This is a genomic window from Variovorax sp. GW821-FHT09A10 (assembly GCF_059418385.1).
Map to the genome: position 1 here is coordinate 225,895 of NZ_JBWKPT010000006.1, position 110,123 is coordinate 336,017.

General features: G+C 69.1%; 106 protein-coding genes. 72 read left to right on the top strand and 34 right to left on the bottom strand.

Features of this window, described 5'->3' with window-relative positions; genetic code table 11:
* Positions 1–11: 11 nt before the first annotated feature.
* The 9 genes from AC07Q9_RS22735 (at position 12) to AC07Q9_RS22775 (ending at position 11,704) form a co-directional block, all read left to right on the top strand.
* Positions 12–1,235 carry a DUF445 domain-containing protein gene (locus AC07Q9_RS22735; protein ID WP_095950738.1) on the top strand — a complete coding sequence of 408 codons (1,224 nt, stop codon included), beginning with the start codon at positions 12–14 and terminating at the stop codon, positions 1,233–1,235.
* 139 nt (positions 1,236–1,374) lie between these two features.
* Positions 1,375–3,033 (top strand): Vgb family protein, encoded by a 1,659-nt coding sequence (locus AC07Q9_RS22740; RefSeq protein WP_495311879.1) that lies wholly within the window; start codon positions 1,375–1,377, stop codon positions 3,031–3,033.
* A 119-nt stretch (positions 3,034–3,152) separates the two neighbouring features.
* The gene (locus AC07Q9_RS22745; protein ID WP_495311880.1) at positions 3,153–3,929 is read left to right on the top strand and encodes an MHYT domain-containing protein; all 777 of its coding nucleotides are present in this window, start codon (positions 3,153–3,155) and stop codon (positions 3,927–3,929) included.
* Positions 3,930–4,002: 73 nt separating this feature from the next.
* A complete protein-coding gene (locus tag AC07Q9_RS22750) occupies positions 4,003–5,613 on the top strand; it encodes an acyl-CoA carboxylase subunit beta (protein ID WP_495311881.1) in 1,611 nt (536 codons plus the stop codon).
* Positions 5,610–7,559 carry an acetyl/propionyl/methylcrotonyl-CoA carboxylase subunit alpha gene (locus AC07Q9_RS22755; RefSeq protein ID WP_495311882.1) on the top strand — a complete coding sequence of 650 codons (1,950 nt, stop codon included), beginning with the start codon at positions 5,610–5,612 and terminating at the stop codon, positions 7,557–7,559. The genes AC07Q9_RS22750 and AC07Q9_RS22755 overlap by 4 nt, the downstream gene beginning before the upstream one ends.
* A 30-nt stretch (positions 7,560–7,589) precedes the next feature.
* Complete coding sequence (locus tag AC07Q9_RS22760) at positions 7,590–8,486, top strand: SDR family oxidoreductase (RefSeq protein WP_495311883.1); 897 nt, start codon at positions 7,590–7,592, stop codon at positions 8,484–8,486.
* A gap of 28 nt (positions 8,487–8,514) precedes the next feature.
* Positions 8,515–9,675, top strand: coding sequence for an acyl-CoA dehydrogenase family protein (locus tag AC07Q9_RS22765; protein WP_095747399.1), 1,161 nt, complete (start codon positions 8,515–8,517; stop codon positions 9,673–9,675).
* A gap of 5 nt (positions 9,676–9,680) precedes the next feature.
* Entirely contained in the window at positions 9,681–10,847 is a 1,167-nt protein-coding gene (locus AC07Q9_RS22770; RefSeq protein ID WP_495311884.1) for an acyl-CoA dehydrogenase family protein, read from the top strand.
* A 95-nt stretch (positions 10,848–10,942) separates the two neighbouring features.
* A complete protein-coding gene (locus AC07Q9_RS22775) occupies positions 10,943–11,704 on the top strand; it encodes a slipin family protein (protein WP_489060181.1) in 762 nt (253 codons plus the stop codon).
* A 77-nt stretch (positions 11,705–11,781) separates the two neighbouring features.
* On the opposite strand, the gene AC07Q9_RS22780 is transcribed toward AC07Q9_RS22775, so the two are convergent.
* Positions 11,782–13,059, bottom strand: a complete 1,278-nt coding sequence (locus AC07Q9_RS22780) for a DEAD/DEAH box helicase (protein ID WP_495311885.1) — start codon at positions 13,057–13,059, stop codon at positions 11,782–11,784.
* Between the two features lie 48 nt (positions 13,060–13,107).
* Between AC07Q9_RS22780 and AC07Q9_RS22785 the strand changes: the two genes are divergently transcribed.
* From AC07Q9_RS22785 to AC07Q9_RS22805, 5 genes are all read left to right on the top strand, one after another.
* Positions 13,108–13,488 (top strand): translation initiation factor Sui1, encoded by a 381-nt coding sequence (locus tag AC07Q9_RS22785; protein WP_062472780.1) that lies wholly within the window; start codon positions 13,108–13,110, stop codon positions 13,486–13,488.
* Positions 13,489–13,495: 7 nt separating this feature from the next.
* Positions 13,496–13,732, top strand: coding sequence for a DUF3820 family protein (locus AC07Q9_RS22790; RefSeq protein WP_495311886.1), 237 nt, complete (start codon positions 13,496–13,498; stop codon positions 13,730–13,732).
* A 182-nt stretch (positions 13,733–13,914) separates the two neighbouring features.
* Positions 13,915–14,325, top strand: a complete 411-nt coding sequence (rbp, locus tag AC07Q9_RS22795; RefSeq protein ID WP_159278843.1) for an RNA-binding regulator — start codon at positions 13,915–13,917, stop codon at positions 14,323–14,325.
* Between the two features lie 299 nt (positions 14,326–14,624).
* Positions 14,625–15,113: a tripartite tricarboxylate transporter TctB family protein gene (locus AC07Q9_RS22800; protein ID WP_070063464.1), complete on the top strand. Its 489-nt coding sequence runs from the start codon at positions 14,625–14,627 to the stop codon at positions 15,111–15,113.
* A 13-nt stretch (positions 15,114–15,126) separates the two neighbouring features.
* Complete coding sequence (locus tag AC07Q9_RS22805) at positions 15,127–16,638, top strand: tripartite tricarboxylate transporter permease (RefSeq protein ID WP_062472774.1); 1,512 nt, start codon at positions 15,127–15,129, stop codon at positions 16,636–16,638.
* Between the two features lie 48 nt (positions 16,639–16,686).
* Here AC07Q9_RS22805 and AC07Q9_RS22810 read toward each other — a convergent pair whose 3' ends face one another.
* Positions 16,687–17,445, bottom strand: a complete 759-nt coding sequence (locus tag AC07Q9_RS22810; RefSeq protein WP_495270021.1) for a sulfite exporter TauE/SafE family protein — start codon at positions 17,443–17,445, stop codon at positions 16,687–16,689.
* A 419-nt stretch (positions 17,446–17,864) separates the two neighbouring features.
* On the opposite strand from AC07Q9_RS22810, the gene AC07Q9_RS22815 reads away from it, so the two are divergent.
* Complete coding sequence (locus AC07Q9_RS22815; protein ID WP_495311887.1) at positions 17,865–19,103, top strand: ammonium transporter; 1,239 nt, start codon at positions 17,865–17,867, stop codon at positions 19,101–19,103.
* Positions 19,104–19,127: 24 nt separating this feature from the next.
* Positions 19,128–19,430, top strand: a complete 303-nt coding sequence (locus tag AC07Q9_RS22820) for a hypothetical protein (protein WP_082818034.1) — start codon at positions 19,128–19,130, stop codon at positions 19,428–19,430.
* Positions 19,431–19,437: 7 nt separating this feature from the next.
* Here the strand turns inward: AC07Q9_RS22820 and AC07Q9_RS22825 are convergent, their stop codons facing one another.
* The 4 genes from AC07Q9_RS22825 to amaB form a co-directional block, all read right to left on the bottom strand.
* Entirely contained in the window at positions 19,438–21,111 is a 1,674-nt protein-coding gene (locus tag AC07Q9_RS22825; RefSeq protein ID WP_495311888.1) for a thiamine pyrophosphate-binding protein, read from the bottom strand.
* 29 nt (positions 21,112–21,140) lie between these two features.
* Positions 21,141–22,358 (bottom strand): pyridoxal phosphate-dependent aminotransferase, encoded by a 1,218-nt coding sequence (locus AC07Q9_RS22830; RefSeq protein WP_495311889.1) that lies wholly within the window; start codon positions 22,356–22,358, stop codon positions 21,141–21,143.
* Positions 22,355–23,263, bottom strand: a complete 909-nt coding sequence (locus AC07Q9_RS22835) for an amino acid ABC transporter substrate-binding protein (protein ID WP_447740294.1) — start codon at positions 23,261–23,263, stop codon at positions 22,355–22,357. The genes AC07Q9_RS22830 and AC07Q9_RS22835 overlap by 4 nt, the downstream gene beginning before the upstream one ends.
* A gap of 100 nt (positions 23,264–23,363) precedes the next feature.
* Complete coding sequence (amaB, locus tag AC07Q9_RS22840; RefSeq protein ID WP_495311890.1) at positions 23,364–24,902, bottom strand: L-piperidine-6-carboxylate dehydrogenase; 1,539 nt, start codon at positions 24,900–24,902, stop codon at positions 23,364–23,366.
* Between the two features lie 181 nt (positions 24,903–25,083).
* Here amaB and AC07Q9_RS22845 point away from each other — a divergent pair, with 181 nt between their 5' ends.
* Positions 25,084–25,359 carry a GIY-YIG nuclease family protein gene (locus AC07Q9_RS22845; RefSeq protein WP_489060200.1) on the top strand — a complete coding sequence of 92 codons (276 nt, stop codon included), beginning with the start codon at positions 25,084–25,086 and terminating at the stop codon, positions 25,357–25,359.
* On the opposite strand, the gene tet is transcribed toward AC07Q9_RS22845, so the two are convergent.
* Complete coding sequence (tet, locus tag AC07Q9_RS22850) at positions 25,356–26,582, bottom strand: Tet(A)/Tet(B)/Tet(C) family tetracycline efflux MFS transporter (protein WP_495311891.1); 1,227 nt, start codon at positions 26,580–26,582, stop codon at positions 25,356–25,358. The genes AC07Q9_RS22845 and tet overlap by 4 nt on opposite strands.
* Before the next feature lie 77 nt (positions 26,583–26,659).
* On the opposite strand from tet, the gene tetR reads away from it, so the two are divergent.
* Positions 26,660–27,304 (top strand): tetracycline resistance transcriptional repressor TetR, encoded by a 645-nt coding sequence (gene tetR, locus AC07Q9_RS22855; protein WP_495311892.1) that lies wholly within the window; start codon positions 26,660–26,662, stop codon positions 27,302–27,304.
* A 6-nt stretch (positions 27,305–27,310) separates the two neighbouring features.
* On the opposite strand, the gene AC07Q9_RS22860 is transcribed toward tetR, so the two are convergent.
* Positions 27,311–28,945: a GMC family oxidoreductase gene (locus AC07Q9_RS22860; protein WP_495311893.1), complete on the bottom strand. Its 1,635-nt coding sequence runs from the start codon at positions 28,943–28,945 to the stop codon at positions 27,311–27,313.
* Positions 28,946–29,012: 67 nt separating this feature from the next.
* On the bottom strand, positions 29,013–30,530 hold the full coding sequence (locus AC07Q9_RS22865) for a CoA-acylating methylmalonate-semialdehyde dehydrogenase (RefSeq protein ID WP_495311894.1): 1,518 nt from the start codon (positions 30,528–30,530) through the stop codon (positions 29,013–29,015).
* An 86-nt stretch (positions 30,531–30,616) separates the two neighbouring features.
* Between AC07Q9_RS22865 and AC07Q9_RS22870 the strand changes: the two genes are divergently transcribed.
* The 7 genes from AC07Q9_RS22870 (at position 30,617) to AC07Q9_RS22900 (ending at position 36,142) form a co-directional block, all read left to right on the top strand.
* Entirely contained in the window at positions 30,617–31,534 is a 918-nt protein-coding gene (locus tag AC07Q9_RS22870) for a LysR family transcriptional regulator (protein WP_495311895.1), read from the top strand.
* Between the two features lie 133 nt (positions 31,535–31,667).
* Complete coding sequence (locus tag AC07Q9_RS22875) at positions 31,668–32,840, top strand: MlaE family ABC transporter permease (protein ID WP_495311896.1); 1,173 nt, start codon at positions 31,668–31,670, stop codon at positions 32,838–32,840.
* Positions 32,837–33,691 (top strand): ABC transporter ATP-binding protein, encoded by an 855-nt coding sequence (locus tag AC07Q9_RS22880; protein WP_495311897.1) that lies wholly within the window; start codon positions 32,837–32,839, stop codon positions 33,689–33,691. Before AC07Q9_RS22875 ends, AC07Q9_RS22880 begins: the two co-directional genes overlap by 4 nt.
* 8 nt (positions 33,692–33,699) lie before the next feature.
* Positions 33,700–34,656: an MlaD family protein gene (locus tag AC07Q9_RS22885; protein ID WP_495311898.1), complete on the top strand. Its 957-nt coding sequence runs from the start codon at positions 33,700–33,702 to the stop codon at positions 34,654–34,656.
* A 23-nt stretch (positions 34,657–34,679) separates the two neighbouring features.
* On the top strand, positions 34,680–35,369 hold the full coding sequence (locus AC07Q9_RS22890; protein ID WP_495311899.1) for an ABC-type transport auxiliary lipoprotein family protein: 690 nt from the start codon (positions 34,680–34,682) through the stop codon (positions 35,367–35,369).
* 40 nt (positions 35,370–35,409) lie between these two features.
* Positions 35,410–35,631, top strand: coding sequence for a hypothetical protein (locus AC07Q9_RS22895; protein WP_062472741.1), 222 nt, complete (start codon positions 35,410–35,412; stop codon positions 35,629–35,631).
* Between the two features lie 16 nt (positions 35,632–35,647).
* Positions 35,648–36,142 carry a GFA family protein gene (locus AC07Q9_RS22900; protein ID WP_495311900.1) on the top strand — a complete coding sequence of 165 codons (495 nt, stop codon included), beginning with the start codon at positions 35,648–35,650 and terminating at the stop codon, positions 36,140–36,142.
* Positions 36,143–36,157: 15 nt separating this feature from the next.
* Here AC07Q9_RS22900 and AC07Q9_RS22905 read toward each other — a convergent pair whose 3' ends face one another.
* The gene (locus AC07Q9_RS22905; protein WP_495311901.1) at positions 36,158–36,784 is read right to left on the bottom strand and encodes a TetR/AcrR family transcriptional regulator; all 627 of its coding nucleotides are present in this window, start codon (positions 36,782–36,784) and stop codon (positions 36,158–36,160) included.
* Between the two features lie 78 nt (positions 36,785–36,862).
* On the opposite strand from AC07Q9_RS22905, the gene AC07Q9_RS22910 reads away from it, so the two are divergent.
* Entirely contained in the window at positions 36,863–37,519 is a 657-nt protein-coding gene (locus AC07Q9_RS22910) for a DUF998 domain-containing protein (RefSeq protein WP_495311902.1), read from the top strand.
* Here AC07Q9_RS22910 and AC07Q9_RS22915 read toward each other — a convergent pair.
* Positions 37,503–38,300 carry an SIR2 family NAD-dependent protein deacylase gene (locus AC07Q9_RS22915; protein WP_495311903.1) on the bottom strand — a complete coding sequence of 266 codons (798 nt, stop codon included), beginning with the start codon at positions 38,298–38,300 and terminating at the stop codon, positions 37,503–37,505. The genes AC07Q9_RS22910 and AC07Q9_RS22915 overlap by 17 nt on opposite strands.
* Entirely contained in the window at positions 38,297–39,160 is an 864-nt protein-coding gene (locus AC07Q9_RS22920; RefSeq protein WP_062472735.1) for an IclR family transcriptional regulator, read from the bottom strand. Before AC07Q9_RS22920 ends, AC07Q9_RS22915 begins: the two co-directional genes overlap by 4 nt.
* Before the next feature lie 148 nt (positions 39,161–39,308).
* Here AC07Q9_RS22920 and AC07Q9_RS22925 point away from each other — a divergent pair, with 148 nt between their 5' ends.
* The 6 genes from AC07Q9_RS22925 (at position 39,309) to fahA (ending at position 45,877) form a co-directional block, all read left to right on the top strand.
* Positions 39,309–40,268, top strand: coding sequence for an MBL fold metallo-hydrolase (locus AC07Q9_RS22925; RefSeq protein ID WP_495311904.1), 960 nt, complete (start codon positions 39,309–39,311; stop codon positions 40,266–40,268).
* Positions 40,269–40,416: 148 nt separating this feature from the next.
* Positions 40,417–42,054: an FAD-dependent oxidoreductase gene (locus AC07Q9_RS22930; protein WP_495311905.1), complete on the top strand. Its 1,638-nt coding sequence runs from the start codon at positions 40,417–40,419 to the stop codon at positions 42,052–42,054.
* 5 nt (positions 42,055–42,059) lie between these two features.
* A complete protein-coding gene (locus AC07Q9_RS22935; RefSeq protein ID WP_153285863.1) occupies positions 42,060–42,254 on the top strand; it encodes a DUF2783 domain-containing protein in 195 nt (64 codons plus the stop codon).
* A 46-nt stretch (positions 42,255–42,300) separates the two neighbouring features.
* Positions 42,301–43,611: a homogentisate 1,2-dioxygenase gene (gene hmgA / locus AC07Q9_RS22940; protein ID WP_495311906.1), complete on the top strand. Its 1,311-nt coding sequence runs from the start codon at positions 42,301–42,303 to the stop codon at positions 43,609–43,611.
* Positions 43,608–44,582, top strand: a complete 975-nt coding sequence (locus AC07Q9_RS22945; RefSeq protein ID WP_390347268.1) for a Bug family tripartite tricarboxylate transporter substrate binding protein — start codon at positions 43,608–43,610, stop codon at positions 44,580–44,582. Before hmgA ends, AC07Q9_RS22945 begins: the two co-directional genes overlap by 4 nt.
* Positions 44,583–44,608: 26 nt before the next feature.
* Positions 44,609–45,877, top strand: coding sequence for a fumarylacetoacetase (gene fahA / locus AC07Q9_RS22950; RefSeq protein ID WP_495311907.1), 1,269 nt, complete (start codon positions 44,609–44,611; stop codon positions 45,875–45,877).
* A 134-nt stretch (positions 45,878–46,011) separates the two neighbouring features.
* On the opposite strand, the gene mrdA is transcribed toward fahA, so the two are convergent.
* The 4 genes from mrdA to AC07Q9_RS22970 all read right to left on the bottom strand — a co-directional run bounded on the left by mrdA (position 46,012) and on the right by AC07Q9_RS22970 (position 50,678).
* Entirely contained in the window at positions 46,012–48,009 is a 1,998-nt protein-coding gene (gene mrdA, locus AC07Q9_RS22955; RefSeq protein WP_489060232.1) for a penicillin-binding protein 2, read from the bottom strand.
* A gap of 58 nt (positions 48,010–48,067) precedes the next feature.
* Complete coding sequence (gene mreD, locus AC07Q9_RS22960; RefSeq protein ID WP_492682461.1) at positions 48,068–48,589, bottom strand: rod shape-determining protein MreD; 522 nt, start codon at positions 48,587–48,589, stop codon at positions 48,068–48,070.
* On the bottom strand, positions 48,586–49,548 hold the full coding sequence (gene mreC, locus AC07Q9_RS22965; RefSeq protein ID WP_495311908.1) for a rod shape-determining protein MreC: 963 nt from the start codon (positions 49,546–49,548) through the stop codon (positions 48,586–48,588). Before mreC ends, mreD begins: the two co-directional genes overlap by 4 nt.
* A gap of 86 nt (positions 49,549–49,634) precedes the next feature.
* Positions 49,635–50,678: a rod shape-determining protein gene (locus tag AC07Q9_RS22970; protein WP_056583929.1), complete on the bottom strand. Its 1,044-nt coding sequence runs from the start codon at positions 50,676–50,678 to the stop codon at positions 49,635–49,637.
* A 216-nt stretch (positions 50,679–50,894) separates the two neighbouring features.
* Between AC07Q9_RS22970 and gatC the strand changes: the two genes are divergently transcribed.
* Genes gatC through gatB form a run of 4 tightly spaced genes read left to right on the top strand, consistent with a single transcriptional unit; the run spans position 50,895 to position 56,133 of the window.
* Positions 50,895–51,194, top strand: a complete 300-nt coding sequence (gene gatC / locus AC07Q9_RS22975; protein WP_056583926.1) for an Asp-tRNA(Asn)/Glu-tRNA(Gln) amidotransferase subunit GatC — start codon at positions 50,895–50,897, stop codon at positions 51,192–51,194.
* On the top strand, positions 51,194–52,684 hold the full coding sequence (gene gatA, locus AC07Q9_RS22980) for an Asp-tRNA(Asn)/Glu-tRNA(Gln) amidotransferase subunit GatA (RefSeq protein WP_495311909.1): 1,491 nt from the start codon (positions 51,194–51,196) through the stop codon (positions 52,682–52,684). The genes gatC and gatA overlap by 1 nt, the downstream gene beginning before the upstream one ends.
* A gap of 8 nt (positions 52,685–52,692) precedes the next feature.
* Positions 52,693–54,588 carry an RNA/DNA-binding domain-containing protein gene (locus AC07Q9_RS22985; RefSeq protein WP_495311910.1) on the top strand — a complete coding sequence of 632 codons (1,896 nt, stop codon included), beginning with the start codon at positions 52,693–52,695 and terminating at the stop codon, positions 54,586–54,588.
* A 15-nt stretch (positions 54,589–54,603) separates the two neighbouring features.
* Positions 54,604–56,133: an Asp-tRNA(Asn)/Glu-tRNA(Gln) amidotransferase subunit GatB gene (gene gatB, locus AC07Q9_RS22990; RefSeq protein WP_495311911.1), complete on the top strand. Its 1,530-nt coding sequence runs from the start codon at positions 54,604–54,606 to the stop codon at positions 56,131–56,133.
* Positions 56,134–56,181: 48 nt separating this feature from the next.
* Here the strand turns inward: gatB and AC07Q9_RS22995 are convergent, their stop codons facing one another.
* Both AC07Q9_RS22995 and pyrE read right to left on the bottom strand, forming a co-directional pair.
* Positions 56,182–56,874, bottom strand: coding sequence for a DUF4124 domain-containing protein (locus AC07Q9_RS22995; protein ID WP_492682455.1), 693 nt, complete (start codon positions 56,872–56,874; stop codon positions 56,182–56,184).
* Between the two features lie 12 nt (positions 56,875–56,886).
* On the bottom strand, positions 56,887–57,567 hold the full coding sequence (gene pyrE / locus AC07Q9_RS23000; RefSeq protein WP_056583914.1) for an orotate phosphoribosyltransferase: 681 nt from the start codon (positions 57,565–57,567) through the stop codon (positions 56,887–56,889).
* A 12-nt stretch (positions 57,568–57,579) separates the two neighbouring features.
* Here pyrE and AC07Q9_RS23005 point away from each other — a divergent pair, with 12 nt between their 5' ends.
* From AC07Q9_RS23005 to AC07Q9_RS23020, 4 genes are read left to right on the top strand one after another with little or no spacing between them, the layout of a single operon-like run.
* Positions 57,580–58,383, top strand: a complete 804-nt coding sequence (locus tag AC07Q9_RS23005; protein ID WP_489060242.1) for an exodeoxyribonuclease III — start codon at positions 57,580–57,582, stop codon at positions 58,381–58,383.
* Between the two features lie 15 nt (positions 58,384–58,398).
* On the top strand, positions 58,399–59,748 hold the full coding sequence (locus tag AC07Q9_RS23010) for a hypothetical protein (protein WP_495311912.1): 1,350 nt from the start codon (positions 58,399–58,401) through the stop codon (positions 59,746–59,748).
* A complete protein-coding gene (locus AC07Q9_RS23015) occupies positions 59,745–60,554 on the top strand; it encodes a DUF1266 domain-containing protein (RefSeq protein ID WP_495311913.1) in 810 nt (269 codons plus the stop codon). Before AC07Q9_RS23010 ends, AC07Q9_RS23015 begins: the two co-directional genes overlap by 4 nt.
* 16 nt (positions 60,555–60,570) lie before the next feature.
* Positions 60,571–62,574, top strand: coding sequence for a DUF4034 domain-containing protein (locus tag AC07Q9_RS23020; protein WP_495311914.1), 2,004 nt, complete (start codon positions 60,571–60,573; stop codon positions 62,572–62,574).
* A gap of 3 nt (positions 62,575–62,577) precedes the next feature.
* Here AC07Q9_RS23020 and AC07Q9_RS23025 read toward each other — a convergent pair whose 3' ends face one another.
* Positions 62,578–63,477 carry a LysR family transcriptional regulator gene (locus tag AC07Q9_RS23025; protein ID WP_495311915.1) on the bottom strand — a complete coding sequence of 300 codons (900 nt, stop codon included), beginning with the start codon at positions 63,475–63,477 and terminating at the stop codon, positions 62,578–62,580.
* A gap of 72 nt (positions 63,478–63,549) precedes the next feature.
* Here AC07Q9_RS23025 and AC07Q9_RS23030 point away from each other — a divergent pair, with 72 nt between their 5' ends.
* A complete protein-coding gene (locus AC07Q9_RS23030) occupies positions 63,550–64,800 on the top strand; it encodes a flavin-dependent oxidoreductase (RefSeq protein ID WP_495311916.1) in 1,251 nt (416 codons plus the stop codon).
* Between the two features lie 40 nt (positions 64,801–64,840).
* Complete coding sequence (locus AC07Q9_RS23035; RefSeq protein WP_495311917.1) at positions 64,841–65,803, top strand: tripartite tricarboxylate transporter substrate binding protein; 963 nt, start codon at positions 64,841–64,843, stop codon at positions 65,801–65,803.
* Between the two features lie 23 nt (positions 65,804–65,826).
* On the opposite strand, the gene AC07Q9_RS23040 is transcribed toward AC07Q9_RS23035, so the two are convergent.
* Positions 65,827–66,681, bottom strand: a complete 855-nt coding sequence (locus AC07Q9_RS23040) for a M48 family metallopeptidase (RefSeq protein ID WP_489060251.1) — start codon at positions 66,679–66,681, stop codon at positions 65,827–65,829.
* Positions 66,682–66,800: 119 nt separating this feature from the next.
* Between AC07Q9_RS23040 and AC07Q9_RS23045 the strand changes: the two genes are divergently transcribed.
* The 6 genes from AC07Q9_RS23045 to AC07Q9_RS23070 all read left to right on the top strand — a co-directional run bounded on the left by AC07Q9_RS23045 (position 66,801) and on the right by AC07Q9_RS23070 (position 73,819).
* Positions 66,801–68,195, top strand: coding sequence for an AmpG family muropeptide MFS transporter (locus AC07Q9_RS23045; protein ID WP_495311918.1), 1,395 nt, complete (start codon positions 66,801–66,803; stop codon positions 68,193–68,195).
* Positions 68,196–68,350: 155 nt separating this feature from the next.
* Positions 68,351–69,553, top strand: a complete 1,203-nt coding sequence (locus tag AC07Q9_RS23050) for a beta-ketoacyl-[acyl-carrier-protein] synthase family protein (protein ID WP_495311919.1) — start codon at positions 68,351–68,353, stop codon at positions 69,551–69,553.
* The gene (locus AC07Q9_RS23055; protein ID WP_495311920.1) at positions 69,550–70,368 is read left to right on the top strand and encodes a beta-ketoacyl synthase chain length factor; all 819 of its coding nucleotides are present in this window, start codon (positions 69,550–69,552) and stop codon (positions 70,366–70,368) included. Before AC07Q9_RS23050 ends, AC07Q9_RS23055 begins: the two co-directional genes overlap by 4 nt.
* 202 nt (positions 70,369–70,570) lie before the next feature.
* On the top strand, positions 70,571–71,293 hold the full coding sequence (locus AC07Q9_RS23060; RefSeq protein ID WP_062476797.1) for a response regulator: 723 nt from the start codon (positions 70,571–70,573) through the stop codon (positions 71,291–71,293).
* Between the two features lie 13 nt (positions 71,294–71,306).
* Positions 71,307–72,515, top strand: a complete 1,209-nt coding sequence (locus AC07Q9_RS23065) for an ATP-binding protein (protein ID WP_369630911.1) — start codon at positions 71,307–71,309, stop codon at positions 72,513–72,515.
* 74 nt (positions 72,516–72,589) lie between these two features.
* Complete coding sequence (locus tag AC07Q9_RS23070) at positions 72,590–73,819, top strand: O-antigen ligase family protein (RefSeq protein WP_369630910.1); 1,230 nt, start codon at positions 72,590–72,592, stop codon at positions 73,817–73,819.
* Positions 73,820–73,868: 49 nt separating this feature from the next.
* On the opposite strand, the gene AC07Q9_RS23075 is transcribed toward AC07Q9_RS23070, so the two are convergent.
* Together AC07Q9_RS23075 and AC07Q9_RS23080 are read right to left on the bottom strand one after the other, a co-directional pair.
* Positions 73,869–74,078: a zinc-finger domain-containing protein gene (locus AC07Q9_RS23075; protein ID WP_056583879.1), complete on the bottom strand. Its 210-nt coding sequence runs from the start codon at positions 74,076–74,078 to the stop codon at positions 73,869–73,871.
* Positions 74,079–74,086: 8 nt separating this feature from the next.
* Complete coding sequence (locus tag AC07Q9_RS23080) at positions 74,087–75,040, bottom strand: branched-chain amino acid transaminase (protein WP_489060258.1); 954 nt, start codon at positions 75,038–75,040, stop codon at positions 74,087–74,089.
* A gap of 133 nt (positions 75,041–75,173) precedes the next feature.
* Between AC07Q9_RS23080 and AC07Q9_RS23085 the strand changes: the two genes are divergently transcribed.
* Positions 75,174–76,166 (top strand): recombination-associated protein RdgC, encoded by a 993-nt coding sequence (locus AC07Q9_RS23085; RefSeq protein WP_354345281.1) that lies wholly within the window; start codon positions 75,174–75,176, stop codon positions 76,164–76,166.
* Between the two features lie 31 nt (positions 76,167–76,197).
* Here the strand turns inward: AC07Q9_RS23085 and AC07Q9_RS23090 are convergent, their stop codons facing one another.
* Positions 76,198–76,626 (bottom strand): glycerate kinase, encoded by a 429-nt coding sequence (locus AC07Q9_RS23090; RefSeq protein ID WP_390347307.1) that lies wholly within the window; start codon positions 76,624–76,626, stop codon positions 76,198–76,200.
* Between the two features lie 277 nt (positions 76,627–76,903).
* On the opposite strand from AC07Q9_RS23090, the gene AC07Q9_RS23095 reads away from it, so the two are divergent.
* Positions 76,904–77,359, top strand: coding sequence for a hypothetical protein (locus AC07Q9_RS23095; RefSeq protein ID WP_489060264.1), 456 nt, complete (start codon positions 76,904–76,906; stop codon positions 77,357–77,359).
* A 99-nt stretch (positions 77,360–77,458) separates the two neighbouring features.
* On the opposite strand, the gene AC07Q9_RS23100 is transcribed toward AC07Q9_RS23095, so the two are convergent.
* From AC07Q9_RS23100 to AC07Q9_RS23110, 3 genes are read right to left on the bottom strand one after another with little or no spacing between them, the layout of a single operon-like run.
* Positions 77,459–78,976, bottom strand: coding sequence for a BCCT family transporter (locus AC07Q9_RS23100; protein WP_489060266.1), 1,518 nt, complete (start codon positions 78,974–78,976; stop codon positions 77,459–77,461).
* 40 nt (positions 78,977–79,016) lie between these two features.
* A complete protein-coding gene (gene radA / locus AC07Q9_RS23105; protein ID WP_307696501.1) occupies positions 79,017–80,408 on the bottom strand; it encodes a DNA repair protein RadA in 1,392 nt (463 codons plus the stop codon).
* 23 nt (positions 80,409–80,431) lie between these two features.
* Positions 80,432–81,331 carry a LysR family transcriptional regulator gene (locus AC07Q9_RS23110; RefSeq protein WP_495311941.1) on the bottom strand — a complete coding sequence of 300 codons (900 nt, stop codon included), beginning with the start codon at positions 81,329–81,331 and terminating at the stop codon, positions 80,432–80,434.
* A 101-nt stretch (positions 81,332–81,432) separates the two neighbouring features.
* On the opposite strand from AC07Q9_RS23110, the gene AC07Q9_RS23115 reads away from it, so the two are divergent.
* The 18 genes from AC07Q9_RS23115 (at position 81,433) to AC07Q9_RS23200 (ending at position 97,912) form a co-directional block, all read left to right on the top strand.
* On the top strand, positions 81,433–83,133 hold the full coding sequence (locus AC07Q9_RS23115; RefSeq protein ID WP_495311921.1) for an FAD-dependent oxidoreductase: 1,701 nt from the start codon (positions 81,433–81,435) through the stop codon (positions 83,131–83,133).
* Positions 83,130–84,134, top strand: a complete 1,005-nt coding sequence (locus tag AC07Q9_RS23120; protein ID WP_495311922.1) for a tripartite tricarboxylate transporter substrate binding protein — start codon at positions 83,130–83,132, stop codon at positions 84,132–84,134. The genes AC07Q9_RS23115 and AC07Q9_RS23120 overlap by 4 nt, the downstream gene beginning before the upstream one ends.
* A gap of 87 nt (positions 84,135–84,221) precedes the next feature.
* Positions 84,222–84,659 (top strand): homoprotocatechuate degradation operon regulator HpaR, encoded by a 438-nt coding sequence (gene hpaR / locus AC07Q9_RS23125; protein WP_495311923.1) that lies wholly within the window; start codon positions 84,222–84,224, stop codon positions 84,657–84,659.
* A complete protein-coding gene (locus tag AC07Q9_RS23130; protein ID WP_159273493.1) occupies positions 84,656–85,291 on the top strand; it encodes a fumarylacetoacetate hydrolase family protein in 636 nt (211 codons plus the stop codon). The genes hpaR and AC07Q9_RS23130 overlap by 4 nt, the downstream gene beginning before the upstream one ends.
* On the top strand, positions 85,288–86,058 hold the full coding sequence (locus AC07Q9_RS23135; RefSeq protein WP_495311924.1) for a fumarylacetoacetate hydrolase family protein: 771 nt from the start codon (positions 85,288–85,290) through the stop codon (positions 86,056–86,058). The genes AC07Q9_RS23130 and AC07Q9_RS23135 overlap by 4 nt, the downstream gene beginning before the upstream one ends.
* A gap of 47 nt (positions 86,059–86,105) precedes the next feature.
* Positions 86,106–87,107 (top strand): Bug family tripartite tricarboxylate transporter substrate binding protein, encoded by a 1,002-nt coding sequence (locus tag AC07Q9_RS23140; RefSeq protein ID WP_070063509.1) that lies wholly within the window; start codon positions 86,106–86,108, stop codon positions 87,105–87,107.
* Between the two features lie 37 nt (positions 87,108–87,144).
* Entirely contained in the window at positions 87,145–88,611 is a 1,467-nt protein-coding gene (gene hpaE, locus AC07Q9_RS23145; protein WP_489060275.1) for a 5-carboxymethyl-2-hydroxymuconate semialdehyde dehydrogenase, read from the top strand.
* Positions 88,608–89,582: a tripartite tricarboxylate transporter substrate binding protein gene (locus AC07Q9_RS23150; protein ID WP_495311925.1), complete on the top strand. Its 975-nt coding sequence runs from the start codon at positions 88,608–88,610 to the stop codon at positions 89,580–89,582. Before hpaE ends, AC07Q9_RS23150 begins: the two co-directional genes overlap by 4 nt.
* 3 nt (positions 89,583–89,585) lie before the next feature.
* On the top strand, positions 89,586–89,921 hold the full coding sequence (locus tag AC07Q9_RS23155; protein WP_354345262.1) for an aromatic ring-opening dioxygenase subunit LigA: 336 nt from the start codon (positions 89,586–89,588) through the stop codon (positions 89,919–89,921).
* Positions 89,918–90,745 (top strand): DODA-type extradiol aromatic ring-opening family dioxygenase, encoded by an 828-nt coding sequence (locus AC07Q9_RS23160; RefSeq protein ID WP_062476853.1) that lies wholly within the window; start codon positions 89,918–89,920, stop codon positions 90,743–90,745. The genes AC07Q9_RS23155 and AC07Q9_RS23160 overlap by 4 nt, the downstream gene beginning before the upstream one ends.
* A gap of 13 nt (positions 90,746–90,758) precedes the next feature.
* Positions 90,759–91,166 (top strand): 5-carboxymethyl-2-hydroxymuconate Delta-isomerase, encoded by a 408-nt coding sequence (locus AC07Q9_RS23165; RefSeq protein WP_492745476.1) that lies wholly within the window; start codon positions 90,759–90,761, stop codon positions 91,164–91,166.
* A 17-nt stretch (positions 91,167–91,183) separates the two neighbouring features.
* On the top strand, positions 91,184–91,987 hold the full coding sequence (gene hpaH / locus AC07Q9_RS23170) for a 2-oxo-hept-4-ene-1,7-dioate hydratase (RefSeq protein WP_495311926.1): 804 nt from the start codon (positions 91,184–91,186) through the stop codon (positions 91,985–91,987).
* 11 nt (positions 91,988–91,998) lie between these two features.
* Positions 91,999–92,820, top strand: coding sequence for a 4-hydroxy-2-oxoheptanedioate aldolase (gene hpaI / locus AC07Q9_RS23175; protein WP_495311927.1), 822 nt, complete (start codon positions 91,999–92,001; stop codon positions 92,818–92,820).
* 22 nt (positions 92,821–92,842) lie between these two features.
* Positions 92,843–93,310 (top strand): nuclear transport factor 2 family protein, encoded by a 468-nt coding sequence (locus AC07Q9_RS23180; protein ID WP_495311928.1) that lies wholly within the window; start codon positions 92,843–92,845, stop codon positions 93,308–93,310.
* Positions 93,311–93,347: 37 nt separating this feature from the next.
* A complete protein-coding gene (gene ilvD, locus AC07Q9_RS23185; RefSeq protein ID WP_495311929.1) occupies positions 93,348–95,081 on the top strand; it encodes a dihydroxy-acid dehydratase in 1,734 nt (577 codons plus the stop codon).
* 37 nt (positions 95,082–95,118) lie between these two features.
* Positions 95,119–96,111, top strand: coding sequence for a Bug family tripartite tricarboxylate transporter substrate binding protein (locus tag AC07Q9_RS23190; RefSeq protein WP_095743196.1), 993 nt, complete (start codon positions 95,119–95,121; stop codon positions 96,109–96,111).
* 18 nt (positions 96,112–96,129) lie between these two features.
* The gene (locus AC07Q9_RS23195; RefSeq protein WP_095949817.1) at positions 96,130–96,921 is read left to right on the top strand and encodes a class II aldolase/adducin family protein; all 792 of its coding nucleotides are present in this window, start codon (positions 96,130–96,132) and stop codon (positions 96,919–96,921) included.
* A gap of 13 nt (positions 96,922–96,934) precedes the next feature.
* Entirely contained in the window at positions 96,935–97,912 is a 978-nt protein-coding gene (locus AC07Q9_RS23200) for a 2-dehydropantoate 2-reductase (protein WP_095949818.1), read from the top strand.
* A 15-nt stretch (positions 97,913–97,927) separates the two neighbouring features.
* Here the strand turns inward: AC07Q9_RS23200 and AC07Q9_RS23205 are convergent, their stop codons facing one another.
* From AC07Q9_RS23205 to AC07Q9_RS23215, 3 genes are all read right to left on the bottom strand, one after another.
* Entirely contained in the window at positions 97,928–98,722 is a 795-nt protein-coding gene (locus AC07Q9_RS23205; RefSeq protein WP_495311930.1) for a hypothetical protein, read from the bottom strand.
* Between the two features lie 149 nt (positions 98,723–98,871).
* On the bottom strand, positions 98,872–99,585 hold the full coding sequence (locus tag AC07Q9_RS23210; protein ID WP_489060289.1) for a YebC/PmpR family DNA-binding transcriptional regulator: 714 nt from the start codon (positions 99,583–99,585) through the stop codon (positions 98,872–98,874).
* A gap of 96 nt (positions 99,586–99,681) precedes the next feature.
* Positions 99,682–100,560: a DMT family transporter gene (locus AC07Q9_RS23215; protein WP_495311942.1), complete on the bottom strand. Its 879-nt coding sequence runs from the start codon at positions 100,558–100,560 to the stop codon at positions 99,682–99,684.
* A gap of 219 nt (positions 100,561–100,779) precedes the next feature.
* Between AC07Q9_RS23215 and AC07Q9_RS23220 the strand changes: the two genes are divergently transcribed.
* Complete coding sequence (locus AC07Q9_RS23220) at positions 100,780–101,718, top strand: LysR family transcriptional regulator (RefSeq protein WP_495311943.1); 939 nt, start codon at positions 100,780–100,782, stop codon at positions 101,716–101,718.
* Here the strand turns inward: AC07Q9_RS23220 and alr are convergent.
* On the bottom strand, positions 101,661–102,758 hold the full coding sequence (alr, locus tag AC07Q9_RS23225; RefSeq protein WP_070063521.1) for an alanine racemase: 1,098 nt from the start codon (positions 102,756–102,758) through the stop codon (positions 101,661–101,663). The genes AC07Q9_RS23220 and alr overlap by 58 nt on opposite strands.
* A gap of 171 nt (positions 102,759–102,929) precedes the next feature.
* Between alr and lplT the strand changes: the two genes are divergently transcribed.
* From lplT to AC07Q9_RS23240, 3 genes are read left to right on the top strand one after another with little or no spacing between them, the layout of a single operon-like run.
* Positions 102,930–104,234: a lysophospholipid transporter LplT gene (lplT, locus tag AC07Q9_RS23230; protein ID WP_489060295.1), complete on the top strand. Its 1,305-nt coding sequence runs from the start codon at positions 102,930–102,932 to the stop codon at positions 104,232–104,234.
* A 60-nt stretch (positions 104,235–104,294) separates the two neighbouring features.
* Positions 104,295–105,185 (top strand): DMT family transporter, encoded by an 891-nt coding sequence (locus tag AC07Q9_RS23235; RefSeq protein WP_495311931.1) that lies wholly within the window; start codon positions 104,295–104,297, stop codon positions 105,183–105,185.
* An 11-nt stretch (positions 105,186–105,196) separates the two neighbouring features.
* The gene (locus tag AC07Q9_RS23240) at positions 105,197–105,685 is read left to right on the top strand and encodes a glutathione peroxidase (protein WP_495311932.1); all 489 of its coding nucleotides are present in this window, start codon (positions 105,197–105,199) and stop codon (positions 105,683–105,685) included.
* Here the strand turns inward: AC07Q9_RS23240 and AC07Q9_RS23245 are convergent, their stop codons facing one another.
* The 4 genes from AC07Q9_RS23245 to AC07Q9_RS23260 form a co-directional block, all read right to left on the bottom strand.
* A complete protein-coding gene (locus AC07Q9_RS23245) occupies positions 105,686–106,120 on the bottom strand; it encodes a carboxypeptidase regulatory-like domain-containing protein (RefSeq protein ID WP_489060301.1) in 435 nt (144 codons plus the stop codon).
* 97 nt (positions 106,121–106,217) lie between these two features.
* A complete protein-coding gene (glcF, locus tag AC07Q9_RS23250; RefSeq protein ID WP_495311933.1) occupies positions 106,218–107,456 on the bottom strand; it encodes a glycolate oxidase subunit GlcF in 1,239 nt (412 codons plus the stop codon).
* Positions 107,457–107,478: 22 nt separating this feature from the next.
* Positions 107,479–108,597: a glycolate oxidase subunit GlcE gene (gene glcE / locus AC07Q9_RS23255; protein WP_495311934.1), complete on the bottom strand. Its 1,119-nt coding sequence runs from the start codon at positions 108,595–108,597 to the stop codon at positions 107,479–107,481.
* A gap of 13 nt (positions 108,598–108,610) precedes the next feature.
* On the bottom strand, positions 108,611–110,113 hold the full coding sequence (locus AC07Q9_RS23260) for an FAD-linked oxidase C-terminal domain-containing protein (protein ID WP_495311935.1): 1,503 nt from the start codon (positions 110,111–110,113) through the stop codon (positions 108,611–108,613).
* Positions 110,114–110,123 lie beyond the last annotated feature (10 nt).

Consider the following 110,123-nt stretch of genomic DNA (forward strand, 5'->3'; position numbering starts at 1 on the left):
CACTGCAACGCATGAAACGCGTCGCGCTCGGCCTGCTGTGCGCGGCGGCGGCGCTGTATGCGCTGGCCAGCGCGCTGCACGGCCAGCATCCGGCCTGGGGCTACGTGGCGGCCTTTGCCGAGGCCGCGATGGTCGGCGCCATTGCCGACTGGTTCGCGGTGGTGGCGCTGTTTCGCCACCCGCTGGGCCTGCCGATCCCGCACACGGCGATCATCCCGAGCAACAAGGACCGCATCGGCGCCAAGCTCGCGGGCTTCATCTGCGACAACTTCCTGAGCACCGCCCAGGTGCTGGCCAAGCTGCGCCAGTTCGACGCGGCAGGGCGCATCGCCGAGTGGCTGGCCCGGCCCGCCAGCGGCGAGCGGCTCGGCGAATGGGGCGTGGCCGCCACGCGCTACGGCCTGGCCGCCTTCGACGACGAACGGGTGCGCGACTTCATGGGCCGCGCCGCCGCGGCCGGCCTGGCCAAGATCGATCTCTCGCGCCTCACCGGCCAGGCGCTCGATGCGCTCACGGCCGGCGGGCGCCACCAGGCGCTGCTCGACGACGTGCTGCAGCAGGTGGCCGAGCTGCTCGACGGCGACGAGGTGCAGGCGCACATCACCGAGGCCATCGCGCGCGAGATCAAGACGCTGCGCTATGTCGGCCTGGACCAGGTGGCGGCCAAGCTCGCCACGCGCAAGATCGTGGCCGCCATCGCACGCACGCTGGCCGAACTGGCGGCCGAGCCCGAGCACCCGATGCGCCGGCGCTTCGACCATTTCGTGGACGACTTCGTGGTGCGACTGAAGCTCGACCCCGAGTTCCAGCAGCGCGGCGAGCAGATCCGCGCCGAGCTCATCGCGCACCCGGCGCTGGGCGACTACCTGCACGGCCTGTGGGGCGAGCTGCTGGGCTGGCTGCACGACGACCTCGGGCGCCCCGACTCGACCATCCGCCAGCGCATCGCCACCATGGCCGGCGCGCTGGGCCAGCGGCTGCAGAACGACGCGGCGATCCGCGCCTGGATCAACGAGCAGCTCGAAGCCGCCGCGCCGGCGGCCATCGAGCGCTACCGCGAGGACATCCGCCGCTACATCGAGGAGCGCGTGGGCGAATGGAACGCGCACGAGATGACCGACGAACTCGAGCGCCACATCGGGCGCGACCTGCAGTTCATCCGCATCAACGGCACGCTGGTGGGCGGGCTGGTGGGGCTGCTGATCCACACGGCGACGCAGCTGCTGCGCGGCTGAACAATCACCGGGTGCTGCGGGTTATCCGCAGCGGACGAAAGTCCGCATCCAGTCTCCCGAGCGACTGCGCGGCCTCCTCCGGCTCCTAGACTGCGGGCGCACTGCCGCATCCACAACGCCAACCCCAGAGGAGATCGCCATGCCCCGTCGCTCGATCCGCGCTGCCGCGCTGACCGCCGCCCTCGCCCTGCTCGCCGCCTGCAGCTCGCTGTCGCCACCGCCCAAGCGCCCCGCCGCGTGGGCCGCGCCCGAGGTGCTCGTGGCCCCGTCGTCCTTCGCGGGCGTGCACGGCCTGGCCATCGATGCGAAGGGCCGGCTGCTCGCGGGCTCCGTGCTCGGCAACACGCTGTGGGAGGTCGACCGCCAGACCGGCGCCGCCAAGGTGCTGATCGACGCACCCGAGGGCCAGGCCGACGACATCGCGGTCGGCCCGAAGGGCGAGCTGGCCTGGACCAACTACCTCATGGGCATGCTGCGCTACCGCGAGAACGACAGCGCGCCGCTGCGCGTGCTCGCCAAGGACCTGCCCGGCCTGAACTCGCTCGACTTCGACCGCAAGAACGGCAAGCTCTACGCCTCGCAGGTGTTCCTGGGCGACGCGCTGTGGGAAATCGACCGCGACGGCAAGCAGCCGCCCCGGCTCATCAAGAAGGACATGGGCGGCTTCAACGGCTTCGAGGTCGGGCCCGACGGCCTGCTCTACGGCCCGCTGTGGTTCAAGGGCCAGGTCGTGAAGATCAACCCCGCCGACGGCGCGATGACGGTGATCGCCGACGGCTTCAAGATCCCGGCCGCCGCCAACCTCGACGGCAAGGGCAACCTGTGGGTCGTCGATGCGCGCAGCGGCGAGCTGGTGAAGGTCGATCTTGCGAGCGGCAAGAAGACCGTGGCCAAGCAACTGCGCCCGTCGCTCGACAACCTCGCCATCGCACCCGACGGGACCATCTACGTCTCGAACATGGCCAACAACGAGGTGCAGGCCTTCAACCCCGCCACCGGCGAACTGCGCACGCTCACCAGCGGCAAGGTGGCGGTGCCGGCGGGCCTGAAGATCGACGGCAACGACCTGTGGGTGGCCGACGTCTTCGGCTTCCGGCAGGTCGACGTGCGCACCGGCGAGGTGCGCGACGTGTTCCGCATGCAGCGCGACCCCGAGCTCGACTACCCCTTCGCGGTCGGGCTGTCGCCCCAGCTGTTCGCGCTGACCTCGTGGTTCACGGGCTCGGTGCAGCTGGTCGACCGCCAGACGCTGAAGACGGTCGAGACGATCCACGGCCTGAAGGCCCCGTTCGACGCGCTGCCCATGCCCGACGGCAGCGTGATCTACGCCGAACTCGCCACCGGCAGCATCACGCGCGCCAGCGGGCCGAAGTTTGCAGAGAAGTCAGTGCTGGCTAGCGGCCTGAACGGCCCGGTGCAACTGGTGGTCGGCCAGGACGGCGCGCTCTACGTGACCGAGGCGGCCGGCAAGCTGCTGCGCATTCCGCTGGACGCCAGCGCGCCGCTGCGCACCGTGGCCGACGGGCTGGCGCTGCCCGAGGGCCTGGCCCAGACGCCGTGGGGCAGCTTCATCGTGGCCGAGAGCGCGGCGCGCCGGCTGGTCGAGATCGACCCGGCCACCGGCACCCGCCGCACCGTCGCCGACAACCTGCCCATCGGCCTGGCGCCCGGGCCCGGCCTGCCGCCGCCCTACGTGGTGACGGGCGTGGCCGTGGGGCGCGACGGCACGGTCTACGTCTCGGCCGACAAGAACAATTCGATCTATCGAATTCGGCCTGTCATGCAGGGTAACAATTAGTACAAATTCCTGTTTACTTTTATAAACACATATTACAAACTGGCCGGGACGCTTCGCAGCGTGCCGATCGCATAGGGCAGTCGGAGGTCTGCGAAGCGCTCTTTCCGAAGGGACATCGCATGACTCCGCTCGTCGTAGGCCAGGTGCTATCGCCCGAATATTCCCTGGGGCTGGTTGCACTGTCGTTCGTCATTTCCTTCTTCGGCTCGCTGGTGGCCCTGATCTGTGCCGGGCGCATGGTCGGCGCCGACGGCAAGCCCAACCTGGCCATCGTGGCCTGCGCCGCGGTGGCGCTGGGCGGCATCGGCATCTGGTCGATGCACTTCATCGGCATGCTGGCCTACCGGCTGCCCTTCGGCATTTCGTACAACATGCCGCTGACCATCGTGTCGCTGGTGGCGGCCATCCTGATCTCGGGCATTGCGCTGTACCTGGCGGGCGGGCGAAAGAAATTCAGCCGCTCCGGCTGGCTGGCCGGCAGCCTGCTGGCGGGCCTGGGCGTGTGCGTGATGCACTACATGGGCATGTTCGCGATGAACATGCGGGCCACGATGAGCTTCGACGCCGGCATGGTCGCGCTGTCGGTGGTCATCGCCATCACGGCCGCCGCCGCGGCGCTGTGGCTGGCCTTCAACCTGCGCAAGCTGACCCACCAGGTGGCCGCCGCCGCCGTGATGGGCGTGGCGGTGTGCACCATGCACTACGTGGGCATGAACGCGGCCAGCATGATCTGCACGGCGGCCGCCCCGATCGACGCGCTCTCCCTGGGCGGCAGCTACATGGGCCTCACGGTGTTCGGCACGGCCGGCGCGGTGCTGATCTTCATCTACTGGGTGGTCACGGGCAGCAGCCTCGATGCGGCCCCGGCTGCACAGCAGCGCGTGCGCCCCAGCTAGTTGGCGCAAGCGGGCCGGGGGCCCGCCTCCTACAGTCTGTGCGAACGACACGTTGCGCTTCGCACAGACCCCCATGCCCTTTCTCGAATCCCGGCTGCAGACGGCCGCAGACACCTACCAGGCCAACCGCGCCAGCATGCTCTCGCTGCTGGCGCAGGTCCGGTCCCACGAAGCCCGCGCCGTGGCCGCCTCCAGCGCCTCGGCCGAGCGCTTCGCCAAGCGCGGCCAGCTGCTGCCGCGCGAACGCCTCGCGCTGCTGCTGGACACCGGCGCGCCCTTCCTGCCGCTGGCCACGCTGGCGGGCCTGGGCCAGGACAACCCCGACCTCGCCAAGAGCGTGCCCGGCGGCGGCCTGATCGCCGGCATCGGGCGCGTGGCCGGCGTGCGCTGCATGATCAGCGCCTCCGACTCCGGCATCGACGCCGGCGCGCTGCAGCCCATGGGTCTGGACAAACAGCTGCGGCTGCACGAGATCGCGCTGGAGAACAAGCTGCCCTTCATCCAGCTGGTGGAAAGCGCCGGTGCCAACCTCATGCAGTACCGCGTGCAGGACTTCGTGCGCGGCGGCAACATCTTCCGCAACCTCGCGCGGCTCTCGGCCGCGGGGCTGCCAGTCGTGACGGTGACGCACGGCTCGTCGACCGCGGGTGGCGCCTACCAGACGGGCCTGTCGGACTACATCGTGATGGTGCGCGACCGCACGCGGGCCTTCCTGGCCGGGCCGCCGCTGCTGAAGGCCGCCACCGGCGAGATCGCCACCGAGGAAGAACTGGGCGGCGCCGTCATGCACACCCACATCTCGGGCCTGGGCGACTACCTGGCCGAGGACGACCGCGACGCGCTGCGCATCGCGCGCGCCATCCTCGGCGGCATCGACTGGGCGCGCGACGAGGCGCCGCGCACCTTCGCACCGCCGCGCCACGACGCCGAGGAGCTGATGGGCCTCATGCCCGCCGACGGCCGCCGGCCGGTAGACATGCGCGAGGTCATCGCGCGCATCGCCGACGGCTCGGAGTTCCTGGCCTTCAGTGAGCACTACGGCAGCGCCACCGTCTGCGGCCACATCCGCCTCGAAGGGCATGCGGTGGGCATCATCACCAACAACGGCCCGATCGACTCCGACGGCGCCACCAAGGCCACGCACTTCATCCAGGCCTGCTGCCAGTCGCGCACGCCCATCGTCTACCTGCAGAACATCACGGGCTACATGGTGGGCCGCGCGCACGAGGAGGCCGGCATCATCAAGCACGGCGCCAAGATGATCCAGGCCGTGACCAGCGCCAACGTGCCGCAGATCACGCTGCATTGCGGCGCCTCGTACGGCGCGGGCAACTACGGCATGTGCGGGCGCGGCTTCGCGCCGCGCTTCTGCTTCAGCTGGCCCAACGCGCGCACCGCCGTGATGGGCGGCGAGCAGGCGGCGCAGACCATGGCCATCGTGATGGAGGCCGGCATGGCCCGCAAGGGTGCCGTCGACCGCGACAAGATCGACGCGATGCAGCGCCAGATCGTCGAGCGCTTCGAACGCCAGATGAGCGTCTTCACCACCAGCGCGCTGCTGCTGGACGACGGCGTGATCGACCCGCGCGACACGCGCGCCGTGCTCGCCGAGGCGCTGTCGATCTGCCGCGACGCCGAGGCACGCGCCCCGCAACCCATGCAGTTTTCGGTGGCACGGCCATGAGCGAATTTCAAAAAATCCTGATCGCCAACCGCGGCGAGATCGCCGTGCGCGTGATGCGCACCGCGCGCGCCATGGGCTACCGCGCGGTCGCGGTGTACTCGCGCGCCGACGCAGACGCCGAGCACGTGCGCCAGGCCGACGAGGCCGTGTGCATCGGCGAGCCGCTGCCCGCGCAGAGCTACCTGAACATCGACGCGATCGTTGCCGCGGCCCGTGCCAGTGGCGCCGACGCGGTGCACCCGGGCTACGGCTTCCTCGCCGAGAACGCGGCCTTCGCGCAGGCCTGCCGCGACGCAGGGCTGGTCTTCATCGGGCCATCGCCCGAGGCCATCGTCGCGATGGGCGACAAGGCCGGCGCCAAGCGGCTCATGCAGGCGGCCGGCGTGCCCTGCATTCCCGGCTACCAGGGCGAAGACCAGCGCACCGCCACGCTGGCCGCCGAGGCCGAGCGCATCGGCTGGCCCGTGATGATCAAGGCCACGGCCGGCGGCGGCGGGCGCGGCATGCGGCTCGTGACCGCGGCCGGCGCCTTCGCCGAGCAACTGCAGAGCGCGCAGTCCGAGGCGCTGCATGCCTTCGGCGACGCCACCGTGATCCTGGAGCGCGCCATCGTCGCGCCGCGCCACATCGAGATCCAAGTGTTTGCCGACCGCCACGGCCACGCGATCCACCTCGGCGAGCGCGACTGTTCGGTGCAGCGGCGCCACCAGAAGGTGATCGAGGAAGCGCCCTCGCCGGCCGTCGACGCCGCGCTGCGCGCACGCATGGGCGCCACCGCCGTGGCCGCCGCCAAGGCCATCGCCTACGAGGGAGCGGGCACGCTGGAGTTTCTGCTCGACGCGCAGGGCCAGTACTGGTTCATGGAGATGAACACGCGGCTGCAGGTGGAGCACCCTGTGACCGAAGCGGTGACGGGCCTGGACCTCGTCGAACTGCAGCTGCGCGTGGCCGCCGGCGAGCCGCTGCCGCTCACGCAGGACGACGTGCGCATCACCGGCCACGCGATCGAAGTGCGGCTGTGCGCCGAAGACCCGCAGCAGGGCTTCCTGCCGCAAAGCGGCACGCTGAGCGCATGGCGCACGTCACCGGCTCTGCGCACCGAACACGCATTGCGCGACGGCGCCGAAGTGCCGCCCTTCTACGATTCGATGATCGCCAAGCTCATCGCGTCGGGCCGCACGCGCGACGAAGCGCGACAGCGGCTGCTGGCGGGCCTGCGCGACACCATCGCACTGGGCCTGCCGACCAACCAGGCATTGCTGCAGCGCGCGCTCGCGCACCCGGTGTTCGCGAGCGGCGGAGCGACCACCGCCTTCATCGGCGACCACCTCGATGCGCTGCTGGCCACCGACACCGCGAGCGACACGCGCGCCGCCCTGCTCGCGGCCCTGCTGCTGCAGACCGGCGCACGCGGCTGGCCCTCGCCGCTGGCGCACACGCTGCCCAACGCCTTGCGCTTTGCGCTCGACGGCGCCGTGCACACGGCGCGCGTGACGCCGCGCGGCGCGGCGCATTTCGAGGTCGTGCTGGACGACGCCGCGCCCGTGTCGCTCGCCTTGCTGGCGCTGTCGGACGACGGCCTGCTGCGCTTCGCCTGCGGCGGCGTGGCCGCGCAGGCGCGGGTCGTGCGGCGTTCCGAACGCGTGGACTTCCATTTCGACGGCCGCGCCTTCCAGCTCGACGACCTCACGCACGTGGCCGTTCCGCGCGCCGACACGGGCGGCGGCGACGGCCTGCTGCGCGCCTCGATGAACGGCCGCGTGGTCGCGCTGCTCGCCGCCGAGGGCGACACCGTCGCCGCCGGCCAGCCACTGGTCACGCTCGAAGCCATGAAGATGGAACACGTGCATTGCGCACCCCGTGCAGGCCGCGTCGCGGCGCTGCATGTGGCCGTGGGCGCGCAGGTGGCTGCGCGCCACATCGTGGCCGAGATCGCCGAGGCCTGACGGCTCCCCCTTTTGCCGAGAACCCATCGAATGAACGCATCCCACTACCGCTCCGTCTTCGCGCCCGGCCTGTTCGCCGGGCAATGCATCGTCGTCACCGGCGGCGGCTCGGGCATCGGCCGCTGCACCGCGCACGAACTGGCCTCGCTCGGCGCCCACGTGGTGCTGGTGGGCCGCAAGCCCGAGAAGCTCGACGCGGTGCGCGCCGAGATCGAAGCGGCCGGCGGCAACGCCAGCACGCAGGCCTTCGACATCCGCCAGGAAGAGGCCGTGCGCGAGGCCGTGAAGGCCATCGTCGCGGCGCACGGGCGCATCGACGGGCTGGTCAACAACGCGGGCGGCCAGTACATCACGCCGCTGGCCGCCATCTCGGCCAAGGGCTGGGAGGCGGTGATCCACACCAACCTCACGGGCGGCTTCCTGGTGGCGCGCGAGTGCTACCTGCAGAGCATGCAGGCGAACGGCGGCGCCATCGTCAACATCGTGGCCGACATCTGGGGGTCGATGCCGAACATGGGCCACAGCGGCGCCGCGCGCGCCGGCATGGTGAGCTTCACCGAGACCGCCGCCGCCGAATGGGCCGTGAGCGGCGTGCGCGTGAACGCCGTGGCGCCGGGCTACATCGCCTCCAGCGGCATGGACCACTACCCGCCCGAGGCCGGCGACATGCTGCGCGCCATGCGCAAGACCGTGCCCGCGGGCCGCTTCGGCAACGAGGCCGAGACCTCCGCCGCCATCGCCTTCCTGCTGGGCCCGGCCGCCGCCTTCATCAGCGGCACCGTGCTGCGCGTGGACGGCGCGCGCCCGCAGGCGCGCATGGGCTGGCCGATGGAACTTCCCGACGCGCAGGCGCAGCAACGCCCCGCGGTGCGGCCCTACGACGGCTTTCACCTCGCGCAGACACCGCGCGTGTTCCAGGACAAGTAACGAGCGAACGAACGAACGGAGACCCGCCATGCAGTACACCCATGAACACCTCGAGATGCAGAACACCCTGCGCCGGTTCATCGACGAGGAGATCAACCCCCACGTCGACGAATGGGAAGAGGCCGAGATCTTTCCCGCGCACGAGGTCTTCAAGAAGCTCGGCAACCTCGGCCTGCTGGGCCTGAACAAGCCCGAGGCCTTCGGCGGCGCCGGGCTCGACTACTCGTTTGCGATGGCCTTCGCCGAAGGGCTGGGCCACATCAGCTGCGGCGGCGTGCCGATGGCCATCGGCGTGCAGACCGACATGTGCACGCCCGCGCTCGCACGCTTCGGCAGCGACGAGTTGCGCCGCGAGTTCCTGGTGCCCGCCATCGCCGGCGACACGGTCGGCTGCATCGGCGTGAGCGAGCCCGGCGCGGGCAGCGACGTGGCGGGCCTGAAGACCTACGCGAAGAAGGACGGCGACGACTACCTCATCACCGGCCAGAAGATGTGGATCACCAACAGCCTGCAGGCCGACTGGATGTGCATGCTGGTCAACACCAGCGAGGGCCCGGTGCACCGCAACAAGTCGCTCGTGATGGTGCCGATGAACCTGCCCGGCATCGAGAAGGCCAAGAAGATCCGCAAGATCGGCATGGACTCGAGCGACACCGGCCTCATCTACTTCGACAACGTGCGCGTGCCGCAGCGCTACCGCATCGGCGAGGAGGGCCAGGGCTTCGTCTACCAGATGCAGCAGTTCCAGGAAGAGCGGCTGTGGTGCGCGGCCAGCTCGCTCGCGCCGATGGACGACTGCATCACGCAGACCATCGAATGGGCGCAGCAGCGCCAGATGTTCGGCGCCACGCTGGCCGACCAGCAGTGGGTGCAGTTCAAGCTGGCCGAACTGAAGACCGAAGTGGAGGCGCTGCGCGCCCTCACCTACCGCGCCTGCGACCTGCACGTGAAGGGCGAGGACGTGCTCGAGCTCGCGTCGATGGCCAAGCTCAAGACCGGCCGCCTCACGCGCCAGGTGGCCGACACCTGCCTGCAGTTCTGGGGCGGCATGGGCTTCACGCTGGAGAACCGCGTGTCGCGCCTGTACCGCGACGGCCGCCTGGGCTCGATCGGCGGCGGTGCCGACGAAGTGATGCTCGGCATCCTCGCCAAGACCATGGGCATCGCCAAGCGCCCACCGCGCGGCTGAGCGCCATGGACGCGGAACTGCTGGCCGACCGTGCGGCGCTCGCCGACACGGTGCGCCGCTTCGCCCAGACCGAGATCGCACCGAACGTGCAGGCCTGGGACGAGGCCGGCGAATTCCCGCGCGCGCTGTACGCCCGCGCGGCCGAGCTGGGCCTGCTGGGCCTGGGCTACCCGGAAGCACTCGGCGGCACGCCCGCCTCCTATGCGCTGAAGCTGCCCGCGTGGGTCGCGCTCGCGCGCCACGGCCAGAGCGGCGGCGTGCTCGCGAGCCTGTTCTCGCACAACATCGGCCTGCCGCCCGTGGTGCTGCATGCGAGCGACGCCGTGCGCCACGAGGTCGTGCCCGCGGTGCTGCGCGGCGAGAAGATCGCCGCGCTTGCGATCACCGAACCCGGCGGCGGCTCCGACGTGGCCGCGGTGCGCACGACGGCCAAGCGCGACGGCGATCACTACGTGCTCAACGGCGAGAAGACCTTCATCACCTCGGGCATGCGCGCCGACTGGATCACCGTGGCCGTGCGCACCGGCGAAGGCCGCGGCGCGGGCGGGCTCTCGATGCTGCTGGTGCCGGGCGACGCGCCCGGCCTCTCGCGCACGCGACTCGCGAAGATGGGCTGGCTGTGCTCCGACACTGCCACGCTGCACTTCGACCACGTGCGCGTGCCCGCGCGCTACCTGCTCGGCGAAGAAGGCGGCGGGTTCCGCATGGTCATGGGCAACTTCAACGGCGAGCGCGTCGGGCTCGCGGCCGGCGCGCTGGGCTTCGCGCAGGCCTGCCTCGACGAGGCGCTGGCCTGGTCGCGCGAGCGCAAGACCTTCGGCGCCGCGCTCATCGAGCACCAGGCGGTGCGCCACAAGCTGGTCGACATGCAGATGCGCATCGCCTCGACCGAGGCCTGGCTCGAGGCCGTGTCCGCCGAGGGCGACGCGCACGAGGCCGCGGGCCGCATCAACGCCCCCGAGTGGGTGGCGCAGGTCTGCCTGCTCAAGAACCACGCCACGCAGACCATGCAGTTCTGCGCCGACCAGGCCGTGCAGATCCTCGGCGGCATGGGCTTCATGCGCGGCACCGTGAGCGAGCGCATCTACCGCGAGGTCAAGGTGATGATGATCGGCGGCGGGGCCGAGGAGATCATGAAGGAGCTGGCGGCGCGGCAGCTCGGGTGGCTGTAGCGGCGGCACCGAGCTTTATTCCGGCCCGGCCGGAACGCCGCTGCGCAGCAGGTGTCCAACCGTTCAGCACCTTTGCTGAGTCGCGGGAGATCACCATGCTCTCTTTCACTTACGGCATCGGCGCCGTCGTTCTGGTCCTGCTGGCGGCGCTGCTCTTTTCGGCGATATGGATCTTCCGGGAGTACGAGCGCGGCATCGTGTTCACCCTGGGGCGCTTCTCGAAGGTGGCAGGGCCCGGACTGGTGTTCGTGATCCCGGCCATCCAGCAGGTGGTGCGCGTCGACCTGCGCACCGTGGTGCTCGAAGTGCCGACGCAGGACGTGATCTCGCGCGACAACGTGTCGGTGAAGGTCAGCGCGGTCGTCTACTTCCGCATCGTCGATGCGGCCAAGGCCATCATCGAGGTCAAGGACTTCTTCAACGCGACCAGCCAGCTGGCCCAGACCACGCTGCGCTCGGTGCTCGGCAAGCACCAGCTGGACGACATGCTGGCCGAGCGCGAGAAGCTCAACCTGGATGTGCGCGAATCGCTGGACGTGCAGACGGCCTCATGGGGCATCAAGGTGTCGAACGTCGAGATCAAGCAGATCGACCTCACCGAATCCATGATCCGCGCCATCGCACGGCAGGCCGAGGCGGAACGCGAACGCCGCGCCAAGGTGATCCATGCCGAAGGCGAGCTGCAGGCGTCCGAGAAGCTGTTCCAGGCCGCGCGCGTGTTGGCGCAGGAACCTCAGGCGATCCAGTTGCGCTACCTGGAAACGCTCACGGTGATCGGCGCGGACAAGAACACGACCATCGTGTTTCCGCTGCCGGTGGACCTCATCACGAGCTTTCTCGGCAAGCAGCACGCGTAGCGCGCAACGCACGAAAGCGGAAAACCGTTCGAAGCACCCGCCGGCCTCCTTGCATGCCGGCAGACGCCTGACGCGCGTCAGTCCGCGTCTTCCCCACCGCCCGCCTGTGCGGCCAGCGCGGTCGCCGCGCGCAGCTTGTCCTTCTTGCTCGGCCGCGCGCCCTTGATGCCGCCGTTGCCCGAGGTGTCGACCACCACCGGCGCCGTCTCGGTCGGCTCGAAGCCCGCGATGCGCTCGCGCGGCACGCGCTGGCCCTGGCGCTTCTCGATCAGGCGGAAGTGCGCCTCGGTGGTGGGGCTCACGAAGCTGATCGCCAGCCCGCTCGCGCCCGCGCGGCCGGTGCGGCCGATGCGGTGGATGTAGTCGGTCGGCGAACGCGGCAGGTCGTAGTTGATGACCACGGGCAGCTGCGCGATGTCCAGGCCGCGCGCCGCCAGGTCGGTGGCGATCACCACGTCCCAGCGGCTCTGCTTGAACTGCGCCAGGATGTCGCGGCGCGTGCCCTGCGCGATGTCGCCGTGAAAGGGCACGGCGTAGATGCCGTTGCGGTACAGCTTCTCGGCCACGGTCTGCGCGGCGTGCTGGGTGGCGACGAACACCAGCACGCGGTCCCAGGTGCCTTCGTTGTCCTTCAGCAACTGGCGCAGCAGCTGGGTGCGGCGCGCGGCGTCGACCTCGATGGCGCGCTGCACGATGTCGGGCCGGGTGCCGGGCTCGCCCTGCACGTCGACCAGCGCCGGGTCGTGCAGCATGTCGTCGGCCAGCGCCTGGATGGCGATCGGGAAGGTGGCCGAAAAGAGCAGGTTCTGGCGCCGCGCCGGCAGCAGCGCCAGGATGCGCTGCAGCTCCTCGGCAAAGCCCAGGTCGAACAGGCGGTCGGCCTCGTCGAGCACGAGCGTCGACACGGCGTCGAGCGCGAGCGCGTTGTGTTCGACCAGGTCGAGCAGCCGGCCGGGCGTGGCGACCACGATGTCGGCGCCGCCGCGCAGCCGCATCATCTGCGGGTTGATCGAGACGCCGCCGACCGCGACGACGATTTTCAGGCGCTCGGGCAGGTGCCGTGCGAAGTCTTCCAGCGTCTCGCCGACCTGGGCCGCGAGTTCGCGCGTGGGCACGAGCACCAGCGCGCGCAGGCGGCGCGACGCCGACGAGGCCGGCTCGGCGGCCAGGCGCTGCAGCAGCGGCAGGGAAAATGCGGCCGTCTTGCCGGAGCCGGTCTGTGCCGAGCCCCGCAGGTCGCGGCCCTGCAAAATGGCAGGGATGGCCGCCGCCTGGATGGCGGTCGGCGCGGCAAAGCCGCTCGCGGCGGCCGCTTGCGCGAGTGCGGGGGTCAGGCCCAGGGTATCGAATGGCATGGAACGGGCACCGGGAAAAAAAGAGAGATCGAAAGAAAGACGGATCGAATGGGAACGATGAAGAACAGCCGCACCGGCAGCACGCTGGTGTACTCCACCGAGGCGGGCGGGCGCATGTGCCCCGACTGCGGCGCCCCGATGGCGCAATGCCGCTGCAAGGAACTCGCGAAGGCCCGCACGGCGGCCACGGACGGCATTGTCCGCGTATCGCACGAGACCAAGGGCCGAAAGGGCAAGGGCGTGACCGTGGTCAAGGGCCTGCCGCTCGACGCGGCGGCGCTGGCGGCCGTGGGCAAGCAGCTGAAAGCGGCCTGCGGCACGGGCGGCACGGTGAAGGACGGCACCGTGGAGATCCAGGGCGATCACCGCGAGGTGGTCATCGCCGCCCTCGTGAAGCAGGGCCACACGGTCAAGCGCGCGGGCGGCTGAACAGCGCATGAACCCCGAAGACCTGCAGCGCCTGGTGACGCTCCAAATGCCTTTTGGCAAGCACAAGGGCACGCTGATCGCCGATTTGCCCGGAAATTACCTGACCTGGTTCGCGCGCGAGGGTTTTCCCGCGGGAGAAATTGGCCGGCTGCTCGCTTTGATGCATGAAATAGACCACAACGGCCTGTCCGACCTGCTCAAACCGTTGCGAAACCGCCCGTCGGGTCGGAATGTTTCTCGATAACACAAGATTTCCCCCCTTTTTTAGGAAATCGGGCCGGATAATCCGGCTCACGTGTCTGCGAGCCTCGGCTCCCGTGCACGTAATTTGGTGATCGGTCAGTTTCGCGCCACAGCGCATTAGTTTGTTGTGATTCTGGGACTCCATCGCTTTGTGTTTTTTTGGTTTGAATTAGGAGTCCCTCCATGGGCAAGAAACTTTACGTGGGCAACCTCGCCTACTCCGTGCGTGACAACGACCTGGAACAAGCTTTCGGCGAATTCGGTTCGATCGTCAGCGCCAAGGTCATGATGGAACGTGACACCGGCCGTTCGAAGGGCTTCGGCTTTGTCGAAATGGGCACCGACGCTGAAGCACTCGCTGCAGTCGAAGGCATGAACGGCGCATCGCTGCAGGGCCGCGCCCTGACGGTGAACGAAGCCCGTCCGATGGAAGCACGTCCCCCCCGCACCGGCGGTGGTGGCGGCTACGGCGGTGGTGGCGGCGGCGGCTACGGTGGTGGCGGCGGCGGCGGTTACGGCGGCGGCGGTGGTGGCCGCAGCGGTGGCGGCGGCGGTGGTTACGGCGGCGGCGGCGGTGGCCGCGGCGGCTACTAAGCCCTCCCCCACACACTCATGAGCGCCCCGGCGCTCTGAATGAATAAAAAGCTCCTTCGGGAGCTTTTTTCGTTTCCGGCCCCCACACGATCCCTGCCCCTTCGTGGAACACCGCGGAACCGGCTTTGCCGGGCCGCTGGTGTTGCCCCCGGAGGGGGTTGGCGTAGCGACACGAAGTGCGCGAAGCCTGGGGGAGAGCCAGTGCTAACCCTGTAAGCATTAGTGCGTACCGTGGTGGTCAGCCTATGGTCAGCCGCCGGCGACGACCCTCGTCCCTTCGAAAACAGAGGGTCGAGACAATGAAAATCAAGAGACAGGCGGACTTCTTCTCAGGAGTCATGTTCGCCGCCGTCGGTGGCGCGTTCGCCATCGGCGCCACCACCTACACCATCGGCGACGGCGCCCGCATGGGGCCAGGGTACTTTCCGCTGATGCTGGGCATCCTGCTGGCGCTGCTGGGCGCGCTGATCATGTTCCAGGCCATGGTGGTCGAGAGCGCCGACGGCGACAAGATCGGCAAATGGGCCTGGAAGCCGCTGGCCTTCGTGCTCGGCGCCAACCTGGCCTTCGGCGTGCTGCTGGGCGGCCTGCCCAGCGTCGGGCTGCCGGCGATGGGCATGATCATCGCGATCTACGCGCTGACGATCATCTCGAGCATGGCCGGCGAGCACTTCAAGCTGCGCGACGTGCTGGTGCTCTCCACCATCCTGGCGGCCGGCAGCTATGTGGCCTTCATCTGGGCGCTCAAGCTCCAGATCCAGGTCTGGCCCACCTTCATTTCGGGCTGAGGAGCACACCGCCATGGAACTGTTCCACAACCTGGCGACCGGCTTCGGCGTCGCCTTCACCTTCACCAACCTGCTGTACTGCCTGGTCGGCTGCATCCTGGGCACGCTGATCGGCGTGCTGCCGGGCATCGGCCCCGTCGCGACCATCGCGATGCTGCTGCCCGCCACGTACGCGCTGCCGCCCGTGTCGGCGTTGATCATGCTGGCCGGCATCTACTACGGCGCCCAGTACGGCGGCTCGACCACGGCCATCCTGGTGAACCTGCCCGGGGAGTCGTCCTCGGTGGTCACCTGTATCGACGGCTACCAGATGGCAAGGCAGGGCCGCGCAGGCCCCGCGCTGGCCGCGGCGGGCCTGGGCTCGTTCTTCGCGGGCTGTGTCGGCACTTTGATTCTTGCGGCTTTCGCGCCCCCGCTGACCGAGCTGGCCTTCAAGTTCGGCCCCGCCGAGTACTTCTCGCTGATGGTGCTGGGCCTGATCGGCGCGGTGGTGCTGGCCTCGGGCTCGCTGCTCAAGGCGGTGGCGATGATCGTGCTGGGCCTGCTGCTGGGCATCGTGGGCACCGACGTGAACTCGGGCGTCGCGCGCTTCAGCTTCGACATTCCCGAGCTCACCGACGGCATCGGCTTCGTGGTGATCGCCATGGGCGTGTTCGGCTACGGCGAAATCATCGGCAACCTCTCGCAGCCCGATGACGAGCGCGAGGTGTTCACGCACAAGGTCAAGGGCCTGTGGCCCACCAAGGACGACTTCAAGCGCATGACGCCCGCCGTGCTGCGCGGCACGGCGCTGGGCTCGGCCCTGGGCATCCTGCCCGGCGGCGGCGCGCTGCTGGCGGCCTTTGCGGCCTACGCGCTGGAGAAGAAGATCAAGATGCGCCCGGGCGAAGTGCCCTTCGGCAAGGGCAACATCCGCGGCGTGGCCTCGCCCGAGTCGGCCAACAACGCCGGCGCGCAGACCTCCTTCATTCCGCTCTTGACGCTGGGCATCCCGCCCAACGCCGTGATGGCGCTGATGGTGGGCGCGATGACGATCCACAACATCCAGCCCGGCCCGCAGGTGATGACCAGCAACCCCGAGCTGTTCTGGGGCCTGATCGCCTCGATGTGGATCGGCAACGCGATGCTGATCATCCTGAACCTGCCGCTGATCGGCATGTGGATCAAGCTGCTGACGGTGCCCTACAAGTTCCTGTTCCCGGCGATCGTGCTGTTCTGCGCGATCGGCGTGTACTCGACCAACAACAACACCTTCGACGTGTGGATGGTGGCGATCTTCGGCTTCATCGGCTACCTGTTCCTGAAGCTGCGCACCGAGCCGGCCCCGCTGCTGCTGGGCTTCATCCTGGGGCCGATGATGGAAGAGAACCTGCGGCGCGCGCTGCTGCTGTCGCGCGGCGCGTGGAGCGTGTTCGTGACGCGGCCGCTGTCGGCGGGCCTGCTGATCGCTGCGGCGCTGCTGCTGGCCATCGTGCTGCTGCCGGCGATCAAGGCGAAGCGCGAAGAAGCGTTCGTCGAAGACTGACCTCGGCGCCCCGAAAAAAAGCCCCTGGCCAGATGCCAGGGGCTTTTTTTATTTCAGGAACGCGTCGTAAGCCGTCTTCAGGATCAGTGCACTCACCACCACGATGAACACGATCCGCACGAAGCCCGCCCCGTGCTTCAGTGCCACGCGCGTACCGACCAGGCTGCCGGCCACGTTGGCCACGGCCATCACCAGCCCGTAGTGCCACCAGACGTGGCCCTTGGCGGCCAGCAGGATCAGCGCGGCGGCGTTGGTCAGCGTGTTGATGACCTTGGCCGAGGCCGAGGCGTTGAGGAAGTCGTAGCCCATCCAGCGCACGAACAGGAACACCAGGAAGCTGCCCGTGCCCGGCCCGAAGAAACCGTCGTAGAAACCGATGGTCAGGCCGATGGTGCTGGCCGCCAGCGTCTCGGCACGGCCGCTGAAGCGCGGCGCGTGCAGCCGACCCATGTCCTTGCGCGCCAGCGTGTAGATCAGCACGCCCAGCAGGATGACCGGCAGTGCCCGGCGCAGGAAGTCGCCCGGGAAGACCGTGACGGTCCAGGCGCCGAGCATCGAACCGCCGAAGCCCAGCAGCGCAGCCGGCCACATGGCGCCCCAGCGCATCTGCACCCGCTGGCTGAACTGGGCCGCCGAGGCCGCCGTGCCCCAGATGGACGCGCTCTTGTTGGTGCCCAGCAGCGTGGCCGGCGGCGCGCCCGGAAACACCGCAAAGAGGGCCGGCACCAGGATCAACCCGCCGCCGCCCACGATCGCATCGATAAAACCCGCGAGCAGTGAGGCGCCCGTGACCACCAGCATTTCCATGCGGGCGATTGTCTCACCGGAATCGCTATCGAAACGATAGCTGTGGTGGCCGGTACCGGCTGGCCAGGAGGCTTGTTTGGCTTGGAAGAAAGCGCCCGCATTTGCGCTGCGAACAGGCAAAAAAAAGCGCCGACCAGCGGCGCTTTTCAAATATCAGACAGGCATCTCGTGCGGAGCCTTTGAAGAATGTTCTTGTTGATCGATCGGAAGCTTGTCTCCTCGGACCCTCGGCAGTACGAGCAGGGCCCGTCGCGAGTGCGCAGATTGTGCAAGCGCGCACCCGCCCGGTGCATTAGGAATTACCCGCTTCGTGTTACTTCGACCCCCCGGTTGGGAAACCAAAGTGTTTCAGGCAGTTAACAAGATGGCATGACTCGTGCACACAGGCCTCTTGTCCACCACTCCAAGAAGAAACGGTCATGGCCCTGCTGGCACCCCAAGCCTCCCTGAACGCGGCCGACACCGCCTGGATGATGACCTCGACCGCGCTGGTGCTGCTGATGACCCTGCCCGGCATCGCGCTCTTCTATGCCGGCATGGTGCGGCGCAAGAACGTGCTGGCCACCATGGCCGGGGTGGTGGCGATCGCCGCCGTGGTCTCGCTGACCTGGTTCGCGCTCGGCTACTCGCTGGCCTTCACGCCCGGCTGGCCCTGGCTGGGCAAGCTCTCGCGCATCGGCTTCTCGGGCTTCGAGTACCTGAAGGAGGCCGGCCAAGTGGCCGTGAGCCACGTGGCGCCGAACGTGCCGGAATCGGTCTACGCCATGTTCCAGCTGAGTTTCGCGATCATCACCACCGCGCTGGTGCTCGGCGCCTTTGTCGAGCGCATGCGCTTCTCGGCGCTGCTGTGGTTCGCGCTGCTGTGGAGCCTGCTCGTGTACGCACCGGTCGCGCACTGGGTGTGGGAGCCGGGCGGCTGGCTCGCGCAGATGGGTGCGCTCGACTTCGCGGGCGGCTCGGTGGTGCACGTCAACGCGGGCATCGCGGGGCTGGTGTGCGCCTATGCGCTCGGGCCGCGCCGGGGCTACGGGCGCGAGGCCTTCGAGCCCTACAGCCTGGCGCTCACCATGACGGGCGCGGGCCTGCTGTGGGTGGGCTGGTTCGGCTTCAATGCCGGCTCGGCGGTGGCGGCCGACGGGCGCGCCGGCCTGGCCATGCTGGTCACGCACATCGCGGCGGCGGCTGGCGCCATGAGCTGGATGATCGGCGAATGGATCGTGCGCCGCAGCCCCTCGCTGCTGGGCCTGTGCTCGGGCCTCGTGGCGGGGCTGGTGGCGATCACGCCGGCGGCCGGCTTCGTCACGCCGCTGTCGGCGCTGGCCATCGGCGCCATCGCCGGGCTGGCCTGCTACTGGGGCGCCACGGGCCTGAAGCACCTGCTCGGTGCGGACGACTCGCTCGACGTGTTCGGCGTGCACGGCATCGGCGGCATCGTGGGCGCGCTGCTCACGGGCGTGTTCGCCGACCCGCGCATCTCGGGCGCGGCGGGCAATGTGCTGACGCAGGCGATCGCGGTCGCCAGCGTGGCGATCTACAGCGCGGCGGGCACGGCCATCGTCTTGTTCCTCGTGCATGTGCTGGTCGGATTGCGCGTCGACCCCGAGAGCGAACTGGTGGGCCTCGATCTTGCTCAACATAAAGAACACCTGGGAGCTTGACCCGTCGACGCCGGAGACCCCGCCATGCCCTCCATGTCCGAAAGCGAACGCATCGCCCTCGCCGCCCGCCTTCACGTGGCACTGCGGCGAAAGCACGGACGCGTGACCGACACCGAATGGATGGCCACCAACGCCGAGTACGCCGCCGAGATCGTGCGCATGACGCGCCAGCACGCCGCCGAGACGAAAGACGACGAACTCGACCAGCTCGCCACGCGGCTCGAGCAGGCCATGGAGCCGCTGGCCCGCGCCGCGCGGCTGGCGGCGCGCCAGCCCGACGGCCTGCCGCCCACGCCGCCGCCGCGCTACGTCGGCGGCCTGCGCTGACGGCGCCTCAGTTCGCGGCCAGCGCCGCCTTGCGGATCGACGCCAGCGTGCTCGCGGGCGTGATCGCCTCCGGGTCCAGCAGGCAATGCAGGATCGCCGGCTTGCCGCTGGCACGCGCACGCGCCAGTGCGGGGCCGAATTCTTCCGTCGTGGTCACGCGCTCGCCGTGGCCGCCGAACACCTCGGCGTAGCCGCGGAAGTCGGGGTTCTTCAGCTGCGTGGCGCTGATGCGGCCGGGGTAGTGCTTTTCCTGGTGCATGCGGATCGTGCCGTACATGCCGTTGTCCAGCAGCACCACGAGGATCGGCAGCCCGTACTGCACGGCGGTCGCGAACTCCTGGCCGTGCATCATGAAATCGCCGTCGCCTGCGAACACGACCACCTCGCGCTCGGGCCACAGCCGCTTGGCGCCGACGCCGGCGGGCAGGCCGTAGCCCATCGAGCCGCTGGTCGGTGCGAGTTGGCTCGCGAACGCGCGGAACGGCCAGAAGCGGTGCACCCAGGTCGCGAAGTTGCCCGCGCCGTTGCAGAAGATGGTGTCGGCCGGCAGCACCGCGCGCAGGTGCTGCATGACCTCGCCCATCTGCAGCGGGCCGGGAATGCGGACCGCGGCCGGGTCGCTCCAGCACAGGAAGTCTTCGCGCGCGGTCTTCGTCTCGGCCTGCCACACGGGCGGTGACGCCGGACGCAACGCGGACACCGCTTCGGCGAACGCCTGCGGCGTGGCGTGGATGCCCTGCGTCGGGCGATAGAGCTTGCCGAGCTCGTCGGCATCGGCGTGCACATGCACCAGCGCCTGCTTCGGCTGCGGGATCGCGAACAGCTCATAGCCCTGCGACGGCACTTCCGACAGACGCCCGCCGACCAGCAGCACCAAGTCCGCATTGCGGATGCGTTCCAGCATGCGCGGGTTGGCGCCGAGCCCCAGGTCACCCGCATAGCAGGGGTGCTCGGCGGACATCAGCATCTGGCGGCGGAACGAGCAGTACACGGGCAGCGCATGCGCCTCGGCGAACTGCGCGAACTGCTGCGTCGCGGCTTCCGACCAGCGGCTGCCGCCCAGGATGACGACGGGGCGCTGCGCCTGCGACAGGCGCTGCTGCAGCTCGGCGATCTGTGCCGCGCCCGGATGCGTTTCGGTGACGGCATACGGCAGCGCATCGGCCACCACGGCGGCTTCGGTCAGCATGTCTTCGGGCAGCGCGATCACCACCGGACCGGGCCGGCCCGAGGTCGCGACATGGAAGGCGCGCGACACCAGCTCGGGCACGCGCGCCGGATCGTCGATCTGCACGACCCACTTGGCCATCATGCCGAAGACCGCGCCGTAGTCCAGCTCCTGGAAGGCCTCGCGGCCCATCGCGTCGCGCGCGACCTGGCCGACGAACAGCAGGAGCGGCGTCGAGTCCTGGTGCGCGATGTGCACGCCCGCCGCCGCGTTGGTGGCGCCGGGGCCGCGCGTGACGAAGCAGATGCCGGGCTGGCCCGTGAGCTTGCCCTGCGCCTCGGCCATCATCGCCGCGCCGCCTTCCTGCCGGCACACCGTCACGTCGATCGATGCGTCGTGCAGCGCGTCGAGCACGGCCAGGAAGCTTTCGCCGGGCACGCAGAAGAGTTGCTTGACGCCGTGGGTGATGAGCTGGTCGACCAGGATCTGGCCGCCGGTGCGGGAGGAAGTCATGAGGGTTCCAGTGGAATGAAGAGGAGAGGTCAGGAGAGCGCGGCGCAGGCGGCGGCGATGCGCGCGCACGCATCTTCGAGCTGCGCCATCGACGTCGCATACGAGATGCGGAAATACGGTGCGAGCCCGAAGACGCTGCCCGGCACCACCGCCACCTCGAAATCCTGCAGCAGGTAGCGGCAGAAGTCGCTGTCGGTCTGCAGCAGTGCGCCGCTGCGGGCGCGCTTGCCGAGCACGCCCGCGCAGCTTGCGAAGGTGTAGAAGGCGCCCTCGGGCACGCGGCAATGCAGGCCCGGCGTGCGGTTGAGCGCGGCCACGACGACATCGCGGCGCTGTTGAAAGGATGCGCAGCGCTCGGCCACGATGCCCTGCGGCCCGGTGAGCGCCTCGATCGCCGCAGCCTGGCTCACCGACGACGGGCACGAGGTCGACTGGCTCTGCACCACGGCCATCGCCGCGATCAACGCGCGCGGTCCCGCGCCGTAGCCGACACGCCAACCAGTCATCGCATAGGCCTTCGACACGCCGTTCACCGTCAACGTGCGTTCGCGCAAGCGCGGCTCCACCGCCACCGGCGTTGCGAACGCGAGGCCGTCATAAAGGATGTGCTCGTAGATGTCGTCCGCCAGCACCCAGACGTGGGGATGGTCGAGCAGCAGGTCGGTGATCGGCTTCAGTTGTGCCGCGCTGTAGGCCGCACCGCTCGGGTTCGACGGCGAGTTGAGAAACAGCCAGCGCGTGCGCGGCGTGATGGCCGCCTGCAGCTGCGCGGCGGTCAGCCGAAAGCCGTTCTCTTCGCCGCACGCCACCGACACCGGCACGCCGCCGCAGATCTGCACGATGTCGGCGTACGAGGTCCAGTACGGCGCGGGCAGGATCACTTCGTCGCCTGGGTTCAAACTCGCCATCAGCGCATTGAAGATCACCTGCTTGGCACCCGCGCTCACGCTGATCTCGTCGAGCGCGAAGTCCAGCGCGTTGTCGCGCTTGAACTTCAGTTGCACGGCCGCCTTCATCGCCGGGCTGCCGTCGAGCACCGTGTAGCGCGTGTCGCCGCGCGCAATGGCCTGCGAGGCCGCATGCCGGATGTTCTCGGGCGTGTCGAAGTCGGGCTCGCCCGCGCCCAGCACGATCACCGGGCGGCCGGCGCGCTTGAGCGCCTGCGCGTGGTCGGTGATGCGAAGGATCTCCGAGACGTGGATGGCGCGCACGCGTTGCGCCGGCGAGAACACGGCGGCGTCTGTCACTTGGCGTAGGTCTCCAGCGGCTTGTCGTTGGGTTCGAGAATCAGCTGCTTGAGCGCGGGGCTCATCGGCAGGTTGAGGCTGGTGTTCTTCGGCGGGATCGCGGCCACGAACCACTTGGTGTAGATCTTCTCGAGCTCGCCGCTCTTCATGAGCTTGCGCAGCGAATCGTCCACCGCCGCCTTGAAGGCCGGGTCGTCCTTGCGGAACAGCAGCGCGATCGGCTCGGAGCCCAGCGCCTCGCCGGTGATGCGGTAGGCCGTGGGGTTCTTCGAGTTCGCGATGATGCCGGCGAGCAGGTTGTCGTCGAGCACGAAGGCATCGGCGCGGCCCGACTCCATGAGCAGGAAGCTCTCCAGGTGGTCCTTGCCGAGCATGGTGTTGTACGAGACGTTCTGCGCGCGCTCGCGCTTGCGCAGCAGCTGCACGGCGGTGGTGCCGGTCGAGGCCGACACGTTGCGGCCCGCGAGCTGGTCGAGCGTGGTGATGCCCGAGTCGACCTTGGTCGCCATGCGCACTTCGCTCACGTACGTGGTGAGCGCGAAGGCCACCTGCTGCTGGCGCGCGGTGTTGTTGGTGGTGGGGCCGCAGCCGATGTCCAGCGTGCCGTTCTGCACCAGCGGGATGGTGTTCTGCGCGGTCACGGCCATGTACTCGAGCTTGGCGTTGGGCGTGATGTCCTTGAGCACGCGCTCGCAGAGCTCGACGTGGTAGCCCACGTACTTCTCGCCCGCGCCCAGCATGTAGGCCATGGGCGGCGAGGCTTCGCGCACGCCGAGCACGACCTTGCCGCTCGCCTTGATCTTGTCGAGCGTGCCGCCCGTGGGCGCCTGCTGCGCGGTGGCGGTGGTGCCGAAGGCGAGCGCAAGCAGCGCGGCGGTGGCGAGGGTCTTCAGTTGCATCTTCATCTTTGCTGTCTCCTGGTGGTTTTTCTGGGGGGATAGGTGCGGCCGCTGCCTGGCCGCTGCGGCGAAATGCCGCGCAGCAGGCACCATGGACCGGGGTTGTTCAGTCGCCGATATCGAAGGTCACGCCCTGCGCAAGGGGAAGTGCCGTCGAGTAATTGATGGTGTTGGTGGCGCGGCGCATGTACGCCTTCCAGCAGTCCGAGCCCGCTTCGCGCCCGCCGCCGGTTTCCTTCTCGCCACCGAAGGCGCCGCCGATCTCGGCACCGCTCGGGCCGATGTTGACGTTGGCGATGCCGCAGTCCGAACCCGCGCTGGACATGAAGCGCTCGGCCTCGCGCACATTGAGCGTGAAGATCGACGACGACAGGCCCGCGCCCACCGCGTTGTGCCATTCGATGGCTTCGTCGAGCGAGCTGTAGCGCACCACATAGAGGATGGGCGCGAAGGTCTCACGCAGCACCGGGCCGGCGTGCGACTTCAACGCCACCAACGCCGGGCGCACATAGAACGCGTCCGGCGTGCCGATGCCCTCGACGCGCTGGCCGCCGTGCACCGTGGCGCCGGTCTCGCGGCTTTCGTTCAGGGCCTTCTGCATGCCGTCGAAGGCCGCGCGGTCGATCAGCGGACCGACCAGCGTGCCGGCCTCGCGCGGGTCGCCCACCTGCACGTTGCCGTAGACCTTCACGAGCTGGGGCACCAGCTGGTCGTACACGCTCTCGTGCACGAACAGGCGCCGCAGCGTGGTGCAGCGCTGGCCGGCCGTGCCCATGGCCGCGAAGGCGATGCCGCGCAGCGTGAGGTCCAGGTCGGCCGAGGGCGTGACGATGGCGGCGTTGTTGCCGCCCAGTTCGAGGATCGCGCGGGCGAAGCGCGCCGCCAGCTTCGGGCCGACCTGCCGGCCCATCGCCGTGGAGCCGGTGGCCGAGAGGATCGGCACGCGGGGGTCGTCGACCAGCACCTCGCCGATGTCGCGTCGGCCCAGCAGCAAACCGAGCAGGCCTTCGGGCGCGTCGCCGAAACGCTCGATGGCGCGCTGCGCGATGGCGTGCACGGCCAGCGCGGTGAGCGGCGTCTTCTCGGACGGCTTCCACACCACCGGGTCGCCGCACACCAGCGCGAGCGCCGCGTTCCACGACCACACGGCCACGGGAAAGTTGAAGGCCGAGATCACGCCGCACACGCCCAGCGGATGCCAGGTTTCCATCATCCGGTGCTCGGCGCGCTCGGTGGCCAGCGTGAGGCCGTAGAGCTGGCGCGAGAGGCCGACCGCGAAGTCGCAGATGTCGATCATTTCCTGCACTTCGCCCGCGCCTTCGGACGGGATCTTGCCGGCCTCCAGCGTGACGAGGCGGCCCAGGTCGCGCTTGGCGGCGCGCAGCTCTTCGCCCAGCAAACGCACCAGTTCGCCACGGCGGGGCGCCGGCACCAGGCGCCAGGCCTTGAAGGCCTCGTGCGCGCGGCCGATGGCGCCGGTGGCTTCCACGGCCGTGGTCTGCGGCACCTGCGCGATCACCTCGCCGCTGACCGGCGAGCGCACCGTGAGGTCGCCGCCGGTGTGGGCGGTGCGGGGCACGCCCAGGCGATGCAGCAGTTGCTCGACCTCGGCGGGGAGGGACACGGGGGTCTGGGCTTCTGGCATGGACGCTCCAGGGAGAAGGAAGGACAGAAGAAGAAATGCGACGGCGGGAACGGGCCAATATGTGCGAAACCCGCGCCCTTGCCTAGCGAAAAATTGGAAGGACTTGGTGCGTTTTGCGAATGAACTTCGCGGCGACACCTTCCTTCAACGCACGACAAACGCCCACCCGCACAATGCGCACGTGCCCCGAAAACCGCCCGATCCCTCGCCGCCCCGACCCTATTGGCTCTACCTGCTGGAATGCGAAGGCGGCGTGTACTACGCGGGCATCGCGCTCGACGTGGAGCAGCGCTTCTTCCAGCATGTCTTCGGGCTGGGCGCCAAGTTCACGCGCGCGCGTCCGCCGCAGCGCGTGCTGGCGGCGCGCCAGTACCCCGACAAGGGCGCCGCGCTCCGGGCGGAGATCGCGCTCAAGGCGCTGCCTCGCGCCCGCAAGCTGGCGTTCTTCGAGAGCTAGCCCCCCGCCGCAGGCGACCTGCGCAGCATCACCGGCAGGCACAGCAGATAGAGCACGGCGCCGGCCAGCCACACGATGCCCGGAAAGCGCACGCGGAACGCGAAGTAGACCGCGCTGATCACCAGCGGCCCGACCACCGAGGCCAGGCTGGAGAGGCTCGCGAGCACGCCCTGCAGCCGCCCCTGCTCGGCCTCGCCCACGCGCCGCGAGAGCGTCGCCTGCAGCGCGGGCTGGCCGATGCCGCCCATGCACAGCAGCGGCAGCAGCGCGAGCGCCATCCAGCCCTGCGTGGCGAAGGCGATCAGCGCGTAGGCCGTGCAGTCGGCCAGCGTGCCGAGGGCGATCGCCGCGCGCTCGCCCCAGCGCTCGACCACCGGGCCCGCCACGAAGCCCTGCACCAGCGCATGCAGCAGGCCGAAGCACGCGAGCGACAGGCCGACCGTGGTGGCGTTCCAGGCGAAGCGGTCCTCGCCGTAGAGCACCCAGGTCGTGCCGGCGACCTCGCCCACCATCACCAGCACCCCGAACACGCCCAGGATCGGCAGCAGCGCGGGAATGCCCATGGCCCAGCGCAGCGGCGCCAGCGGATGCAGCACGCCGCGGTCGAAGGGCCGGGCCGCGAGCGCCGGCGGGCGCGACTCGCGCAGCACCAGCAGGCCGACCAGAAAGGTGATGCCGTTGAGCACCGCGGCGGCCACGAACGGCAGCCGCACGCCGTGGTCGCCGAGCACGCCGCCGATGGCCGGCCCGGCGATGAAGCCCAGACCGAAGCAGGCGCCCATGCGGCCGAACCAGCGCGCGCGCTGCTGCTCGGGCGTGAGGTCGGCGATGGCCGCCGAGGCCACCGCCATGCTCGCGCCCGTCATGCCCGCGAGGGCGCGGCCCACGAACAGCATCCACAGCGAGGGCGCGAAGGCCATGAAGAGCGCGTCGATCGCCGCGCCCGCCACCGACACCAGCAGCACCGGGCGACGGCCGAAGCGGTCGCTCAGCGCGCCGAGCACGGGCGCGCACAGGAACTGCATCAGCGCGTAGAGCGACAGGAAGGCGCCGAAGCGCCAGCCGAGGTCGCCGGTGTGGCCGACCTCGCGCAGCAGGCCCGGCACGATGGGCATGACCAGGCTGATGCCGACGGCGTCGAGCGTGACGATCGCGAGGATCACCGCCTGCGCGTGGCGCCCGCCCGCGACGGCGGACGGAGAAGAAAGATCAGAATTTATCATTGATAAGGAATTATCAGCGATAAATTCCAGGCTGTGAAGCACCCCTCATTCGCCCGACTCCGGGCACGCACACCGACATGAAACTGGACAGTGAAGTGATCCTCGAAGCCGCGCTCGCGCTGCTCGACGAGGTCGGCATGGACAAGCTCAGCACCCGGCTGCTGGCCGAGCGGCTCGGCGTGCAGCAGCCTGCGCTGTACTGGCATTTCAAGAACAAGCGCGCGCTGCTCGACGCGATGAACCGCGAGATCCTGCGCCGCGCGCACGACCGCCGGCTGCCGCTGGAGGGCGAGTCGTGGGAGACCTTCCTGCGAGAGAACGCGCGCAGCTTCCGGCGCGCATTGCTCGCGCGGCGCGACGGCGCACGCCTGCATGCCGGCTCCGAGCCCGACCCGGGCGACCTCGAGATGGTGGAAGCCCAACTGGCCGCCGTGGTCAGCCGGGGCCTGCCGGCGACGCAGGCGATGGCGCTGCTGATCGCGCTGGGCCGCTACACCGTGGGCTGCGTGCTCGAGGAGCAGGCCGCGCCGCCCGATGCGGAAGTTCGGCAGCAGGCGCTCGATGCCGCCGCAGCCTCGCGCCCGCTGCTGGCCGAGGCCTTCGCCAGCTACCGCAAGGCAGGCCCCGATGCGATGTTCGAGGTCGGCGTGGACCTGATGCTCGAAGGCGCAAAGGCGCGCCTGGAGGCCGACACCAAGAGCCGCGCCACGCCGCGCCGCTGAGCCGCCTCAGCGGTTGCGGTTGTCTTCCAGAATCCAGCCCGCCGCCTTCTCCGCCATCATCAGCGTCGGACTGTTGGTGTTGCCGCTCGTGATGGTGGGCATCGCGCCCGCATCGACCACGCGCAGGCCGCGCACGCCGCGCACGCGCAGGCGCGCATCGAGCACCGCCATCGGGTCGCCGTCGGCGCCCATCTTGGTGGTGCCGACCGGGTGGAAGATGGTGGTGGCGATGTCGCCGGCCAGCCGCGCGAGGTCTTCGTCGGTCTGGTACTGCACGCCGGGTTTCCACTCCTGCGGCTTGTACTTCGCGAGCGCGGGCTGCTGCGCGATGCGGCGCGTCACGCGCAGCGAATCGGCCGCGACCTTGCGGTCTTCCTCGGTGCTCAGGTAATTGGGCGCGATGGCGGGCGCGTCTTCGAAACGCGCGCTCTTGATGCGCACCGAGCCCCGGCTCGTCGGGTTCAGGTTGCACACGCTCGCGGTGAAGGCCGGGAAGCTGTGCAGCGGCTCGCCGAAGGCGTCGAGCGACAGCGGCTGCACGTGGTACTGGATGTTGGGCCACGCGCGGTCGGGCGAGCTGCGCGTGAAGGCGCCCAGTTGCGAGGGCGCCATGCTCATCGGGCCGCTGCGTTTCAGCAGGTATTCGAGACCGATCTTCGCCTTGCCGACCAGCGACGAGGCCAGCACGTTGAGCGTGGGCGCGCCCTCGATCTTGTAGACCGCACGGATCTGCAGGTGGTCCTGCAGGTTGGCGCCGACGCCGGGCGCGTCCAGCGCCACGTCGATGCCGTGCTGGCGCAGCAGATCGGCCGGGCCGACGCCCGACAGCTGCAGGATCTGCGGCGAGCCGATGGCGCCCGCGCTCAGGATCACTTCGCACTCGGCGTGCGCCGTGGTCATCTCGGTGCCGTCCCACACTTGCGCGCCGGTGCAGCGTTTGGTGCCGTCGGGCAGCGTCTCGAACAGCAGGCGCGACACCTGCGCGCCGGTCCACAGCTCGAAGTTGGGGCGGCCGTAGCAGGTGGGCCGCAGGAAGGCCTTGGCGGTGTTCCAGCGCCAGCCGTTCTTCTGGTTGACCTGGAAGTAGCCCACGCCTTCGTTGCTGCCGCGGTTGAAGTCGGCGGTGTGCGGCACGCCGGCCTGCACGGCCGCGTCGGCGAAGGCGTCGAGGATGTCCCAGCGCAGCCGCTGTTTCTCGACACGCCATTCGCCGCCCGCGCCGTGCATCTCGTCTGCGCCGAGGTAGAAGTCTTCGTGCTTGCGAAAGGCCGGCAGCACGTTCTCCCAGCGCCAGCCCTCGTCGCCCGTGAGTTCAGCCCAGTGCTCGTAGTCGCGCGACTGGCCACGCATGTAGATCATGCCGTTGATGCTCGAGCAGCCGCCCAGCGTCTTGCCGCGCGGATAGCGCAGCGTGCGGCCGTTGAGGCCCGCATCGGGCTCGGTGTTGTAGAGCCAGTCGGTGCGCGGGTTGCCGATGCAATACAGGTAGCCCACCGGAATGTGGATCCAGTGGTAGTCGTCCTTGCGGCCGGCCTCGATGAGCAGCACACGCTTGGTCTTGTCGGCGCTCAGGCGGTTGGCGATGAGCGAGCCGGCGGTGCCGGCGCCGATGATGATGTAGTCGAAGGTGGTGTCGCTCATGGCGGCTGGCTTTTTGTCTCTCGTTGTTCTTCGGATGGAAGCAGCGCCGCGCGTACGGCGCCCCTTTTTACTTCGCGGTGGGCATTACGAACTCGGCGCCCTTGCCGATGCTCTCCGGCCAGCGCTGCATGATCGACTTCTGCTTCGTATAGAAGCGCACGCCCTCTTCGCCATACGCGTGCATGTCACCGAACAGGCTCTTCTTCCAGCCGCCGAAACCATGCCAGGCCATCGGCACCGGGATCGGCACGTTGATGCCGACCATGCCGACCTGGATGCGGCGGCCGAACTCGCGCGCCACGTTGCCGTCGCGCGTGAAGCAGCTCACGCCGTTGCCGAACTCGTGCGCGTTGATGAGGTCCACCGCCTCCTTGAAGGTCGCGACGCGCAGGCAGCCCAGCACGGGGCCGAAGATCTCTTCCTTGTAGATGCGCATCTCGGGCGTGACGTGGTCGAACAGCGTGCCGCCCATCCAGAAGCCGTCGCCGCAGCCTTCGCCCGCGGTGTTGCCGTCGAACTGGCGGCCGTCGACCAGCAGCTTCGCGCCTTCCTTCTCGCCCTGCGCGATGTAGCCGGTGATGCGCTCGTGCGCGGCGCGCGTGACGATCGGGCCCATCTCGGCCGCAAGGTTCTCGCCATTGAGCACCTTCAGCGTCTTCGTGCGCTCGATGAGCTTGGGCAGCAGCCGGTCGGCCACGTCGCCCACCAGCACCGCGACACTGATCGCCATGCAGCGCTCGCCGGCCGAGCCGTAGCCGGCGCCGATGAGGGCGTCGACGGCCTGGTCGATGTCGGCGTCAGGCATGACGACCATGTGGTTCTTCGCGCCGCCCAGCGCCTGCACGCGCTTGCCGTGGCGCGCGCCGGTCTCGTAGATGTAGTTGGCGATGGGCGTGGAGCCCACGAAGCTCACGGCCTTGACATCGGGGTGCTCCAGCAGCGCGTCGACCGCAGCCTTGTCGCCCTGCACCACGTTGAACACGCCGTCGGGCAGGCCGGCCTTCTTGAGCAGCTCGGCCATCAGCAGCGACGGGCTCGGGTCGGTCGGGCTGGGCTTGAGCACGAAGGTGTTGCCCGCGGCGATGGCCACCGGGAACATCCACATCGGCACCATCACCGGGAAGTTGAAGGGCGTGATGCCCGCGACCACGCCCAGCGGCTGGCGCAGCGTCCAGTTGTCGATGCCGGTGCTCACCTGGTCGGTGAAGTCGCCCTTGAGCAGCTGCGGAATGCCGCAGGCGAACTCGACGATGTCGATGCCGCGGCTGACCTCGCCCTGCGCGTCGGTGAAGACCTTGCCGTGCTCGGCGGTGATGAGGTGGGCGAGCTCGTCCTTGTGCTGGTTGAGCAGCTCCAGGAACTTGAACATCACGCGCGCCCGGCGAATGGGCGGCGTGTCGGCCCAGGCCGGGAACGCGGCCTGCGCGGCGGCCACGGCGGCCCCGACCTGCGCGGCGTCGGCCAGGCCGACCTTGCCGGTGACGGCGCCGGTGGCGGGGTTGGTCACGTCCTGCGTGCGGCCGGAGGTGTTGGCGGCGGGGGCGCCGGCGATGTGGTGGTCGATATTTCGGGTGCTGATGGACATGTGCGGGTCTCCTGAAGGCAATTTGGCCCAATCCACGAAGAGAAAGCCAATGAATTCGCGTCGATGGCGCTATAAATCAGTCTTATATGACTACGTCGTCGATGGACCTCCAGATTCTGCGCGCCTTCATCCTGGCGGCGCGCGAGGGCAACGTCTCGCGCGCTGCCGAAAAGCTGCACCTCACGCAGCCCGCGGTGAGCCTGCAGCTCAAGCGTTTCGCGGAAGAAACCGGGCTGGTGCTGTTCACCCGCACGCCGCACGGGCTGGCGCTCACGGCCGACGGCGCGGCCATGCTGCCGCAGGCCGAGCGCGTGCTGGCGGCCGTGGGCGACCTGCAGCAGGCCGCGCGCAACCTGCAGGTCACGGTGCGCGGGGCGCTGCGCATCGGCACCATCCTCGACCCCGAGTTCACGCGACTGGGCGTGTTCCTGCGCGAGCTGGTCGAGGCCGCGCCGCAGATCGAGACCGAGCTGCGCCACGGCATGAGCGGCAGCGTGCTGGCGCAGGTGCTGCGCGGCGAGCTCGACGTGGGCTTTCACCTCGACCCCGGCAATCCGGACGACACACCCGACGCCGCCGCGCCGGCGCCGCTGGCGGTGCGCACGCTCACCCGCTTCAGCTACCGCGTGGTCGCGCCGGCCGGCTGGGGCCCGCAGGTGCTGGGGCGCGACTGGAAGGCGCTGGCCGCCCTGCCCTGGCTCGCCACGCCGCCCGAGTCGGCGCACCACCGTTTGCTGGAACGCGTGTTCGGCCCGCTCGGCCTGGCGCCCCGGCGCGTGGCGCTGGTCGACCAGGAGGCCTCGATGCTCGACCTGCTGAAGTCGGGCGTGGGCCTGAGCCTGGTGCGCGACTCGATCGCGATCCGCGAAAGCCAGGCCCACGGCCTCGTGCTGGCCGACCGCGTGCGGCTGGATTGCGCGCTGCGCTTCGTCTCGCTGGCCGCGCGCCGCGACGAGCCCGTGATCGCCAGCGCATGGAACGCGCTGGCCCGCGCCTGGAGCTGAAGGGTTCCTGAAAAAAACGGCGTCTGGCCCTACGCAAACGAAGGGCCAGACGCACACAAGCCCCGGATGCACGCGGTTACGATGCGCCCTCTCACCTGAACCTTTGTTTACGTTCTGTTCCGCACGCCTGCCCATGCCTTCCAACCCGTCGCCCGCTGACGCCTCCGCCATCGACGACGCCTCTGCGCCGCCGCGCGCGCGAACGCAGGACGTGGACGGTCGCAGCTGGGCCGTGGCCAGCGGTTGCTGGACCACGCTGGCGATGTCGTCGCGGTCGGCCTGGGACGCCTTGGCCGCAGACCTCGCGGCCCTGCCGCCCGCGGACGACCGGGCCTGGGACCTGCGCCCCATCGGCCAGCTCGACCACATCGGCGCGCAGCTGCTGTGGGACCACTGGGGCCACGGCTGGCCGGCCACGCTCGAGCTGGCGCCGCAGCAGCAGGCGGTGCTCGACCATGTGGCGAAGTTCACGGTGGCCACGCCCGACGAGCCGCCCAAATCTCTGAGCGACCGGTTGCGCGAACTCGCGCACAACGGCCCGCGCGCGATGGTCGTGCTGCGCGACTTTGTCGGCCTGATCGGCCAGCTCGCGCTCGACCTGTGCACGCTGGCGCGCGCGCCGCACCGCGGGCCGTGGCGCGACTTCTCGGGCCATCTCTATCAGTTCGGCGCCACGGCGCTGCACATCACGGCGCTGGTCGGTCTCTTGATCGGCGTGGTGCTGGCCTACCTGATCTCGCAGCAGCTGCGCCAGTACGGCGCCGAGACCTTCGTGGTGAACATCCTCGGGCTGTCGCTGATCCGCGAACTCGGGCCGGTGCTGGCCGCCGTACTGATCGCGGGCCGCTCGGGTTCGGCGATCACGGCGCAGATCGGCGTGATGCGCGTCACCGAAGAGCTCGACGCCATGCGCGTGATGGGCATCCCGCACGGCTTTCGTCTCGTGATGCCGCGCGTGCTGGCGCTGGCCATCGCGATGCCGCTGATCAGCCTGTGGACCTCGATGGCGGCGCTGGCCGGCGGCATGCTCGCGGCCGACGCCGCACTCGGCATCTCGCCGGCGTACTTCCTGTCGGCCCTGCCGCGCGCGGTGCCCATCGCCAACCTCTGGCTGGCGCTGGCCAAGTCGGCGGTGTTCGGCGTGCTGATCGCGCTGATCGGCTGCTACTTCGGCATGAAGGTCAAGCCCAACACCGAGAGCCTGGGGCGCGGCACCACGTCGTCGGTCGTGACCTCGATCACCGCGGTGATCCTGGTCGACGCGCTCTTCGCAGTGCTCTTCAAGGGCATAGGATTCCGCGGATGAACGCCGCCGTGACGTCCCCGTCGAACACCGTGGTCGACATCCGCAAGCTCTGGACCGTGTTCAAGAGCCCCGATGGCGAACAGGTGGTGCACCGCGACCTCGACCTGCACCTTGACCGCGGCGAGGTGCTGTCGCTGGTCGGCGGCTCGGGCACCGGCAAGACGGTGCTGCTGCGCCAGATCCTCGGGCTGCAGAAACCCACGAAGGGCGCGGTCGAGGTGCTGGGCCGGGCGCCGGGTGAACTCAGCGCGGCCGGCGCGGCCAACGTGGGCATGCTGTTCCAGCACGGCGCGCTGTTCTCGGCCTTCAGCGTGCTGGAGAACATCGCCTTTCCGCTGCGCGAACTCAAGCTGCTGCCCGACGAGCTGATCCGCCATGCCGCGCTCGTGAAGCTGCAGATGGTGGGGCTGGAGCCGCAGCATGCGAACAAGAGCCCGTCGGACCTGTCGGGCGGCATGATCAAGCGCGTGGCGCTGGCGCGCGCGCTCATCATGGACCCGCCGCTGCTGCTGCTCGATGAACCCACGGCCGGCCTCGACCCCGAAGCGTCGGACAGTTTCTGCGACCTGCTGCGCGGCCTGCACCGCGAGCTGGGGCTGACGGTCGTGATGGTCACGCACGACCTGGACACCCTGTTCGACCTGAGCACCCGCATCGCGGTGCTGGCCGACCAGAAGGTGATCGTGAGCGGCACGGCGCGCGAAGTCATCGCCTACCCGCATCCCTTCATCCACGAATACTTTCTCGGCGGGCGCGGCCAGCGCGCCCTGGAGGCGCTGCACGACAAGCCCGCCGCCGGCACACAACCATCCGCGCCGCGGCCCGAGGCCGCGCGCGCTGACGAAAGGTAGGTCCCCTCATGGAAAACAAGGCCCACGCCCTCACCGCCGGCGCCTTCGTGCTCGGCCTGATCGCCGCGCTCGTCGCGCTGGTGGTCTGGTTCACGCGCGACAACACCGTGCGCAACGTCTACGAACTCTCCACCCGCGACGCCGTGAGCGGCCTGCAGCCGCAGGCCCAGGTGCGCTACCGCGGCATCTCGGTCGGCAAGGTGACCTCGATCGACTTCGACCCCAAGACCAAAGGCAACGTGCGCGTGCGCATCACGGTCGACGAGCGCGTGCCGCTCACCACCTCCAGCTTTGCCACGCTGAGCTACCAGGGCGTGACCGGCCTGGCCTTCATTGCGCTGGACGATGAAGGCGAATCGACCGTCGCACTCAAGCCGAACAACGACAGCCCGCCGCGCATTCCGCTCAAGCCCTCGATGCTCGCGAAGCTGCAGGACCGCGGCGAGGAAATCATCGACCAGGTGGAAGAAGTGACCAAGCGCGCCAACGCGCTGCTGGCCGACGCCAACCAGAAGCGCGTGGCCGACGCGCTGGAGAACATCGCCGCCGCCTCGGCCAGTGCCAACGCGCTGATCAAGCAGCTCGACAACACCGTGAAGACCGGCCTGAACCCGACGCTGGCCGCCATGCCCGAGACGCTGACGACAGTGAAGAAGGCGGCCGGCGACGTCTCGCGCGTGGCCAACAACTTCAACACCACCGTGGGCAAGCTCAACGCACCCGACGGCCCGGTCGAGCGCCTGGGCGAGGGCACCAAGGCGCTGGCGCAGGCCGTCGATTCGTTCAATGCCGCCACCCTGCCGCGCGTGAATCGCGTGGCCGACGACACCGCCCACGCGGTGCGCCGCCTGGGCCGCGCGGCCGACAGCATCAACGACAACCCGCAATCGCTGTTGTTCGGCAACGGCGGCACGACCGCGGGCCCGGGCGAGCCCGGCTTCGTCGCGCCCGCCGCACGCCACTGACCGGGAGCAGAAAAACCATGCGCATGAAGAACACCCTCCTCGCCCTCGCCAGCCTCGGCTGTGTGCTGCTGGTCGCCGGCTGCGGCATGCTGCCCGACAAGCCGGCACGCGCCACGCTGTACGACTTCGGCCCCGGCCTTTCGTCCGCCGCACCTGCCACCGCTGGCGCGCCGGCCGCCGCGCTGCCGGCGCTGTCCCTCGCGGAGTTCGACAGCAACGCGCGCCTGGACGGCACGCAGATCCTGTACCGCATGGGCTATGCCGACGCCAACGAGCTGCGCCCCTATGGCCAGTCGCGCTGGAGCCTGCCGCCCGCGCAGCTGCTGCGCCAGCGGCTGCGCGACACGCTGGCCGAACGCCGCACCGTGCTCGGCCCCGAAGAAAGCGCGACGCTCGCGCGCACCGAAGGCATCGTGCCCGACACGCTGCGCATCTCGCTCGACGAGTTCAGCCACTACTTCGACGCGCCCGCCAGCAGCACGGGCCTGGTGCGCCTGCGCGCCACGCTGGTCCGCACCGCCACCGGCGGCGATCGCGTGATGGGCCAGCGGACCTTCACCGTGCGCCGCCCCGCCGCCAGCGCCGACGCGCCGGGCGGCGTGAAGGCGCTGGTCGCGGCGAGCGACGCGGCCATGGCCGAGGTCGTGCAATGGGTCGACCAGCTGCAGCAGCAAGACCCGCCGCAGCCGCGTGCGGCGGCGCCACGGCGCTGAACGGCTTTTCATTCCACCCCACCCTGAGGAGACCCGTCCCATGAACGCAACGCGCATCGTCGGCATCCTGCTGGTCGTCGCCGGCATCGCCGGGCTCGGCCTGGGCGGCTTCAGCTTCACCAAGGAAACCCACCAGGCCAAGCTGGGCCCGCTGGAGTTCTCGGTGAAGGAAAAACAGACCGTCAACATCCCGGCCTGGGCCGGCGTGGCGGCGATCGTGGTGGGCGGCGCGCTGGTGCTGCTGGGTGGCAAGAAGGGCTGAGCGCCCGACCACCGCCATGGCCGACGCCTTCGTGCCGCTGGAAGGCGGCTGCACCTGCCGGCAGGTGCGCTACCGCCTGAACGCCCCGCCGCTCTTCGTGCACTGCTGCCACTGCCGCTGGTGCCAGCGCGAGACGGGCTCGTCCTTCGCGCTCAATGCGCTCATCGAACCGGAACACGTGCAGATGCTGCAGGGCACGGTCGATCGGGTGCTCACGCCGTCTGCCAGCGGACGCGGCCAGACCTACGCACGCTGCCCCGCTTGCCACGTCGCGCTGTGGAGCCACTACGCGGGCGCCGGCGACGCCGTGAGCTTCATCCGCGTGGGCACGCTCGACACGCCCGACCGGCTGCCGCCGGACCTGCACATCTTCACGATGTCCAAGCAGCCCTGGGTGGTGCTGCCGCCCGGCGCACTGGCAGTGCACGCGTACTACGACCGCAAGGACTACTGGCCCGCCGAGAGCCTCGCGCGCTGGCGCGTGCTGCGCGAGAAGATGCGGGCCGGCTAGCGTGCTCGGCGAGCCTCAGCGGCTCGCGTACCCGGACAGGAACGCATCGACCGCCGCATTCGCGTAGCGTTCCAGTTCGGCGGGGTCGCTCGCGTGGTCGCCCGTGAACATGGCCCGGTTCAACGGAATCCACAGCAGCAGCCCGGTGAAGTGGTTGGCCGCGAGCAGCGGGTCGTCGACCTTGAGCAGCCCGCGCTGTGCATAGCGCTCGAAGCTCGTGGCCAGCGTCGCGAGCACCCGCTCGAAGCCTTGCGCGAACCAGGCCCGCGCCACGTCGGGAAAGCGCTCCGCATTGGCGATCACCAGGCGCCGCAGCCGCAGCAGCTCGGGTTGCATCAGCGCGGTGACGAGCTTGCGGGCCAGCCCCTGCAACGCCTCCCGGGGGTGGCTGGCGTCCACTAGCGAGCCGGCCACCAGCTGGATGACCTTGTCGACGTCGTCGGCCGTGAGCTGAATGATCGCGGCGTAGAGCCGCTCCTTGTCGGTGAAGTGCCGGTACAGCGTGGGCTTGGACACGCCCGCCAGCGTGGCGACCTCGTCCATGGTCGTGCCGTTGTAGCCCCGGTCGAGGAAGACCGTGGACGCGGCTTCCAGGATGAGCCTGCGCTTGCGGTCGGATCGTTTTTCTGCGGGCTGTTCCATCACCGGACTCCGGGGTTTCTTGACAATCAACAACGAAACTATACAGTTTAGTTTCCATTCACTTGCACCCATGCCACCATGGAATTCCAGACGACAACGCGCACCGCAGGCGCCTCCTCGCAGCGGGCGCTGCTGGCCTGCGGCATGTGGGTCGCGCCCGTGTTCTACGGGCTCGCCGTGCTCCAGTTGCTGCTGCGCCCCGAGTTCGACATCCGCGCGCTTCCGATCAGCTACCTCGCGCTGGGCGAGCTCGGCTGGATCCAGGTGGGCAGCTTCATTCTCTCGGGATTGTTCGCAATTCTTTGCGCCGTCGGGCTCAAGGCCTGGCTGAAGGGCCAGCGCGGCGGAACCTGGGGACCGATCCTGGTTGGGCTGTTCGGCGTCGGCACGGTGCTGGCGGGCCTCTTTCCACCCGACCCGTTCCCCAAGGCCGGCGAGACGCCCACGATGAGCGTGCCCGGCGCGCTGCACATGCTCGCGTTCTTCCTGGCGTTCCTGTCGCTGATTGCGGCCTGCTTCGTTTTCGCGCGCCGCTTCTTCGCGCTGAAGCAAGGCGGGTGGGCGCTCTATTCGATGGCCACGGGCATCCTCGTGCCCGTGCTGATCGGCCTGGGCATGAGCAACCCGGCCTCGGCCAGCGTGATCGTGGCCGGGGCGGGGCTGGTGCTCTTCGGGTGGCTGGGCGTCCTGTCGTGGCGGATGCGCTCGGGCGGAATCGTCAGGCCCGCGGCGTGACCGCGTCGTCGGTGCCCGCCATCCCGGCGACCAACTTCGGCAACAGGTCTTCCGACGCCCCCCGCAACACCACCGCTGCCGCATCGTCCAGATGCGGCAGCGGCTCGATGTTCAGCGTGACCAGCCGCGCACCGCGCGCCATCGCCAGCCTGGGCAGCTCGGCCGCCGGGTAGACGATGGTGGTGCTGCCGACCACCAGGAACAGGTCGGACTCCTGCGCGGCCACCTGCGCGTCGAGCAGCACGCCGGCGTTCAGCATCTCGCCGAACATGACCACATCGGGCCGCGCGTGCGAGCCGCAGCGCAGGCAGCGGTGGAAGGGCCAGGGGCCGCTGCGGTTGCCGCAGTGGTCGCAACGCCAGCGGCGCAGCGAGCCGTGCAGCTCCAGCACGTCCTGCCCGCCGGCCTTGCCGAGCAGGCCGTCGACGTTCTGCGTGATGAGCCGGGTCGCGGGGCGCAGCCGCTGCAGCTGCGCGAGCCCGAGGTGGCCGGGGTTGGGCGACGCGGCCTCGATCAGCGTCAGGCGCTGGGCCCAGAACTTCGTGAAGCCGCCGGGGTCGCGCGCGAGGTCGTCGGCATGCGAGAACTTGAGCGCGTTCTGGCTCATCCAGAGGCCGTCGGCGTCTCGGTAGGTCGGAATGCCCGAGGCCTTGGACAGCCCCGCGCCCGAAAAGACCACGATGCGACGCGCGCCGCGCAGCAGCGCCACGGTGCGGTCGATGCGCAGCGCGAGGTCGTCGGAAGAAGAGAAAGAAGACAAGGCGGAAGAAAACAGGGTCATCGATCGGAAACGGAGGGCACCACGGCGCCGGTGGCGCTTGCCCCCAGGCGCTGCGACACCGTGCCCGCGCAGGCCTTGAGCGCGCGCGCGATCTCGCCGTCCCAGGCGGTGTGGAAGATGCCGGCCGGGCCGATGGCGGTCACGGCCAGCACGATGGCCCCAGTGTGGTCGAACACCGGCGCGGCCATGGCGCTCACGCCCTCGATCACCTCGCCGTCGGAGCGGCTGATGCCGTGGTCGCGCACTTCCTGGCACTGGCGTTCGAAGTCGCTCCACGAGGGCAGCGGTTGCACCGGCGGCATGCCGGCCGGCGGCGCGGGCTCGGCGGCGCCCTTGCGCTGCTTCTGCCGCTGGCGCTCGTCCTCGAGCTGCGCACGCACCACCGCCGGGTCGAGGTAGGCGGCAAAGACGCGGCCCGAGGCCGTGTTGGTGAGCGAGAACACCGTACCGTGGCGCATGTTCACGTGCACCGGCGAGGGCGACTCGGCCGTGCGCACGATGGTCGCGCCGCGCGCGCCCCACACGGCCAGCGCCACGGTGTGGCCGATCTGCTGCGCGAGCTGGCCGATCAGCGGCGTAGCGATGTGCACCGGGTCGGCCTGCTGCAGGCTGATCAGCCCCAGTTGCAAGGCCAGCGGGCCGAGCAGATAGTGGCCGCTGGCGCGGTCCTGCTCGATGAGGCCCAGCCGGCCGAAGCTCACCATGTACGGGTGGGCCTTGGCGGCCGTCATGTCCGCTTCGCGGGCAAGGTCTTTGAGCGCCATCGGGCGGCCGTGGTGCACCAGCGCGCGCAGCAGCTGCCCGCCGACTTCGATGCTCTGGATGCCGCGCTGGGCGCGGTCGGTGTCAGTCGCTGCCATGGCCGCCTTGCCGTCTGGTTGTTCGTTCATGAAGAAGGCATTAGACATGAACTGATCTCGGGCTTACACTCCGCGCATTCGTTATCTGCAAACTCGTTCGCCCTAAACGAATTCAGAGAATTCGAAACCACCCCACCGGAGACACACGATGAGCCAAGCCAAGAAATTCGCCAGCCAGGCCGACCTGGAAGAAAAGAAGATCACCTTCAGCCAGATCTCGGAGCACGCCTGGGCCTACACGGCCGAGGGCGACCCCAACACCGGGATCATCATCGGCGACGACTGCGTGCTGGTGGCCGACACCCAAGCCACGCCCGCCATGGCCGCCGACGTGGTGCGCCGCATCCGCGAAGTGACCGACAAGCCCATCAAGTACGTGGTGCTCACCCACTACCACGCGGTGCGCGTGCTGGGCGCGGCAGGCTACGGCGCCGAACACATCCTGGCCAGCCAGGACACGCGCGACCTGATCGTCGAACGCGGCGAGGAAGACAAGGCCAGCGAAATCGGCCGCTTCCCGCGCCTGTTCCAGAACGTCGAGACCGTGCCCCCGGGCCTGACCTGGCCCACCATGACCTTCACCGGCAAGATGACGCTGTGGCTGGGCAAGCTCGAAGTGCAGCTGCTGCAGCTGGGCCGCGGCCACACCAAGGGCGACACGGTCGTCTGGCTGCCGCAGGAGCGCGCGCTGCTGTCGGGCGACCTGGTCGAGTTCGGCGCCACGCCGTACGCCGGCGACGCCTACTTCCAGGACTGGCCGCAGACGCTGGACAACATCGCCGCCCTGAAGCCCCTGGCCCTGGTGCCGGGCCGCGGCGCCGCGCTGACCACGCCCGAGGACGTGGCCAAGGGCCTGCAGGAAACGCGCGCCTTCATCGCCGACGTGTACGCCAGCGTGCAGGACGGCGTGAAGGCCGGCCGCGACCTGAACGCGGTCTACAAGGAGACCTACGAGAAGCTCAAGCCCAAGTACAGCCAGTGGGTCATCTTCGACCACTGCATGCCTTTCGACGTGAGCCGCGCCTACGACGAGGCCTCGGGCCACGCCGACCCGCGCGTGTGGACGGCCCAACGCGACATCGACATGTGGAAGGCCCTGGAAGGCTGAACCCGCATTGCTCCCTCCCCCGCTGGGGGAGGGCTGGGGTGGGGGCAGGCAGAGCGCCGGTTTCGAGCGCCGCTTGCCCCCATCCCCGCCTTCCCCCGGAAGGGGAAGGAGCAAGACAAAGACAGAAGACAAGACACGGAGACAACACGTGATCGACTATCAAAGTCTGCGCTTCGACTACCGACGCCACGCCGACCAGGACGCCGCGACGCCCGCCCGCCACCCGGTGGTGATCGTCGGCGCCGGCCCCGTGGGCCTCACGCTGGCCATCGACCTCGCCCTGCGGCAGATTCCGGTGGTGCTGCTCGACAACGACAACAGCCTGTCCAGCGGGTCGCGCGCGATCTGCTTTGCCAAGCGCACGCTCGAGGTGTTCGACCGCCTCGGCTGCGGCGACCGCATGGTGGACAAGGGCGTGTCGTGGAACGTCGGCAAGGTGTTCTTCCATGACGAGCAGGTCTACCGCTTCGACCTGCTGCCCGAGCCCGGCCACGAGCGCCCGGCCTTCATCAACCTGCAGCAGTACTACGTCGAGGGCTACCTCGTCGAACGCGCCGCGGCGCTGCCGCTGATCGACCTGCGCTGGAACAACAAGGTGATCGGCATCGAGCAGCGCGATGACGGCGCGATGCTCACCATCGAGACGCCTGAAGGCAACTACGAACTGGCCGCTGGCTACGTGGCCGCCTGCGACGGCTCGCGCTCCAACCTGCGCCAGATGCTGGGGCAGGAAGCCAAGGGCCGCGTGTTCCGCGACCGCTTCCTGATCGCCGACATCACGATGGACGCGCAGCTGCCCACCGAGCGCCGCTTCTGGTTCGACCCCTCGTTCCACCCCGGCCAGAGCGTGCTGCTGCACAAGCAGGCCGACGGCATGTGGCGCGTCGACTTCCAGCTCGGCTGGGACGCCGACCCGGTGGAAGAGCGCAAGCCCGAGCGCATCACGCCGCGCGTGCGCGCGCTGCTGGACAGCATCGGCTTCGAAGGCGTGCAGTTCCAGATCGGCTGGGCCAGCGTCTACACCTTCGCCTGCCAGCGCATGGAGCGCTTCCGCCACGGCCGCGTGCTGTTCGCGGGCGACTCGGCGCACGGCGTGTCGCCCTTCGGCGCGCGCGGCGCCAACTCGGGCGTGCAGGACGCCGACAACCTCGCCTGGAAGCTCGCGGCCGTGCTGGCCGGCGACGCGCCCGATGCGCTGCTCGACAGCTACGCGAGCGAGCGCGAATTCGCGGCCGACGAGAACATCCGCAATTCGACGCGCGCCACCGACTTCATCACGCCCAAGAGCGAGGTGAGCCGGCTGTTCCGTGACGCGGTGCTCGAGCTGACCAAGCGCCACGCCTTCGCCCGCTCGCTGGTCAACAGCGGGCGGCTGTCGGTGGCCACGGTGCTGCGCGACTCGCCGCTCAACACGCCCGACGCCGCCCCCTTCGCCGGCGCGATGGTGCCCGGCGCGGCCGCGGCCGATGCGCCCGTGCGGCGCGCCGACGGCAGCACCGGCTGGCTGCTGCGCGAATGCCATGTGGCGCACTTCACCGCGCTGGTGTTCGGCACAGGCGACGCCGCCGAGCGCAGCCTGCAGGCGCTGAAAAGCAGCGACCTCGCGCTGCATGTGGTGCGCGTGGAAGGCACCGGCGCCGACGCCGAACTCGCCACGCAGCGCTACGACGCGCAGCCCGGTACCGTCTACCTGCTGCGGCCCGACCAGCACGTGTGCGCGCGCTGGCGGCAGCCCACGGCGGCGAACCTTCGCGCGGCCCTCGACCACGCACTGGCAAAGGCATGACCCCGATGCAACCGCAACTGATCACCACGCCGAACCTCGACGCGCCCGACGATTTCTACGAGGCGCTCATCGAGGCCCACCAGGGGCTTTCCACCGAAGAAAGCCACGCCTTCAACGCACGGCTCGTGCTCGTGCTGGCCAACCACGTCGGCTCGCTGGCCGTGCTGCGCGAAGCCTTCGACGCGGCGCGCGCCGGCTGAACGGCCGCACGTTCCCACCTCATCGCGACTTTCGAAAGACAAGCCCATGACCCAAGCAACACCCGCCGCCGAACGGCGCTACCAGAGCGGCTTCGGCAACGAGTACGCCTCCGAGGCCGTGCCCGGTGCGCTGCCGCAAGGCCGCAACAACCCGCAGCGCGGCCCCTTCGACCTGTACACCGAGCTGCTCTCGGGCACCGCCTTCACGGCGCCGCGCCACGAGAACCGCCGCACCTGGCTGTACCGCCGCCAACCCTCGGTGGTGTCTGGCCGCTACCAGCCCTACGCGCAGGCGCACTGGACCACCGGCGCCGACCGCGAGATCGCGCTGCCGCCCGAGCCGATGCGCTGGGGCCCGTTGCCGTTGGACGGCGCGGCCGACGTCGACTTCATCGACGGCATGCACACGCTGGCCGCCAACGGCGACGCCGAGTCGCAGGTGGGCATCGGCTCGCTGATGTACATGGCGGGCCGTTCGATGGACAAGCGCGCCTTCGTCAACGCCGACGGCGAGATGCTGGTGATGCCCCAACAAGGCCGCCTCGTCGTCACGACCGAACTCGGCGTGCTCGACGTCAAGCCCGGCGAAATCGTGGTGCTGCCGCGCGGCATGGCCTTCAAGGTGGCCCTGCCCGACGGGCTCTCGCGCGGCTATGTGTGCGAGAACTACGGCGCGCACTTCCGCCTGCCCGAACTCGGCCCGATCGGCTCGAACGGCCTGGCCAACGCGCGCGATTTCCAGGCGCCCGTCGCAGCCTTCGAGGCAGACGGCGGCGCCTACGAGCTGGTGAAGAAATTCGGTGGCCGCTTCTGGACCGCACCGACCAAGCAATCGCCCTTCAACGTGGTCGCCTGGCACGGCAACCTCGCGCCGGTGAAGTACGACACGGCCAACTTCATGGTCATCGGCTCGATCAGCTTCGACCATCCCGATCCGTCGATCTTCACCGTGCTGACCTCGCCCAGCGACACGCCCGGCACGGCCAACTGCGACTTCGTGATCTTCCCGCCGCGCTGGATGGTGATGGAAAACACCTTCCGTCCGCCGTGGTTCCACCGCAACCTCATGAGCGAGTTCATGGGCCTGGTGCTGGGCGAGTACGACGCCAAGCCGGGCGGCTTCAAGCCCGGCGGCGCGAGCCTGCACAACTGCATGGTGCCGCACGGCCCGGACGAGGAAGCCTTCGACAAGGCCACGCACGCCGACCTCAAGCCGCACAAGCTGGACAACACGCTGGCCTTCATGTTCGAGAGCCGCTACCGTTTCATCCCGACGAACTTCGCGCTGCAAAGCCCGGCGCTCGACACCGACTACACCGACTGCTGGGCCGGTCTGAAAGACCAATTCAAGGCATGACGCACGCTCTCACCCTCACCCGCCGCGCCGCGGCCCTCGCGCTGCTGGCCGCGCCCCTGCTGGCGCACGCGGCCGACTTTCCGTCCAAGCCCATCAAGTTCATCGTGCCCTATACGGCCGGCGGCACCACCGACCTGGTGGCGCGCACCGTGGGTCAGAAGGTGTCGGAGAAGCTGGGCCAGCCCGTGCTCATCGACAACCGCGGCGGCGCGGGCGGCAACATCGGCATGGACGCCGTGGCCAAGGCCGCGCCCGACGGCTACACGATCGGCTTCGGCGCCATCTCGACCAACGCGCTGAACCCGCACATCTACAAGTCGATGGCCTTCGACCCGCGCAAGGACTTCACGGCCATCAGCCTGCTGGGCATGTCGACCATCGTGCTCGAAGTGCCGGCCACCTCGGCCATCAAGACCGTGCCCGAGCTCATCGCGGCCGCGAAGAAGAACCCCGGCCTGCCCTACGCCACCGCGGGCGCCGGCACCTCGATGAACCTGGCCGGCGTGATGTTCGCGCAGATGACCGGCACCGAGCTCACGCACGTGGCCTACAAGGGCAGCGGCCCGGCCATCACCGACATGCTGGGCAACACCATCGGCGTGATGTTCGACAACCTGCCGGCGTCGCTGCCGCACATCCAGGCCGGCAAGCTGCGCGCGCTGGCCGTGGCGGGTTCCACGCGCTCGCCCTCGCTGCCCGACGTGCCGACGATGGCCGAAGCGGGCCTCAAGGGCTATGCGCTGGAGCCGTGGTTCGGCGTGTACGGGCCGGCGAAGCTGCCGGCACCGATCGTGAAGGCGCTGAACGAAGCGTTCGTCGAAGCGCTCGCCATGCCCGACGTGAAGGCCAAGCTGCAGCAGGCCGGCTTCTCGCCGCGCGGCTCGAGCGCGCAGGAGCTCACCACGCTCACCGACACCGAATACAAGCGCCTGGGCGATGTGGCCAAGAAGGCCGGCATGACCGCCGACTGATCCGACTCAAGAACCGAAAGACCTCCATGACCGCACTCAACGCCACCCACGACCCGAAGCTGCGCAGCTGGGTCGCCGCCGCCAACGTGGCCGGCACCGACTTCCCGATCCAGAACCTGCCCTTCGGCCGCTTCCGCACGGCCGGCAGCAGCGAGGCCTTCCGCATCGGTGTGGCCCTCGGCGACCAGATCCTCGACCTGCGCGCCACCGGCCTCATCGACACCGACGACATGAACGTGCTGATGAACGCCTCGGTGAAAGACCGCCAGGCGCTGCGCGCCGCGATCTCCGCCGGCCTGGCCGAAGGCAGCAGCCAGCAGGCCGCATGGTCGAAGGCGCTGCTCGCGCAAGCCCAGGCCGAGATGACCGTGCCCTGCCGCATCGGCGACTACACCGACTTCTACACGGGCATCCACCACGCCACCACCATCGGCAAGCTGTTCCGCCCCGACCAGCCGCTGATGCCCAACTACAAGTGGGTGCCGATCGGCTACCACGGCCGTGCCTCGTCGATCGGCGTGAGCGGCCAGGTCTTCAAGCGCCCGCAAGGCCAGACCAAGGCACCCGACGCCGTGGCGCCGAGCTTCGGCCCCTCGAAGCGGCTGGACTACGAACTGGAGCTGGGCTTCCTCGTGGGCCGCGGCAATGCGCTGGGCGAGCCCATCGCCATCGGCGACGCGGAAGACCACCTGTTCGGCGTGACCCTGCTCAATGACTGGTCGGCGCGCGACCTGCAGGCCTGGGAATACCAGCCGCTCGGCCCCTTCCTGGCGAAGAACTTCGCGAGCACGCTGTCGCCCTGGATCGTGACGACCGAAGCGCTGGCGCCGTTCCGCGCCAAGTTCGAGCGCCCCGCCGAAGACCCGCAACCGCTGCCCTACCTCGATGCGCCCTCGAACCGCGCCAGCGGCGCGCTCGACATCACGCTCGAAGTGCTGCTGCAGACCGCGAAGATGCGCGCCGACGGCATGGCGCCCGTGCGCCTCACGCTCGGCAACACCACCGAGGCCGCCTACTGGACCGCCGCGCAGCTCATCACGCACCACACGGTGAACGGCTGCAACCTGCAGCCCGGCGACCTGCTGGGCTCGGGCACGCTGTCGGGCCCGCAGCCCGACCAGGCCGGTTCGCTGATGGAGCTCACGCTGGGCGGCAAGCAGCCGATCACGCTGCCGAACGGCGAGAAGCGCACCTTCCTGGAAGACGGCGACACGCTGGTGATGCGCGGCTGGTGCGAGCGCGATGGCGCGGTGCGCATCGGGCTGGGTGAAGTCACCGGGACCGTGGTGGCCTGAGGTCCGGTGTTATCCCCTCTCCCCTTGCGGGGAGAGGGTTAGGGTGAGGGCAAGGGCTTCACAACATCGCGCGGCGTCGATGGCCGCTCACCCTCACCCCCGCCCTCTCCCCCAGAGGAGAGGGAGTCAACCCTTCAGGGCGTCGGCGCCGCCGACGATGCCGCGCCCGCAGGCGCCGGCGCAGCCACCGCCGTGGGCCACGCCACCTCGCTGCCCACGCGCGGCTTGCCCATCGGCGCACCCGCGCGACCGATGCGCACGGCGGCCATGTCGGCCTCGCTCGGGTACTGGTCCATGAGCCAGTAGTCGAACACGCGGCGCGCCAGGGGCGCCGCAGCGCCCGCACCCCAGCCCGCGTTCTCGACGATGACGGCGAGCGCGATCTTCGGGTTGTTGGCCGGTGCGTAGGCCATGAACAGGGCGTGGTCGCGCTGGTGCTCTTCGAGCGCGCGCGCGTTGTACTTGGTGTTCTTGGCCTGCGTCACGGCCTGCGCCGTGCCGGTCTTGCCGGCCGCCTGGTAGCCCGCGCCCGCGAACACGCCGCGCGCGGTGCCGCTGGTGACCACGCTGGTCAGGCCCTCGCGGATCACCGCGACGTTGGCCGCCGTGTAGCCGAGGTTCTCGGCCGGCGGCTGCGGCAGCGGCACGATCTGCCCGCTGACCGTGTTGCGCATCGCCAGTGCCACGTGCGGGCGGTGCTTCATGCCGCCGTCGGCCACGATGGCCGTCGCCTGCGCGAGCTGCAGCATGGTGAAGGCGTTGTAGCCCTGGCCGATGCCCAGCGAGATGGTCTCGCCCGCGTACCATTTTTTCTGTTCGGGCCGCTTGTAGGCGTTGCGCTTCCACTCGGTGCTCGGCAGCACGCCGCGCACTTCGCCGCCCAGGTCGATGCCGGTGATCTGGCCGAAGCCCATGGGCTTCATGAAGTCGTGGATGAGGTCCACGCCCATCTCGTTGGCCAGCGAGTAGTAGTAGATGTTGCTCGACAGCTGGATCGAACGGCGCATGTCGACGCCGCCGATGTTGCCCTCGGGGCTCCCGAAGCGGTGGCCGCCGAAGTTGAAATAGCCGGGGTCGTTCACCACCACGTTGGCCGCGCGCTTGCCGGTCTGCAGCGCCGCCAGCGCCATGAAGGGCTTGTAGGTGGAGCCCGGCGGGTAGGTGCCGCGCAGCGCGCGGTTGAGCAGCGGCTTGTCCAGCGATTCGGTGAGCGCCGCCCAGCTTTCGGTGTCGATGCCTTCGACGAACAGGTTGGGATCGAAGGTGGGCTTGCTCACGAAGGCCAGCACCTCGCCGGTCTTGGGGTCGATGGCCACGAGCGCACCGCGCCGGTCGCCGTACATGTCTTCGATCAGCTTCTGCAGCTTGATGTCCAGCGACAGCATGACGGTGTTGCCCGGCGTGGCCGGGTGGCTCGCGAGCCGGCGCACGGCGCGCCCGCCGGCCGAGGTTTCCATCTGCTCGACGCCGGTCTGGCCGTGCAGCATCTTCTCGTAGCTCTGCTCGACGCCCAGCTTGCCGATGTAGTCGGTGCCCTTGTAGTTGGCCTGGTCCTCCTCGTCCCAGTCTTCCATCGCGGTTTTTTCGCGCTGGTTGATGCGGCCGATGTAGCCCAGCACGTGCGAGGCCAGCTCGCCCTGCGGGTAGTTGCGGAACAGGCGCGCCTTGATCTCCACGCCCGGGAAGCGGTAGCGCTGCGCCGCGAAGCGCGCAACCTCTTCGTCGCTCAGGCGGGTGCGGATCGGAATGGAGTCGAAGCTGCGCGAGTCTTCGCGCAGGCGCTTGAAGCGGCGGCGGTCGCGCGGCGACACCTCGAGCACGCTGGTCAGGCTGTTGATGGTTTCCTCGACATCGCCGACCTTCGAGGGCGTGATCTCCAGCGTGTAGGCCGAGTAGTTGGAGGCCAGCACGATGCCGTTGCGATCGAGGATGAGCCCCCGGTTCGGCACCACCGGCACCACGGCCGTGCGGTTGCTCTCGGCCTGCTCGGCCAGGTCTTCATGGCGCACCACCTGCAGGTACACCAGGCGCGAGCCCAACAGACTGAAGGCGAACAGCACCGCCAGGCCGATGACGATCACGCGGCGCTTGAAGCGCGCCAGATCGGCGGCAACGTTGCGGATTTCAGTCATGGCATCAGGAAGCTTAGGCGTGCGCAGGTGCGATGGCAAATGCGACGGAAAGAAGAACTTAGAGGGGTCGGTTCTCGTCGGGTTCCGGCGTGCGGCGCTGCGGTGCGAGCAGCAGCGCGGTGGCCAGCGGCCAGAGCGCCGCCTCGAGCGCCGGCGAGATCAGCACGCCCCAGCCCGGGAACACGCCGCCGCCGATCATGCGCGTGATCACCTCGATGAACTGCGACAGCGCAAACAGCGGCAGCACCTGCAGCGCCTGCGAGAGCACCGGGTACCACAGCAGGCGCCGGTGGATCATGATCGCGAAGAAGCCCAGCGTGGTGTAGGACAGCGCATGCTGGCCCAGCATCGACGACTGGTGCACGTCCATGAGCAGGCCGAACATGAAGGCCGCGCCGATGCCCACGCGCGCAGGCTGGTGCACGCCCCAGAACACGATCACCAGTGCCAGCAGGTCGGGCATCCAGGCGGCGCGGCCGATGGGGATCATGTTGACCAGCAGCGCGACGAGCAGGCTGGTCCACATGAAGACGGGGCTGACGGGCAGCAAGAGCTGCTGCTGGCCGGGGCGCTTGATCATCGCGTGGCTCCCGCGGGCTTCTTCTCGTTCTTGCCGGCGCCTGGCTTGCCGTCGGGGCGCTTGCGCTGGGTGGACGCGGCCTCGACGTGCGGCGGCGCCACCGGGGCGCCGGAGGGCTCGAGCACCAGCACGTAGCGCGCCGCGGTCACGCGGGCCAGCGGCACGCAATAAATGCGCGCAAAGGCCGAGTCGGCGCGGCGCTCGATGCGCTCGATCTTCGCCACCGGCAGGCCGGCCGGGTAGATGCCGTCGACGCCGCTGGTGGAGAGCAGGTCGCCTTCCTGCAGGTCGGCATTGGCCGCCATGAAGCGCAGCTCCATGCCGCCGCCGTGGGCCGAGGCGTCGCCGAAGGCCACGCTGCGCACGCCGGTGCGGGTGTTCTGCACGGGAATGGCCAGGTCGCGGTCGATCACCAGCGTGACCTCGCTCGTGAAGGGCAGCACCTGCGTGACCTGCCCCAGCACGCCGCGCGCGTCGATCACCGGCGAGCCGGCCGCCACGCCCTGCGTGAGGCCCTGGTCGATGACGATCTTGCGCGTGTAAGGGTCGGCCGCGTCGTACAGCACCTCGGCCGGGCGGCCCGGCGTGGTGGTGGTCTGGCGCAGCTCGAGCAGCTCGCGCAGGCGGGCGTTGTCTTGCGCGAGCGTGTCGGCGCGGCTGGCGGTCTCGGCCTGCAGCATCAGGGCCTTGCGGGCCTCGTCTTCGTTGCGCTGCGCGGTCTGCAGCTCTTCGAAGTAGCGGCTGCCGCCCATCACCAGCATGACCGGCTTGAGCGCCGCCATCTGCACCGGGTAGAGCGCCGCGCCGATGGCCGAGCGGATCGGCTTCACGAGGTGAAAGCGGGCGTCGGCGACCATGAGGAAGAGCGAGAGCGCGCCGAAGAAGATCAGCTTGCTGAGTGCCGATTGCCCCTGGTTGAACAGGGGTGGCGCTGTGCGATCGAGCGTGCCCAGAGGCATGTAGTCAGACCCGGCGGTGGTGCGGCATCAAATAACAAAAAGCCGGCCTGCGCAAGCAGAGGCCGGCCGATGATGGCTTTCGCCTTTTACTCGCTCGTGAAGATGCTGCCCAGACGGTCCATGCGCTCCAGGGCGATGCCGCAGCCGCGCACCACGCAGGTCAGCGGATCTTCGGCCACGAGCACCGGCAGGCCGGTTTCCTCGGCGAGCAGGCGGTCGAGGTCGCGCAGCAGCGCGCCGCCGCCGGTGAGCATCATGCCGCGCTCGGCGATGTCGGCGCCCAGTTCGGGAGGCGTCTGTTCCAGCGCGTTCTTCACGGCCGAGACGATGTTGTTCAGGGGGTCGGTCAGGGCTTCCAGCACTTCGTTGCTGCTGATGGTGAAGCTGCGCGGCACGCCTTCGGACAGGTTGCGGCCCTTGACTTCCATTTCCTTGACTTCGGAGCCCGGGAAGGCCGAGCCGATGTTCTTCTTGATGACTTCGGCCGTCGGCTCGCCGATCAGCATGCCGTAGTTGCGGCGGATGTAGTTGATGATGGCTTCGTCGAAGCGGTCGCCGCCCACACGGACCGAGCCCTTGTAGACCATGCCGCCCAGCGAGATCACGCCCACTTCGGTGGTGCCGCCGCCGATGTCCACCACCATCGAGCCCGAGGCTTCGCTGACGGGCAGGCCGGCGCCGATGGCCGCGGCCATGGGTTCTTCGATGAGGTAGACGGCGGTGGCGCCGGCGGCTTCGGCCGCGTCCTTGATGGCGCGGCGCTCGACCTGGGTCGAGCCGCAGGGCACGCAGATGATGATGCGCGGGCTCGGCGTGAGCAGCGTGCGCGGGTGCACCATCTTGATGAACTGCTTGATCATCTGCTCGGTGATCACGAAGTCGGCAATGACACCGTCCTTCATCGGGCGGATGGCCTCGATGTTGCCGGGCACCTTGCCCAGCATGGCCTTGGCTTCGCGGCCGACGGCCTGGATCACCTTCTTGCCATGGGGGCCGCCTTCGTGGCGGATCGCGACCACGGAGGGCTCGTCCAGCACGATGCCCTTGTTGCGGGCGAAGATCAGGGTATTGGCGGTGCCGAGGTCGATCGCCAGGTCGGTGGAGAAGTACCGACGGAAAGCTCCAAACATGTGCGGAATCCTCTGAGCACGGCCTGCGCATCGGCAGGTCGTCGCTCTATTTTTGGGTCGTTTGACGGGGTGAATTGATCGTTTTTGGCGCAAAAGCCGGCGCGTTCGCGGGGGTTGCGGCAAAGGCGGGATAATAACCGAATCCCCTCTGAATCCCGTGTCGGCACCCTCTTCGGCGTGCGATTGCCTCCGGTTTTTTCGACCCGTCAGCCATCTATGTCTCTTTCCGCTTCCGATATTGCACGCATCGCCTCCCTGGCGCGGCTGCAGCTTGCCCCTGATGAAAGCGAGCGCATGCTCACTCAAATCAACGGCTTCTTCGATCTGGTCGAACGCATGCGCGCGGTCGACACCACCGGCGTCGAGCCGCTGGCGCACCCGGTGGCCGCGCTCGAAGACGTGACGCTGCGCCTGCGCGACGACGTCGTGAGCGAACCGAACAACCGCGAAGCCAACCAGAAGAGCGCCCCGGCCGTCGAAGCCGGCCTGTTCCTCGTGCCCAAGGTGATCGAATGATGAGCAGCGGTGAACTGCACCAATTGAGCGTGGTCGCGCTGGCCAAGGCCCTGGCCGACCGCAAGGTTTCGGCCGTCGAGGCCTCGCAGGCGTTCCTGGGCCGCATGAAGGCCCACGAGTCGCTCGGCACCTTCGTCGACGTCAACGAAGAAGTCACGCTGGCCCAGGCCCGCGCGGCCGACGCGCTCATCGCCAAGGGCAACGCGCCCGCGCTGGCCGGCGTGCCGATCGCGCACAAGGACATCTTCGTCACCACCGATTTCGCCACCACCGCCGGCTCGAAGATGCTCGCGGGCTACCGCTCGCCCTTCGACGCGACCGTGGTGCGCCGCCTGGCCGAAGCCGGCGCGGTCACGCTGGGCAAGCTCAGCTGCGACGAGTTCGCGATGGGCTCGGCCAACGAGAACGTCGCCGTGCCCGCCGTGGGCCACGACCAAGCCGTGCCGGTGCGCAACCCCTGGAACCTCGAACGCATTCCGGGCGGCTCGTCGGGTGCCAGCGCGGCGGCCGTCGCGGCACGCCTGGCCCCCGCGGCCACCGGCACCGACACCGGCGGCTCGATCCGCCAACCGGCCTCGTTCTGCGGCGTGACCGGCATCAAGCCGACCTACGGCCGCGCTTCGCGCTACGGCATGGTGGCCTTCGCCTCCAGCCTCGACCAGGCCGGCCCGATGGCCCGCTCGGCCGAAGACTGCGCGCTGCTGCTGTCGGCCTTCTGCGGCCCTGATCTCGACCGCGATTCGACCTCGCTCGACAAGCCCGCCGAAGACTTCGGCCGCTCGCTGAACGACTCCCTCGAAGGCCTGCGCATCGGCGTGCCCAAGGAGTTCTTCGGCGACGGCGTGGCGCCCGGCGTGCGCGCCGCCATCGATGCGGCGCTCGCGCAGTACGAGAAGCTCGGCGCCAAGCGCGTCGAGGTCTCGCTGCCGCGCACCGAGCTGTCGATTCCCGTGTACTACATCCTGGCCGCGGCCGAAGCCTCGAGCAACCTGAGCCGCTTCGACGGCGTCAAGTTCGGCCACCGCGCCAAGCAGTACAAGGACCTGGCCGAGATGTACGAACGCACGCGCGCCGAAGGCTTCGGCGACGAGGTGAAGCGCCGCATCATGATCGGCACCTACGTGCTCTCGCACGGCTACTACGACGCCTACTACCTGCAGGCGCAGAAGGTGCGCCGCATGATCGCGGACGACTTCCAGCAGGCGCTGACGCAGTGCGACGTGATCGCCGGCCCCGCCGCGCCGACCACCGCCTGGAAGATCGGCGAACACGGCGACGACCCCGTGGCCGACTACCTCGCCGACATCTTCACGCTGCCCGCCTCGCTGGCCGGCCTGCCCGGCATGAGCGTGCCCGCGGGCTTCGACGCAGGCATGCCCGTGGGCCTGCAGCTGATCGGCAACTACTTCGGCGAAGCGAAGCTGCTCAATGCAGCGCACCGCTTCCAGCAAGCCACCGACTGGCACACGCGCACGCCGGAGGGCTTTTAGCAACGCGTATGGACGACCTGTCTACCCTGTTGGCTCAACTGGCGACGCTGGTAACTCAAGCTCGTTTCGAGGAGCTTGAGAGCGACACGATCGAGTTCAAGTCATGCCCATCGAACAACCAGGACTGGTCGGAGTGCTACAAGAGCGTCAACGCGTTTCTCAACACTCGTGGCGGCATGCTCATCATGGGCGTCAAGGAAATTGGACAAGGGCCCGACAGAAAGTACGTTTTTTCCGGCTACGACGCAGCTGCCGAGTCCAAACTCGTCGAGATGCGCAAGGCATTCGCCGACTCAGAGAAGCGCATCCTGGACCTGACGGAATATTTGCCGCCTACGGAGATCCGTTCATTCATGGGTGGCCGTATCGCAGTTCAGCGCGTTGATGAACTACCGGCAGACAAGCGTTTTGTTTTTCTGAAAGGCACGGCCTACAAGCGACAACTTACCGGCGACCACGCGATAAAGCAGGGTGAGCTTGATCGGCATGCTGAATTCTTGGAGGAGATCGCACAAGCACGGGAACTTGATCCTCTAGGCAGTGAAGGGGTCGAAAGCGTTGATCTGGATCGAGTCAACGAGTACATATTGCAGTTGAATCGCCTTCAAAAGATTGAGAGCTTGAAGCCGTCTGCAGAAGATGCCATCCCTTTCTTGACGCGCAAGCGTTTTCTTATCGATGGGAAGCTCACCGTACTGGGCGGCTTGGTTTGCGGTGCGTTCCCAGGGGATTTACTTGGCTTCAGGGCTCACGTTCACGGCTACGTGAATGCTCCTGGGAGCGAGACGGTAGTCGTCCAAGACAAACAAGACATGATCGCGAACGTGCTCTCGCTCTTGGAGCAGGCGAATGCGTATGTCCTGAGGAACATCCAAACTGGGGTCTCAACCGCTCAAGGTGGCGTCGTCAATGCACAGTATCCGGAAGCCGTGCTTCGGGAAACGATCAACAACGCGTTGGCACACCGCGACTACTCGATTAACAAACAAGTAGTTATTTCGATCACTCCCGGGAAGCAACTGGAAATCTCCAATCCAGGTCGCTTTCGAGATCAGTTGCTACTTACCCACCCTCAGACCCCGCCCTCTCAAGCAACATCGCTCCTGCGCGTGGTCCCAGAGACGAAGCCACGCAATCCTCGTTTAGCTGACGTACTGCGCGTCTATCGCAAATGGGAAGGCAGGGGCATTGGCATGTCGACGCTGGTAAATCTCAGCCTCGAGAACAAACTCAACCTTCCGTATTTCAAGTTCAAGTCAGATGAAGTTACCTTGGTCTTGCAAGCCGGCGCTCTGCTTGACGCTCGGATGGCGGAGTTATTTGAATCTCGTGACGCGTACATCGCAAAGAAACTTGGCTCTTTCGAGGAGCTATCGACTGAGAAAAAATCAGTCCTTGCCTATCTCATCAAAAGCGAATGGGCAAACCTCGAAGGCAAATATTGCGTACTGCTTACGCCCGACAACAACCATGCTCAAGCGATCAAGACACTAGAGGCAGCTGGCCTGATTGCTCGCGATCCGCGAAGCACTGATCTTTATCCAATTTACGTTGCCGATCGCAGCTTGATGTCGGACAACTTCGAGACGGAGCTGCGTCAACGCTTTGGTAGTTCGATCGACGAGTTGGCCCTGCTATGGCGCAAGGCACTTGCGGTCGTCTATCGCTACAACCACTTCAGTTCTCGCCGTACCGTGAGCGCTAAGCAAGCCAGCTTCGCACTCTGGGCCTCGGAGGGACATGATCAGAACGATATTCGGGCTTTCGACAGCTTTAATCGAAATATCCGCCGAGTTTTCAATCATCTGGAAAATCAGGGATTCATAGAACGCGAAGCGGGTAGTGGCTCCAGGGGTTACGTGCTCTCCCCCAGCTTGAGAAATACACAGAAAACATTGTTTTGAGCCGTTTTTTTTGACATGAGCGAAACCGTGAACACATTCGAAGCACAACAACAAGGCCGCCCGACCGGCCCGCTGGTACGCGGCTATGAAGTCATCATCGGCTTCGAGACGCATGCGCAACTCTCGACCGCGAGCAAGATCTTCAGCCGCGCCTCCACCGCCTTCGGCGCCGAGCCCAACACGCAGGCCTGCGCGGTCGACCTGGCACTGCCCGGCACGCTGCCCGTGATGAACAAGGGCGCGGTCGAACGCGCCATCAAGCTGGGCCTGGCGCTGGGCTCGCACATCGCGCCGCGCAGCGTGTTCGCACGCAAGAACTACTTCTATCCCGACCTGCCCAAGGGCTACCAGATCAGCCAGTTCGAGATTCCGGTGGTGCAAGGCGGCGCGGTGTCGTTCTTCCTCGGCGAAGAAAAGAAGACCGTGCGCCTGGTGCGCGCCCACCTCGAGGAAGACGCGGGCAAGTCGCTGCACGAAGACTTCATCGGCCAGAGCGGCATCGACCTGAACCGCGCCGGCACGCCGCTGCTGGAAATCGTGACCGAGCCCGACATGCGCTCCACCGCCGAGGCCGTGGCCTATGCAAAGGAGCTGCACAAGATCGTCACGTGGATCGGCATCTGCGACGGCAACATGCAGGAAGGCAGCTTTCGCTGCGACGCCAACGTGTCGGTGCGCAAGCCCGGCGACAAGCTCGGCACGCGCCGCGAGATCAAGAACCTGAACAGCTTCAAGTTCATGCAGCAGGCGATCGACTACGAGATCAACTCGCAGATCGACGAGCTCGAAGAAGGCCGCGCCATCGAACAGGCCACCGTGCTGTTCGACCCCGCCACCGGCGAGACGCGCACCATGCGCACCAAGGAAGACGCCGCCGACTACCGCTACTTCCCCGACCCGGACCTGCCGCCGCTCGTGGTGGCCGCCGAGTGGATCGAGCGCGTGCGCGCCACCATGCCCGAGCTGCCGCGTGCCACGGCCGAGCGCTATGTGCGTGACCACGGCCTGTCGGAATACGACGCCGCGCAGCTCACGCAGAGCACGGCACTCGCACGCTACTTCGATGATGCCGTGGCAGCCGGCGCCACGCCGAAACTCGCGAGCAACTGGATCACCGGCGAAATGGCGCGCCGCCTGAACGCCAGTGGGGCAAGTGTCAGTGATTCACCGGTTCAAGCGGTTGCGCTCGCTGGTCTTATCAGGCACATCTCTTCTGGTGCCATAAGCAATAGCGCGGCGCGCCAAGTCTTTGATGCACTTTGGAATCGCGAGTTGAACCCAACCTTGGTCGGGGGAAGCTTTGAGCAGATGGATGCGATGTTCACGGCGTACTTCGAGGCCAAAGGTCTGACGCAAATGAACGACGCCGGTGCGCTCGACAAGATCCTCGACGAGGTGATTGCCAAGAACGCGAAGAACGTCGAGGAATACCGCGGCGGCAAGGAGAAGGCGCTCAACGGCCTCGTGGGCCAGGTCATGAAGGCCAGCGGGGGCAAGGCCAACCCTGCGCAGGTCACCGAGCTGCTGAAAGCCAAGCTGGGCTGATCGCGAACGAGCCCGGGGCCTTGCGCCAGCAGGCCCCGGCGGGTTCGTTCAGCGCGGGTTGCCGCCGTTCTGCGGCGACCAGAGCGTCTTCAGGCGCCCGCGCTCTTCGTCGAAGCGCGCATTCACGCGCTTCTTCTCGTCTTCCTGCTCCGCGATGAAGCGGTTCTGCACGGCCACGCTCTGCGTGTTGTCCTCGATGCGGCGGCGCACCGCGCCGGGCGCCTTGCTCGTGTCCTGCTTGTAGAACTCGAGTTCTTCGTCGATCTTCTTGCGGTCGTCGGCGAGCTCGGCGATGCGCTTCTTCGCGGCCTGGATCACGGCATCGATCTGCGACAGCGCCTCGACGCGCTCGCGGTCGTGCGTGGTGGCGTTGGGGTAGCGCACCAGCAGCGCGCGCTCGCGGCGGCGCTCGTCGATGAGCCGTGCGGCCTGGATGGCGGCTTCGCGCGCGCGGTCCTCGCGCTCCTGCTGCTCGCGCGCCGTGTAGGTCGGCTCCAGCTTGCGGCGCACCGTGCCGCTCGGGCCCAGTTCGCGCTGCTCGCGGTCGCTGCACTCGGCGATCGGCCGGTCGGCCGTGAGCGTGCGCCCGCGCGCATCGACGCAGGTGTAGATGCCGACACCGGGCCCGTCCGTCCTGGCGGGCTGGGCCAGTGCCGTTGCGCACGACGACAGGGCCGCCAGGCCCAGCCACAGCGACGCCACGGCGGCGGCGGAAGAAGGATCGCGCGCGGGGCGTCGCATCGGCGCTGCGTCTCAGGCGCCGTAGCGCGTGCGGTAGGCCAGCACGCGCTCGCGGTGCGCGCCGAGGTCGGCGGCGGCGTTGCCCGAGAGGTAGCTCAGCAGGTCGTCCAGCGTGGCGATGGGCACCACCGCGAGGCCGAGCTGGTTGCGCACGTACTGCACGGCGCTGTGGTCCACGTCGACGCCGTTCTCGGTGGCTTTTTCCTGCCGGTCCAGGGCGATGGCCACGGCATGCGGCGTGGCGCCGGCGGCCTGGATCGCGGCGATGGATTCGCGCACCGCGGTGCCGGCCGACATCACGTCGTCGACGATCAGCACGCGGCCCTTGAGCGGCGCGCCCACCAGATTGCCGCCTTCGCCGTGCGCCTTGGCTTCCTTGCGGTTGTAGGCGAAGGGGTAGTTGCGCCCGCGCCGGGCCAGCTCGGCGGCCACGGTGGCGCCCAGCGGGATGCCCTTGTAGGCGGGGCCGAAGATCATGTCGAACTCGAGGCCGCTTTCGACCAGGCGGTCTGCATAGAATCCGGCGAGCCGCGCGATCTTGGCGCCGTCGTCGAAGAGGCCCGAATTGAAGAAATACGGGCTCATGCGACCGGCCTTGGTCTTGAATTCGCCGAAGCGAAGCACGCCGGCGTCGAGCGCGAACTGGACGAAGTCCTGTGCCACCGCGCTGCTTGTCTGACCGTCTACAGCCATTGGAAATTCCTTGTGTTCAAACTGACCAGTCTCAATCTCAATGGCCTGCGCTCGGCGGCCACCAAGGGCGTCGCCGACTGGGTGGCCGAACTCGCGCCGGATTGTATTTGCATGCAGGAGATCCGCGTCCAGGCCAGCGATGTCGAGGGCCGCTTCGAGCAGATGGCCGGCCTGCAGGGCCACTTCCACTTTGCCGAGAAAAAAGGCTACGCGGGCACCGCCGTCTACACGAAGCATGCGCCCAGCGCCGTGGTGGTGGGCTGGGGTGATCCCGAATTCGACGCCGAAGGCCGCTACCTCGAGCTGCGCTTCGACACGCCCAAGCGCAAGTTCTCGGTCATCAGCTGCTACTTCCCGAGCGGCAGCTCGGGCGAAGAGCGCCAGGCCGCCAAGTTCCGCTTCCTGAAGGGCTTCTTCCCGCACCTGGTGGCGCTGAAGAAGGAGCGCGAGTTCATCCTGTGCGGCGACATCAACATCGCCCATCAGGAAATCGACCTGAAGAACTGGCGCGGCAACCAGAAGAACAGCGGCTTCCTGCCCGAGGAACGCGCCTGGATGACGCGCCTGCTCGACGCCGGCACCGAAGGCGCGGGCCTGGTGGACGTGTACCGCCGCCTCAAGCCCGACACCACGGGCGACGCCTACACCTGGTGGAGCAACCGCGGCCAAGCCTACGCGAACAACGTGGGATGGCGGCTGGACTACCACCTCGCGACCCCGGCCATGGGCGCACTGGCGCGCACCGAGGCGATCTACAAGACGGTCAAGTTCAGCGACCACGCGCCGATCACGGTGGAGTACGACTTCACGCTGTAAGTCGCCCGCCCGTCGATGCCCATCCCGACTCCGTCTCCTTCCACGAGCCCCTCCGCGCCACCTGCCGCGACGGCGGTCTATCTGCCGCGCGACGTGGTGAACGCGCCCGAGGTCAAGGCCGCGATCGCGCGCCGCAGCGCCGAGCGCGGCGACGACGCCGACATGGCGGCCTGGCTGCTGAACCACTTCTTCCGCTGGGCCATCGGCAGCTTCGGCAACGTGCTGCCGGTGCAGTCGCCCGCCGACTACCTGGCCGCGGCCGGGCCCGACAAGCCGCTGCCTGAGTGGCTGGCCAGGCAGCTGCAGCCGCGCGCCCCTGTCGCGGTGAACGCGGCGTCCGCACAGGACAAGGAAAAGTCCAAGGGCCACAAGGCCGAATCGCCCGCCGCCGAAGCCGCCCCGAAAACTTTCTACTACCTCGACCCCGATCACCTGCTGCTGGTCGACCGCGAACGCATGCTGGTCGAGTTCCTGCGCTCGCGGCGCGGCACGCGGCTCGAACAGAAGCTGCAGCGCATCACCTGCTTCATGGCCATGGCCCTGTGGGAGCAGGAGCACCAGCGCATGCAGGCCAAGCGCAACAAGGGCTGGGTGCCCAGCAGCGGCCTGGCACTGAAGGAAGTGCTGCGCACGCCCAACGGCGTGATCTTCGAGTTCATCGGCAGCCATGCGGCCTTGCGCGAGGAAATGGCCTACGAGTCGTTCCACATGCAGCACTGCCTGGGCCAGTTCGCCAACATCAAGAAGCTCAATGGCGGCTACGGCGAGCAGTACGCCAGCGCCGCGCAGAGCGGCCGGCTGCGCCTGTTCACGCTGCGCAGCGCGGGCAACCTGCCGCACGTGACCATCAGCCTCGAAGTGCATGCCGACGGGCTGCGGGTCGACCAGATCAAGGGCAAGCAGAACCGCCACCCGATCCGCAAGTACGCCGACGACGTGCTGCAGTTCCTGCGCACGCTGCCGCCACGCGGCGAGCGCCACAGCGACTGCGAGGGCATGGGCCTGGTGTTCGAGCCCGAGGCCTCGGACACCGCCCGGGGTGAATGGAAGTTCGTCACCGACGTTCAGAGCCCCGATTTCCTGCTCAGCGTGATGAGCGGCAACTTCCACCTGATCGAGCACTTCGAGCAGCCGCCGCCGGCGCTGCAATGGCTGCTGCTGCGCATCGCGCCGCACGAGCTGGCGCGGCTGCGCCAGATGGACGTGGCGGTGGCCGCCGCCGCCCGGCTGACGCTGCCCGCGAACCGGTTGCCGCCGTCGCTGCAGGCGGCCCCCACGCAGGCGCCCGCCACGATGCTGGAGATCGAAGGCATCTCGCTGAGCGCCGCCGTGTGCGCGCCGCCGCTGGGAGCGGCATTGCCATGACGCAGGCTATCGTCATCGTTGTGTTCCTGGGCCTGCTGTACCTCGGGGTGCGCATCGCGTGGTTCGTCGTGCGCACGGCATTCCGCATCGTCGTGCGCGGCTCGGGCACGGCGATCGGCCACATGGAAAAGGCCAACGCCGACCTCGCAGTGCGCGCGGCGCAGGCCAAGGCCGACGCCGGCAAGGTGGTGCCCAACCGCCGCCGCTGGGCGCTGGCGCTCGGCGACATCCTGCTGCTGCGCAATGGCCTGCGCTGCGACAGCGACACGCTGGCGCTCGACGTGCCCGCCGAGCAGCGCCAGCGCCTGGCCAAACAGGTGCTGCGCGAAATGAACATGGCCGCCGACCTGCCCGAGCGCGACATCGCCACGCAGATGCAGGCCGCGCTGGTCGGCTGGGTCGGCGGGCTCGGCCGCACCCACGCCAATTTCTACGAACAGCTCGCGGCCGAAGGCCAGGTGCGCGACGCGCTGGCCTTCGACTGCGCGCGCACCGCCTTCCTGGTGCGCTGCATCGCGCTGCTGGGCTGGGTGCCCGAGTCGCAGGCCTGGCTCGTGCTGTTCCTCAACGCGCAGCGCGCGCAGGACAGCTTCGAGAGCTGGGAAGACTTCGGCCACGCCTATGCGCGGGCTCGGCTGCACTGGCTACGCATCAGCAGCCAGGACGGCCCCGCCTCGTCGCGCGCCACGCTGGAAGTGCAGGAGCACCTGCAGAACACCCAGGGCAACTGGCTCACGCTGCCCTGGAAGCGCTACCGCATCTTCGATCCCCAACCCGTCACTCTCGCCCCCGCCGCGTCGGCCTGACGCGCGAGCCCCGCCCATGACCACACACACGCCCTCCGCCGCAGCGACCGTGATTCCCCCCGCGCCCGCGCGCTGGAAGCTCTGCGACATCGACGCCCTGCTGCGCGCCGGCGATTACGCCGCACTCGACCAGCGGCTCGACGACGCGCTGGCCGCCAGCTTTCAAGACCGCGACGAGGAAGAGCGCTACTACGGCGCCTTGCCCGACGACCTGGCCGGCTGCACCGCCGACGGCGCCGAAGGACTGGCCCGCCTGGCCGCGTGGCAGGCCGCCAACCCGCAATCGGCCCACGCCTGGCTCTGCGAAGCGCACTACTGGTACCACTGGGCCTACGAGTACCGCGGCTCGGGCTGGGCCAGCACGGTCACCGCGCTCGGCTGGGAATGCGCCCATGCCTGCGCCACGCGCTGCGCCGTGGCCGCGCTGCGCGCCCTCACGCTCGCGCCCACGATGTGGACCGCCTGCGCCCTGCTGCTGCAGAGCACCTCGGCCTTCAACGAGCCCGACTGGCTGACCGAGCTGGTCCGCAGCGGCCGCTGGCCCGACAAGCCGCTGCAGCACGACTTTTCGCTGGACGACGATGCGGCCACCCGCGACGAGTTGCTGGCGCAGCTCGCGCGCTCTGGCCTGGCGCACGACGAGCGCGTCGCCTGCCCCGAGGCCGTGCCCACCGCCCTGCCCTCGCCCGTGCAGGGCCGCAAGGTGATCAGCGGCACGTCCTACTGGATCCACGCCACGCTGCACGTGCACCCGCGGCTGTTCTTCTTCATGCGCCAGTGCGTCTGGTTCCAGCAGCCGCGCTGGGGCGGCAGCCACGAGCGCGTGCGCGCCTTCATCGCCTCGCCCGCCTGTGCCCATCTGAACGAGGTCGAGAAAGACCGGCTGCGCCACGAGATCTGGCGCGACGACTACCAGGGCAACAGCGTCGACAAGGACGAAGACCCGGCCGCAGCGCAGCAGCGCATGGCCGCCACGCGCCAGCGCGCCCAGGAGGCGCTCTACCCCTACCACCGCTGGGAAACCCTGCGCTGGCTGGCCGTGAGCCACTACATGCTCGACCAGCATGCCGAAGCGCTGGCCTGCCTGCGCGAGGCCGAGAGCCACCACCCCATCGACGACGACTACGCCATGAACATGGCGGTGCACGTCGCCCTGGAGCAGGACCCCGGCGGCCAGTGGCTGGGCCAGGCCATCTGCAACAGCGCCAACGCCTACGAATGCAACACCGCGCTGATCCTGCACGGCTACTGCAGCCTGAAGGGCGCCTTCGGCTTCGTGCCCAACGCGGCGACCGGCAACGCCTGGCTGGCGGCCGCGCGCGAACGCAACGCCGGCACCGAGAACTGGGACGACCTGGCGCGCGCACTGTGGCGCGTGCCGCGCAACCAGGAAGCCTTCGAGATCCTGGAGATGGGGCTGGCCGCCGGCGACAAATCGTGCCTGCTCACGCTCGGCCTCTTTCATGCCGGCGGCGTGCACGGCCCGAAAGACCGGCAACAGGCGATGCACTTCTACGGCCAGGCGGCACAGGCCGGCAACAGCGTCGCGGCCTACAAGCTCGGCTACCTCTGCCACGACATGGCCTGGGAAGACGCCACGCCCGCGGCGCAGCGCCCCGCGCTGCAGGCGCAGGCCGTCGAAGCCATGCTGAAGGCCCGCGAGTTGGGCCACGACGACGCCACCGAGGGCGCGTTGATGTTCATCAGCGACCTGTCCAACATCCCCGTGCGCCACCGCCACCTGGACTTCGTGCGCGAGCACGCCACCAACGGCGACGCCATCGCCATGGCCGCGCTGTCGACCCTGCTGGCCGACGCCAGCGACAAGGTGCTCTACAACTACCGCGAGAGCGTGCGCTGGATCATGGGCGCGCAGGCCGTGGCGCCCGAGGACGAGTTCGTGGTGAACGTCACCAAGAACACCCACCAGGACGGCTTCCTGTCGTCCACGCTCTACAAGCTCACGCGCCGGCAGATCAAGGCGCACGAGATCCCCGGCGGCGACAACGCGATGGTCTGAGGGCTAACGCGACAGCGCCGGCAAGGCCTTCGCCAGCGTCTCGCTGAAGGCGCGCATCGCCTCGGTCTCGTGCGTGCCGCGCTTGGTCAGGCGAAAGAAGTCCATGCCCACGCGCGGCTTCAGCAGCACGTCGGTCTTCACGCGGTGACGGCGGCAGGCCGCGAGCGCGAAGGTGGGCATCACGGCGGTGCCGAAGCCGGCCTCGACCATCGAGATCAGCGTGCCGAAGAAGTTGAAGGCGGGCCGTTGCGCATCGGCCAGTCCGATCTCGCCGAGCTGGCGCTCGATCACCTTCTGGATCGGGTTGCCGGGCGGCAGGCCGATCAGCGTGGCGCCGCGCAGCGCGGACCAGGGCGCGGTGCCGACCGGCTCGCCGTCGGCCACGGCCTGCGTGACGCGCATCAGCTCGAAGCGCCCCACGGGCGTGCGGTCGAGCCCCGCCGCGGCCTTGAAGAAGAAGCCCAGGCCGAGGTCGGCCTCGCCCGCGGCCACCATCGCTTCCACGTCGCGCAGGTCGGCGTCGAAGAGGCGCAGCGCGACCTGCGGATGCGCCTGGCGAAAGCTCGCGAACACCCACGGCAGCAGGTGCGAGGACACCAGCGGCGTGGCCGCGATGCGCAGCGTCTGGCGCGCCGCGTCGCCCTCGGCGCCGAGTTCGGCGGCCACGTCATCGAGGTCGGTGACGAGCCGCTCCACCACCGGCAGCAGGCGGCGGCCGGCCGGCGTGAGGCTCACCATGCGCGTGGTGCGGTCGAACAGGCGGCAGCCGAGCTGCTTCTCCATCTCGCGGATCAGGATGCTCAGGCCGGCCTGGGTGATGTGCGCCTGCTCCGCCGCGCGGGTGAAGTTGCCGATGCGCGCCACCTGCAGGAAGGCGCGCATCTGGCGCGTGGTCAGGTTCATAAGGATTCATGATAAATCCATATCACATCTAAATTTCCCATATGCCTCGTTTGCGGTCCCAATACGGACCCCATGAGCACCGCACCCCACGAAGTCATCATCCTCGGCGCCGGCATCGGCGGCCTGACCCTCGCCCTGAGCCTGCACCAGGCCGGCATCGCCTGCCGCGTGTACGAGGCCGTGCCCGCGCTGCGCCCGCTCGGCGTGGGCATCAACCTGCTGCCCCATGCGGTGCGCGAGCTGTCCGAGCTGGGCCTGCTCGACGCACTCGACGCCGTGGGCGTGCGCACGCAGGAGGCGGTCTTCTTCACCGAGCACGGCCAGCTCGTGTTCCGCGAGCCCGCCGGCCAGCACGCGGGCTACGACTGGCCGCAGTACTCGATCCACCGCGGCGACCTGCAAACGGTGCTGCTGAACGAAACACGCAAGCGCCTGGGCCCCGACAGCGTGCAGTGCGGCCACCGCTGCACCGGCGTCGAACAGGACGCCAACGGCGTGACGGTGCACTTCGCCGATGGCCGCGCGCCGGTGCGCGGCGCGGTCGCGGTGGGCTGCGACGGCATCCACTCGGCGCTGCGCAAGCAGCTGTATCCGAACGAGGGCGCGCCGCGCTATTCGGGCATCAACATGTGGCGAGGCACCGCGGCCTGGAAGCCCTTTCTCTCGGGCGGCAGCATGGTGCGCGCGGGCTGGCTCACCGTCGGCAAGATGGTGATCTACCCGATCCGCAACGACATCGACGAGCAGGGCCGCCAGCTCGTGAACTGGGTCGCCGAGATCCACGCGCCCCAGCCCGCGATGCGCGACTGGAGCCGCGCCGGGCGCCTCGAGGACTTCCTGCCCGCCTTCGCCGACTGGCACTTCGACTGGCTCGACGTGCCCGCGCTGATCCTGGCCTCCGACACCATCCTGGAGTACCCGATGGTCGACCAGGACCCGCTGCCGCGCTGGAGCCACGGCCGCCTCACGCTGCTGGGCGACGCCGCGCACCCGATGGTGCCGCGCGGCTCCAACGGCGCGGGCCAGGCGATCATCGACGCGCGCTTTCTCGCGGGTGCGATGAAGCGCGAAGGCGTGGGCATCGCGGCGCTCGAGACCTACGACCGCGTGCGCGTGAAGGCCACCACCGACGTGGTGCTGACCAACCGCAGCAACCCGCCCGACACCATCCTGCGCGAGGTGTTCGAGCGTTCGGGCGGCAAGCGCGTCGAGAACCTCGACGAGCTCGTCACGCAGCAGGAACTGCAGGCGATCTCGGACCACTACAAGCGCGTGGCCGGCTACGACCCGGCGGCGCTGAAGGCGCGCGCGTCGTACCTCTGAGCGCCGGCACATTCACCGAACAAAACGGAGACAAGACCCCATGAGATTTCTGACCCGGACCTTCGCCACCCTGCTGGTCGCGGCCAGCGCCGCCGCGGCCCACGCCTGGCCCGACCAGCCGGTGACGCTGGTGGTGCCCTACACGCCCGGCACCGGCATCGACCTGATCGCGCGCCAGCTCTCGGCCCGCCTGCCCGCCGTGCTCGGCCAGCCGGTGATCGTGGAGAACGTCGCCGGCGCCAGCGGCAACATCGGCAGCGAGAAGGTGGCGCGCGCCAAGCCCGACGGCTACACGCTGCTGGTGCAGGTCAACACGCTGGTGATGAACAAGGGCCTGTACAAGTCGCTCGCCTACGACCCGGTGGCCGACTTCACGCCGGTGTCGCAGACCTCATGGGGCACGCTGCTGCTGGTGACCAACCCGTCCACCCAGAAGGCGGGCTCGCTCGCGCAGCTGGTGGCCACCGCCAAGGCCAACCCCGGCAAGCTGACCTACGCCACGCCCGGCGTCGGCACGCCGCACCACCTGTCGATGGCGCTCCTGATGCAGGGCACCGGCACCGACCTGCTGCACGTGCCCTACAAGGGCACGGCCGGCGCCGTCACCGACCTGCTCGGCGGGCGCATCGACGCGATGTTCCTGCCGGTGCACGTGGCGCTGCAGCACATCCAGGCCGGCAAGCTCAAGGCGCTCGCCACCGGCAGCAGCCACCGCCTGCCGCAGCTGCCCGACGTGCCCACCCTGGCCGAGGCCGGCGTGACCGCCGACAACGTCGACATGTGGTACGGCGTGCTCGCGCCCAAGGGCACGCCGGCCCACGTGGTGGCGCGGCTCAACACTGAGATCGCCGCGGTGCTGAAGTCGCCCGAGGTGGCGAAGTCCTTCGAGTCGCAGGGCATGGTGCCCGCCAGTTCGACGCCAGCGGCGTTCGGCGCGCTGATCCAGAAGGACGCGCAGCGCTGGGCGACGGTGGTGAAGAAGGGGAACATCACCGCCGACTGAGCGGGGCGAGAAACGCAGCGCGGCTACTTGCGCGCAGCCGCCCGGTACAGGTTCTCGACCTTCGGCACGTTCGCCTCGAGCTTGGCGATGCGGTCCGGCCCGCTCGGGTGGGTCGACAGGAAGCTCAGGCCGCCCTGGTTCTTGGAGGCCGTGGCCATCTTCTTCCACAGCGACACCGAGGCCTGAGGGTCGTAGCCCGCGCGCGCGGCGAGCTCCAGGCCCACGAGGTCGGCATCGGTCTCGTCGCTGCGGCTGAACTTCAGGGTGATGAGCTGCGTGCCGGCGCGCGCCGCGAGGTCGCCCACCTGGCCGAGCCCCAGCAGCTGCGCGCCGATGGACAGCGCCGCGCCGGTGCCGGCGCTCTTGGCCATGCGCGCGCGGGCGTGTTCGCGCAGCGCGTGCGCCATTTCATGGCCCATGACCATCGCGACCTCGTCGTCGCTCAGCTTGAGCTGCTCGAGGATGCCGGTGAAGAAGGCGATCTTGCCGCCGGGCATGCAGAAGGCGTTGATCTGCTTGCTGCCGATCAGGTTGACCTCCCACTTCCATTCGCGCGCCCGGCTGTTCCACGGCAGGGCGAAGGGAATGAGCCGCTGCGCGATGGTGCGCAGCCGCTGCAGCTGCGCATTGCCGTCACCGGCCAGCGCGCCCTTGGCGCGTGCCTGTTCGAGCAGCTGGCCGTACTGCTGCACGCCGGCCGCCTCGATCTGCTCGGCGGGCACGAGGTTGCGCGCCACCGAGGCATTGCCGACATTGACCTGCGCCAGCGCCGGCGCGCTCAGCGCCGCACCGGCGGCGGCCAGCAGGAAGGCCCGGCGCGGGTTCCATGCCGAGGCTTCGGAGAGGGCGGAAAGGGGGCGTTCGCATCGTGTGCACATAGGTGCCCGGATGATAGGAACAAATGGAGACGAGCGGGCGCGCCGATGTCCCCAACACTCCACGAAAACCTCCGCCTTCGGCTGCGGTGCGAGTGCCTTCGGGCGGCCGGGCGGCACTCATGGACAATCCCCCACTCATGTCCGCACCGCCCGCCGAACCCACCCAAGCCCCCGCGAGCGCCGCGCTGCCCTGGCGCGACGCGCTCAAGGTCTACCTCGAACCCGCCACCCTGCGCATGCTCGCGCTGGGCTTCTCGGCCGGCCTGCCGCTGCTGCTGGTGCTGGGCACGCTGAGTTTCCGGCTGCGCGAGGCGGGCATCGACCGCACCACCATCGGCTACCTGAGCTGGGTCGGGCTGGCCTATGGCTTCAAGTGGGTCTGGGCGCCGCTGGTCGACCGGCTGCCGCTGCCGCCGCTGACCACGCTGCTCGGGCGCCGGCGCGGCTGGCTGCTGCTGGCGCAGGGCATGGTGATCGTCGGGCTGGTCGGCATGGCGATGAACGACCCGCGCCTGGGGCTGCAGCCGCTGATCTGGTGCGCACTGCTGGTGGCCTTCGGCTCGGCCACACAAGATATCGCGCTGGACGCCTTCCGCATCGAATCGGCCGAGACGCGCAAGCAGGCCGCGCTGGCCGCCGCCTATCAAACGGGCTACCGGCTGGCGATGATCTGGGCCGGCGCCGGCGTGCTGTGGGTCGCGGCCTGGGCCGAGGTGGCGCCCGCCGTGGCGGTCACCGGCGCGGCGGCCTACCAGAACGGCGCCTGGAAGACGGCCTACCTCGTCATGGCGGCCTCGATGGCGGTCGGCGTGCTCACGGTGCTGCTGTCGCCCGAACCGGTGCGGCGCGCGCTGCCGAAGGCGAAGAACGCGGGTGAATGGCTTCGAAGCGTGCTGATCGAGCCTTTTGCCGACTTCATCCGCCGCTACAAGTGGCAGGCGGCGCTGATCCTGGCGCTGATCGCCATCTACCGCATCAGCGACGTGGTGATGGGCATCATGGCCAACCCCTTCTACGTGGACATGGGCTTCACCAAGGACCAGGTGGCCACGGTCAGCAAGATCTACGGCGTGATCATGACGCTGGTGGGCGCCTTCGTGGGCGGCGTGCTGTCGATGCGCCTGGGCGTGATGCGGGTGCTGATGCTGGGCGCCGTGCTGAGCGCCGCGAGCAACCTGCTGTTCGCCTGGCTGGCCACGCGCGGGCACGACCTGACGGCGCTGATCGCGGTGGTCTCGGCCGACAACCTGGCCGGCGGCATCGCCTCGGCGGCCTTCATCGCCTACCTGTCGAGCCTGACCAACGTCAGCTACTCGGCCACGCAGTACGCGCTGTTCAGCTCGCTGATGCTGCTGCTGCCGAAGTTCATCGCGGGTTATTCGGGCGCCTTCGTGGACGCCTACGGCTACAGCACCTTCTTCACCGCCACCGCGCTGCTGGGCCTGCCGGTGCTGGTGCTGGTGGCGCTGGCCTCGCGCATGGCGGCCCGCACAGGCGACGGCGAGCGTCAATAGGGCCTGCGCCGGAGCTGTCATCTATAGGAAACAGCCGACGCAACCCGATACGTAACGCTGGTAGGCTGCGACATTCATTGCGTGAAAATTGCGCTTTTCCGCTTTTTCCTCTGTCGTCGACGCCTTTTTCCTTGTCGCGCGCTCCCATATCCATCGTGCCGTCCCGAATTTCTCCCCTTCAAATCAGTGCCTACACGGCCACCTCGGCCGTCGGCGTCGGCAAGGAAGCGCACGCCGACGCGCTCGCGCACTCGCGCAGCGGCCTGCGCGCCAACGATTTCGGCGAGGCGCCGCTGCCGACCTGGATCGGCCGTGTCGACGGCCTGGAAGACGTGCGCCTGCCCGAATCGGCCGCGTTCTGGGACTGCCGCAACAACCGGCTGGCCTGGCTCGGCCTGCAGGCCGACGGCTTCCTCGAGGCGGTCGCGGCCGCGCGCCAGAAGTACGGCGCGGCGCGCATTGCGCTGGTGCTCGGCACCTCCACGGCCAGCATCGGCGAGACCGAGCTGGCCTACACGCAGCTCGACGCCGACGGCAACTTTCCACCGGACCAGCGCCGCGCGGCCGTCCACACGCCGCATTCGCTGGCCATGTTCGTGCAGCAGGTGCTGGGCATCGACGGCCCGAGCGAAACGATTTCGACCGCCTGCTCGTCCAGCGCCAAGGTGTTCGCCTCGGCCGAGCGCCTGATCCGCCTGGGCCTGGCCGACGCGGCCGTGGTCGGCGGCGCCGACACGCTGTGCGGCAGCGTGCTGTTCGGTTTCAACTCGCTGGAACTGGTCTCCACCGAGCCCTGCCGCCCCTTCGACGCCGCCCGCAAGGGCATCAGCCTCGGTGAGGCAGCCGGCTTCGCGCTGGTCGAGCGCGTGCAGGCCGGTGACAACGCCACGCAGCTGCTGGGCTACGGCGAAGCCAGCGATGCGCACCACATGTCGACGCCGCACCCCGAGGGCCTGGGCGCCGAGCGCGCACTCGACGACGCGCTGGCGCGCGCCGGCCTGGCCGCCGACGCCATCGACTACATCAACATGCACGGCACGGCGAGCCAGAAGAACGACGAGGTCGAGGGCGCGCTGGTGGCGCGCCGCTTCCCGGCGCGCACGCACGCCAGCTCGACCAAGGGCTTCATGGGCCACACGCTGGGCGCAGCCGGCATCGTCGAGGCCGTCGTCTGTCTGCTGGCGATCGAGCGCGGCCTGATGCCGGGCACGGTCAACACGCGCACGCTGGACGAAGGCTTCGGCCCGCAGATCAAGCTCGAACCTGCGACGGGCGAGGTGCGCTACGCGCTGTCCAACTCCTTCGGCTTCGGCGGCAACAACTGCGCGCTGGTCTTCGGCAAGGCGGTGACGGCATGAGCACCCCCACGCTCTACATCGAAGGCCCCGCCTTCTGGACCCCCACGCTGCCCGGCTGGGACGCCGCGCGCGCGGCCTTCCGCGGCGAAGGCGCGCTGGCCGATCCGCCCGCCAAGCGGCCCTCGCCGCAGGTGCTGGCCCCGGCCGAGCGCCGCCGCGCGCCCGACACCGTGGCGCTGGCGCTCGAAGTGGCCGCCGCGGCCATCGCGGGCGCCGACCGGCCCGCGGCCGACGTGCCCTGCGTGTTCACGTCGGCGCACGGCGACCTGTCGATCAACGACTACATGTGCAGCACGCTCGCGGGCGACCCGAAGATGCTGTCGCCCACCAAGTTCCACAACTCGGTGCACAACGCGGCCGTGGGCTACTGGACCATCGGCACCGGCTGCATGGCGGCCAGCAACGCCGTCTCGGCCTACGGCCACAGCTTTGCCGCCGGCCTGCTCGAAGCGGCCGTGCAGTGCGCGGCCGACCAGACGCCGGTGCTGCTGGTGGGCTACGACGCCCCCACGGTCGGCGCACTGGCCTCGGTGACCGACAGCCGCGGCCTGCTGGCCGTGGCGCTGGTGATCGCGCCCGAGCGCACGGCCCGCACCGTGGCCAGCCTCGACTGGTCGCTGGTCGGCGACGCCGCCGGCACAGCGACTGCGCCACGCTCGGCCGCCGCCGCCACGCTGAAGGACATCAACCCGATGGCCGACGCCCTGCCCCTGTTCGAGGCGCTGGCCCAGGCCCCGGGCAGCGCCAATGCGCCCATCGACCTGCCGCTGTCGGCCGCGCTGGCCCTGCGGCTGCGCCTGCAGGCCGCGGGCTGACCGGCCCCCGCCGGGGTCGGCGGTGCGTGTTGACACACACGAACCGCGCGGGTGGCGCCCCGGTACGTCATCATTGCCGCATGGCGCCCACGCAACCTGGGCGAGGCGCCATGTTTTCCGCAGCGATCCAGGTTGACAGGGCGATGCTGCGTTTACCCAACTTTACGGAGCGTTCAAGCCCGCTTGCTCCCGGTGAACGACCATGAAGCGCATGAGCACCCCCCAACTCCTGATGATCGAAGACGACGCCCGCCTGGCGCAGATGGTGGGCGAGTACCTGACGCAGTCGGGTTTCGCCTTCAACCACGCCGGCGACGGCGCCACCGGCCTGGAGCAGCTGCAGCAGCACGCGCCCGACCTGGTGATCCTCGACCTGATGCTGCCCGACACCGACGGCCTCGAGGTCTGCCGCCGCATCCGCGCCCTGCCCGGCCCGCTGGCCAAGGTGTCGGTGCTGATGCTCACGGCCAAGGGCGACCCCATGGACCGCATCATCGGCCTGGAGATCGGCGCCGACGACTACCTGCCCAAGCCCTTCGAGCCGCGCGAGCTGCTGGCACGCATCCGCGCCGTGCTGCGCCGGCGCAGCGAGAACGCCACCGAGGCCGAAGCCTCCACGGTGATGCGCTTCGGCACGCTGGAGATCGACCGCAACGCGCGCACCGTGTCGGTGGCCGGCGCGCTGGCCGACCTCACCTCCTACCAGTTCGACCTGCTGGTGGCGATGGCCGAGCGCGCGGGCCGCGTGCTCACGCGCGACCAGATCATGGAAGCCGTGCGCGGCCGCGAGCTCGAGGCCTTCGACCGCTCGATCGACGTGCACATGGGCCGCATCCGCGCGGCCATCGAGGTCGACGCGAAGAACCCCAAGCGCATCCTCACCGTGCGCGGCGTGGGCTACGTGTTCGCCAAGCAGCAGGATTAGGACGCGCCCCGCGATGCTGCGCAGCCTCTACCGCCGCCATCTCTACGTCCGCATCTGGCTCGCGGTGGTCGGCGGCGTGGTCATCCTCACGCTGATGGCCAACTGGATCGTGCGCGTGGCCGCCGAGGCCGAGCGCGAGCGCCTGGCGCCCGTGCCGCGCGAGGTGGTCGTGCTCGACAGCCAGGACCGCACCATCGGCACCGGCAAGGCCATGCGCGTGCCGGGCCAGGGCCTGGAGTTCGACGTGCAGCTGAGCGACGGCCGCGACATGACGTTGCGCGTGGCGCCGCGCGAGCGCCCCACCGGCACCGGCGGCTTCGCGCCCTGGCGCACGCCGTTCGGGCTGGGCTGGATGATCGCGCTGGTCGGCGTGGCGGTGGCATTGGGCGTCTACCCGATCGTGCGGCGCATCACCCAGCGCCTCGAGACCCTGCAGCGCGGCGTGCAGCGCTGGGGCGAGGGCGACCTGTCGGCGCGCGTGCCCGAGGAAGGACAAGACGAAGTGGCCGATCTCTCCAAACTCTTCAACGCCTCCGCCGAACGCATCGAACAGCTGGTGCGTTCGCACAAGTCGCTGCTGGCGAACGCCTCGCACGAACTGCGCTCGCCGCTCACCCGCATCCGCATGGGCCTGGAGCTCATGGGCGATCGGCCGAGCCCGACGGCGCGCGAAGAGATTTCGCGCAACATCGGCGAGCTCGACCAGCTCATCGACGAGATCCTGCTGGCCAGCCGGCTCGACGCCAGCGAGGCCGACATGGGCACCATCGAAGCCGTCGACCTGACGGGCCTGGCCGCCGAAGAGTGCGCGCAGGTCAACGCCGAACTCGACCTGGCCGAAGGCACCGACAACGCCACGCTCACCGTGCAGGGCGTGTCGCGCCTGCTGCGCCGCGCGATCCGCAACCTGCTCGAGAACGCCCGCCGCTACGGCGCGGGCGAGATCAGCGTCGAACTCGGTAGCGCCGGCGGCTACGCCACGGTGCGCGTCAACGACCGCGGGCCGGGCGTGCCGGCGGCGCTGCGCGAACGCATCTTCGAACCCTTCTACCGCCTGCCGGGCGCCAGCGAGCGCAACGGCGGCGTCGGCCTCGGGCTGGCGCTGGTGAAGTCGATCGCCGAACGCCACGGCGGATCGGTGCAGTGCGAAGACCGGCCGGGCGGGGGCGCGAGCTTCGTGATCCGCCTGCCGGCCAAAGGCCCTGCCGCCGCAGCGCACTGAGCGCCTTCGGGTGCAACCGGCGCGCAGGGGCAAGTCAGGTTCGGCCGAGGGGCCGCACCTAAAATCCCGCCCCTATGCAGAGATCGCACATCGTTCGGCCCGCGGCCATGTTCTGGGGGCTGGTGGTGTTCATGCCGGTCGGCGTCACCTACCTGTCGGCCATCGTGCTGCTGCTCACCCTGCTGGTGGCCGGCGGCCTGCGCGAGCGCTACGCGCGGCTGCGCGCCAACCCGCTGTGGTGGCCGGTGGTCGCCTACGTGGCGTGGACCTTCATCGTGCTGGCCGTGCGGCCGCACTACCCCGAGACCCCTTCCAACCTGTTCCACGGACTGCGCATCGCCCTCACCTTCCTGATGGCGATGGCGCTCACGCGCGAGGAGGCGCTGTGGGCATTGCGCGGCTTCCTGCTGATCGCGGCGCTCAACATCGCGCTCATCGTGCTGCACTACAGCCTGGGCTTTCCGGTGCCGGGCGCGCTGCGCGGCGTGGTGATGGAGGTGGGCAACAAGTCGATCAGCAACGCGCTGCTGTTCAGCATCGTCGCGGCCAGCGCCGCGGTCTGGGGGCTGTCGCAGATCGCCGGGCACCGCCCCTGGCGCGCGCTGCCGGCCTTTGCGCTCGTGCTCGGGTTGGGCGCCGTCGTCGCGCTGCCGCTCACGTCGCGCACCTCGGTGCTCGCGCTGCTGCTGGTGATTCCGGTGGTCTGCCTGCACCAGTGGAAGAACCACCTGAAAGCGCTGTCGGCCGCGCTGATCCTGGGCGCGGTGGTGATCGGCGCGGGCCTGTACCAGCTGCCGCAGCTGCAGCAGAAGGTCGAGACCGGCATCGAGGAACTCGAGAAGGCGCAGACCGGCGCCGTGTTCCATGGCAGCTGGATCATCCGCTACTACATGTACCGCGACACCGGCGCCATGATCGCCGACCAGCCCGTCGCGGGCTGGGGCATCGGCGGCTGGACCGAGCAGTGGCACAAGCGCGGCCCGGCGCTGTTCGCCGACTCCAACATGCCGCACAACGACTTTCTCTGGGTGGGCGCACAAGGCGGGATCCCGGGCATCCTGAGCCTGCTGGCGATCATGCTCGTCGCCGTCTGGCAGGCCTGGCGCCGGCCCGACATCGCCGGCCGCTACGCACTGGCCGCGACGCTCATTGCGCTCATCGCGTCGAGCGTGAATTCGGCGATGCGCGACGCGCAGATCGGGCTGGCCGTGCTGTGGATCGCGATGGTCTACCTGCGGCTGGCGCAGGAATCGCAGGACCCCGATCCGTGGCGCGGCCTGTGGCCGCGGGCCCGGCCAAGCTGAAACGAAAAAACCGGCCGCAAGGGCCGGTTTCTTTTTTCCGCCTGGCCGCTCAGTGGCGGCTGGACACGGTCTCGCCCGCCTTCAGGCGGTACACCGTGCCGCAGTACGGGCACTTGGCTTCGCCGGTGCGCGCCACGTCGAGGTAGACCTTCGGGTGGCCGTTCCAGAGCTTCATGTCGGCCTTGGGGCTGGGGCAGAACACGCCGCCCTGGTGATTGAGCTCCTTCGCGAGGAGTTCGACGACTGCATTGGTGGACATGTTTTCTCTCAGACCTTCGTGAGCCAGTGGGCGTACTTGGGATTCTTGCCGTTCACGATGTCGAAGAAGGCCGATTGGATCTTCTCGGTGACCGGGCCGCGCGAGCCGCCGTCGCCGCGGTTGCCGATCTCGATGCGGTCGAGTTCGCGGATGGGCGTCACTTCGGCGGCGGTGCCGGTGAAGAAGGCTTCATCGGAAATGTAGACCTCGTCGCGCGTGATGCGCTTTTGCACCAGCTCAATGCCCAGGTCCTTGCAGATGTGCAGGATGGTATTGCGCGTGATGCCGTTCAGGGCGCCGGCCGACAGGTCGGGCGTGTAGACCACGCCGTTCTTGACCACGAACACGTTCTCGCCCGCGCCTTCCGACACGAAGCCGCTCGCGTCGAGCAGCAGCGCTTCGTCGTAGCCGTCGTCCAGCGCTTCCATGTTGGCCAGGATCGAGTTGGTGTAGTTGCTGACCGACTTGGCCTGCGTCATCGTGATGTTCACGTGGTGGCGCGTGTAGCTCGAGGTCTTCACGCGGATGCCGCGGCGCATGCCTTCTTCACCGAGGTAGGCGCCCCAGGACCAGGCGGCGACCATGGCGTGGATCTTGTTGCCCTTGGGGCTCACGCCCAGCTTCTCGGAGCCGATCCAGATGAGGGGGCGCAGGTAGCAGCTTTCGAGCTTGTTCTCGCGCACGACCTGTTTCTGGGCTTCGTTCAGCTGTTCCTGCGTGAAGGGGATCTTCATGCGCAGGATCTTGGCGCTGTTGAACAGGCGCTCGGTGTGCTCGGCCAGGCGGAAGATGGACGTGCCGCCGTCGGCCGTCTTGTAGGCGCGCACGCCCTCGAAGGCGCCGCACCCGTAGTGCAGCGTGTGGCTCAGCACGTGGATCTTGGCGTCGCGCCAGTCCACGAGTTCGCCGTCCATCCAGATCTTGCCGTCACGGTCGTCCAGCGAGGGGGGGATCGAGCTCATTTCCTGATTCCTTTGGGAGCGGTGTGGGGTGCGACCCGGGGGGAAGTCGCAAAAGCTTTCGATTTTACGGCGGAGCCCGGAACCCAGTACCCGACAATGGCCGGTTGTGCCAACCAGTGGAAAAAGGGTTCCCGTGTCCGTATTCAAGAACGTCATCGTCTATCGCATCGAACCTGCCTGGTCCCAATCACTGACCGAGGCAGAAGAAGGGCTGGCCAAGCAACGCTTCGTGCCTTGCGGCCCCTCGCAGGAAAAGTCCGCCGGCTGGGTCGAGCCGCGCGGCGAGGCCAACGGCCCGCTGGTGGAGTCCATCGACGGCCAGTGGCTGGTCGAGTACATGATCGAGAGCAAGCAGGTCCCCGGCTCCGTGGTGCGCCGCAAGCTCGACGAGCGCTGCGCCCAGATCGAGACGACCACCGGCCGCAAGCCCGGCAAGAAGGAAAAGAAGGAGCTCAAGGAAGACATCACCCTCGAGCTGCTGCCCATGGCCTTCACGCGCAGCGCGCGCGTCACGGTGTGGATCGACAAGGCCGAGAACCGCCTCGTGATCAACTGCGGCAACGCGGCGCGCGCCGACGAAGTGGTCACCAGCCTCGTGAAGTCGCTCGACGGTTTTGCCGTGGCGCTGATCAACACGCAGATCGAGCCGGCCGCCGCCATGGCCAACTGGCTGCTGACGCAGGAGCCGCCGGCCGGTTTCAGCATCGACCGCGAGTGCGAGCTCAAGGCCTCCGACGACTCGAAGGCCGTGGTGCGCTACGCCAAGCACGCCCTGGACATCGACGAGGTCAAGCAGCACATCACCGACGGCAAGCGTCCGACACGCCTGGCGCTCACCTGGGACGACCGCGTGTCCTTCGAGCTCACGCACGGCCTGCTGATTCGCAAGATCACCTTCCTCGAAGGCACGGGCGACGGCGCGGCGGGCGGCAAGAAGGAAGACAACTTCGACGCCGACGTGGCGATTGCGACCGGTGAACTCGGTCAGCTGGTGCCGGCGCTGCTCGACGCGCTGGGCGGTGAGGCGGCGTTCTCGGCAGCGGTGCCGGACGAAGCACCGAAGGCTGCGGCCACGGCGCCTGCGGCGCAGGCCGACACACCCGAAGAAGAAGACGCGCCGTTCTAAGCAAGGCGAAGGCGAAACGCCCGCGCCGCCGTCAGGCCGCGGGCGTTTCTTCGTCCGCCGGCGTCTCGGGCCGCGTGAGCGTCCAGCTCTGCAGCTTGCCGCCGTTGAACACGGTATCGACGTAGGAGCCGCCGGCATCGGTCCAGCGGTACAGCTCGGGCTGCTCGTTCTCGGGCGAGCGCAGCTCGCCGAGCGCGCGCGTCATCGCAATGACGTGCATCAGCGTCACGCCGGGCTTGAGCTTGGCATTCAGCATCACCGAGCTCGCCACCGTGCCCATGGGCCGGTCGGCGGCGCGCTTGAGCACCTGCATCGTGCGGTTGAAGTGCATCAGCAGGAACATCACGATGGCGCCGCCGGCGAACGCCACGCCGCCCCATCCGTATTGGTGCCACGACAGGCCGAGGAGAACGACGGCCCCCACGGGCACCAGCAATTTCTGGAAATTCATGGGCCGCATTGTCGCCGCCCGGTGGAAGGCCCCCGCAGGCCGATGCAGTTGCCCCAGGGGTCGCGCACCTGCGCCATGTGCTCGTCGCCCTCGCGCCGCAGCGATGAATTTCATTCGGCGACAGCGGGAAACGGGCCGCGATTGTGCAGCCCTGACCGCGTCGCAGTAGCGACCGTGGCTACCGCCGGGCGCAGAAAGCGGTACTCACCCCGAAAAGCGCTGGGTGCGGCGATGGGTGCGGGCACATTTCGCCGCACGGGCATCTGCCCGGGCCACCGAGAAACGCATGAACATCCAGCGCTCCGTCAGCATCGTTCGACTCACCCTTGCCGCCGCACTCGCGGGCACCGTCCTCAGCGGCTGCTACGTGGTGCCGCTCGGGCAACCCGCTCCCATCGCGCCGTCGCAGCAAAGCTATGCCGTCGCACCGGGGCCTGTGTCACAGACCTTCAGCGCGCGGCTCTATCCGTCGAATGCTGAAGCCGCGCGCTACGGCGCCGTCGGGGGCACGGTGACCAACGACATGAACGGCCGCGGCCACTTCAATGCGCAGATCGGCGCCGAACAGTTTCAGGGAGAGGCGACCCGCGTGGCCGGCTCGCGCACCACCGGCGTGGCGAACGCCACCGGCAGTCGCGGCGGCAACCTGAGTTGCCAGTACACGATGAACTCCGCCACCTTGGGCAGCGGCCAGTGCGTGCTCAACAACGGGCCGGCGTTCACGATGCACATCGGAAGCTAAGCAACGCATCAGAGAAGGCCAGGGAGGCCAGGGAAGGCAGGGAGGGTCTGCCCGGCGCGTCCACCACGCGCCGGGCATTTTTTTCTTCGGCTTGCCGGTTCACCAGTTCACGAGCTGCCGCATCTTGCGTCGCAGCTCGCGCTCGCGTTTCTGCTCGGCGTTCCAGTCGTCGCGGATGGCCAGCGTGACCGACAGCGCCATCAGCAGGATCACGAACGCAAACGGCAGCGCGAACACGATGGTCGCCGTCTGTATCGCCTTGATGCCGCCCGCGAACAGCAGGCTCAGCGCAATCGCCGCCACCAGCACGCCCCAGGTGATCTTCACGCGGGCAGGCGGGTTCGGATTGCCCTTCGTGCTCATGATGCCCAGCACCAGCGTCGCGGAATCGCCCGAGGTCACGAAGAACACGAACACCAGCAGCGTGGCCACGATCGACAGCAGCCCGCCCATGGGCATCGCCTTGAACATCACGAACATGGTGGTCGACACGTCGGCCTTCACCGACTCGACCAGCGGCACGCCCTGGAAGATCTCGAAGTTGAGCGCCGCGCCGCCGAACACCGAGAACCACGCGAAGCCCACCAGCGTGGGCGCGATCACCGTGCCCAGGATGAACTGGCGGATCGTGCGCCCGCGCGACACGCGCGCAATGAACAGGCCCACGAACGGCGACCACGCCAGCCACCAGGCCCAGTAGAAGAGCGTCCAGTCGGCCACCCACGAGCTGTTGCGGAACGGGTTCATGCGCAGGCTCATGCGCACGAACTCGGCGAGGTACGAACCCAGCGTGTTGGTGAAGGTCTCGACGATGGCGATGGTCGGCCCCACCACCAGCACCGTGAGCGCCAGCAGCGCCGCCAGCACCAGGTTGCCCATCGACAGCCACTTCACGCCGCGCTCGACGCCCGTGACCGCCGAGGTGATGAACAGCACCGTCGTCACCACGATGATCACCGCCTGCGTCCAGCGGCCGATGTCCGTGCCGAAGGCCGCGTGCAGCCCGCTGTTGATCTGCGTGGCGCCCATGCCCAGCGAAGCCGCCACACCGAAGGCCGTGGCCACCACCGCCAGCACATTGAAGGCCGGCGACAGCCGCTGCACGAAGCGCCATGGCAGCGCCTCGGTGGCCGAGCTGACCAGCGGCAGCGCCTTGCGGCGGAAGCTGAAGAAGGCGATCGACAGGCCCACGATGCCGTAGATCGCCCAGGGGTGCAGCCCCCAGTGGAAGAAGGCATAGCGCATGGCCACGCCGGCTGCATCGGGCGTGCCAGGGATCACACCCGGCGGCGGGTTCGCGTAGTGCGAGATCGGTTCGGCCACGCCCCAGAACACCAGGCCGATGCCCATGCCGGCCGCGAACAGCATCGCGAACCAGGCGCCGATGGAGAACTCGGGCTCGTCGTCCTCGTCGCCCAGCTTCAGGTCGCCGAAGCGGCTGAACGCCAGGAAGACGGCCAGCACCACCAGCCCGAGCACCACCCACAGGTAGAACCAGCCGAAGTTGCGTGTGATGTCGGCGAGCGCGGTGCTGAACACGCGGTCGAGCGACGCGGGAGAGATCAACCCCCACAGCACGACCACGGCGATCAGCCCGGCGGAGACGATGAGTTGCATGGGGGGTCTCCTGGTGGGGGTGTTGTCGTGCGGGTGCGCGTCAGTCGAGCCGTCGCACCACGTCCATCGCTTCCTCGATGCGGTCGACCGGGTGAATGGTCAGGCCTTCGATCTCCTTCGTGCCCTTGCGCGGCGCGTTCGCCTTCGGCACCACGGCCACGCTGAAGCCCAGCTTGGCGGCTTCGCGCAGGCGCTCCTGGCCGCGCGGCGCGGGTCGCACCTCGCCGGCCAGGCCGACTTCGCCGAAGGCGATGAAGCCCTTGGGCAGCGGCTTGCCGCGCAGGCTCGAGGTGATGGCCAGCATCACGGCCAGGTCGGCCGCGGGCTCGCTGATGCGCACGCCGCCCACCGCGTTGACGAACACGTCCTGGTCCATGCAGGCCACGCCCGCGTGGCGGTGCAGCACGGCCAGCAGCATCGCGAGGCGGTCGCGGTCCAGGCCCACCGACAGCCGGCGCGGGCTTGGCCCGCCGTTGTCGACCAGCGCCTGGATTTCCACCAGCATCGGCCGCGTGCCTTCGAGCGTGACCAGCACCACGCTGCCGGGCACGGGCTCGGCATGCTGGCTCAGGAAGATCGCGCTCGGGTTGGTCACGCCCTTCAGGCCGCGTTCGGTCATGGCGAACACGCCGATCTCGTTCACCGCACCGAAGCGGTTCTTGATGGCGCGCACGAGGCGAAAGCTCGAGTGCGTGTCGCCCTCGAAATACAGCACCGTGTCGACCATGTGCTCGAGCACGCGCGGGCCGGCCAGCGCGCCTTCCTTGGTGACGTGGCCCACCAGCACCACGGCCGTGCCGCTGGTCTTGGCGAAGCGCGTGAGGTGCGCCGCGCATTCGCGCACCTGCGCCACCGAACCGGGCGCGGAGGTGAGCTGGTCGGAGTACACGGTCTGGATCGAGTCGATCACCGCGATGGCCGGGCGCGTGGCGTCGAGCGTGGCGATGATTTTTTCGAGTTGGATCTCGGCCAGCACCTGCACCTGCGAATGGTCGAGCCCGAGGCGGCGCGAGCGCAGCGCGACCTGCGAGCCGCTTTCTTCACCCGTGACGTACAGCGCGTTCTGCCCCGCGCGCTGCAGCGCGTCGACCGCCTGCAGCAGCAGCGTCGACTTGCCGATGCCCGGGTCGCCGCCGATCAGCGTGACGCCGCCCGACACGATGCCGCCGCCGAGCACGCGGTCGAGTTCGTCGATGCCGGTGGGCGTGCGCGCGATATCGGTGGCTTCGATTTCCGACAGCGTGGCGAGTTCGGAGGCGCCCGCGAGCGACGCGAACTGCGTGCCGAAGCGATTGTTGGCCGGTCCGTTGGCCGCGCCGGCGACCTGTTCGATGAGTGTGTTCCATGCACCGCAGCTGGGGCACTTGCCGAGCCACTTGGGGCTGGTGCCGCCGCATTCGCTGCAGACGAAAGTTGTTTTGTCCTTGGCCATGCAGCGAGTTTAGGGGGCGCGGTTCAGGCGATGGCGAATTCGCGCACCAGCAGGTCCGCGAACGCCGCCGCGGCCGGCGACAGCGATCGGCCCTGCCGCGTCACGACCGCGATGTTGCGCGCCACCGTCGGGCGCATGAGCCGCCGCGCCACCAGCCGCGTGTGGTCGGCGTGCGCGAGGATCGACGCCGGCAGCAGCGCCGGGCCGAGGCCGCTGGCCGCCATCGCGAGCGCCGTGGTCAGGAGCGTCACCTCGTAGGCGATGTCCAGCCGCACGCCGGCGGTTGCCGCGGCAATGTCGATGCTGCTGCGCACGCCGTACCCGGGCTTGACCGTGATCAGCGGATGGCCCGCGAGCTGCCGCCAGGTGATGCGGTCGGTGCCGGGCAGGCGCTGGTCGCGGTCGGCAATCACCGCGAGGTGGTCGTGCACGAACACGCGCTGGTCCAGCCCCGGCGTGCGCGCCTGCAGCGTGCCCACGCCGAAGTCGACCTGCTCGCCGAGCACCTTCTCCACGAACTGCCCGGGCGCGCAGTCTTCGATGGCCACCTTCACGTCGGGGTGCAGGTCGAGGTAGCGGCGCAGGGCCTTGGGCATCAGCGTCTGCGCGATGGTGGACGTGGCCGCGATGCGCACGCGCCCGCGCCGGCCCGCCGCCAGCTCGGCCATGCCGGTGCCGAGTGCGTCGAGTTCGGCCAGCACGCGCTCGGCGTAGACGATGGCTTCGTTCGCGGCTTCGGTGCGTTGCAGCGAACGCGTGGTGCGATCGAACAGGCGCACGCCGAGCCGCGCTTCGAGTTCGCGCAGCAGCACGCTGACGGCCGGCTGCGTCAGCGACAGCGACGCCGCCGCGCTCGACAGCTGGCCGCTGTGGTACACGGCCGCGAACGCGCGCAGCTGCCGCACAGAAGGCACGCCGCGCATTGATAGTGGTTTTTTATGAATGGCCATGAAAGTTTCACTTTTTCCGCGAGCCGGTTCGGCACTGTAATGGCGCCTCACAAGAATCTGGAGACAAGCGACCCATGACCGAGCAACTGCAAGCCCAGGTGCTGATCGTCGGCGCTGGCCCCGTGGGGCTGACGCTGGCCATCGACCTGGCGCAACGCGGCATCGACGTGCTGATGACCGAGATCCGCCACCGCGGCGAGCCACCCAACGTGAAGTGCAACCACGTGGCCGCGCGCTCGATGGAGGTGTTCCGCCGCCTGGGCGTGGCGCAGGCGCTGCGCGACGCGGGCCTGCCGGCCGACTACCCGAACGACGTGGCCTACCGCACGGCCGTGACGGGCATGGAGCTGTCGCGCATTCCGATCCCCGCGCGTCGCGAGCGCTACACCGCCACCGGCGGCCCCGACACCTGGTGGCCCACGGCGGAGCCGCCGCACCGCATCAACCAGATCTTTCTGGAGCCGGTGCTGTTCGCGCATGCCGAGGCCACGCCCGGCCTGCGCATCCGCAACCGCACGCGCATCGACGACTTCGAACAGGACGACGAGGGCGTGTGGGCCACGGGCGTGGACCTGGACGACGGCCGCACGGTGCGCATCCGCTGCCAGTACCTCGTCGGTTGCGACGGCAGCCGCTCGACGGTGCGCAAGAAGATCGGCGCCAGCCTGCACGGCACCGACGTGGTGGGCCGCGTGCAGTCGACCTACTTTCGCGCGCCCGCGCTGCTGGGCCTGCTGAAGCACCCGCCGGCCTGGGCCACCTTCGCGCTGAACCCGCGCCGCTGCGGCAACGTATACGCCATCGACGGGCGCGAGACCTGGCTGCTGCACAACTACCTGCTGCCCGAGGAGACCGACTTCGATTCGATCGACCGCGACTGGGCGATCCGCCAGATCCTGGGCGTCGGCGACGACTTCGACTACGAGGTGATCTCCAACGAAGACTGGATCGGCCGCCGGCTCGTGGCCGACCGCTTCCGCGACCGCCGCGTGTTCATCTGCGGCGACGCGGCGCACCTGTGGATTCCGATGGCGGGCTACGGCATGAACGCCGGCATCGCCGATGCGATGAACCTCTCGTGGCTGCTCGCGGGCCGGCTGCACGGCTGGCTGGCCGAGGGCGCGCTCGCGGCGCACGAGGCCGAGCGCCAGCCGATCACCGAGCAGGTGTCGCGGTTCGCGATGAACCATGCGCTCGCGCTCCAGCGCCAGCGCGAAGGCGTGCCCGAGAACATCGAGGCGCCCGGGCCCGAGGGCGACGCGCTGCGCGCCGCGCGCGGCCAGGCGCTGTACGACCTGAACGTGCAGCAGTACTGCTGCGGCGGTCTCAACTTCGGCTACTTCTACGAGGGCTCGCCGCTCATCGCCTACGACGGCGAGGCCGCGCCCGCCTACACGATGTACGAGTTCACGCCCTCGACCGTGCCGGGCTGCCGCACGCCGCACCTGTGGCTGGACGACGGGCGCTCGCTGTACGACGCGATGGCGATGCCCGGCGAGGGCTACACGCTGCTGCGCTTCGACCCCGCGATCGATGTCGCCCCGCTCGAAGCCGCCGCCGCGGCGCGCGGCCTGCCGCTGCGCACGCTCGACATCCGCGCCTCGGCCGCTACCGCGGTCTACGACCGGCCGCTCGTCATCTCGCGCCCCGACCAGCACGTGGCCTGGCGCGGGCATGCCGTGCCGGCCGACGCGCTCGCGCTGGTCGACCTGCTGCGCGGCGCCACTGCAGTGGCCGCACCGACTTCCGAAAGAGAAAGAGAGACAAGCCAATGAACCGTCGCCATGCCTTGCGCCATCTGGGCGCGCTGTCCGCCGCCGCCTGCGCCGCAGGTCCCGCCCTCGTGCGGGCACAAGGCGAGAAGCCCATCACCCTCGTCGTGCCCTACGCGCCCGGCGGCACGACCGACATGCTCGGGCGGCTCATCGCGCAGCAGCTGGGCTCCGCGCTGGGCCGCACCGTGATCGTCGACAACCGGCCGGGCGCCGGCACCGCCATCGGCGCCTCGCAGGTGGCGCGCGCCGCGCCCGACGGCTCGACGCTGCTGGTCGCGACCAGCACCACGCTCGCCATCAACCCCTGGCTCTACAAGAAGCTCTCGTACGACCCCGCGAAAGACTTCGCACCGGTCGGCCTCATCGGCGCGGTGCCGCTGATGGTGGTGGTGCATCCGTCGGTGCCGGCGACCACGCTGGCCGAGCTGGTGGCGCTCGCCAAGTCGCGGCCCGATGCACTGAGCTACGGCTCCGCCGGCAACGGCAGCCCGCAGCACCTGGGCGCGGAGATGTTCAAGGTCGCGACCGCGGCGAACATGGTGCACGTACCCTACAAGGGCAGCGCACTCGCGCTGACCGACCTGCTCGGCGGCCAGCTGCAACTCATGTTCACCGACATCGCGCCGGCCCTGCAGCACGTGCGCAGCGGCAAGCTGCGCGCGCTGGCCGTGACCTCGCGCAAGCGCCAGCCGACCTTCCCCGCCGTGCCGACCGTGGCCGAATCGGGCGTGGCGGGCACCGCCGAATTCGAGGCGGTGGCATGGCAGAGCGTGGTCGCGCCCGCGGGCACGCCCAAGGCCTTCATCGACCGCTGCAGCCAGGAGATCGCCCGCCTCGTCGCGCAGCCCGCGCTGCGCCAGAAGCTCGAGAGCGAGGGCTTCGAACCGGCCGCGCCGGGGGCGCACGGCGCGGGCGCGCCAGAGCAACTGGCCGCCTACATCCGCAGCGAAACCGAGCGCTGGGGGCGGGTGATCCGCGCCTCGGGCACGACGATCGACTGAGCACCCGACGGCCCGCAAGGGTTATCCCGCAGGCGTGTTTTCTCGGCATTCATTTAACATGTTAAATAATTCTGAGAGGCACAGCTTTTGAGCACCACCTTCACGCACCGCAATTTGCCGCGCCTGCTGCTGCAGGCCCGCGAAGCCGTGATGGCCCACACGCGGCCCAGCCTGCGCGAGCACGCGCTGTCCGACCAGCAATGGCGCGTGCTGCGCGTGCTCGGCGAGCACGGCGCGGTCGACACCGGCCGCGTCGCGCGCGAGGCCTTCATCCTCGGTCCCAGCCTCACGGGCGTGCTGGCACGCATGGAGCGCGACAACCTCATCACCCGCGCCCGCGACCCGGCCGACCAGCGCCGCACCGTGGTCGAGGCCACGCCGTACGGCATGAAGCTCGTGAAGCGCCTGGGCACCAGCATCGAGGCGCACTACGACTGGATGGAACAGTCGCTGGGCAAGGCCAAGCTGACGCAGCTCTACGGCCTCTTGGACGAACTGATCGCGCTGGAGCAACCCGAACCATGACCACCTCCTCCTTTCTCCCCACCGGCACCGTGTACGGCACGCTGCTGAACTTCCGCGCCGAGGCCGCGGCGCTCGCGCCGCAGATGACCGAGGCGCCCTACAAGGCACCGCCGAAGGCGCCCGTGCTCTACGTGAAGACGGCCAACACCTGGAGCCCGCATGGCAGCACCGTCACCGTGCCCGCCGCGGTGTCCGACGTGGAAGTCGGCGCCAGCATCGGCATGGTGATCGGCGCCGAGGGCGACATCGAAGGCTTCGTGCTGCTGAACGACCTGTCGATTCCGCATGCGAGCTTTTTCCGCCCACCGGTGAAGTTCAAGTGCGTCGACGGCTTCCTGGGCATCGGCCCGGCGCTGCGCGACGCGCAGGAGGTGGCCGACCCGGCGCAGTTCCGCGTCGAGGTGCGCATCAACGGCGAGCTGAAGCAGTCGATCGACTTCTCACAGCTCGTGCGCCCCGCGCCGCAGCTGCTGGCCGACGTGGGCGAGTTCATGACGCTGGCGCACGGCGACGTGCTGATGCTCGGCTGCGACCTGGGCCGTCCGCTGGCCCGCGCGGGCGACCGCATCGACATTTCCGCGCCGGGGTTCGAGACCCTGAGCAACACGCTGGTGAAGGAAGCAACGGCATGAAGCACGCACGCGTCATCTTCGAAGGCCGCGAGCACACCGGCACCGCGCACGAATTCAACGGCCAGGCCGACGCCGCCGTGCGGCTGGACGACGGCCGCATCGTGCCGCAGGAGCAGCTCGTGTGGCTGCCACCGCTCGCACCCACGGCGCGCCCGCGCACCATCCTCGCGCTGGGCCTGAACTACGCCGACCACGCGAAAGAGCTGGAGTTCAAGGCGCCCGAGGAACCGCTGGTGTTCGTCAAGGGCCAGAGCACGCTCATCGGCCACCGCCAGCTCACGCACCGCCCGGCCGACGTGAAGTTCATGCACTACGAGTGCGAGCTGGCCATCGTGGTCGGCAAGACCGCCAAGCACGTGAAGCGCGACGACGCGTACGACTTCATCGGCGGCTATACGGTGGCCAACGACTACGCCATTCGCGACTACCTCGAGAACTGGTACCGCCCCAACCTGCGCGTGAAGAACCGCGACACCTGTACGCCGCTGGGGCCGTGGTTCGTCGATGCGGCCGACGTGACCGACCCGATGGCGCTCGCGCTGCGCACCACGGTGAACGGCACCGTCACGCAGCAGGGCAACACGCGCGACATGATCTTCGACGCGCCCTTCCTCATCGAGTACTTCAGCCGCTTCATGACGCTGTCGCCGGGCGACCTGATCCTCACCGGCACGCCCGACGGCGTGGTCGATTGCCAGCCGGGTGATGTGGTCGTGACCGAGATCGACGGCATCGGCGCGCTGGTCAACACCATCGCCGCGCGCTGATCGGCTGACTGCGCTACCCCCTTTCAAAAAAACGGAGACACACCGCCATGACGACCGCCAGAACCCGGACCTTCCGCCTTGCTGCCGCCTTCGTGGCGGCCAGCGCCGCCACGCTGCTGCTCGCACCGGCCGCCACCGCACAGACCGCCTCGGCCTACCCGACCAAGCCCGTGCGCTGGGTCGTGGGCTACCCGGCCGGCGGCGGCACCGACTACCTCGCGCGCACCGCCGGCGCGCAGCTCTCGCAGCAACTCGCACAGCCCGTCACGGTCGACAACCGCCCCGGCGCGGGCGCGATCATCGCGTCGGAAAACGTGGCGCGTTCGCCGGGCGACGGCTACACCGTGTTCTCGGCCGACAACGGCGTGCTGGTCTACAACCCCGCGCTCTACAAGAAGCTGCCCTACGACGCCGAGAAAGACTTCGCGCTGCTCGGCATGATGGGTCGCTCGCCGCTCATCATCACGGCCGCGCCGGGCGCGGGCTTCAGCGACGCCAAGGCGCTCATCGCGGCGCTCAAGGCCTCGCCGGGCAAGTACAGCATCGCCACGCCGGGCACCGGCAGCCCGCACCACCTGGCCTACGAGCTGTTCCAGCGCGAAGCCGGCGTCTCGCTGCTGCACATCCCCTACAAGGGCGGCGCACCTGCGCTGCAGGACCTCATGGGCAACCAGGTGCCGCTGATGATGCTCGACCTGCCCAGCGGCATCAGCGCCGTGAAGGCCGGCAAGGTCATTCCGCTGCTGGCCATGTCGTCCGAGCGCGTGCCGCAGCTGCCCCAGCTGCCCACGGCCAAGGAGCTCGGCTACGCCGTCGAGGCCTACACCTGGCAGGGGCTGGTGGCACCGGCCGCCACGCCCAAGGACATCCAGGCGCGCCTGGGCGCCGACCTGCTGAAAAGCATGAACGACACCGGCGTGAAGCAGAAGCTCTACGACGCCGGCTGGGAAGCCCGCCCCACGGACGCCGCCGAGATGGCCCGCTTCGTGGACACCGAACGCAAGAAGTGGCACGCGCTGATCAAGGCGCGCGACATCAAGCTCGACTGACGACACACCGCCGCAAGGCCGCAACACCTTCACGCCCATGCAACAGATCCATCACCTCATCGACGGCAAGCCAGTTCAAGGCGCCGACTACTTCGAAACCGTCAACCCCGCCACGCAGGAAGTGCTGGCCGAAGTCGCCTCGGGCGGCGAGGCCGAAGTGAACGCCGCCGTGGCCGCCGCCAAGGCCGCCTTCCCCAAGTGGGCCGGCCTGCCCGCGCCCGAGCGCGCCAAGCTCATTCGCAAGCTCGGCGACCTGATCGCCAAGCACGTGCCCGAGATCGCGCAGACCGAGACCAACGACTGCGGCCAGGTGATCGCGCAGACCGGCAAGCAGCTCATTCCGCGCGCGGCCGACAACTTCTACTACTTCGCAGAGATGTGCACGCGCGTCGACGGCCACACCTACCCCACGCCCACGCACCTGAACTACACGCTGTTCCATCCGGTGGGCGTGTGCGCGCTCATCAGCCCCTGGAACGTGCCCTTCATGACCGCCACCTGGAAGGTCGCGCCCTGCCTGGCCTTCGGCAACACGGCGGTGCTGAAGATGAGCGAGCTGTCGCCGCTCACGGCCGCGCGCCTGGGCGAGCTGGCGCTCGAAGCGGGCATTCCCGCCGGCGTGCTGAACCTCGTGCATGGCTACGGCAAGGAAGCCGGCGAGCCGCTGGTGGCGCACCCCGACGTGCGCGCGATCTCGTTCACCGGCTCCACCGCCACCGGCAACCGCATCGTGAAGAGCGCGGGCCTGAAGAAGTTCAGCATGGAGCTGGGCGGCAAGAGCCCCTTCGTGATCTTCGAGGACGCCGACCTCGACCGCGCGCTCGACGCGGCCGTGTTCATGATCTTCAGCAACAACGGCGAGCGCTGCACGGCCGGCTCGCGCATCCTGGTGCAGCAGTCGATCTACGCCGACTTCGCCGCGAAGTTCGCCGAGCGCGCGAAGCGCATCGTCGTGGGCGACCCGCTCGACGAGAAGACCATCGTCGGCCCGATGATCTCGCAGGCCCACCTGGCCAAGGTGCGCAGCTACATCGAGCTCGGTCCGAAGGAAGGCGCGACGCTGCTGTGTGGCGGCCTCGAGGCGCCAAGCAACCTGCCCGACCGTGTGAAGAAGGGCAACTACGTGATGCCCACCGTGTTCGCCGACGTCGACAACCGCATGAAGATCGCGCAGGACGAAATCTTCGGCCCGGTCGCCTGCCTGATCCCGTTCAAGGACGAGGCGCACGCCATCGAACTGGCCAACGACATCGCCTACGGCCTGAGCAGCTACGTCTGGACCGAGAACATCGGCAAGGCGCACCGCGTGGCCGCCGCAGTCGAAGCCGGCATGTGCTTCGTCAACAGCCAGAACGTGCGTGACCTGCGCCAGCCCTTCGGCGGCACCAAGGCCTCGGGCACGGGCCGCGAAGGCGGCACCTGGAGCTACGAAGTGTTCTGCGAGCCGAAGAACATTGCGGTGTCGATGGGCTCGCACCACATTCCGCACTGGGGCGTGGCATGACGCTGCAACGCCGCATGCTGCTGCAGGGCGCGGCCGCACTCGCGGCCCTGCCCGCACTGGCACGCGCGCAAACGGCGTGGCCCGCCAAGCCGGTGCGCATCGTCGTGCCCTTCACGCCCGGCGGCACCACCGACTTCGTCGCGCGGCTCGTCGGCCTCGAACTCGGCAAGGCGCTGGGCCAGCCGGTGATCGTCGAGAACAAGCCCGGCGCCGGCACGGTGATCGGCGTCGACGCGGTCGCCAAGTCGGCGCCCGACGGCTACAGCTTCGTGTGCGTGGCCAACAGCTTCACGGCCAACCAGACGCTGGTGCGCAAGCTGCCCTACGACACGCTGAAAGACCTGCGCCCGGTCGCGCTCATGGGCATGTCGGAGCACGTGCTCGCCACGCACCCGGGCAGCGGCCTGAAGACGCTGGCCGACCTGCGCAACCAGGCCAAGGCCAAGCCCGGCACGCTGAGCTTCGCCTCCTTCGGCAACGGCACCTCGGCGCATCTGTCGGGCGAAATGCTCAAGCTGCAGATGGGCCTGGACATCGTGCACGTGCCCTACAAGGGCCAGGGCCCCGCGCTGGCCGACCTGCTCGGCGGCCAGGTGACCGTCATGTTCGGCAACTGGCCCGAGTTCCGTGGCCATGTGCAGGCCGGCAAGCTGGTGGCGCTGGGCATGGCGACCGCGCAGCGCTCGCAGTACGCGCCCGCGATACCCACACTGGCCGAACAGGGCGTGGCCATCGAGTCCAATTCGTGGAACGGCCTGCTGGCCCCGGCCGGCACGCCCGACGCCATCGTGCAACGCGTGAACGCCGAAGTGAACCGCGCGCTCGCCTCTCCGGCCGTGACCGAGGCCTTCCACAAGGGCGGCATCGCGTCGCTGTCGGGCACGCCCGAGCGCTTTGCCGAGTTCATCCGCAGCGAGATCGCGAAGTACGGCGACGTGATCCGCAAGGCCAACATCCAGATCGAGGGCTGACCCATGAGCCTCTACGCGATGCAGAAATTCTTGTTCGCGCTGAACCGCGACGCCGAGGTGCAGCGCCGCTTCGGCGAAGGCGGCGACACGCGCGCCACGCTGCTGGCCGGCTACGACCTGAACGACGAAGAGCGCGAAGCCATCGGCACCGGCGACATCGGCAAGCTCTACGTGCTCGGGTGCAACGGGCAATTGCTGATGCACTTCGCGCCGTTGCTCGGCGTGGCGTGGGCCGACTACTTGGAAGCCATGCGCGAAGGCGTGCGCAAGTACGGCCCCGTGCGCGCCGGCATCTACGCAATGACAACAGGCACCGACGAGAAAGTGGCAGGCGTATGAGTCTCGTATTCGCAGGCGTGTGCAGCCACGCCCCCGGCATCACCGGCCGCGCGCACCTGGCCGACCCGGCGGTCAAGGACGAGTTCCACGCACAGTTCCATCGCTTCGGCGAGGCGATGCGCGCCACGAAACCCGACGCGGTGATCGTCATCGCGGCCGAGCACTTCGCGAACTTCTTCATGAACAACATGCCGGCCTATGCGATCGGCATGGCCGACAGCTACGAGGGCCCGATCGAAGACCCGAAGTGGCTGGGCATCGAGAAGCACACCATCCCCGGCGACGCCGCGCTGTCGCAGCGCCTGATCCGCGAGGTGATGCAGACGGTGGACGTGGCCTACGCGGAAGAATGGAAGTTCGACCACGGCATCATGGTGCCGCTGAACTTCCTCACGCCGAACTTCGACACCAAGGTCATTCCCGTGAACATCAACTGCCAGGGCCCGCCGCTCACGCCGCTGCACCGCGCGTGGGCCTTCGGCGAAGCCCTGCGCCGCGCCTGCGACAAGGTGCCCGAGCGCATCGCGCTGGTGGGTACGGGCGGCATCTCGCACTGGCCGGCCACGCCCGATTCGGGCAAGGTCAATGCCGAGTGGGACGCCGAGTTCATGCGCCGCTGGTGCGCCAACGACCGCGAGGCGCTGCTCTCGCAGGCCGACTACGGCGACGAGGCCACCTACCGCGAAGCCGGACAGGGCGGCTTCGAGATCCGCACCTTCCTGAGCGTGGCCGCGGCCGCGCGCGGCAAGGGCGAGATCTTCCACATGAAGGCCATTCCGATCTTCGCGGTGACCTGCACGGCCGCGACGATGTCGGTGGTTTGAACGGAGCACGACCATGCCGCACCTGGTGATCCTGTACACGCCCAACATCGAGGCCGAGACCGACGTGTCGGCGCTGTGCCGCACGCTGGCCGACACCATGCTCGAACAGCGCGACGAGGCCGGCAAGCCGGTGTTCCCCACCGGCGGCACGCGCGTGCTGGCCTACCCCGCCGCGCACTATGCGGTGGCCGACGGCCGGGCCGACTACGCCTTCGTGTACCTGAACCTGCGCATGGCCTCGGGCCGCTCCGAGGCGGTGAAGAAGAAAGCCGGCGACGAACTGCTGGCCGCCGTGCGCGCGCACTTCGAACCCGTCTTCACGCAGCGCCACATCGGCATCACGCTGCAGATCGACGAAGCGCCAGGGCAGGTGTACGACGGCAAGCACAGCAACCTGCATCCCCTGTTCAACAAGCCATAAAGAAGAAGCGAGCCCCCATGCTCTCCACCGCCACCATCGCCCAACTGGCCGCCGAACTGCACGAGAGCGAGAAGTCGCGCGTGCAGGTCGAGCATTTCTCCAAGCGCTTTCCCGAGATGACGATCGAGGACGGCTACGCCATCTCGCGCGAATGGGTGAAGCACAAGATCGCCGAAGGCCGCATCGTCAAGGGCCACAAGATCGGCCTCACCTCGCGCGCCATGCAGCAGGCCAGCCAGATCACCGAGCCCGACTACGGCACGCTGCTGGACGACATGTTCTTCGAGCAGGGCGGCGACATCCCGTTCACGCGCTTCATCGCGCCGCGCATCGAGGTCGAGCTGGCCTTCGTGCTCGGCAAGAAGCTGCAGGGGCCGAACGTGACCATCTTCGACGTGCTGGCCGCCACCGACTACGTGGTGCCCGCCATCGAGATCATCGACGCGCGCATCGAGCAGTTCGACCGCCACACCAAGGCCATGCGCAAGGTGTTCGACACCATCGCCGACAACGCGGCCAATGCGGGCATCGTGCTCGGCGGCCGGCCCGTGAAGCCCGAGGCGGTCGACCTGCGCTGGGTGAGCGCGCTGCTCTACAAGAACGGCGTGATCGAGGAGTCGGGCGTGGCCGCGGCCGTGCTCAACCACCCGGCCACCGGCGTGGCCTGGCTCGCGAACAAGCTCGCGCCGTGGGACGAATGCCTCGAAGCCGGCGAGATCGTGCTGGGCGGCTCGTTCACGCGGCCCACCAACGCGGTGCCGGGCGACACCTTCCACGCCGACTACGGCCCGCTCGGCTCCATCGCTTTTCGCTTCGTCTGACGAGTTCTTTCATGCACACCCCACTCAACACCTTCAAGCAGGCCCTGCAGGCCGGCCAACCCCAGATCGGCCTGTGGGTCGGCCTGGGCGACGGCTACGTGGCCGAGCTGCTGGCCGGCACCGGCTACGACTGGCTGCTGGTCGACGGCGAGCACGCGCCCAACGACGTGCGCTCGGTGCTCGCGCAGCTGCAGGGCATCTCCAGCGCGTGGTCGGCGCAGCCCGACGCGCAGCGCTCGCACCCCGTCGTGCGCATTCCGGTCGGCGACACCACGCTGATCAAGCAGTACCTGGACATCGGCGCGCAGACGCTGCTGGTGCCGATGGTCGACACCGCCGAGCAGGCCGCGAAGCTGGTGCAAGGCATGCGCTACCCGCCCGAAGGCATCCGCGGCATGGGCAGTGCGCTGGCGCGCGCCTCGCGCTGGCAGGCGTACCCGAACTACCTGCACGAGGCCAATGCGCAGACCTGCCTGCTGGTGCAGGCCGAGACGGTCGAGGCGATGAAGAACCTCGACGCCATCGCGGCCACGCCGGGCGTGGACGGCGTGTTCATCGGCCCGGCCGACCTGTCGGCCTCGATGGGCTTCGTGGGCCAGCCCAACCACCCCGAGGTGCAGGCCGCGATCGCCGACGCCATCGCGCGCATCCGCAAGGCCGGCAAGGCGGCCGGCATCCTGTCGACCACCGAGGAGCAGGCACGCAAGTGGCTCGCGGCCGGTGCGCTGTTCGTAGCCGTGGGTGTCGACACGATCCTGCTCGCAGCCGCCGCCAAGCAACTGCTCGCGAAGTACAAGGCCGCGCCGGGTGCGACCGCGCCCAACGGCTACTGATCCACTGCCAAGGAGCCCTCCGATGCGACGCACCACCCTCGCGGCTTTCGCCTCTGCGGCAGCCCTGTTCCTCGGCGCCTGCGCCCAGACCGGCCCGGCCTCGACCTCGCAGGCCCGGCAGGAAGCCAACCGCCAGACCGTGCTCGCCTTCTACGAAAAAGGCCTGAACCAGAAGGACGCCGACGCGGCGCTGCAGTACGTGGGCAACCGCTACGTGCAGCACAACCCGACGGCGGCCGACGGGCCCGAGGGCTTTCGCAAGTTCATCGCCTTCCTGCGCGAGAAGTTTCCGAACTCGAAGAGCGAGATCAAGCGCAGCTTCGTCGACGGCGACTACGTGATCCTGCACGTGAACGCAGTGCGCGAGCCGGGCACGCGCGGCAGCGCCATCGTCGACATCTTCAAGCTCGAGAACGGCAAAATCGTCGAGCACTGGGACGTGGTGCAGCCCGTGCCCGAAACCGCCGCGAACAAGAACGGCATGTTCTGACGCCCCGCCCTTTCACGAGCCAGCCTTCGCCAGCCGCATGACCACGCCCACCGACCCCACGAAACGCTTCCGCTCCGCGACCATCCGCGAGGGCACGATCCGCGCGACCACGCGCAGCTTCCTGCACGCGCTGGGCCAGGACGACGAGGACATCGCGCGCCCGCACGTCGGCGTGTTCCACACGGGCGGCGAGATGAGCCCGTGCAACCTCAACCTGCGCGAGCAGGCGCAGCACGCCAAGACCGGCATCTACGCCGGCGGCGGCACGCCGCACGAATGCCCGGTGGTGTCGGTGAGCGACGGGCTGACGATGGCGCATTCGGGCATGCGCTTCTCGCTGATCTCGCGCGAGCTCATCGCCGACAGCGTGGAGGCGTCCACGCGCGGCCACCAGTGGGACGGCATCTTCGCCATCGGCGCCTGCGACAAGAACCTGCCCGGCCTGATGATGGGCATGGTCCGCTGCGACGTGCCCAGCGTGTTCGTGCACGGCGGCTCTGCCCTGCCGGGGCAGATGCCCGGGCCCGATGGCCGCGACCTCAACGTGGTCGACACCTACGAGACCATCGGCAAGGTGCTGGCCGGCACCGCCACGCACCACGAGCTCGACGCCATGAGCCGCGCCTGCCTGCCCACGGCCGGCGCCTGCGCGGGGCAGTTCACGGCCAACACGATGGGCATGGTGTCGGAAGCACTGGGCCTGGCGCCCATCGGCTCGAGCATGGTGCCCGCGGTGTTCAGCGAACGCGCGCCGCTGATGCGCCGCGCCGCGAAGCAGCTCATGAAGGCGGTGATGGGCGACGGCCCGCTGCCGCGCGACGTCGTGACGCGCAAGGCGCTCGAAAACGCCTGCGCCGTGGTCTCGGCCACGGGCGGCTCGACCAACGCGGCGTTGCACCTGCCGGCGATCGCGCACGAGGCCGGCATCAAGTTCCACCTGGACGACGTGGCCGAAATTTTCGCGCGCACGCCGCTCATTGCCGACCTGCGTCCGGGCGGCCAGTACCTGGCGCGCGACGTGTACTACATCGGCGGCGCGGGCGTGATCCTGCGCACGCTGCTGGAGCAGGGCTTCCTGCATGGCGACGCCCTCACCTTCACCGGCCGCACGCTGGCCGAGGAAGTGGCCGACGCCGCCGCGCCCGACGGCCGCGTGGTGCGCGCAGCGGGCAACCCGATCACGCGCGACGGTGGGCTGGCCGTGCTCAAGGGCAACCTCTGCCCCGACGGCGCGCTGCTCAAGACGGCGGGCCTGAAGACGCTGGTGCACCGCGGTCCGGCGCGCGTCTTCAACTCGGAAGAAGAAGCGCAGGCCGCCGTGCAGAACCGCCGCTACGAAGCGGGCGACGTGATCGTCATCCGCAACGAGGGCCCCAAGGGCAGCCCCGGCATGCGCGAGATGCTGGGCATCACCGCGCTGCTGTATGGCCAGGGCATGGGCGACAAGGTGGCGCTGCTCACCGACGGGCGTTTTTCGGGCGCCACGCGCGGCCTGTGCATCGGCTACGCGGGGCCCGAGGCGGCCGACGGCGGGCCGATCGCGGTGCTGCGCGACGGCGACATGGTGGCCATCGATGCACGCGCCGCGGCGCGCAACATTTGTGTTGAATTGACTGCAGAAGAAATCGCGTCGCGGCTGGCCGGACGTGAGGTAAACGCGGGGGTGGCGCACGGTGGTTTGTTGGAAAAATACGCGCTCACCGTGCGCCCTGCCCACCAGGGCGCCGTGACCCACTCGGGCGCGGTCACCTGGCTGCGCGACGAGTCGTGATCCTGTTGACTCCTCACCCACCCGAAAAGAGACAGACATGACCTTCACCCGCCGCCACATGCTGCAGTCCACCGGCGCCTCGGCGCTGCTCGCCAGCCTCGGCCAGCAGGCCTTTGCGCAGGCTGCCGCGCTCGAGAACGCCACCATCGTCACCGGCTTCGCGGCCGGCGGCACCTCGGACACCACCTGCCGGCGCCTGGCGCTGAAGCTGAGCCCCGACTACGCCAAGACCGCCGTGGTCGAGAACCGCACCGGCGCGGGCGGCCAGATCGCCGTGAGCTACGTGAAGGGCCGTCCGGCCGACGGCACCACCATCCTGCAGACGCCCACGTCGATCCTCACGATCTACCCGCACATCTACAAGAAGCTGCCCTACGACCCGATGGTCGACCTCACGCCCGTGAGCCTGGCCTGCATCTTCGACTTCGGCTTCGCGGTCGGCCCGGCCGTGCCGGCCACCATCAAGACGGTGCCCGAGTTCCTCACCTGGGCCAAGGCCAACCCGGCCGGCGCCAACTACGGCTCGCCGGCCGCGGGCTCCACGCCGCACTTCATCGGCGCGCTGCTGGGCAAGCAGGCGGGTGTCGAGCTCAAGCACGCGGCCTACCGCGGCACGCAACCGGCCATGCTCGACCTGCTGGGCGGCAACATCTCGGCGGTGTCGGGCCCCATCGGCGACATCACGCAGCACCTGCAATCGGGCAAGGTGCGCATCCTGGGCGTGTCGGGTGCCAAGCGCAGCCGCTTCGCGCCCGATGTGCCGACCTTCGGCGAGCAGGGCATCAAGAACATGGCGCACAGCGAATGGTTCGCCTTCTTCCTGCCGGCCAAGGCCTCGCCCGAGCTGGTGACGAAGCTCAACACGGCGATGAAGAACGCGCTCGCACAGAAGGACGTGATCGACGGCCTCGGCACCTTCGGCCTGGAAGCCATGTCTTCCACGCCGGCCGAGCTGGCCGATCTACTGAAGAAGGACACCGCCAAGTGGGCGCCGATCGTGAAAGAGGTCGGCTTCACGGCTGAAGGTTGATCACATGAAGGAACTGCCATGAACACACTCGCCACCACCGCGCCGTCGGCGCTGGTCCATCCCTCGATCCATCCCGACGAGCGCGCCGCGCGCGAGGAGCTCGCGGCCTGCTACCGCGTGTTCGCGATGCTGGGCTGGACCGAGATGATCTACAACCACATCACGGTGCGGCTGCCTGACAGCGTGACCGGTGGCGAGAAGCAGTTCCTCATCAACCCCTTCGGCCTGCACTACAGCGAGGTGACGGCCAGCAACCTGGTGAAGATCGACCTGCAGGGCAAGGTGCTCGACGGCTCGACCTACCCGGTGAACCCGGCCGGCTTCGTGGTGCACGCGGCCATCCACGACGGCCTGCCCGGCGCGCACTGCGTGATGCACACGCACACCACGGCCGGCGTGGCCGTGGCCTGCCTGCAGGGCGGCCTGCAGCAGACCAATTTCTATACCGCCCAGCTGCACGGCATGGTGGCGTACCACGACTTCGAGGGCATCACGATCCATGCCGACGAAGGCCCGCGTCTGCTCAAGAGCATCGGCGATCGCAACGCGGTGATCCTGCGCAACCACGGCCTGCTGGCCTGGGGCCAGACGCTGCCGCAGACCTTCGCGATCCTGTGGACGCTGCAGCGCGCCTGCGAGATCCAGATGGCGACCTTCTCGATGGGCGCCGCGATTCCGGTGAGCGAAGAGATCGCGCAGCGCTGCACGCGCGACGCGCTGCAGTTCAGCCCCGCGCACGGCGCCGGGCAGGACGTGTTCAATGCGCTGGTGCGGCAAGTGGACCGCATCGACCCGAGCTACCGCAACTGAGGCGCCTGTTCCCATGAAGATTTGCATCTACGGCGCCGGCGCGATCGGCGGATGGATCGGCGTCGGCCTCGCACAGGCAGGCCAGCGCCTGAACGTGGTGGCGCGCGGCGCCACGCTCGACGCGCTGCAGAAGGACGGCCTTTCGCTGATGCGCGGCGACGTGCGCACGCGCGTGCCGGTGAACGCGGTGGCCGACCCCGAGGCACTCGGTGTGCAAGACCTGGTGGTGATCGCCGTGAAGGCGCCCGCGCTGGCCGGCGTGGCCGAACGCATCGGGCCGCTGATCGGGCCCGACACGATCGTGCTGGTGGCCATGAACGGCGTGCCGTGGTGGTTCCTCGAAGGCGGCTTCGGCGGCGAGATCACGGGGCACCGGCTCGCGGCCGTCGACCCCGAGGGCGCCATTGCCAAGGCCATTCCGTCGCGCAACGTGATCGGCTGCGTGGTGCACGCCAGCTGCTCGCTCGACGGGCCGGGCGTGGTGCGGCACCACTTCGGCAACGGGCTGATCGTGGGCGAGCCGTCGGGCCAGGCCACGCCGCGGGTGCAGAAGCTGGTCGAGCTGCTCAAGAGCACGGGCATCGACACCACGCTGTCGCCGCAGATCCAGAAGGACGTGTGGTTCAAGCTGTGGGGCAACATGACGGTGAACCCGATCAGCGCGCTCACCGGCGCCACCACCGACCTGATCATGGGCGACGACTACGTGCGCGGGTTCATCTCGGCGGTGATGCTCGAGGCCAAGGAGATCGGCCGACGCATCGGCATCGAGATCACGCAGAGCCCCGAGGACCGGCATGCGGTGACGATGAAGCTCGGTGCGTTCAAGACCTCGATGCTGCAGGACGTGGAGGCGGGCCGTTCGGTCGAACTCGACGCGCTCGTCACCGTGGTGCGCGAGCTGGGCGAGCTGACGGGCGTGGCCACGCCGTTCACCGATGCGCTGCTGGGGCTGGCGCGGCTGCGCACGCGGCAGCTCGGGTTGTACTGAGCCGTCTGCCGCCGATTACCAGCGGTTTTCGGGCGCGGCGCCGATGGCCTCGACGCAACGGGCCACGATCTTCGTGCGTTCCTCGCGCAGCCGCTGCCAGCCGTCGGCCTGCCACTGGGTCCAGGCCAGCGGCTCCGATTCGTAGCTGCAGCCGATCGGCGGGCGCATGAAGCCCGCGCGTCCCAGCGAGGCGCCGTACTTGAGCCGGAACAGTTCGTCCGAGCCCATCAGGTTTTCGTAGACGAGGTGCCACGACCCCGGGACCAGCGGCGAGTCGGCCTCCTTCGGCGTCTGGCGCGCGGCCTCGATCTCTTCGGGCGTGGAGCCGTCGGTCAGCGCGGTGGCGAGGGCGGTCTCGGTGCGGCGGCGGTAGATGTCGGTGGCGATCTTGCTCAGGGCCTCCTGCAGGTCGCTCATCGCCGGGTTGACGCTCACCGGGTCGTCGCGCAACGCTTCGAGCGTGGTGCCGCCAAGGCCGTCCTTCGAGAAGCCCTGCACGGCCGCGCCGGTACCGAGCACGGCGAACGCGACGTTCAACGCGACCTGGCCGGCCACGCGGCCCACCGTGTCTTCGCGCCGCACCACGCGCAGGTGATCGGCGCCGCTCTGCTGGGGCATGCGCAGGTAGCGCACGCGGGTTTGGGATGGGGTTGCGGCTGGGGTGGCTTCGGCGGGTGCCGAGGCTGCGGCCATGGGCGGTGCGGCCGCTTCGGTCTGGGCTTGTGCCGAGAAGCCGGCGATGGCCAGTGCCAGGCCGAGGGCATGCCGTGTGGCACGCGACGGCGTTCGTTTCTTCGTCGAATGGGTCATTGAACTGTTTTCCTCCGGCGCGGATTGTCTCCGCGCTGGAGGGCTCCGTTCATTCGAAGATGTTCGGGACGCGTGCACAGGACACCGGGTGCTCGCGGAGCAAGGTGCCCCGTCGGCGTGATCGCCGCCCCGAACCTCAGGCGTTCAGCTCAACCCGCCAACCCGACGTACACGTTCTGCACGTCGTCGTTCGCATCGATCGCGGCAAGAAACGCCTCGACCTCTTCCAGGTCCGCCGCACTCAGGCTCGCCGGATCAATGGGGTTCTTCGGCCGGTAGCCCAGCTTGGCCGACAGCACGGTGAAGCCCTGGGCCGGCAGTGCGCGGCTCACCAGGTCGAGGTCGGCGGGCTCGGTCAGGAACAGGGTGGTGCCGTCGTCGGCGCCCGGCTCGAAGTCCTGGGCGCCGGCTTCGATGGCGGCCACTTCGGCGTCGGCGTCCTTGCTGGCGGGCTCGGCCTCGATCATGCCGAGGTGGTCGAAGTCCCACGAGACCGAGCCGGAGGTGCCGAGCTGGCCCTTGCGGAACAGCACGCGCATTTCAGGCGCGGTGCGGTTCACGTTGTCGGTCAGGCACTCGACCATCACGGCCACGCGGTGCGGGGCGAAGCCCTCGTACATCACGTGGTCGAAGTGCACCGCCTCGCCCGTGAGGCCGGCGCCCTTCTTGATGGCGCGGTCGAGCGTGTCCTTCGGCATCGAGACCTTGCGGGCCTGCTCGACGACCAGCCGCAGCCGCGCGTTCGAGGCCGGATCGGCGCCGTTGCGCGCGGCGATCATGATTTCCTTGGCCAGCTTGCCGAATAGCCGGCCCTTGGCATTCGCGGCCACGTCCTTGTGCTTGGCTTTCCATTGCGCGCCCATGTCTGCATTCCTTGGTGTGGTGGGGGGCGGCGAAACGCCGCAGCCCCCGAGGATGCCACGAGCCGGGGGCCGCGCCCAGCCGGCCCCCTTCCGCCGTCAGGGGCGCCCCTGCGGCCCGCCCTCCTCCGGCGCCAGGCTGACCCACAGGGCCGCGCCCACGATCAGCAGGCCGCCGGCCCAGCCCCAGGCGCCGATGCGCTCGCCCAGCCCGAGGGCCGCGATGGCCGCGCCGAACACCGGCTCGCTGCCCATGAGCAGCGACACCCGGCTCGGGCTGCTGCGCGAGGCCGCGTGGTTCTGCGCGAAAAAGGCGAACACGGTGCACAGCAGCACGAGGTACGCCATGCCCCACCAGAAGCCGGCCGTGGCGGGCGGCAGGTGCCAGGCGCGCCCGCCCGACGCGGCCAGCAGCGACAGCGCCGCCGCGCCCAGCGCCATCACGCCCGACTGCACGGCCGTCAGCGTGAGCGCCGGCAGGGTGTGGCGGCCCGCCAGGCGGCGGGTGAGGCACACCATGACGGCGCGCAGGAAGGCGGCGGCGAGCATGAGGGCGTCGCCCCACCCCATCGACAGGTCGGCGAGCGAAGGCGCCGACAGCAGGGCCGCGCCCACGGCCGAGAGCCCGGCCGCCCAGAACACGCGCCGCGCGGGCCGCCGGCCCAGCAGCCACCATTCGACGAACGGCGTGATCGCCACGCACAGGCTGATGAGGAAGGCGGCGTTGCTCGCCAGGGTCAGCGAGACGCCGAAGGTCTCGCACAGGAAGATGGCGAGCAGGTTGGCGCCCAGCAGGCCGCCCACGGCGAGCCCCTGGCGCCACTGCGGGTCGCGCCACAGCGGCCGCAGCGCGGGCAGCAGCACGAGAAAGGTGAGGCCGAAACGCAGCGCGACGAACTCGAGCACCGGCAGCTGCTGCGTCGCCTGCTTGGCCACCGCATAGCTGCCGCCCCAGACCGCCGCCACGAGCAGCAGCATGAGTTCGGCCGGGCCGAAGCCGGCCGTCCACGACCCGCGCCCCGCCGGGACCGCACCTTGCAACGCCTTTGAATCCATACTGTCTGCCCGCGGCCCGGGGCGCCTGAAAGAAGAAGAGAAGGCGCATTGTTCCGGGCGGCACCAGGGCCGCACAGCCGTCGGCCGGAACAGGACTCTTGCGTGGTCGGAACTAATTCATTTCTCAAGGTGCTGCCCGAGATGGTGACCTTCGTGCGGGTCGCCGAACTGGGCAGCTTCTCGGCCGCGGCCGACCTGCTGGGCATCACGCCCTCGGCCGCGAGCCGGCAGGTGAAGCGGCTCGAACAGGAGATCGGCGTGCAGCTGCTGCAGCGCACCACGCGCCAGCTGCGGCTCACCGAGCCCGGCGCCGAGGCTTTTGCGCGCTGCCGCGAACTGGTGGCGGCGGCGCAGGGCGCGATGGACATCGGCGCGCAGTTCGCGCGCACGCCCACCGGCCGGGTCCGCCTGAGCGCGCCGAAGGCCTTTGCGCGGCGCGTGCTGCATCCGCACCTGCTCGATTTCCTGCGCCAGTACCCGGCGGTGGACGTGCAGCTGATCGTGGCCGACCGCGACATCGACCCGATCCGCGAAGGCGTCGACCTCGTGGTGCGCCTCACCACGGCGCCGCCCGAGGGGCTGGTGGCGCGGCAGCTGATGGCGGTCGAGCACATCCTGTGCGCCACGCCGGCCTACCTGGCGCGCCACGGCGCCATCGCGCACCCGCACGACCTGCGCGCGCACAGCTGCCTGTCGCTGGGCGAGCACGAGCGCGACAACCACTGGCGCTTCCGAAAGGAAGGTGAAGACGAGGTCGAGGTGGTGGTGGACGGCCGCTACGTCTGCAACCACAGCGAGATGCGGCTCGACGGCGCGCTCGCGGACCTGGGCGTGGCCTGCGTGCCGGCCTTCACGGCGCGCGAGGCGCTGGACGACGCCCGCGTGGTGCGCGTGCTGCCCGACTGGGCGCTGCAGGGCAGCTACCAGGGGCACGCGTGGCTGATGTACCCGCCCAGCCGCTACCTGCCGCCCAAGTGCCGGGTGCTCGTGGAGCACATGCTCGGCGCGCTGGCCGGCAGCGACTATTCGTCGGCCGGTGCGAAAGGCACCCGCGGCGCGACCGCGCACATGAGTTCGTAGCCGACGGTGCCGGCGGCCTGGGCCACCTCGTCGATCGGCAGCACCGCGCCGGTCAGGGCCGAGCGGCCCCACAGCGTGACCTCGGCGCCGAAAGCGGCGTCGGGCACGGGCGTGAGGTCGACGGTGATCATGTCCATGCTCACGCGGCCCACCATGCGAGTGCGCACGCCGTTCACGAGCACCGGGGTGCCGGTGTCGCAGTGGCGCGGGTAGCCGTCGGCATAGCCGACCGCCGCGATGCCGATGGTGAGCGGGCCCTCGGCCGCGAAGCGCGAGCCGTAGCCGATGGTGTCGCCGGCCTTCAGCGTCTGCACCGAGATGAGCCGGGTCGACAGCGTCATGGTCGGCTGCAGCTGCCAGTGCGCCGCGTCGTGCTCGGGGAAGTCGGGGGCGCTGCCGTACAGCACGATGCCGGGGCGCACCCAGTCGCCGCGCGTGCGCGGCGCATGGCGCAGCGTGGCGGCGCTGTTGGCAATGGAGCGCTCGCCGGGCAGGTCGCGCGTGGCGCGCTCGAACACCTCGAGCTGGTGCTCGATGCCGCGCGGGCCGTCGGCGTCGCTGAAGTGCGTCATGAGCGAGATCTCGTCGACCTGCGGGAGCGCGTTCAGGCGCGTCCAGGCCGAGCCGAAGCGCTCGGGCGAGAAGCCCAGGCGGTTCATGCCGGAGTTCATCTTCAGGAACACGCGCTGCGGCTTCAGGGTCTTGTGGGCCGCGAGCATGTCGATCTGCTCGTCGCAGTGCACCGAATGCCACAGGTCCAGGCGCGAGCACAGCTCCAGGTCGCGCGCGTCGAACACGCCTTCGAGCAGCAGCACCGGGCCGCGCCAGCCCAGCGCGCGCACGCGCTCGGCCTCGGCCAGGTCGAGCAGCGCGAAGCCGTCGGCGCCGCGCAGGCCCTCGAAGACACGCTCGATGCCGTGCCCGTAGGCATTGGCCTTGACGACGGCCCAGACACGGGCGTCGACGGCCGAGCGGCGGGCCCGGTCGAGGTTGTGGCGCAGGGCGGCGGTGTGGACGGTGGCGAGAATGGGGCGCGGCATGGCGGGTGTTGGGGTGGTTTCAGACCACGTTTTAGCATCTTCGGGAATGGGGTCGAATCCCGTGGGGATGCCTGAATTCGCGTCGTACCCCCATGCTATAACCGCCCATTCGCGCCTGACGCGACACTTTTTCACTACCGCCAGCAGACCCTCTGGCCAGCCAGCCCATCGATGAAGCGCGGTTTTTACACGATCATGTCGGCCCAGTTCTTTTCGTCGCTGGCCGACCAAGCGCTTTTCGTCGTTGCCGTCGATCTCATGCGAAGTTCGGGCGCCCCCGAATGGCAGCGGGCCGCCCTGGTGCCGATCTTCGCGGTCTTCTATGTGGTGCTGGCCCCGCTGGTGGGCGCCTTCGCCGACGCATTGCCCAAGGGCAAGGTGATGTTCATCAGCAACGCGATCAAGGTCGTGGGCTGCCTGATGATGCTGTTCGGTTCGCACCCGCTGCTGTCGTATTCCATTGTGGGCCTGGGCGCGGCGGCCTACTCGCCGGCCAAGTACGGCATCTTGACCGAGCTGCTGCCGTCGTCGCAGCTGGTCAAGGCCAACGGCTGGATCGAAGGGCTGACCATCGCCTCGATCCTGCTGGGCATCGTGCTCGGCGGCATGCTGGTGGGCCACGCGGTGTCGAGCCACCTGCTGCTGATCGACCTGCCGTTCATCGACACCGGCATCGACTCGCCGGCCGAGGCCGCCATTGCGGTGCTGATCTTCGTCTACGTGCTCGCAGCCTGGTTCAACACCCGCATCCCGCACACCGGCGTCGAGATGCGCCCGCTGCGCTCCGACCCCGCGCAGAGCATGGTGCGCAACCTGGCCGGCCTGCTGCCCGACTTCTGGCATTGCAACGCCCGCCTGTGGCGCGACCGGCTGGGCCAGATCTCGCTGGCGACCACCACGCTGTTCTGGGGCGCGGGCGGCAACCTCAAGTACATCGTGCTGGCCTGGGCCGCCGTGGCGCTCGAATACAACACCACCCAGGCCTCGGCGCTGACCGGCGTGGTGACCATCGGCACCGCGGTGGGCGCCATCGTGGCCTCGATGTACATGCGCCTGGACATGGCCACGCGCGTGATCCCCATGGGCATCGCGATGGGCCTGATGGTGATCTGCATGAACTTCATCGGCAACGTCTGGCTGGCGGTGCCGTTCCTGATCATCCTGGGCGGCCTGGGCGGCTTCCTGGTGGTGCCGATGAATGCGCTGCTGCAGCACCGCGGCCACAACCTGATGGGCGCGGGCCGCTCCATTGCCGTGCAGAACTTCAACGAGCAGGCCTGCATTCTTCTGCTGGGCGGCTTCTACAGCGTGTGCACGGGCCTGGGCCTGTCGGCCTACGGCGCGATCAGCGCCTTCGGCCTCGTGGTGGCGGGCTGCATGTGGCTCATCAAGCGCTGGCACGAGAACAACCTCAAGAAGTATCCTGAAGAGGTCGAGCACCTGTTGGCCATCGCCCGCAGCGACAAGCACCACTGACCTTGCGCGACCGCGTTGGTGAATGGCCGGCGCGCCGAGCGCCCCCACTCCAACGCCCCCATGCCCGCACTTGCCCTGATGTTCAACGCCTTCGTGTGGGGCGTTTCGTGGATTCCGTTCCGCCAGATCGCCAGCCACGGCTTGCATCCGCTGTGGACCACCTGCCTGATCTACCTCGTCATCGCCACGGCGATGGGCCTCCTGCGCCGGCACGCCTGGAAAGCCTTCGCCGCGTTCCCGATGCTGGCGGCGCTGGGCCTGGCGGCCGGCTTCACCAACGTGGGTTTCAACTGGGCCGTGACGCAGGGCGACGTGGTGCGCGTGGTGCTGCTGTTCTACCTGATGCCGCTGTGGAGCGTGCTGCTGGCCTGGCTGCTGCTGGGTGAGCGGCCCACGGGCGGCGCGCTGGCGCGGGTGGCACTGGCGCTCACTGGCGTGGTCGTGGTGCTGAAGGCGCCCGGCACCGACTGGCCCGTGCCCTCGAGCCTGCCCGACTGGCTGGGCGTGGCGGCGGGTTTCGGCTTTGCCGTGACCAACATCGTGCTGCGCCACCTGCGGCATGCGCCGGGCGAGTCGCGCGCGCTGGCGATGTTCTGGGGCTGCACCGTGGTCGCGGGCGTCGGCGCCGTGGGCGGCACCGCGTTCGGCGGCATCGATTCGCCGCTGCTCGCCTCGCCGGGCTGGCTGGGCTGGGCCGCGCTGCTGGGCACGGGCTTCATCGTCGCCAACGTGTGCCTGCAGTACGGCGCACCCAAGCTGGCGGCCAGCGCGACCTCCGTGATCATGCTGTCGGAAGTGCTGTTCGCGAGCGTCTCGTCGGTGGCGCTGGGCGCGTCGACCATGAACTCGCGCATCCTCGTCGGCGGCGCGCTGATCGTGCTGGGCGCGGTGTGGTCGGCGTTTGCGCGAACCCCGCCCGCGCGCGATGATGGCGTTTCCGCGTCCACCTGAGGAACTCCCCCATGACCAGCGTCTACGACTTCGAAGCCACCCGCATCGACGGCAAGCCGGTGAAGCTCTCGACCTTCCGCGGCCAGGTGCTGCTGATCGTCAACACGGCGAGCAAGTGCGGGTTCACGCCGCAATTCGAGGGCCTGGAAGCGCTGCACGAGAAGTACGCCGGCCAGGGCCTCACGGTGCTGGGTTTTCCGTCGAACCAGTTCGGCGGCCAGGACCCGGGCAGCAACGAGGAAATCGGCGCCTTCTGCATGACCAACTACGGCGTGAGCTTCCCGATGATGGAGAAGATCGACGTCAACGGCAGCAATGCGGTGCCCCTGTACCAGTGGCTCACCAAGGAAAAGCCGGGCCTGCTGGGCAGCACGGCGATCAAGTGGAACTTCACCAAGTTCCTCGTGGGTCGCGACGGCGCGGTGCTCAAGCGCTACGCACCGCTGGACACGCCGGCCTCGCTCACGCGCGACATCGAGGCGGCGCTCGCCGCCGGCTGATCAGAAGCGAAAGTCGGCCGTCTTCGGCGCGCCGCCGACCGTCACGGTCTGGCTCCTGGTTTCGCCCTTCGACGTGCTCACGTCGATCACATAGCGTCCCGCCGGCACGTCGATGAGGCACACCGGCCCGTTGGCGGTGAAGGCCATGGCGGCGGAGCTGTTGGCGTCGCCGCCCTTGATCGCGACATTCAGGTTGGCCAGGTAGGCGCCGTCGGCGCGCGCGAACAGCAGCGACAGCGGGTGGTTCTTCATGGCGGCGCGCATGGCGTCCGACTCGTCGGAGCCGATGCCGCCGCACACATAGCGCGTGGTGCCGATGCCCTGCCAGGGCGGCAGGGCCGAGGGCGGCTGCTGCGCCTGCGCGGCGACGGTGCCTGCGATGCAGGCGGCGGCCAGCAATGCGCGGCGCAGCGGAAAAGCAGAAACGAAAGACATGGCACGAACTCCTTGCAGCGTCTTCGGTCCGCCATGATGCGCCCGAACACGCCAGGCGCACGTCGGACGGTAACGTGCCCTGCCGTGCGCGTGCGCCCTACCCTGCGGGCGCCTGCAGCGCCGCGTCGAGCAGCTCGACCCAGTGCCGCACGGGCGTGTCGCCGCTGCCGCTTTGCAGGTGCGTGATGCAGCCGATGTTGGCCGAGGCGATGGTCGTGGGCTGCAGCTGCTTCAGGTGGCCGAGCTTGCGGTCGCGCAGCGGGTAGGCCAGCTCGGGCTGCAACACCGAGTAGGTGCCGGCCGAACCGCAGCACAGGTGCGATTCGTTCATCGCCACGCGCACGTCGAAGCCGAGCGCGCGCAGGTGCGTCTCGACGCCGCCGCGCAGCTTCTGGCCGTGCTGCAGCGTGCACGGCGGGTGGTAGGCGACCACGCCTTCGGGCGCACGCACGCGGCCCTGCAGCGCGGGCACGAGCTCGGGCAGCAGTTCGCTCAGGTCGCGCGTGAGGGCGCTGATGCGCGCGGCCTTCGCGGCATAGGCCGCGTCGTGCTGCAGCAGGTGGCCGTACTCGCGCACGGTGACGCCGCAGCCCGAGGCGTTCATCACGATGGCCTCCACCTCGCCGCGTTCGACGAAAGGCCACCATGCGTCGATGTTGGCGCGCATCTGCGCCTTGCCGCCGTCCTGGTCGTTGAGGTGGAACTTCACCGCGCCGCAGCAGCCCGCCTTGGGCGCGACCACGGCCTGGATGCCGGCCGCATCGAGCACGCGCGCGGTGGCGCTGTTGATGTTCGGCGCCATCGACGGCTGCACGCAGCCCGCGAGCATCAGCACCTTGCGCGCGTGCGTGGCGGTGGGCCAGCGGCCGGCGTCCTGCTTGACGGGCACCTTGGCCTTCAGTGCTTCGGGCAGCAGGCCGCGCACCGATTGGCCCAGCGCCATCGCGGGGCCGAACAGCGGCGACGGCAGCGCTTCCTTGAGCAACCAGCGCGTGGCCGACTCCATCGCCGGGCGCGGCACTTTCTCGTCGACGATCTTGCGGCCGATGTCGACCAGGTTTCCGTACTGCACGCCGCTCGGGCAGGTGCTTTCGCAGTTGCGGCAGGTGAGGCAGCGGTCCAGGTGCAGCTGCGTGCTGCGCGTGGGCGCGTGGCCTTCGAGCACCTGCTTGATGAGGTAGATGCGCCCGCGCGGCCCGTCGAGCTCGTCGCCGAGCAGCTGGTAGGTCGGGCAGGTGGCGGTGCAGAAGCCGCAGTGCACGCACTTGCGCAGGATGGCTTCGGCTTCGCGGCCCGCGTCGGTGTCGCGGAATTCGGGGGCTAGTTCGGTTTGCATCGCGGGGTGGGTGTTTCTTTTCTTATTGGTCGCCTGCGAAGAGCCGGCCGCGGTCGAAGACCCCGTGCGGATCGAACTCCTGCATCAGCGCGCGATGGATGCGTGCCACCGGCGCGCTCAGTGCGTCGAAGCGCGGCACGTCGCAATCAGCCGCTTGCGCCGCGGGCACGCGGAACAGCGTGGCATGGCCACCCGCTGCGTGCGCGGCCTCGCGCAGGCGCGCGGCCTGCGCGGGCGGCGCGAGGTACCAGCGCTGCCCACCGTGCCATTCGACCAGCGGCGCGGCGCAGCCCTCGATGGCGATCACCGGCGCGGTCTGCGGCACCGACAGGCGCCACAGCGCCAGCGCACCGTCGGCATCGAGCGCGAACCACGGCATGCGCTGATCGCGCAGCGCGGCCCAGCCGGCGGCCGCGCGCACCGGGTCCTGGCGTTCGCCGCCGAGTTGCGCGCAGGCGGCTTCGACGGCCGCCACGGCGCCGCGCAGCCGCAGGCGCAGCACGCCCGCGCCGGGCGCGTGTTCGAACCAGCTGCTCGCGTTCAGCGGCAGCGGGCGTCCGCCCCACTCGTTGAGCAGGCGCAGCGCATCGGCCTGGCTGCAGGCGAAGGCGAGCGTGGCCTCGGCGGGCGCCACGGGCAGCACCTTGAGGCTCACTTCGGCGATCACGCCCAGCGTGCCGAGCGAGCCGGCCAGCACGCGCGAGACGTCGTAGCCGGCGACGTTCTTCATCACCTGGCCGCCGAAGCTCAGCACCTCGGCGCGGCCGTTGATGAGCGTGGTGCCGAGCACGTAGTCGCGCACTGCGCCCACGCTGGCGCGCGACGGGCCGCTGAGGCCGGCGGCGACCATGCCGCCCACCGTGCCGCCTGCATCGAAGCACGGCGGCTCGAACGGCAGGCACTGGCCTTGTTCGGCGAGCGCGGCCTCGAGCTCGGCCAGCGGCGTGCCGGCGCGCACGGTGACGACCAGCTCGCTCGGTTCGTAGCTCGTGATGCCGGCGAGCGCGCGCAGATCGAGCAGCTCGCCGCGCGGCGGCTGGCCGTAGAAATCCTTGGTGCCGCCGCCGCGCAGGCGCAGCGATGTGGCATCGGCCGCGGCGGCGCGCACGCGCTCGACGACCTGCTGGAGGGCGGTGTCCATGTTCATCACGTTCTCAGAATCTCGGCAGGTCGGAGTGCGCCAGCCGGCCGCCGCGCACCACTTCCTTGCCGTACTCGGCGCAGCGCTGCAGCGTGGGGATCACCTTGCCGGGGTTGAGCAGCCCGGCGGGGTCGAAGGCGCGCTTGATGCCGAACATCTGCTCGTTCTCGGCCGCGGTGAACTGCACGCACATGCTGTTGAGCTTTTCCACGCCCACGCCGTGCTCGCCCGAGACGGTGCCGCCCATGGCGACGCTGGTCTCGAGGATGTCGGCGCCGAACAGCTCGCAGCGGTGCAGCTCGTCGGGATCGTTCGCATCGAACAGCACCAGCGGATGCAGGTTGCCATCGCCCGCGTGAAACACGTTGCAGCAGCGCAGGTTGTACTTCTTCTCCATCTCCTGGATCGCCAGCAGGATGTCGGCAAGCCGCTTGCGCGGGATGGTCGAGTCCAGGCACATGTAGTCGGGGCTGATGCGGCCCGACGCCGGAAAGGCGTTCTTGCGGCCGCTCCAGAACTTCATGCGCTCGTCTTCGCTGGTGCTCACGGCGATGGCGGTGGCGCCGCAGCCACGCAGCACCTCGGTCATGCGGCCGATTTCTTCCTCGACTTCTTCGGGCGTGCCGTCCGATTCGCACAGCAGGATGGCGGCGGCGTCGAGGTCGTAGCCGGCGTGCACGAAGTCTTCGACGGCGGCGGTCATGGGCTTGTCCATCATCTCCAGTCCGGCCGGGATGATGCCCGCCGCGATCACCGCCGCGACCGCGTCGCCGGCTTTGCGCACGTCGTCGAAGCTGGCCATGATGCAGCGCGCCAGCTGCGGCTTGGGCACGAGTTTCACCGTGACCTCGGTGGTCACGGCCAGCATGCCTTCGCTGCCGATGGCCAGCGCGAGCAGGTCGAGCCCCGGCGCATCGAGCGCCTCGCCGCCGAACTCGATCGCTTCGCCCTCGGCCGTGAAGCCGCGCACGCGCAGCACGTTGTGCAGCGTGAGGCCGTACTTCAGGCAGTGCACGCCGCCCGAGTTCTCGGCCACGTTGCCGCCGATGGTGCAGGCGATCTGGCTCGATGGGTCGGGCGCGTAGTACAGGTTGAAGGGCGCGGCGGCTTCGCTGATGGCGAGGTTGCGCACGCCGCACTGCACGACAGCCGTGCGGCTCACGGGGTCGACCTTCAGGATGCGGTTGAACTTGGCGAGCGACAGCGTCACGCCCAGCGCGTGCGGCATGGCGCCGCCCGAGAGCCCGGTGCCGGCGCCGCGCGCCACCACGGGCACGGCCAGCGCATGGCAGGCGCGCAGCACGGCGGCCACCTGCGCCTCGGTCTCGGGCAGGGCCACCACCAGCGGACGCTGGCGGTAGGCCGTGAGGCCGTCGCACTCGTAGGGCGTGGTGTCTTCGGCGTGCCAGATGAGCGCATGCGCGGGCAGGTGCGCCTGCAGCGCCCGCACCACCTGCGCCTGGCGCTCCGCCTTCGACAGCTGCGCGTGCTGTTCGGTCGTGACGGGAGCATTCATGGCGGGAGCA

What these genes read in the sequence shown, in the direction of transcription:
- AC07Q9_RS22735 (WP_095950738.1), top strand. Translation starts at nt 12, where the DNA reads ATGAAACGCGTCGCGCTCGGCCTGCTGTGCGCGGCGGCGGCGCTGTAT.
- AC07Q9_RS22740 (WP_495311879.1), top strand. Translation starts at nt 1,375, where the DNA reads ATGCCCCGTCGCTCGATCCGCGCTGCCGCGCTGACCGCCGCCCTCGCC.
- AC07Q9_RS22745 (WP_495311880.1), top strand. Translation starts at nt 3,153, where the DNA reads ATGACTCCGCTCGTCGTAGGCCAGGTGCTATCGCCCGAATATTCCCTG.
- AC07Q9_RS22750 (WP_495311881.1), top strand. Translation starts at nt 4,003, where the DNA reads ATGCCCTTTCTCGAATCCCGGCTGCAGACGGCCGCAGACACCTACCAG.
- AC07Q9_RS22755 (WP_495311882.1), top strand. Translation starts at nt 5,610, where the DNA reads ATGAGCGAATTTCAAAAAATCCTGATCGCCAACCGCGGCGAGATCGCC.
- AC07Q9_RS22760 (WP_495311883.1), top strand. Translation starts at nt 7,590, where the DNA reads ATGAACGCATCCCACTACCGCTCCGTCTTCGCGCCCGGCCTGTTCGCC.
- AC07Q9_RS22765 (WP_095747399.1), top strand. Translation starts at nt 8,515, where the DNA reads ATGCAGTACACCCATGAACACCTCGAGATGCAGAACACCCTGCGCCGG.
- AC07Q9_RS22770 (WP_495311884.1), top strand. Translation starts at nt 9,681, where the DNA reads ATGGACGCGGAACTGCTGGCCGACCGTGCGGCGCTCGCCGACACGGTG.
- AC07Q9_RS22775 (WP_489060181.1), top strand. Translation starts at nt 10,943, where the DNA reads ATGCTCTCTTTCACTTACGGCATCGGCGCCGTCGTTCTGGTCCTGCTG.
- AC07Q9_RS22780 (WP_495311885.1), bottom strand. Translation starts at nt 13,059, where the DNA reads ATGCCATTCGATACCCTGGGCCTGACCCCCGCACTCGCGCAAGCGGCC.
- AC07Q9_RS22785 (WP_062472780.1), top strand. Translation starts at nt 13,108, where the DNA reads ATGGGAACGATGAAGAACAGCCGCACCGGCAGCACGCTGGTGTACTCC.
- AC07Q9_RS22790 (WP_495311886.1), top strand. Translation starts at nt 13,496, where the DNA reads ATGAACCCCGAAGACCTGCAGCGCCTGGTGACGCTCCAAATGCCTTTT.
- rbp (WP_159278843.1), top strand. Translation starts at nt 13,915, where the DNA reads ATGGGCAAGAAACTTTACGTGGGCAACCTCGCCTACTCCGTGCGTGAC.
- AC07Q9_RS22800 (WP_070063464.1), top strand. Translation starts at nt 14,625, where the DNA reads ATGAAAATCAAGAGACAGGCGGACTTCTTCTCAGGAGTCATGTTCGCC.
- AC07Q9_RS22805 (WP_062472774.1), top strand. Translation starts at nt 15,127, where the DNA reads ATGGAACTGTTCCACAACCTGGCGACCGGCTTCGGCGTCGCCTTCACC.
- AC07Q9_RS22810 (WP_495270021.1), bottom strand. Translation starts at nt 17,445, where the DNA reads ATGGAAATGCTGGTGGTCACGGGCGCCTCACTGCTCGCGGGTTTTATC.
- AC07Q9_RS22815 (WP_495311887.1), top strand. Translation starts at nt 17,865, where the DNA reads ATGGCCCTGCTGGCACCCCAAGCCTCCCTGAACGCGGCCGACACCGCC.
- AC07Q9_RS22820 (WP_082818034.1), top strand. Translation starts at nt 19,128, where the DNA reads ATGCCCTCCATGTCCGAAAGCGAACGCATCGCCCTCGCCGCCCGCCTT.
- AC07Q9_RS22825 (WP_495311888.1), bottom strand. Translation starts at nt 21,111, where the DNA reads ATGACTTCCTCCCGCACCGGCGGCCAGATCCTGGTCGACCAGCTCATC.
- AC07Q9_RS22835 (WP_447740294.1), bottom strand. Translation starts at nt 23,263, where the DNA reads ATGAAGATGCAACTGAAGACCCTCGCCACCGCCGCGCTGCTTGCGCTC.
- amaB (WP_495311890.1), bottom strand. Translation starts at nt 24,902, where the DNA reads ATGCCAGAAGCCCAGACCCCCGTGTCCCTCCCCGCCGAGGTCGAGCAA.
- tet (WP_495311891.1), bottom strand. Translation starts at nt 26,582, where the DNA reads ATGATAAATTCTGATCTTTCTTCTCCGTCCGCCGTCGCGGGCGGGCGC.
- tetR (WP_495311892.1), top strand. Translation starts at nt 26,660, where the DNA reads ATGAAACTGGACAGTGAAGTGATCCTCGAAGCCGCGCTCGCGCTGCTC.
- AC07Q9_RS22860 (WP_495311893.1), bottom strand. Translation starts at nt 28,945, where the DNA reads ATGAGCGACACCACCTTCGACTACATCATCATCGGCGCCGGCACCGCC.
- AC07Q9_RS22865 (WP_495311894.1), bottom strand. Translation starts at nt 30,530, where the DNA reads ATGTCCATCAGCACCCGAAATATCGACCACCACATCGCCGGCGCCCCC.
- AC07Q9_RS22870 (WP_495311895.1), top strand. Translation starts at nt 30,617, where the DNA reads ATGACTACGTCGTCGATGGACCTCCAGATTCTGCGCGCCTTCATCCTG.
- AC07Q9_RS22875 (WP_495311896.1), top strand. Translation starts at nt 31,668, where the DNA reads ATGCCTTCCAACCCGTCGCCCGCTGACGCCTCCGCCATCGACGACGCC.
- AC07Q9_RS22880 (WP_495311897.1), top strand. Translation starts at nt 32,837, where the DNA reads ATGAACGCCGCCGTGACGTCCCCGTCGAACACCGTGGTCGACATCCGC.
- AC07Q9_RS22885 (WP_495311898.1), top strand. Translation starts at nt 33,700, where the DNA reads ATGGAAAACAAGGCCCACGCCCTCACCGCCGGCGCCTTCGTGCTCGGC.
- AC07Q9_RS22890 (WP_495311899.1), top strand. Translation starts at nt 34,680, where the DNA reads ATGAAGAACACCCTCCTCGCCCTCGCCAGCCTCGGCTGTGTGCTGCTG.
- AC07Q9_RS22895 (WP_062472741.1), top strand. Translation starts at nt 35,410, where the DNA reads ATGAACGCAACGCGCATCGTCGGCATCCTGCTGGTCGTCGCCGGCATC.
- AC07Q9_RS22900 (WP_495311900.1), top strand. Translation starts at nt 35,648, where the DNA reads ATGGCCGACGCCTTCGTGCCGCTGGAAGGCGGCTGCACCTGCCGGCAG.
- AC07Q9_RS22905 (WP_495311901.1), bottom strand. Translation starts at nt 36,784, where the DNA reads ATGGAACAGCCCGCAGAAAAACGATCCGACCGCAAGCGCAGGCTCATC.
- AC07Q9_RS22910 (WP_495311902.1), top strand. Translation starts at nt 36,863, where the DNA reads ATGGAATTCCAGACGACAACGCGCACCGCAGGCGCCTCCTCGCAGCGG.
- AC07Q9_RS22915 (WP_495311903.1), bottom strand. Translation starts at nt 38,300, where the DNA reads ATGACCCTGTTTTCTTCCGCCTTGTCTTCTTTCTCTTCTTCCGACGAC.
- AC07Q9_RS22920 (WP_062472735.1), bottom strand. Translation starts at nt 39,160, where the DNA reads ATGGCAGCGACTGACACCGACCGCGCCCAGCGCGGCATCCAGAGCATC.
- AC07Q9_RS22925 (WP_495311904.1), top strand. Translation starts at nt 39,309, where the DNA reads ATGAGCCAAGCCAAGAAATTCGCCAGCCAGGCCGACCTGGAAGAAAAG.
- AC07Q9_RS22935 (WP_153285863.1), top strand. Translation starts at nt 42,060, where the DNA reads ATGCAACCGCAACTGATCACCACGCCGAACCTCGACGCGCCCGACGAT.
- hmgA (WP_495311906.1), top strand. Translation starts at nt 42,301, where the DNA reads ATGACCCAAGCAACACCCGCCGCCGAACGGCGCTACCAGAGCGGCTTC.
- AC07Q9_RS22945 (WP_390347268.1), top strand. Translation starts at nt 43,608, where the DNA reads ATGACGCACGCTCTCACCCTCACCCGCCGCGCCGCGGCCCTCGCGCTG.
- fahA (WP_495311907.1), top strand. Translation starts at nt 44,609, where the DNA reads ATGACCGCACTCAACGCCACCCACGACCCGAAGCTGCGCAGCTGGGTC.
- mrdA (WP_489060232.1), bottom strand. Translation starts at nt 48,009, where the DNA reads ATGACTGAAATCCGCAACGTTGCCGCCGATCTGGCGCGCTTCAAGCGC.
- mreD (WP_492682461.1), bottom strand. Translation starts at nt 48,589, where the DNA reads ATGATCAAGCGCCCCGGCCAGCAGCAGCTCTTGCTGCCCGTCAGCCCC.
- mreC (WP_495311908.1), bottom strand. Translation starts at nt 49,548, where the DNA reads ATGCCTCTGGGCACGCTCGATCGCACAGCGCCACCCCTGTTCAACCAG.
- AC07Q9_RS22970 (WP_056583929.1), bottom strand. Translation starts at nt 50,678, where the DNA reads ATGTTTGGAGCTTTCCGTCGGTACTTCTCCACCGACCTGGCGATCGAC.
- gatC (WP_056583926.1), top strand. Translation starts at nt 50,895, where the DNA reads ATGTCTCTTTCCGCTTCCGATATTGCACGCATCGCCTCCCTGGCGCGG.
- gatA (WP_495311909.1), top strand. Translation starts at nt 51,194, where the DNA reads ATGAGCAGCGGTGAACTGCACCAATTGAGCGTGGTCGCGCTGGCCAAG.
- AC07Q9_RS22985 (WP_495311910.1), top strand. Translation starts at nt 52,693, where the DNA reads ATGGACGACCTGTCTACCCTGTTGGCTCAACTGGCGACGCTGGTAACT.
- gatB (WP_495311911.1), top strand. Translation starts at nt 54,604, where the DNA reads ATGAGCGAAACCGTGAACACATTCGAAGCACAACAACAAGGCCGCCCG.
- AC07Q9_RS22995 (WP_492682455.1), bottom strand. Translation starts at nt 56,874, where the DNA reads ATGCGACGCCCCGCGCGCGATCCTTCTTCCGCCGCCGCCGTGGCGTCG.
- pyrE (WP_056583914.1), bottom strand. Translation starts at nt 57,567, where the DNA reads ATGGCTGTAGACGGTCAGACAAGCAGCGCGGTGGCACAGGACTTCGTC.
- AC07Q9_RS23010 (WP_495311912.1), top strand. Translation starts at nt 58,399, where the DNA reads ATGCCCATCCCGACTCCGTCTCCTTCCACGAGCCCCTCCGCGCCACCT.
- AC07Q9_RS23015 (WP_495311913.1), top strand. Translation starts at nt 59,745, where the DNA reads ATGACGCAGGCTATCGTCATCGTTGTGTTCCTGGGCCTGCTGTACCTC.
- AC07Q9_RS23020 (WP_495311914.1), top strand. Translation starts at nt 60,571, where the DNA reads ATGACCACACACACGCCCTCCGCCGCAGCGACCGTGATTCCCCCCGCG.
- AC07Q9_RS23025 (WP_495311915.1), bottom strand. Translation starts at nt 63,477, where the DNA reads ATGAACCTGACCACGCGCCAGATGCGCGCCTTCCTGCAGGTGGCGCGC.
- AC07Q9_RS23030 (WP_495311916.1), top strand. Translation starts at nt 63,550, where the DNA reads ATGAGCACCGCACCCCACGAAGTCATCATCCTCGGCGCCGGCATCGGC.
- AC07Q9_RS23035 (WP_495311917.1), top strand. Translation starts at nt 64,841, where the DNA reads ATGAGATTTCTGACCCGGACCTTCGCCACCCTGCTGGTCGCGGCCAGC.
- AC07Q9_RS23040 (WP_489060251.1), bottom strand. Translation starts at nt 66,681, where the DNA reads ATGTGCACACGATGCGAACGCCCCCTTTCCGCCCTCTCCGAAGCCTCG.
- AC07Q9_RS23045 (WP_495311918.1), top strand. Translation starts at nt 66,801, where the DNA reads ATGGACAATCCCCCACTCATGTCCGCACCGCCCGCCGAACCCACCCAA.
- AC07Q9_RS23055 (WP_495311920.1), top strand. Translation starts at nt 69,550, where the DNA reads ATGAGCACCCCCACGCTCTACATCGAAGGCCCCGCCTTCTGGACCCCC.
- AC07Q9_RS23060 (WP_062476797.1), top strand. Translation starts at nt 70,571, where the DNA reads ATGAAGCGCATGAGCACCCCCCAACTCCTGATGATCGAAGACGACGCC.
- AC07Q9_RS23065 (WP_369630911.1), top strand. Translation starts at nt 71,307, where the DNA reads ATGCTGCGCAGCCTCTACCGCCGCCATCTCTACGTCCGCATCTGGCTC.
- AC07Q9_RS23070 (WP_369630910.1), top strand. Translation starts at nt 72,590, where the DNA reads ATGCAGAGATCGCACATCGTTCGGCCCGCGGCCATGTTCTGGGGGCTG.
- AC07Q9_RS23075 (WP_056583879.1), bottom strand. Translation starts at nt 74,078, where the DNA reads ATGTCCACCAATGCAGTCGTCGAACTCCTCGCGAAGGAGCTCAATCAC.
- AC07Q9_RS23080 (WP_489060258.1), bottom strand. Translation starts at nt 75,040, where the DNA reads ATGAGCTCGATCCCCCCCTCGCTGGACGACCGTGACGGCAAGATCTGG.
- AC07Q9_RS23090 (WP_390347307.1), bottom strand. Translation starts at nt 76,626, where the DNA reads ATGCGGCCCATGAATTTCCAGAAATTGCTGGTGCCCGTGGGGGCCGTC.
- AC07Q9_RS23095 (WP_489060264.1), top strand. Translation starts at nt 76,904, where the DNA reads ATGAACATCCAGCGCTCCGTCAGCATCGTTCGACTCACCCTTGCCGCC.
- AC07Q9_RS23100 (WP_489060266.1), bottom strand. Translation starts at nt 78,976, where the DNA reads ATGCAACTCATCGTCTCCGCCGGGCTGATCGCCGTGGTCGTGCTGTGG.
- radA (WP_307696501.1), bottom strand. Translation starts at nt 80,408, where the DNA reads ATGGCCAAGGACAAAACAACTTTCGTCTGCAGCGAATGCGGCGGCACC.
- AC07Q9_RS23110 (WP_495311941.1), bottom strand. Translation starts at nt 81,331, where the DNA reads ATGCGCGGCGTGCCTTCTGTGCGGCAGCTGCGCGCGTTCGCGGCCGTG.
- AC07Q9_RS23115 (WP_495311921.1), top strand. Translation starts at nt 81,433, where the DNA reads ATGACCGAGCAACTGCAAGCCCAGGTGCTGATCGTCGGCGCTGGCCCC.
- AC07Q9_RS23120 (WP_495311922.1), top strand. Translation starts at nt 83,130, where the DNA reads ATGAACCGTCGCCATGCCTTGCGCCATCTGGGCGCGCTGTCCGCCGCC.
- AC07Q9_RS23130 (WP_159273493.1), top strand. Translation starts at nt 84,656, where the DNA reads ATGACCACCTCCTCCTTTCTCCCCACCGGCACCGTGTACGGCACGCTG.
- AC07Q9_RS23135 (WP_495311924.1), top strand. Translation starts at nt 85,288, where the DNA reads ATGAAGCACGCACGCGTCATCTTCGAAGGCCGCGAGCACACCGGCACC.
- AC07Q9_RS23140 (WP_070063509.1), top strand. Translation starts at nt 86,106, where the DNA reads ATGACGACCGCCAGAACCCGGACCTTCCGCCTTGCTGCCGCCTTCGTG.
- hpaE (WP_489060275.1), top strand. Translation starts at nt 87,145, where the DNA reads ATGCAACAGATCCATCACCTCATCGACGGCAAGCCAGTTCAAGGCGCC.
- AC07Q9_RS23150 (WP_495311925.1), top strand. Translation starts at nt 88,608, where the DNA reads ATGACGCTGCAACGCCGCATGCTGCTGCAGGGCGCGGCCGCACTCGCG.
- AC07Q9_RS23155 (WP_354345262.1), top strand. Translation starts at nt 89,586, where the DNA reads ATGAGCCTCTACGCGATGCAGAAATTCTTGTTCGCGCTGAACCGCGAC.
- AC07Q9_RS23160 (WP_062476853.1), top strand. Translation starts at nt 89,918, where the DNA reads ATGAGTCTCGTATTCGCAGGCGTGTGCAGCCACGCCCCCGGCATCACC.
- AC07Q9_RS23165 (WP_492745476.1), top strand. Translation starts at nt 90,759, where the DNA reads ATGCCGCACCTGGTGATCCTGTACACGCCCAACATCGAGGCCGAGACC.
- hpaH (WP_495311926.1), top strand. Translation starts at nt 91,184, where the DNA reads ATGCTCTCCACCGCCACCATCGCCCAACTGGCCGCCGAACTGCACGAG.
- hpaI (WP_495311927.1), top strand. Translation starts at nt 91,999, where the DNA reads ATGCACACCCCACTCAACACCTTCAAGCAGGCCCTGCAGGCCGGCCAA.
- AC07Q9_RS23180 (WP_495311928.1), top strand. Translation starts at nt 92,843, where the DNA reads ATGCGACGCACCACCCTCGCGGCTTTCGCCTCTGCGGCAGCCCTGTTC.
- ilvD (WP_495311929.1), top strand. Translation starts at nt 93,348, where the DNA reads ATGACCACGCCCACCGACCCCACGAAACGCTTCCGCTCCGCGACCATC.
- AC07Q9_RS23190 (WP_095743196.1), top strand. Translation starts at nt 95,119, where the DNA reads ATGACCTTCACCCGCCGCCACATGCTGCAGTCCACCGGCGCCTCGGCG.
- AC07Q9_RS23195 (WP_095949817.1), top strand. Translation starts at nt 96,130, where the DNA reads ATGAACACACTCGCCACCACCGCGCCGTCGGCGCTGGTCCATCCCTCG.
- AC07Q9_RS23200 (WP_095949818.1), top strand. Translation starts at nt 96,935, where the DNA reads ATGAAGATTTGCATCTACGGCGCCGGCGCGATCGGCGGATGGATCGGC.
- AC07Q9_RS23205 (WP_495311930.1), bottom strand. Translation starts at nt 98,722, where the DNA reads ATGACCCATTCGACGAAGAAACGAACGCCGTCGCGTGCCACACGGCAT.
- AC07Q9_RS23210 (WP_489060289.1), bottom strand. Translation starts at nt 99,585, where the DNA reads ATGGGCGCGCAATGGAAAGCCAAGCACAAGGACGTGGCCGCGAATGCC.
- AC07Q9_RS23215 (WP_495311942.1), bottom strand. Translation starts at nt 100,560, where the DNA reads ATGCTGCTGCTCGTGGCGGCGGTCTGGGGCGGCAGCTATGCGGTGGCC.
- AC07Q9_RS23220 (WP_495311943.1), top strand. Translation starts at nt 100,780, where the DNA reads ATGGTGACCTTCGTGCGGGTCGCCGAACTGGGCAGCTTCTCGGCCGCG.
- alr (WP_070063521.1), bottom strand. Translation starts at nt 102,758, where the DNA reads ATGCCGCGCCCCATTCTCGCCACCGTCCACACCGCCGCCCTGCGCCAC.
- lplT (WP_489060295.1), top strand. Translation starts at nt 102,930, where the DNA reads ATGAAGCGCGGTTTTTACACGATCATGTCGGCCCAGTTCTTTTCGTCG.
- AC07Q9_RS23235 (WP_495311931.1), top strand. Translation starts at nt 104,295, where the DNA reads ATGCCCGCACTTGCCCTGATGTTCAACGCCTTCGTGTGGGGCGTTTCG.
- AC07Q9_RS23240 (WP_495311932.1), top strand. Translation starts at nt 105,197, where the DNA reads ATGACCAGCGTCTACGACTTCGAAGCCACCCGCATCGACGGCAAGCCG.
- AC07Q9_RS23245 (WP_489060301.1), bottom strand. Translation starts at nt 106,120, where the DNA reads ATGTCTTTCGTTTCTGCTTTTCCGCTGCGCCGCGCATTGCTGGCCGCC.
- glcF (WP_495311933.1), bottom strand. Translation starts at nt 107,456, where the DNA reads ATGCAAACCGAACTAGCCCCCGAATTCCGCGACACCGACGCGGGCCGC.
- glcE (WP_495311934.1), bottom strand. Translation starts at nt 108,597, where the DNA reads ATGGACACCGCCCTCCAGCAGGTCGTCGAGCGCGTGCGCGCCGCCGCG.
- AC07Q9_RS23260 (WP_495311935.1), bottom strand. Translation starts at nt 110,113, where the DNA reads ATGAATGCTCCCGTCACGACCGAACAGCACGCGCAGCTGTCGAAGGCG.